Origin of the sequence: Allocatenococcus thiocycli, assembly GCF_921292965.1 — a bacterium.
Classification (GTDB): domain Bacteria; phylum Pseudomonadota; class Gammaproteobacteria; order Enterobacterales; family Vibrionaceae; genus Vibrio; species Vibrio natriegens.
The window spans coordinates 173,014-288,356 of record NZ_CAKLCK010000001.1 but is presented as its reverse complement, the minus strand read 5'-3'; the positions used below and the strand labels follow the sequence as shown (position 1 = coordinate 288,356).

97 protein-coding genes, 5 tRNA genes, 1 other RNA gene and 1 pseudogene (1 of these 104 running past the window's edge) are annotated in these 115,343 nt (G+C 45.5%); 41 read left to right on the top strand and 63 right to left on the bottom strand.

The window, feature by feature from the left end:
• Window positions 1-388 precede the first annotated feature (388 nt).
• From L9Q40_RS01300 to L9Q40_RS01260, 9 genes are all read left to right on the top strand, one after another.
• The gene (locus L9Q40_RS01300) at window positions 389-1,936 is read left to right on the top strand and encodes a DUF3360 family protein (protein WP_498791730.1); all 1,548 of its coding nucleotides are present in this window, start codon (window positions 389-391) and stop codon (window positions 1,934-1,936) included.
• A 305-nt stretch (window positions 1,937-2,241) separates the two neighbouring features.
• Entirely contained in the window at window positions 2,242-4,518 is a 2,277-nt protein-coding gene (pflB, locus tag L9Q40_RS01295; protein ID WP_020332855.1) for a formate C-acetyltransferase, read from the top strand.
• 152 nt (window positions 4,519-4,670) lie between these two features.
• Window positions 4,671-5,648: a lipid A deacylase LpxR family protein gene (locus L9Q40_RS01290; protein WP_498791771.1), complete on the top strand. Its 978-nt coding sequence runs from the start codon at window positions 4,671-4,673 to the stop codon at window positions 5,646-5,648.
• Window positions 5,649-5,790: 142 nt separating this feature from the next.
• The gene (pflA, locus tag L9Q40_RS01285; protein ID WP_014231297.1) at window positions 5,791-6,531 is read left to right on the top strand and encodes a pyruvate formate lyase 1-activating protein; all 741 of its coding nucleotides are present in this window, start codon (window positions 5,791-5,793) and stop codon (window positions 6,529-6,531) included.
• Between the two features lie 153 nt (window positions 6,532-6,684).
• Window positions 6,685-7,353, top strand: a complete 669-nt coding sequence (locus L9Q40_RS01280; RefSeq protein WP_020332853.1) for an energy-coupling factor ABC transporter permease — start codon at window positions 6,685-6,687, stop codon at window positions 7,351-7,353.
• 155 nt (window positions 7,354-7,508) lie between these two features.
• Window positions 7,509-8,009 carry a YfbU family protein gene (locus L9Q40_RS01275; RefSeq protein WP_065296586.1) on the top strand — a complete coding sequence of 167 codons (501 nt, stop codon included), beginning with the start codon at window positions 7,509-7,511 and terminating at the stop codon, window positions 8,007-8,009.
• Window positions 8,010-8,497: 488 nt separating this feature from the next.
• Complete coding sequence (locus L9Q40_RS01270; RefSeq protein ID WP_498791729.1) at window positions 8,498-10,432, top strand: PrkA family serine protein kinase; 1,935 nt, start codon at window positions 8,498-8,500, stop codon at window positions 10,430-10,432.
• 49 nt (window positions 10,433-10,481) lie between these two features.
• Window positions 10,482-11,753, top strand: coding sequence for a YeaH/YhbH family protein (locus L9Q40_RS01265; protein ID WP_498791728.1), 1,272 nt, complete (start codon window positions 10,482-10,484; stop codon window positions 11,751-11,753).
• 11 nt (window positions 11,754-11,764) lie between these two features.
• On the top strand, window positions 11,765-13,324 hold the full coding sequence (locus tag L9Q40_RS01260; RefSeq protein ID WP_014231292.1) for a SpoVR family protein: 1,560 nt from the start codon (window positions 11,765-11,767) through the stop codon (window positions 13,322-13,324).
• Window positions 13,325-13,410: 86 nt separating this feature from the next.
• Here the strand turns inward: L9Q40_RS01260 and kdsB are convergent, their stop codons facing one another.
• From kdsB to L9Q40_RS01235, 5 genes are read right to left on the bottom strand one after another with little or no spacing between them, the layout of a single operon-like run.
• Complete coding sequence (gene kdsB / locus L9Q40_RS01255) at window positions 13,411-14,169, bottom strand: 3-deoxy-manno-octulosonate cytidylyltransferase (protein ID WP_498791727.1); 759 nt, start codon at window positions 14,167-14,169, stop codon at window positions 13,411-13,413.
• A complete protein-coding gene (locus L9Q40_RS01250) occupies window positions 14,169-14,348 on the bottom strand; it encodes a Trm112 family protein (RefSeq protein WP_014231290.1) in 180 nt (59 codons plus the stop codon). The genes kdsB and L9Q40_RS01250 overlap by 1 nt, the downstream gene beginning before the upstream one ends.
• On the bottom strand, window positions 14,329-15,336 hold the full coding sequence (lpxK, locus tag L9Q40_RS01245) for a tetraacyldisaccharide 4'-kinase (protein ID WP_498791726.1): 1,008 nt from the start codon (window positions 15,334-15,336) through the stop codon (window positions 14,329-14,331). Before lpxK ends, L9Q40_RS01250 begins: the two co-directional genes overlap by 20 nt.
• Window positions 15,337-15,339: 3 nt before the next feature.
• Entirely contained in the window at window positions 15,340-17,088 is a 1,749-nt protein-coding gene (msbA, locus tag L9Q40_RS01240; RefSeq protein WP_498791725.1) for a lipid A ABC transporter ATP-binding protein/permease MsbA, read from the bottom strand.
• 22 nt (window positions 17,089-17,110) lie between these two features.
• Window positions 17,111-19,378: a DNA internalization-related competence protein ComEC/Rec2 gene (locus tag L9Q40_RS01235; protein WP_498791724.1), complete on the bottom strand. Its 2,268-nt coding sequence runs from the start codon at window positions 19,376-19,378 to the stop codon at window positions 17,111-17,113.
• A gap of 8 nt (window positions 19,379-19,386) precedes the next feature.
• Here L9Q40_RS01235 and L9Q40_RS01230 point away from each other — a divergent pair, with 8 nt between their 5' ends.
• Complete coding sequence (locus L9Q40_RS01230; RefSeq protein WP_264902367.1) at window positions 19,387-19,896, top strand: DUF2062 domain-containing protein; 510 nt, start codon at window positions 19,387-19,389, stop codon at window positions 19,894-19,896.
• A 175-nt stretch (window positions 19,897-20,071) separates the two neighbouring features.
• On the opposite strand, the gene lolE is transcribed toward L9Q40_RS01230, so the two are convergent.
• From lolE to lolC, 3 genes are read right to left on the bottom strand one after another with little or no spacing between them, the layout of a single operon-like run.
• Entirely contained in the window at window positions 20,072-21,316 is a 1,245-nt protein-coding gene (gene lolE, locus L9Q40_RS01225) for a lipoprotein-releasing ABC transporter permease subunit LolE (protein ID WP_498791723.1), read from the bottom strand.
• 2 nt (window positions 21,317-21,318) lie between these two features.
• Window positions 21,319-22,026: a lipoprotein-releasing ABC transporter ATP-binding protein LolD gene (gene lolD / locus L9Q40_RS01220; RefSeq protein ID WP_498791722.1), complete on the bottom strand. Its 708-nt coding sequence runs from the start codon at window positions 22,024-22,026 to the stop codon at window positions 21,319-21,321.
• Complete coding sequence (lolC, locus tag L9Q40_RS01215) at window positions 22,019-23,227, bottom strand: lipoprotein-releasing ABC transporter permease subunit LolC (RefSeq protein ID WP_498791721.1); 1,209 nt, start codon at window positions 23,225-23,227, stop codon at window positions 22,019-22,021. The genes lolD and lolC overlap by 8 nt, the downstream gene beginning before the upstream one ends.
• A gap of 252 nt (window positions 23,228-23,479) precedes the next feature.
• Here lolC and L9Q40_RS01210 point away from each other — a divergent pair, with 252 nt between their 5' ends.
• The 4 genes from L9Q40_RS01210 to L9Q40_RS01195 all read left to right on the top strand — a co-directional run bounded on the left by L9Q40_RS01210 (window position 23,480) and on the right by L9Q40_RS01195 (window position 28,927).
• Window positions 23,480-24,049, top strand: coding sequence for a PilZ domain-containing protein (locus L9Q40_RS01210; RefSeq protein ID WP_498791720.1), 570 nt, complete (start codon window positions 23,480-23,482; stop codon window positions 24,047-24,049).
• 5 nt (window positions 24,050-24,054) lie between these two features.
• Window positions 24,055-27,516 (top strand): transcription-repair coupling factor, encoded by a 3,462-nt coding sequence (gene mfd, locus L9Q40_RS01205; protein ID WP_498791719.1) that lies wholly within the window; start codon window positions 24,055-24,057, stop codon window positions 27,514-27,516.
• Between the two features lie 7 nt (window positions 27,517-27,523).
• A complete protein-coding gene (locus L9Q40_RS01200; RefSeq protein ID WP_498791718.1) occupies window positions 27,524-28,294 on the top strand; it encodes a peptidoglycan binding protein CsiV in 771 nt (256 codons plus the stop codon).
• An 84-nt stretch (window positions 28,295-28,378) separates the two neighbouring features.
• Window positions 28,379-28,927, top strand: coding sequence for a GNAT family N-acetyltransferase (locus L9Q40_RS01195; RefSeq protein ID WP_176291210.1), 549 nt, complete (start codon window positions 28,379-28,381; stop codon window positions 28,925-28,927).
• 123 nt (window positions 28,928-29,050) lie between these two features.
• Here L9Q40_RS01195 and L9Q40_RS01190 read toward each other — a convergent pair whose 3' ends face one another.
• From L9Q40_RS01190 to hinT, 7 genes are all read right to left on the bottom strand, one after another.
• The gene (locus tag L9Q40_RS01190) at window positions 29,051-30,340 is read right to left on the bottom strand and encodes an NAD(P)/FAD-dependent oxidoreductase (RefSeq protein WP_498791717.1); all 1,290 of its coding nucleotides are present in this window, start codon (window positions 30,338-30,340) and stop codon (window positions 29,051-29,053) included.
• Between the two features lie 556 nt (window positions 30,341-30,896).
• Entirely contained in the window at window positions 30,897-31,436 is a 540-nt protein-coding gene (gene ycfP / locus L9Q40_RS01185; protein WP_264902385.1) for an alpha/beta hydrolase YcfP, read from the bottom strand.
• Window positions 31,437-31,511: 75 nt separating this feature from the next.
• Window positions 31,512-32,393, bottom strand: a complete 882-nt coding sequence (thiK, locus tag L9Q40_RS01180) for a thiamine kinase (protein WP_498791716.1) — start codon at window positions 32,391-32,393, stop codon at window positions 31,512-31,514.
• Between the two features lie 24 nt (window positions 32,394-32,417).
• Window positions 32,418-33,008, bottom strand: a complete 591-nt coding sequence (gene lpoB / locus L9Q40_RS01175) for a penicillin-binding protein activator LpoB (protein WP_014231275.1) — start codon at window positions 33,006-33,008, stop codon at window positions 32,418-32,420.
• A 52-nt stretch (window positions 33,009-33,060) separates the two neighbouring features.
• The gene (locus tag L9Q40_RS01170) at window positions 33,061-33,453 is read right to left on the bottom strand and encodes a YcfL family putative periplasmic lipoprotein (RefSeq protein WP_498791715.1); all 393 of its coding nucleotides are present in this window, start codon (window positions 33,451-33,453) and stop codon (window positions 33,061-33,063) included.
• Entirely contained in the window at window positions 33,453-34,850 is a 1,398-nt protein-coding gene (locus tag L9Q40_RS01165; protein WP_498791714.1) for a COG3014 family protein, read from the bottom strand. Before L9Q40_RS01165 ends, L9Q40_RS01170 begins: the two co-directional genes overlap by 1 nt.
• 251 nt (window positions 34,851-35,101) lie before the next feature.
• Window positions 35,102-35,452: a purine nucleoside phosphoramidase gene (gene hinT, locus L9Q40_RS01160; protein ID WP_498791713.1), complete on the bottom strand. Its 351-nt coding sequence runs from the start codon at window positions 35,450-35,452 to the stop codon at window positions 35,102-35,104.
• 317 nt (window positions 35,453-35,769) lie between these two features.
• On the opposite strand from hinT, the gene L9Q40_RS01155 reads away from it, so the two are divergent.
• Entirely contained in the window at window positions 35,770-37,761 is a 1,992-nt protein-coding gene (locus L9Q40_RS01155; protein ID WP_498791712.1) for a methyl-accepting chemotaxis protein, read from the top strand.
• Between the two features lie 154 nt (window positions 37,762-37,915).
• Window positions 37,916-39,076 (top strand): DUF1887 family protein, encoded by a 1,161-nt coding sequence (locus L9Q40_RS01150; protein WP_498791711.1) that lies wholly within the window; start codon window positions 37,916-37,918, stop codon window positions 39,074-39,076.
• Between the two features lie 121 nt (window positions 39,077-39,197).
• Here the strand turns inward: L9Q40_RS01150 and udp are convergent, their stop codons facing one another.
• The 4 genes from udp to L9Q40_RS01130 all read right to left on the bottom strand — a co-directional run bounded on the left by udp (window position 39,198) and on the right by L9Q40_RS01130 (window position 45,152).
• Window positions 39,198-39,956: a uridine phosphorylase gene (gene udp, locus L9Q40_RS01145; protein WP_014231269.1), complete on the bottom strand. Its 759-nt coding sequence runs from the start codon at window positions 39,954-39,956 to the stop codon at window positions 39,198-39,200.
• A 311-nt stretch (window positions 39,957-40,267) separates the two neighbouring features.
• The gene (locus L9Q40_RS01140; RefSeq protein WP_498791710.1) at window positions 40,268-42,586 is read right to left on the bottom strand and encodes a zinc/cadmium/mercury/lead-transporting ATPase; all 2,319 of its coding nucleotides are present in this window, start codon (window positions 42,584-42,586) and stop codon (window positions 40,268-40,270) included.
• A 176-nt stretch (window positions 42,587-42,762) separates the two neighbouring features.
• Window positions 42,763-43,182 (bottom strand): CBS domain-containing protein, encoded by a 420-nt coding sequence (locus L9Q40_RS01135; protein WP_014231267.1) that lies wholly within the window; start codon window positions 43,180-43,182, stop codon window positions 42,763-42,765.
• A gap of 350 nt (window positions 43,183-43,532) precedes the next feature.
• Entirely contained in the window at window positions 43,533-45,152 is a 1,620-nt protein-coding gene (locus L9Q40_RS01130) for an NAD(P)/FAD-dependent oxidoreductase (protein WP_498791709.1), read from the bottom strand.
• 208 nt (window positions 45,153-45,360) lie between these two features.
• Between L9Q40_RS01130 and fdxA the strand changes: the two genes are divergently transcribed.
• Window positions 45,361-45,684: a ferredoxin FdxA gene (gene fdxA / locus L9Q40_RS01125; RefSeq protein WP_014231265.1), complete on the top strand. Its 324-nt coding sequence runs from the start codon at window positions 45,361-45,363 to the stop codon at window positions 45,682-45,684.
• A gap of 74 nt (window positions 45,685-45,758) precedes the next feature.
• Here fdxA and L9Q40_RS01120 read toward each other — a convergent pair whose 3' ends face one another.
• Entirely contained in the window at window positions 45,759-46,493 is a 735-nt protein-coding gene (locus L9Q40_RS01120; protein ID WP_065296573.1) for an RNA methyltransferase, read from the bottom strand.
• 225 nt (window positions 46,494-46,718) lie between these two features.
• Window positions 46,719-47,459, bottom strand: a complete 741-nt coding sequence (locus L9Q40_RS01115; protein ID WP_020332835.1) for a GMP synthase — start codon at window positions 47,457-47,459, stop codon at window positions 46,719-46,721.
• A 412-nt stretch (window positions 47,460-47,871) separates the two neighbouring features.
• Here L9Q40_RS01115 and L9Q40_RS01110 point away from each other — a divergent pair, with 412 nt between their 5' ends.
• Window positions 47,872-49,359 carry an aldehyde dehydrogenase gene (locus L9Q40_RS01110; protein WP_014231262.1) on the top strand — a complete coding sequence of 496 codons (1,488 nt, stop codon included), beginning with the start codon at window positions 47,872-47,874 and terminating at the stop codon, window positions 49,357-49,359.
• Window positions 49,360-49,454: 95 nt separating this feature from the next.
• On the opposite strand, the gene L9Q40_RS01105 is transcribed toward L9Q40_RS01110, so the two are convergent.
• The 7 genes from L9Q40_RS01105 to L9Q40_RS01075 form a co-directional block, all read right to left on the bottom strand.
• Window positions 49,455-49,997, bottom strand: a complete 543-nt coding sequence (locus tag L9Q40_RS01105; protein WP_024372708.1) for a cupin domain-containing protein — start codon at window positions 49,995-49,997, stop codon at window positions 49,455-49,457.
• 42 nt (window positions 49,998-50,039) lie between these two features.
• Window positions 50,040-50,882 (bottom strand): ABC transporter permease subunit, encoded by an 843-nt coding sequence (locus L9Q40_RS01100; RefSeq protein ID WP_409390408.1) that lies wholly within the window; start codon window positions 50,880-50,882, stop codon window positions 50,040-50,042.
• Complete coding sequence (gene potH / locus L9Q40_RS01095) at window positions 50,879-51,796, bottom strand: putrescine ABC transporter permease PotH (protein ID WP_014231259.1); 918 nt, start codon at window positions 51,794-51,796, stop codon at window positions 50,879-50,881. Before potH ends, L9Q40_RS01100 begins: the two co-directional genes overlap by 4 nt.
• The gene (gene potG / locus L9Q40_RS01090; protein ID WP_498791708.1) at window positions 51,793-52,935 is read right to left on the bottom strand and encodes a putrescine ABC transporter ATP-binding subunit PotG; all 1,143 of its coding nucleotides are present in this window, start codon (window positions 52,933-52,935) and stop codon (window positions 51,793-51,795) included. The genes potH and potG overlap by 4 nt, the downstream gene beginning before the upstream one ends.
• A 49-nt stretch (window positions 52,936-52,984) precedes the next feature.
• On the bottom strand, window positions 52,985-54,094 hold the full coding sequence (locus L9Q40_RS01085) for an extracellular solute-binding protein (protein WP_014231257.1): 1,110 nt from the start codon (window positions 54,092-54,094) through the stop codon (window positions 52,985-52,987).
• 44 nt (window positions 54,095-54,138) lie between these two features.
• Entirely contained in the window at window positions 54,139-55,488 is a 1,350-nt protein-coding gene (locus tag L9Q40_RS01080) for an aspartate aminotransferase family protein (protein WP_498791707.1), read from the bottom strand.
• Window positions 55,489-55,609: 121 nt separating this feature from the next.
• Complete coding sequence (locus L9Q40_RS01075) at window positions 55,610-56,941, bottom strand: glutamine synthetase family protein (protein ID WP_020332829.1); 1,332 nt, start codon at window positions 56,939-56,941, stop codon at window positions 55,610-55,612.
• Between the two features lie 409 nt (window positions 56,942-57,350).
• Here L9Q40_RS01075 and L9Q40_RS01070 point away from each other — a divergent pair, with 409 nt between their 5' ends.
• Together L9Q40_RS01070 and L9Q40_RS01065 are read left to right on the top strand one after the other, a co-directional pair.
• Window positions 57,351-58,739, top strand: a complete 1,389-nt coding sequence (locus L9Q40_RS01070; protein WP_498791706.1) for a glutamine synthetase family protein — start codon at window positions 57,351-57,353, stop codon at window positions 58,737-58,739.
• Window positions 58,740-58,774: 35 nt separating this feature from the next.
• Complete coding sequence (locus tag L9Q40_RS01065) at window positions 58,775-60,052, top strand: NAD(P)/FAD-dependent oxidoreductase (protein ID WP_498791705.1); 1,278 nt, start codon at window positions 58,775-58,777, stop codon at window positions 60,050-60,052.
• Between the two features lie 52 nt (window positions 60,053-60,104).
• Here L9Q40_RS01065 and L9Q40_RS01060 read toward each other — a convergent pair whose 3' ends face one another.
• Window positions 60,105-61,514, bottom strand: coding sequence for a glycoside hydrolase family 1 protein (locus L9Q40_RS01060; RefSeq protein ID WP_498791704.1), 1,410 nt, complete (start codon window positions 61,512-61,514; stop codon window positions 60,105-60,107).
• Between the two features lie 124 nt (window positions 61,515-61,638).
• Here L9Q40_RS01060 and L9Q40_RS01055 point away from each other — a divergent pair, with 124 nt between their 5' ends.
• Window positions 61,639-62,547: a LysR substrate-binding domain-containing protein gene (locus L9Q40_RS01055; protein ID WP_498791703.1), complete on the top strand. Its 909-nt coding sequence runs from the start codon at window positions 61,639-61,641 to the stop codon at window positions 62,545-62,547.
• A gap of 76 nt (window positions 62,548-62,623) precedes the next feature.
• Here L9Q40_RS01055 and ffs read toward each other — a convergent pair.
• An RNA gene (gene ffs, locus L9Q40_RS01050) (signal recognition particle sRNA small type) lies at window positions 62,624-62,720 on the bottom strand.
• Between the two features lie 147 nt (window positions 62,721-62,867).
• Window positions 62,868-63,611 (bottom strand): VP0952 family biofilm-associated protein, encoded by a 744-nt coding sequence (locus L9Q40_RS01045; protein WP_014231250.1) that lies wholly within the window; start codon window positions 63,609-63,611, stop codon window positions 62,868-62,870.
• A 247-nt stretch (window positions 63,612-63,858) separates the two neighbouring features.
• Here L9Q40_RS01045 and L9Q40_RS01040 point away from each other — a divergent pair, with 247 nt between their 5' ends.
• Window positions 63,859-64,161, top strand: a complete 303-nt coding sequence (locus L9Q40_RS01040) for a DNA base-flipping protein (RefSeq protein ID WP_014231249.1) — start codon at window positions 63,859-63,861, stop codon at window positions 64,159-64,161.
• 46 nt (window positions 64,162-64,207) lie between these two features.
• Here L9Q40_RS01040 and L9Q40_RS01035 read toward each other — a convergent pair whose 3' ends face one another.
• Window positions 64,208-64,642 carry a YbaY family lipoprotein gene (locus tag L9Q40_RS01035; protein WP_020332801.1) on the bottom strand — a complete coding sequence of 145 codons (435 nt, stop codon included), beginning with the start codon at window positions 64,640-64,642 and terminating at the stop codon, window positions 64,208-64,210.
• A gap of 229 nt (window positions 64,643-64,871) precedes the next feature.
• Between L9Q40_RS01035 and tesB the strand changes: the two genes are divergently transcribed.
• Window positions 64,872-65,732: an acyl-CoA thioesterase II gene (gene tesB / locus L9Q40_RS01030; protein WP_020332800.1), complete on the top strand. Its 861-nt coding sequence runs from the start codon at window positions 64,872-64,874 to the stop codon at window positions 65,730-65,732.
• 63 nt (window positions 65,733-65,795) lie between these two features.
• Here tesB and L9Q40_RS01025 read toward each other — a convergent pair whose 3' ends face one another.
• Entirely contained in the window at window positions 65,796-66,269 is a 474-nt protein-coding gene (locus tag L9Q40_RS01025; RefSeq protein ID WP_498791702.1) for an Lrp/AsnC family transcriptional regulator, read from the bottom strand.
• A 133-nt stretch (window positions 66,270-66,402) separates the two neighbouring features.
• Here L9Q40_RS01025 and L9Q40_RS01020 point away from each other — a divergent pair, with 133 nt between their 5' ends.
• Window positions 66,403-67,497, top strand: a complete 1,095-nt coding sequence (locus L9Q40_RS01020) for a PLP-dependent cysteine synthase family protein (RefSeq protein ID WP_239948940.1) — start codon at window positions 66,403-66,405, stop codon at window positions 67,495-67,497.
• Between the two features lie 79 nt (window positions 67,498-67,576).
• On the opposite strand, the gene L9Q40_RS01015 is transcribed toward L9Q40_RS01020, so the two are convergent.
• The 3 genes from L9Q40_RS01015 to L9Q40_RS01005 all read right to left on the bottom strand — a co-directional run bounded on the left by L9Q40_RS01015 (window position 67,577) and on the right by L9Q40_RS01005 (window position 72,330).
• Window positions 67,577-67,894 carry a DUF1244 domain-containing protein gene (locus L9Q40_RS01015; RefSeq protein ID WP_014231244.1) on the bottom strand — a complete coding sequence of 106 codons (318 nt, stop codon included), beginning with the start codon at window positions 67,892-67,894 and terminating at the stop codon, window positions 67,577-67,579.
• Between the two features lie 234 nt (window positions 67,895-68,128).
• The gene (vmeF, locus tag L9Q40_RS01010) at window positions 68,129-71,242 is read right to left on the bottom strand and encodes a multidrug efflux RND transporter permease subunit VmeF (RefSeq protein ID WP_498791701.1); all 3,114 of its coding nucleotides are present in this window, start codon (window positions 71,240-71,242) and stop codon (window positions 68,129-68,131) included.
• A complete protein-coding gene (locus tag L9Q40_RS01005; RefSeq protein ID WP_020336161.1) occupies window positions 71,242-72,330 on the bottom strand; it encodes an efflux RND transporter periplasmic adaptor subunit in 1,089 nt (362 codons plus the stop codon). Before L9Q40_RS01005 ends, vmeF begins: the two co-directional genes overlap by 1 nt.
• A 282-nt stretch (window positions 72,331-72,612) precedes the next feature.
• Here L9Q40_RS01005 and L9Q40_RS01000 point away from each other — a divergent pair.
• From L9Q40_RS01000 to L9Q40_RS00970, 7 genes and pseudogenes are all read left to right on the top strand, one after another.
• Window positions 72,613-72,697: transfer RNA gene (locus L9Q40_RS01000), tRNA-Tyr, on the top strand.
• A gap of 86 nt (window positions 72,698-72,783) precedes the next feature.
• Window positions 72,784-72,868 (top strand) — tRNA-Tyr (locus L9Q40_RS00995).
• A gap of 86 nt (window positions 72,869-72,954) precedes the next feature.
• Window positions 72,955-73,039: transfer RNA gene (locus L9Q40_RS00990), tRNA-Tyr, on the top strand.
• 87 nt (window positions 73,040-73,126) lie between these two features.
• Window positions 73,127-73,211: transfer RNA gene (locus L9Q40_RS00985), tRNA-Tyr, on the top strand.
• Between the two features lie 90 nt (window positions 73,212-73,301).
• Window positions 73,302-73,386 (top strand) — tRNA-Tyr (locus L9Q40_RS00980).
• Between the two features lie 265 nt (window positions 73,387-73,651).
• Window positions 73,652-74,161, top strand: a complete 510-nt coding sequence (locus L9Q40_RS00975; RefSeq protein WP_498791700.1) for a helix-turn-helix domain-containing protein — start codon at window positions 73,652-73,654, stop codon at window positions 74,159-74,161.
• Window positions 74,158-75,000: pseudogene (locus L9Q40_RS00970) on the top strand (IS3 family transposase); the annotation flags it as partial. The gene L9Q40_RS00975 and the pseudogene L9Q40_RS00970, both read left to right, overlap by 4 nt.
• A gap of 74 nt (window positions 75,001-75,074) precedes the next feature.
• Here the strand turns inward: L9Q40_RS00970 and L9Q40_RS00965 are convergent.
• A complete protein-coding gene (locus L9Q40_RS00965; protein WP_498791699.1) occupies window positions 75,075-75,950 on the bottom strand; it encodes a Tim44 domain-containing protein in 876 nt (291 codons plus the stop codon).
• Between the two features lie 316 nt (window positions 75,951-76,266).
• Here L9Q40_RS00965 and L9Q40_RS00960 point away from each other — a divergent pair, with 316 nt between their 5' ends.
• The 3 genes from L9Q40_RS00960 (at window position 76,267) to L9Q40_RS00950 (ending at window position 79,810) form a co-directional block, all read left to right on the top strand.
• A complete protein-coding gene (locus tag L9Q40_RS00960) occupies window positions 76,267-76,857 on the top strand; it encodes a TetR/AcrR family transcriptional regulator (protein ID WP_498791698.1) in 591 nt (196 codons plus the stop codon).
• A 13-nt stretch (window positions 76,858-76,870) separates the two neighbouring features.
• Window positions 76,871-78,745: an MFS transporter gene (locus tag L9Q40_RS00955; RefSeq protein WP_498791697.1), complete on the top strand. Its 1,875-nt coding sequence runs from the start codon at window positions 76,871-76,873 to the stop codon at window positions 78,743-78,745.
• A gap of 132 nt (window positions 78,746-78,877) precedes the next feature.
• Window positions 78,878-79,810 (top strand): YeiH family protein, encoded by a 933-nt coding sequence (locus L9Q40_RS00950; RefSeq protein ID WP_014231238.1) that lies wholly within the window; start codon window positions 78,878-78,880, stop codon window positions 79,808-79,810.
• A 25-nt stretch (window positions 79,811-79,835) separates the two neighbouring features.
• Here L9Q40_RS00950 and L9Q40_RS00945 read toward each other — a convergent pair whose 3' ends face one another.
• The 7 genes from L9Q40_RS00945 to L9Q40_RS00915 all read right to left on the bottom strand — a co-directional run bounded on the left by L9Q40_RS00945 (window position 79,836) and on the right by L9Q40_RS00915 (window position 87,365).
• Entirely contained in the window at window positions 79,836-80,015 is a 180-nt protein-coding gene (locus L9Q40_RS00945) for a hypothetical protein (RefSeq protein WP_498791696.1), read from the bottom strand.
• Window positions 80,016-80,135: 120 nt separating this feature from the next.
• A complete protein-coding gene (gene menE, locus L9Q40_RS00940) occupies window positions 80,136-81,569 on the bottom strand; it encodes an o-succinylbenzoate--CoA ligase (protein WP_498791695.1) in 1,434 nt (477 codons plus the stop codon).
• Window positions 81,554-82,543 carry an o-succinylbenzoate synthase gene (gene menC / locus L9Q40_RS00935; protein WP_020336155.1) on the bottom strand — a complete coding sequence of 330 codons (990 nt, stop codon included), beginning with the start codon at window positions 82,541-82,543 and terminating at the stop codon, window positions 81,554-81,556. The genes menE and menC overlap by 16 nt, the downstream gene beginning before the upstream one ends.
• Before the next feature lie 125 nt (window positions 82,544-82,668).
• Window positions 82,669-83,535, bottom strand: a complete 867-nt coding sequence (gene menB, locus L9Q40_RS00930) for a 1,4-dihydroxy-2-naphthoyl-CoA synthase (protein WP_014231234.1) — start codon at window positions 83,533-83,535, stop codon at window positions 82,669-82,671.
• Window positions 83,536-83,561: 26 nt separating this feature from the next.
• A complete protein-coding gene (gene menH, locus L9Q40_RS00925) occupies window positions 83,562-84,356 on the bottom strand; it encodes a 2-succinyl-6-hydroxy-2,4-cyclohexadiene-1-carboxylate synthase (protein ID WP_014231233.1) in 795 nt (264 codons plus the stop codon).
• Window positions 84,343-86,061 carry a 2-succinyl-5-enolpyruvyl-6-hydroxy-3-cyclohexene-1-carboxylic-acid synthase gene (menD, locus tag L9Q40_RS00920; RefSeq protein ID WP_498791694.1) on the bottom strand — a complete coding sequence of 573 codons (1,719 nt, stop codon included), beginning with the start codon at window positions 86,059-86,061 and terminating at the stop codon, window positions 84,343-84,345. Before menD ends, menH begins: the two co-directional genes overlap by 14 nt.
• Window positions 86,058-87,365, bottom strand: coding sequence for an isochorismate synthase (locus L9Q40_RS00915; protein WP_498791693.1), 1,308 nt, complete (start codon window positions 87,363-87,365; stop codon window positions 86,058-86,060). Before L9Q40_RS00915 ends, menD begins: the two co-directional genes overlap by 4 nt.
• A gap of 217 nt (window positions 87,366-87,582) precedes the next feature.
• Here L9Q40_RS00915 and L9Q40_RS00910 point away from each other — a divergent pair, with 217 nt between their 5' ends.
• From L9Q40_RS00910 to L9Q40_RS00900, 3 genes are all read left to right on the top strand, one after another.
• Entirely contained in the window at window positions 87,583-88,797 is a 1,215-nt protein-coding gene (locus L9Q40_RS00910) for a pyridoxal phosphate-dependent aminotransferase (RefSeq protein ID WP_014231230.1), read from the top strand.
• Between the two features lie 90 nt (window positions 88,798-88,887).
• Window positions 88,888-89,472: a 5'-deoxynucleotidase gene (gene yfbR, locus L9Q40_RS00905; RefSeq protein ID WP_014231229.1), complete on the top strand. Its 585-nt coding sequence runs from the start codon at window positions 88,888-88,890 to the stop codon at window positions 89,470-89,472.
• Window positions 89,473-89,495: 23 nt separating this feature from the next.
• Window positions 89,496-90,818: an anti-phage deoxyguanosine triphosphatase gene (locus tag L9Q40_RS00900; protein WP_498791692.1), complete on the top strand. Its 1,323-nt coding sequence runs from the start codon at window positions 89,496-89,498 to the stop codon at window positions 90,816-90,818.
• Here L9Q40_RS00900 and L9Q40_RS00895 read toward each other — a convergent pair.
• Window positions 90,815-91,438 (bottom strand): tRNA-uridine aminocarboxypropyltransferase, encoded by a 624-nt coding sequence (locus L9Q40_RS00895; protein WP_498791691.1) that lies wholly within the window; start codon window positions 91,436-91,438, stop codon window positions 90,815-90,817. The genes L9Q40_RS00900 and L9Q40_RS00895 overlap by 4 nt on opposite strands.
• 3 nt (window positions 91,439-91,441) lie before the next feature.
• Between L9Q40_RS00895 and rrtA the strand changes: the two genes are divergently transcribed.
• On the top strand, window positions 91,442-91,993 hold the full coding sequence (rrtA, locus tag L9Q40_RS00890; protein WP_498791690.1) for a rhombosortase: 552 nt from the start codon (window positions 91,442-91,444) through the stop codon (window positions 91,991-91,993).
• A gap of 81 nt (window positions 91,994-92,074) precedes the next feature.
• On the opposite strand, the gene L9Q40_RS00885 is transcribed toward rrtA, so the two are convergent.
• The 8 genes from L9Q40_RS00885 to L9Q40_RS00850 form a co-directional block, all read right to left on the bottom strand.
• Window positions 92,075-92,359, bottom strand: a complete 285-nt coding sequence (locus tag L9Q40_RS00885) for a ComEA family DNA-binding protein (protein ID WP_065303068.1) — start codon at window positions 92,357-92,359, stop codon at window positions 92,075-92,077.
• Between the two features lie 187 nt (window positions 92,360-92,546).
• Window positions 92,547-94,406, bottom strand: coding sequence for a peptidylprolyl isomerase (gene ppiD, locus L9Q40_RS00880; protein WP_498791689.1), 1,860 nt, complete (start codon window positions 94,404-94,406; stop codon window positions 92,547-92,549).
• 203 nt (window positions 94,407-94,609) lie between these two features.
• Complete coding sequence (locus tag L9Q40_RS00875; protein WP_014231223.1) at window positions 94,610-94,882, bottom strand: non-specific DNA-binding protein Hbs; 273 nt, start codon at window positions 94,880-94,882, stop codon at window positions 94,610-94,612.
• Between the two features lie 192 nt (window positions 94,883-95,074).
• Window positions 95,075-97,426, bottom strand: a complete 2,352-nt coding sequence (lon, locus tag L9Q40_RS00870; protein ID WP_498791688.1) for an endopeptidase La — start codon at window positions 97,424-97,426, stop codon at window positions 95,075-95,077.
• A 130-nt stretch (window positions 97,427-97,556) separates the two neighbouring features.
• On the bottom strand, window positions 97,557-98,837 hold the full coding sequence (gene clpX, locus L9Q40_RS00865) for an ATP-dependent protease ATP-binding subunit ClpX (protein WP_014231221.1): 1,281 nt from the start codon (window positions 98,835-98,837) through the stop codon (window positions 97,557-97,559).
• A gap of 70 nt (window positions 98,838-98,907) precedes the next feature.
• Window positions 98,908-99,534 (bottom strand): ATP-dependent Clp endopeptidase proteolytic subunit ClpP, encoded by a 627-nt coding sequence (clpP, locus tag L9Q40_RS00860; protein ID WP_014231220.1) that lies wholly within the window; start codon window positions 99,532-99,534, stop codon window positions 98,908-98,910.
• Window positions 99,535-99,639: 105 nt separating this feature from the next.
• Window positions 99,640-100,944 (bottom strand): trigger factor, encoded by a 1,305-nt coding sequence (gene tig, locus L9Q40_RS00855; RefSeq protein ID WP_014231219.1) that lies wholly within the window; start codon window positions 100,942-100,944, stop codon window positions 99,640-99,642.
• Window positions 100,945-101,236: 292 nt separating this feature from the next.
• The gene (locus L9Q40_RS00850; protein ID WP_020336142.1) at window positions 101,237-101,422 is read right to left on the bottom strand and encodes a hypothetical protein; all 186 of its coding nucleotides are present in this window, start codon (window positions 101,420-101,422) and stop codon (window positions 101,237-101,239) included.
• A 46-nt stretch (window positions 101,423-101,468) separates the two neighbouring features.
• Here L9Q40_RS00850 and L9Q40_RS00845 point away from each other — a divergent pair, with 46 nt between their 5' ends.
• From L9Q40_RS00845 to L9Q40_RS00835, 3 genes are all read left to right on the top strand, one after another.
• Window positions 101,469-103,277 carry an ATP-binding protein gene (locus tag L9Q40_RS00845; RefSeq protein ID WP_498791687.1) on the top strand — a complete coding sequence of 603 codons (1,809 nt, stop codon included), beginning with the start codon at window positions 101,469-101,471 and terminating at the stop codon, window positions 103,275-103,277.
• Window positions 103,278-103,279: 2 nt separating this feature from the next.
• A complete protein-coding gene (locus L9Q40_RS00840; RefSeq protein WP_014231216.1) occupies window positions 103,280-104,617 on the top strand; it encodes a sigma-54-dependent transcriptional regulator in 1,338 nt (445 codons plus the stop codon).
• A gap of 75 nt (window positions 104,618-104,692) precedes the next feature.
• Window positions 104,693-104,875: a hypothetical protein gene (locus L9Q40_RS00835; RefSeq protein WP_065299294.1), complete on the top strand. Its 183-nt coding sequence runs from the start codon at window positions 104,693-104,695 to the stop codon at window positions 104,873-104,875.
• A 39-nt stretch (window positions 104,876-104,914) separates the two neighbouring features.
• On the opposite strand, the gene L9Q40_RS00830 is transcribed toward L9Q40_RS00835, so the two are convergent.
• The 10 genes from L9Q40_RS00830 to L9Q40_RS00785 all read right to left on the bottom strand — a co-directional run.
• A complete protein-coding gene (locus L9Q40_RS00830) occupies window positions 104,915-106,276 on the bottom strand; it encodes a TRAP transporter large permease (protein ID WP_014231214.1) in 1,362 nt (453 codons plus the stop codon).
• 3 nt (window positions 106,277-106,279) lie between these two features.
• On the bottom strand, window positions 106,280-106,969 hold the full coding sequence (locus L9Q40_RS00825) for a TRAP transporter small permease (protein WP_065296539.1): 690 nt from the start codon (window positions 106,967-106,969) through the stop codon (window positions 106,280-106,282).
• A gap of 69 nt (window positions 106,970-107,038) precedes the next feature.
• On the bottom strand, window positions 107,039-108,037 hold the full coding sequence (locus tag L9Q40_RS00820) for a TRAP transporter substrate-binding protein (RefSeq protein ID WP_498791686.1): 999 nt from the start codon (window positions 108,035-108,037) through the stop codon (window positions 107,039-107,041).
• Window positions 108,038-108,335: 298 nt separating this feature from the next.
• Window positions 108,336-109,451, bottom strand: a complete 1,116-nt coding sequence (locus L9Q40_RS00815; RefSeq protein ID WP_498791685.1) for an ABC transporter ATP-binding protein — start codon at window positions 109,449-109,451, stop codon at window positions 108,336-108,338.
• A 5-nt stretch (window positions 109,452-109,456) separates the two neighbouring features.
• Window positions 109,457-110,314: a carbohydrate ABC transporter permease gene (locus L9Q40_RS00810; protein ID WP_498791684.1), complete on the bottom strand. Its 858-nt coding sequence runs from the start codon at window positions 110,312-110,314 to the stop codon at window positions 109,457-109,459.
• Window positions 110,311-111,234 carry a carbohydrate ABC transporter permease gene (locus L9Q40_RS00805; protein ID WP_014231209.1) on the bottom strand — a complete coding sequence of 308 codons (924 nt, stop codon included), beginning with the start codon at window positions 111,232-111,234 and terminating at the stop codon, window positions 110,311-110,313. The genes L9Q40_RS00810 and L9Q40_RS00805 overlap by 4 nt, the downstream gene beginning before the upstream one ends.
• Window positions 111,235-111,316: 82 nt before the next feature.
• Window positions 111,317-112,564, bottom strand: a complete 1,248-nt coding sequence (locus L9Q40_RS00800; RefSeq protein ID WP_498791683.1) for an ABC transporter substrate-binding protein — start codon at window positions 112,562-112,564, stop codon at window positions 111,317-111,319.
• A gap of 161 nt (window positions 112,565-112,725) precedes the next feature.
• Window positions 112,726-114,168: an ATP-binding protein gene (locus L9Q40_RS00795; protein ID WP_498791682.1), complete on the bottom strand. Its 1,443-nt coding sequence runs from the start codon at window positions 114,166-114,168 to the stop codon at window positions 112,726-112,728.
• Window positions 114,158-114,883 (bottom strand): response regulator, encoded by a 726-nt coding sequence (locus L9Q40_RS00790; RefSeq protein ID WP_020336132.1) that lies wholly within the window; start codon window positions 114,881-114,883, stop codon window positions 114,158-114,160. The genes L9Q40_RS00795 and L9Q40_RS00790 overlap by 11 nt, the downstream gene beginning before the upstream one ends.
• A 140-nt stretch (window positions 114,884-115,023) precedes the next feature.
• Window positions 115,024-115,343 carry the 3' portion of a protein adenylyltransferase SelO gene (locus L9Q40_RS00785; RefSeq protein WP_498791681.1) on the bottom strand. The gene runs 1,150 nt beyond the window's last position, so the window shows 320 of its 1,470 coding nt (coding positions 1,151-1,470); its start codon lies off the right edge, out of view — the gene reads right to left on this strand; the stop codon is at window positions 115,024-115,026.

The window sequence follows — 115,343 nt, the reverse complement described above, 5'->3', positions numbered from 1 at the left end:
AGCCAGCTTTATATGCATTTGATCGATAACTACATTTCACGTGCCACTAGTGTTATATCGTCTCAGTAATTTCTAGTTTTATGCAACTTGTGTAATGAAATTACGTCCTATTTGGCCCTATCATTCGTGGAACTGACACATTTTGTAGTTTTATTTCACATCGATTATTTAAAGTGATCTAAATCAATCACCCAAAATGGCTATCTTGTTAGACTCCAGCCACCATTTGAGGAAAATTTTGTGCCTCAACACAACAAGTTATTAGCTATGCTTAGGCGCAAGGTTAACGTGCAACAAATCTAATAATAGCTAGCATAGGGCGCACCGTATTACGCGGGACAGCGCAACTTAGTTAAGAATTCATAACTTTTAAATATATGAGGAATCTATGTCAGACGCAGTGAATAAAGTGCACTCTGATTCAGATATCGAGACCAAAAGCTACCGTGAGCTTCATCGTCCAGCATCTGAATTCGAAAGCCGTTCAGACTATCTAGACCACGAACTGCAAATCATGAAGCCACGTCGTTTTGGCTTAAACTTGCCGGGTCGTGATTTCCGTTTCGAGCTTGAAGATTTTGTTCCTGCGATTGCGGGTACGATCGGCATTATTGCAATGTACTCTGCGGTAATGATGTCTTGGGCTGAAGGTTTAACCCAAGCCTGGGATCATGTGCATTTAACAAAAGAGTTTGCTATCGAAGTCGCTCGTGTAGAAATGCTTATCCCTGCACTCCTTTTCTGTGTCTTAGCTTCAGGCGTCTTTAACCCTAAAGCTAACCTTGCTGGTAACCATGGTCCGATGATTCCATTGATCGGTACTATTGCGCTTGCAGGTGCACACCCTCTCGCACTCGCTATCTTAATCGGTATCTTTGGCCTTCTACTCTCCTTTTTTAAAGGCGGCTCAAAACTCGTCAACCTCACTTCTGAAGGCACAGCCGGTGGATTGCTTATTTTCTTAGGCTTGACGGGTACGATTAGCCAAATCAACTCGATTCAAGCGTGGGCGACTGGCTTACAGTCAGCGGATGTAGCTGCTGGCAGCATGGGTTACGTTGGCTTTGTCGTGCTTGGTATCACTGTTGCGATTTATGCTTACCTTGCAAAAATCAATAAACGCTGGTTAGCAATCCCTGTTTGTGCGTTTACAGGTCTGGCAATTGCTTTGGTTCTTGGTGCTGGCTTCGATATTAAATTCGAAACAGAGATGGGCCTGCCTAACCTAAACCCTGTTTACTGGTGGGGTAGCACGGAAGAAGGTTGGATGCTAGGTCTGCCAAATGCAGAACACTTCATCGCTTCTCTGCCATTCGCTATTCTTGCTGTTGCAATGTGGTCACCAGACTTCCTTGGTCACCGTATCTTCCAGGAAATGAACTACCCTCGTAAGACAGAAAAAGTACTGATGGACGTGGATGACACTATGACGATGTGTTCTTTCCGTCAAATGGTTGGTACTGCAGTCGGTGGTGGTAACATCACTTCATCTTGGGGTACTTACATGATCCCGGCAGCTATCGCGAAACGTCCGATTCCAGCTGGTGCTATTCTTCTTGGTCTAATCGTTATGACGGTAGCGATTCTTGGCTTCCCAATGGATGTGGCGGTATGGCCACCAGTAATGCGCGTTGCTCTGCTAGTTGGTGTATCTCTTCCTCTACTTGAAGCCGGTATGCAAATGGTTCGTGACACGAAAGATTCACAAGCAGCAGGTATCTGTATCTTTGCATCGATTGTTGCTAACCCAGTGCTAGCTTGGGCATTAACTATGTTCTTAGATAACAACGGTCTGATCGGTGATAAAGAGCGTGCATCACGCTTGTCATTCATGGATAAGATTATTATTCCTGTAACTGCGTTCATTATCTGTTTGGTTGCTATGCTAGCAGTTGGTATGCTAGAAGCTCAATATGGATTAAAAGCTTGGCTATAATGCTTAACGCTTAAAAAAATGTGTGGGTAGCGCTTGTCGCTACCCCATTTTTATCCGAAAAGTTGAGCATTTATTGATTTAGTTTAAGGTTTGCAAAAAAATTTTAGTTTAACCTGCAATTGTTGTTTCAAAAGGTAGACGTTTAAAGCAGTGACAATATTTATGGTTTTGTAACCCTAAAAAGTGATTTTAAGACTATAAATATTGTTATTCATAAGAGTGTACTGTTCCCCTTTATTTCTGGGGATAGCTGGCTCAACGGCGAAGCAGTACGTATTTTTTTCTACTAAAAAGGTAGGTATGTCATGGCAGAGCAATTTGCTAAAGCTTGGGAAGGTTTTGCTGCAGGTGATTGGCAAAACGAAGTAAACGTTCGTGATTTCATTCAGAAGAACTACACTCCGTACGAAGGCGACGAATCTTTCCTAGTTTCTGAAGGTACTGAAGCAACAAACAAGCTTTGGGCTAAAGTAATGGAAGGTATCAAACAAGAGAACGCGACTCACGCTCCTGTTGATTTTGATACATCTGTTATCTCTACCATCACTGCTCACGATGCAGGCTACATCGAAAAAGATCTTGAAACTATCGTAGGTCTACAAACTGAAGCGCCTCTAAAACGTGCGATCATCCCTAACGGTGGTATTCGCATGGTTGAAGGTTCATGCAAAGCATATGACCGCGAACTAGACCCACAAGTTAAGAAAATCTTCACAGAATACCGTAAAACACACAACGCTGGTGTTTTCGATATCTACACTCCTGATATCCTTGCATGTCGTAAGTCTGGTGTACTAACTGGTCTTCCTGACGCATACGGCCGTGGTCGTATCATCGGTGACTACCGTCGCGTTGCGCTTTACGGTATCGACTTCCTAATGAAGGACAAACTAGCTCAGTTCACTTCTCTACAAGAGAAATTTGAGAACGGCGAAGACCTTCACATGACTATGCAACTTCGTGAAGAAATTGCAGAGCAACACCGCGCTCTAGGTCAAATCAAACAAATGGCTGCGAAATACGGTTTCGATATTTCTCGCCCTGCTGAAACTGCACAAGAAGCTATCCAATGGACTTACTTCGGCTACCTAGCTGCTGTTAAGTCTCAAAACGGTGCTGCAATGTCTCTAGGTCGTACTTCTACATTCCTAGACGTGTACATCGAGCGTGATATCGCTGCAGGTAAGATCACTGAAGATCAAGCTCAAGAAATGATCGACCACTTCGTAATGAAACTACGTATGGTTCGTTTCCTACGTACTCCTGAGTACGATGAGCTATTCTCTGGCGACCCAATTTGGGCAACAGAATCAATGGGTGGTATGGGTCTTGACGGTCGTACGCTAGTAACGCGTTCTAACTTCCGTTTCCTAAACAGCCTATACACTATGGGTCCTTCTCCAGAGCCAAACATCACTGTTCTTTGGTCTGAAGCACTTCCAGATGGTTTCAAACGTTTCTGTGCAAAAGTATCTATCGATACTTCTTCTATCCAGTACGAAAACGACGATCTGATGCGTCCAGACATGGAATCAGACGATTACGCTATCGCTTGTTGTGTATCTCCAATGGTTGTTGGTAAGCAAATGCAGTTCTTCGGTGCTCGTGCGAACCTTGCTAAAACTATGCTTTACACAATCAACGGCGGTATCGATGAGAAGCTGAAGATCCAAGTTGGTCCTAAGATGGACAAGATCGAAGGTGAATACCTAGATTACAACGAGCTATGGGAAAAAATGGATCACTTCATGGATTGGTTAGCTAAGCAGTACGTGACTGCACTAAACAGCATCCACTTCATGCACGACAAGTACAGCTACGAAGCGTCTCTGATGGCTCTACATGACCGTGACGTTAAACGTACAATGGCTTGTGGTATCGCTGGTCTATCTGTTGCTGCTGACTCTCTATCAGCAATCAAATACGCGAAAGTTAAACCAGTTCGTGACGAAGATGGTCTAGCAATCGATTTTGAAATCGAAGGCGATTACCCTAAATTCGGTAACAACGACGCTCGCGTAGATGACATCGCTTGTGAACTTGTTTCTGTATTTATGAACAAGATCCGTGAGCTTAAGACTTACCGTGATGCTATCCCTACTCAGTCTATCCTGACTATCACTTCAAACGTGGTATACGGCAAGAAGACTGGTAACACACCTGATGGTCGTCGTGCTGGTACTCCATTTGCACCAGGTGCAAACCCAATGCACGGCCGTGATGAGAAAGGTGCAGTAGCATCATTGACTTCAGTAGCGAAACTACCGTTTGCTGACGCTCAAGATGGTATCTCTTACACATTCTCTATCGTGCCAAATGCACTAGGTAAAGAAGAGACTAGCCAACGTGCTAACCTTGCAGGCCTAATGGATGGTTACTTCCACCACGAAGCTGGCATCGAAGGTGGCCAACACCTAAACGTGAACGTGCTTAACCGCGAAACTCTAGAAGACGCAGTTAAACACCCAGAGAAATACCCTCAGCTAACTATCCGTGTATCTGGTTACGCTGTACGTTTCAACTCTCTGACTGCTGAACAGCAAGCTGACGTTATCGCTCGTACATTCACTGAATCACTATAAGACTGTCGCGAAATAACGTTATAGTAATACAACAAGAGCCGGTGCTGAAAAGCATCGGCTTTTTTTCATTTCCACCGCCAATCTTGTGATATTTCAAAAGATTTAGTTGCCTTTCTTACGTATGATGCAAAGAAAAATATTCAATGCATTATATGAAATTCAATAAATTATTTATTCTTACTCTTTTGTCGCCAGTTGCTTTGGCATCCAACAAATCCACGGTTTCCTTTACGCTTGATAATGACGGTATTTTCGGTGTTGACCATGATTACACCAACGGCATATTTCTCTCTTACGCGACCGGACAATTAAGAAAAGAAAGTGAATGGAGCTGGCTAAGCCTAAACAACGCCCCCGACAGTAATGTCGACAAAATAGAGCTGGTATTTGGCCATAAGATGTGGACGCCGAGTGATATAGAAGTCGATTACCCTCTGGCGAATGATCGCCCATACGCTGGTTATCTGCACACAGAAATCAATTACCTTTCACTAACTGAAGATAAAGCTGTTCGTTATAACTTTACCATCGGCGCAACGGGCGAAAGCGCTCTGTCCGAGAAAGCACAATCTCTGGTTCACAGCATTACTGGCTCTCCAGATCCTCAAGGTTGGGATTACCAAATTGACGACTACCTCGCGTTGAGCGTTGGATACCGCGCATTCAATAAGTTAATGCGCAGTGAAGGGAAAAGCACACAATGGGAGATTACCAACGTCAATGACATTAATGCCGGCAACTTCCGCAGTGATGTGTCTCAGGGAGTCATGTTTCGTTGGGGAACCAACTTAGGCAATAGCATCGGTGCAGCCAACATCAGTGTGGAAAGCCCCTTCTCAGCAAGCATGTTATCCAACCACGCCAGCAGCTGGTTCTTGTTTACCGGGTTTGAAGGTCGTTACCGTTTCAATGACATCACACTCGAAGGTGATCGTTCCGGCATTCCAGAACCATCTAAGCCTTATGACGTGACACTGGAACACTGGCAAACAACCGCCGTTGCTGGAGCAACTTGGTATAATCAAAGCTATGGAGCGAGCATAACCTTTACGGTGAAAACTCCAGAATATAAAGAGTCTCCAACCGATATTTATGGTACCGGATCGTTTTCTGTCTTCGCCTTCTTTTAAATAGAAAGCTCAAATGGTCAATAAACAACTCATTGACCATTTGATTAACCGTATTCCCTCACCTTCCTTGCTACAAGACTGTTTTAACCCTGCTTTTTGTAATAAAATAACAGCATTCTTATTTAAGTCATGAGAGCAAAAGATGTCAGCAACTGGTCGAATTCACTCGTTTGAGTCATGTGGTACCGTAGACGGACCTGGTATTCGTTTTATCGTCTTCTTGCAAGGTTGTTTGATGCGTTGTAAGTATTGCCATAACCGCGATACTTGGGATACGCATGACGGTAAAGAAGTTACCGTAGAAGAAATCATTGCAGAGGCGAAATCATACCGTCACTTCATGAAAGCGTCTGGCGGTGGTATCACTTGTTCAGGCGGTGAGGCTATGCTTCAACCGGAGTTTGTTCGTGACTTTTTCCGAGCGGCTAAAGCCGAAGGTATTCATACCTGCCTTGATACCAATGGCTATGTCCGTAAACACACCGATGTGATTGACGAAGTTCTCGATGCCACAGATCTCGTGATGTTGGACATCAAGCACATGAAAGATGAAGTTCATCAGGACTTAATCGGCGTGTCGAACAAGCGTACTCTCGACTTTGCTCGCTATCTTCATAAAATTGGACAAACGACCTGGATTCGCTACGTTGTAGTTCCTGGTTACACAGATGATCCAGAAGCAGCACACATGCTTGGTGAGTTTATCAAAGATATGGACAACATCGAGAAAGTCGAGCTGCTCCCTTACCACAAACTTGGTGCACACAAATGGGAAGCGCTGGGCCTTGAGTACCCTCTTGAAGGTGTAAATCCTCCGTCTAAAGAGACGATGGATGAAATCCAGTCCATTCTTTCTCAGTACCATCCAAATGTAAAATACTAGAGTGGTCCATTTTCTCTGATTAAAAATACCAGCCAAGCGCTGGTATTTTTTTATTCTGTTAAATCAAATAGGTTAAATACCTCATCCGTCCATGTAGAATAGCGCTCGCTGACGAACGTATAAGAAACAAAACAACGTTGTAGGAAATGAGTCATGGATTGGTTTAACTTAGGATCATTAATCGTTATCGCTTGGGTCGTTATTGCTTTTTGCATTCCCGACTGGAGAAAGGCCGTTTGGCCGAAGCTAGAGCAAGAGAAGTCATTTCAGCACATTGTTTTTGCCACTCTTTTTCTGTTAACGATTTTGTGGTCTGCGCAAGCAGGTGTGAAGGAAGGGCTGAAAATACACTTTCTCGCTTTGACGACATTAACCATGATGTATGGGTGGCGAATGGCGTTTTTGCTCAGTATTCCTGCAATGATTGTTAATCATTGGATACAAGGCACCTCGCTCATCCTGTTACCAAGCTCACTGGTACTTTCCGCCCTATTCCCTATTCTAATCAGTTACTTGGTATTTCTGCTAAGTTACCACTATTTGCCTCGTAATATCTTTGTCTTTATTTTCGTTGCGGGTTTCTTCAACGGGGCAATTACCGGCAGCTTGCATCTGCTGATCAATTCGTTCTATCACTTGTCTGTAGGTCATTACGACTGGGAAACGATTCAGCACAACTACTTTATTTTTGTCCCTCTTCTGGCCTTTCCCGAGGGCTTGCTCAATGGTATGTCTCTCGCTGTGCTGACCGTGTTTAAACCGGAATGGTTGAGAGTTTTCTCCGATAGAGATTACATATACAACCACTATCACAAAAAATAGAGCCCGCTTGATAGATATGGTGCTGAAAGCTAGATAAATTGAGAATTTCTTGTCATTTTTTCATATTAAATATGTGTTGAGATCATGTTTCACACGTGTCTGAAGCGTTAACCTAAGCACATTAAAAATGTATTAGATTATTTAGTGAGGTCATCATGGAAATGTCAAACGCTCAACGTTTGATTCTATCAAACCAGTACAACCTAATGTCTCAACTCGATCCAAGTAATGCGTCAAAATACAAACGCTTACAGACAATCGTCGAGCGTGGTTATGAACTACAAATGTGCGAATTAAACAAAGACTTTGGCCGTATTACAGAAGCAGAATGTCGTGAAATCATCGACATTATGGAGATGTATCACGCGATGCAAGAGTCTAACAACCTGCTCGACAGTGATGAGAAAAGCAAAGTCGACCAACGTCGCCTTCAGTTCTTGGGGTTCGATATCGCTTCGGAAGCGCAACAAGTACATTACGTACGCTTTCTAGTTGACTCTGAAGGCCTTTACCCACAATTTGACAAAGCAGATCACCATTTCAACAGCCAAATGCCGATGCTAGAGAAATACCGTCGTATGCTGCAAACATGGCGTAACTGCCCTCGTCAATACCACCTATGTCCTAACGAGCTGGCACAAATCTTCAGTGCCTAGTTATACAAACCATTGAATAGGAGAGCTGTGGCTCTCCTTTTTATTTGCCTTATCGCCCATTATCTTTTTCACGTCAGAGCAATTTTCTCAATCTTTCTCCAAGGCTAACGATGAATCACTAACATTGGCCACCTGATGCCAAACATTTGATTTATCAATACTGAACACACCACACAATCCTGCCATTTATGCAAGAGTGATAAATATGCCACTTTTACAATAAATTCATAATTGTTAAGCAAAATTGCAAATCCCCGACTAGGCTTAAGTAGAGAAAGGCTGTGATTGAATGATTCAAATCCACCGCTCACCGTTGTGATGATAAATCTGTACTTAAAGCAAAGTCTTTGGTGTCGCATAACTTACGTCCTGTACAAACCAAATCAGAGGTCAGTACGTATACATTCAGACAACCAAGAGCATGACAACAGGTGAGTAAGCCTTCATCAACGTTCGTCGGTAGACTGACTATTAAAGGGGAAAGCGACATGAGTATTTTCGACCACTATCAATCCAGATATGAAGCTTCTAAAGATGAAGAGATGTCGTTACAGGAGTTTCTAGCCCTGTGTAAGGATGACAAAAGCGCATACACTAATGCAGCAGAGCGCCTACTGATGGCCATCGGTGAGCCAGAAGTAATCGATACAGCCAAAGATCCACGTCTAAGCCGGATCTTCTCAAACCGCGTTATAGCGCGTTACTCAACATTTAAAGATTTCTATGGCATGGAAGATGCGATAGAACAAATTGTTTCATACCTAAAACATGCTGCTCAAGGTTTAGAAGAACGCAAACAGATTCTTTACCTACTCGGTCCAGTAGGTGGTGGTAAATCATCACTTGCAGAAAAACTGAAAGCATTGATGGAACAAATGCCAATTTATGTGCTTACCGCGAATGGTCAGCGCAGTCCGGTCAATGACCATCCTTTCTGCCTCTTTAAAGCTTCCGAAGATGGCGAAATCCTGAAAAAAGAATACGGTATTGAACAGCGTTACCTACGCTCCATTATGTCTCCTTGGGCAGCCAAACGTCTGCATGAGTTTGGTGGCGACATCACCAAATTTAAAGTCGTCAAAGTCCGCCCTTCGATCCTCGACCAAATCGGGGTAGCGAAAACCGAACCAGGCGATGAAAACAACCAAGACATTTCATCACTCGTAGGTAAAGTCGATATTCGTAAACTTGAACATTACTCTCAAGACGATCCAGATGCCTACAGCTACTCTGGCGCGCTGTGTAAAGCAAACCAAGGCTTGATGGAATTCGTTGAGATGTTCAAAGCACCGATTAAAGTACTTCACCCGCTACTAACTGCGACTCAGGAAGGTAACTTTAACGGTACGGAAGGCCTGTCTGCGATTCCATTCGATGGCATGATCTTAGCGCACTCGAACGAATCAGAATGGCAAACGTTCCGTAACAACAAAAACAACGAAGCGTTCCTTGACCGTGTGTACATTGTGAAAGTGCCGTACTGTCTACGTGTTTCTGAAGAAGTGAAAATTTACCAAAAACTTCTCGAAAACAGTGAACTGTCACAAGCACCATGTTCACCAAGTACGTTAGAAACGTTGGCGCAATTCAGTATTCTTTCACGCCTGAAAGAGCCTGAAAACTCGTCCATCTTCTCTAAAATGCGGGTATACGACGGTGAAACCCTGAAAGACACCGATCCGAAAGCGAAAAGCTATCAGGAATATCGTGACTACGCCGGGGTTGATGAAGGCATGAACGGCCTGTCCACTCGTTTCGCGTTTAAGATTCTGTCGCGTGTATTTAACTTCGACCAAACCGAAGTAGCCGCGAACCCAGTTCATCTGTTCTACGTCATTGAGCAACAAGTTGAACGTGAACAGTTCCCAACAGAAACGGCAGAAAAATACCTTGAGTTTTTGAAAGGATACCTCGTACCTCGCTACGTCGAGTTCATTGGTAAAGAAATTCAGACCGCCTACCTAGAGTCATACTCTGAGTATGGTCAGAATATCTTTGACCGTTACGTGACCTATGCAGACTTCTGGATTCAAGACCAAGAGTACCGCGATCCAGAAACTGGCCAGCTATTTGACCGTGCTTCACTCAACTTAGAGCTAGAGAAGATCGAGAAAACAGCCGGTATTTCCAACCCTAAAGATTTCCGAAACGAAATCGTCAACTTTGTGCTTCGTGCGAAAGCCACTAACAATGGTCAGAACCCGGTTTGGACCAGCTACGAAAAATTGCGCACAGTTATCGAGAAGAAAATGTTCTCTAACACTGAAGAACTTCTTCCGGTTATCTCATTTAATGCGAAAACCTCTTCTGAAGATCAGAGGAAACATGACGACTTTGTCGCTCGCATGATGGAAAAAGGCTATACCGAGAAACAGGTTCGCCTACTTTCTGAGTGGTACCTACGAGTACGTAAGTCATCCTAACCAAATGTTGAGTTAGGTCGCTTGTGTGAAACATGAAGAGGGCTATTTCATGGCGCAATTTATAGACCGAAGGCTCAATGGCAAGAACAAGAGCGCTGTTAACAGACAGCGCTTCTTGAAGCGCCATAGAGAGCAAATCAAGGAGTCGGTGGCAGACGCAGTGAATCGACGCTCGATCACGAATACGGAAACGGGCGAAGACGTATCGATACCGCATAAAGACATAACCGAACCGATTTTTCATCAAGGTCAAGGTGGGCTACGTGAGCGTGTTCATCCAGGTAACGATCAGTTCATTACTGGTGACAAAATCGAGCGTCCAAAATCAGGAGGCCAAGGCAGTGGCTCTGGCGAAGGTAATGCAAGTCCGGACGGCGAAGGTCAGGATGAGTTTGTATTCCAAATTTCGAAAGACGAATACCTGGATATTCTTTTCGAAGATCTTGAGCTGCCGAATTTAGAGAAAAACCAAATCGCAAAAATTACCGAGTGGAAAACACATCGTGCTGGCTTCCAGACTGCGGGTATCCCCTCCAACATTGCTGTTGTGCGCTCACTCCAACAATCTCTGGCTCGAAGAACAGCCATGACAGCAGGTAAAAAGCGACTTCTCAAAGAGCTTGAGGATGAGTTATCACGTATTAAAAATATGGAGCCTGCTCAACCGTTTGAAGAGACCCGTTTGAAGAGGGAAATAACCGAACTACGTAAGAAAATCGACAGTGTTCCGTTTATTGATACTTTCGACTTACGTTTCAAAAACTACGAGAAACGCCCTGTTCCATCCAGCCAGGCAGTCATGTTCTGCTTAATGGACGTGTCAGGCTCAATGGATCAAGCGACCAAGGATATCGCAAAACGATTCTATGTACTGCTTTACCTGTTCCTAACTCGTACCTATGAAAACGTGGAAGTGGTGTTTATTCGCCATCATACACAGGCAAAAGAAGTGGATGAGCACGAGTTTTTCTACTCTCAGGAAACGGGGGGTACCATCGTATCCAGCGCTCTAAAACTCATGGATGAGATAATCAAAGCTCGTTACCCTGTCGGACAGTGGAACATTTATGCAGCCCAAGCATCCGATGGTGACAACTGGGCGGATGACTCACCGAGATGCCGTGAATTATTAGTGGATAAGTTACTGCCTAACTGTCAGTACTACTCATATATTGAGATCACACGTCGTTCTCACCAAACTTTGTGGCATGAGTATGAAAAACTCACCGAAGAATTTCCTAACTTTGCAATGAAAAATATTCGCTCTGTTGAGGATATCTTCCCTGTCTTCCGTGAACTATTCCACAAAGAAACGGCGTAAGGAGGCTAGCGATGAGTACCGCAACGAAAAACCTCTCTGGTAAAGCTCCAAAAAAGCGCAGTAGCAAGTTGCTACCTGATGGTCCTGATTGGACCTTCGAGTTGCTGGAGCGATACCACAAAGAGATAAAACGTGTCGCTGAGCACTATCGCCTCGACACTTACCCAAACCAAATTGAGGTCATCACGTCAGAACAAATGATGGATGCATACTCAAGTATTGGGATGCCGATCAACTACAACCACTGGTCGTTCGGTAAGAAATTCATTCAGACAGAGCAAAACTACAAACACGGCCAAATGGGTCTGGCGTACGAGATAGTCATCAACTCTAACCCTTGTATCGCCTATCTAATGGAAGAGAACACCGTGACTATGCAGGCGCTGGTAATGGCGCACGCCTGCTATGGACACAACTCTTTCTTTAAAGGTAACTACCTGTTCCAGACTTGGACAGACGCAAGCTCTATCATTGACTATTTATTGTTCGCCAAAAAATATCTGGCAGAGTGTGAAGAGCGCTATGGTGTTCTGGAAGTCGAAAAACTTCTCGATTCTTGTCATGCACTGATGAACTTCGGGGTCGACAGATACAAACGTCCAGAAAAAATCTCCATTACGGAAGAGAAAGCGCGTCAAGAAGAGCGTGAGGCGTACCTGCAATCACAAATTAATGATCTGTGGCGAACGGTGCCTAGGTCGAAAACCAAAGAAGAGGACATCGTAGAGCGCTTCCCAAGTGAACCACAGGAAAACTTACTGTACTTCTTTGAGAAACATGCACCGCTACTCGAGCCATGGCAGCGTGAAGTCATCCGTATTGTGCGTAAGATAAGCCAATACTTCTACCCACAAAAGCAAACTCAGGTAATGAACGAGGGTTGGGCAACGTTCTGGCATTACACCATTCTTAACCATCTTTACGACGAAGGTTTGGTGTCTGAAAAGTTCATCCTAGAGTTCTTACACAGTCACACCAGCGTAGTAGCGCAGCCTGCGTATAACAGCCCTTACTTTAGCGGCATTAACCCTTACGCGCTCGGCTTTGCCATGTTCCGCGACATCAAACGCATCTGTGAAGAGCCAACCGATGAAGATAAGGAATGGTTCCCAGATTTAGCGGGTACCGACTGGCTAGACGCAGTGCACTTTGCAATGCATAACTTCAAAGATGAAAGTTTTATCAGCCAATACCTCTCACCTAAATTGATACGTGACTTTAAACTGTTCGCTATCAAAGATGATGACCATAAAAACTTCATCGAAATATCGGCGATACACGATGAGAGCGGTTATAAGAGCATCAGAGAAAAGCTCGCAGCACAATATAACCTATCGAACCTTGAGCCTAATATTCAGGTCTTTAATGTTGATGTCCGTGGTGACCGTTCATTGACACTTCAATATGTTCCTCACAATCGCATCCCATTGGATGACAGTTATGAAGAAGTATTGAAGCACGTATATCGTATATGGGGCTTTGACGTTGTACTCCAAGAAGTGAAAGATACAGGTCATAGAGAAACGCTGGCGACGTGCCCTAAGCGTAACCAATACGACAACAACATCTGATACCGATTCCTTTAACCCCTAAGCAATACCTCAAAAGCAAAAGGCTCCAAGATTGGAGCCTTTTTACTACAGTGAAACTGCAGAGGTTACTTAGCTTCGTTAGCGACTATCGCTCTTACAGCGTCTAAGTCTGCTTGAGTGTCAACACCTGCTGCTGGAGCTTCTTTTGCTACCGCAACATGAATCTTTTCGCCATACCAAAGGACGCGAAGCTGCTCAAGGCATTCAATTTGCTCTAGCGCACTTGGTGCCCAGTTGATGTAAGTATTAATGAAACCTGCGCGGTAAGCATAAATACCAATATGGCGCATCAAAGGATTAGCAATGGTTTTGTCTTGCTTGGCAAAATTGTCACGATCCCATGGAATGGTTGCTCGGCTAAAGTACATGGCATAGCCACGTGAGTCCGCCACCACTTTTACCGCATTTGGGTTGAAGACTTCATCTTCGGAGTCAATTTCTACCGCAAGCGTTGCCATTGGAGCATCACAAGCTGCGAGATTATCGGCAACCTGACGAATGATAGATGGTGGGATTAATGGCTCATCACCTTGCACATTAACAACGATGTGATCAGCAGGGATCGCCATTTTCTCAACCACTTCAGCCAAACGCTCAGTGCCTGACTCATGGCTTGGTGACGTCATGCAGACTTTTCCACCAAACTGCTCTACCGCAGAAGAAACACGTTCGTCATCGGTTGCAATAATGACATCTTCAGCACCGGCTTGCATGGCTTGTTCGTAAACCCACTGAACCATCGGTTTACCACCAATATCAGCCAACGGTTTGCCCGGTAAGCGACTAGAAGAGTAACGAGCGGGAATAACGACTGTAAAAGACATTAACGCCCCTCATCCATGCTCATGGTTCTTGCTTCCGGCTCAAGCAGAACAGGAATGCCTTCTTTAATCGGATAAGCAAGACGATCCACTTTGCAGATCAACTCTTGATTATCTTTATCGTACGTCAGCTTACCTTTACACACAGGGCAAGCTACAATCTCAAGCAGACGATGATCCATAAGTCGCTTTAACCTCTTTTATTCTATTTAAAATTCGCTCTGCATCGCTTGTAGCAAACTGAGCAGATACAGGCAGATACCACCAATTATCTTGTGCGTATTCACGACACTTGACGGCGTCTTTCTCTGTCATGATCACATTGGATCCTTGTTGAGCCAATGTTTCTAATTCTTGCTGGTCAAAGTCTTGATGGTCTGCAAACCCTTTGGTGACTTTGACGTCGGCATTCAGCATATCCAGTGTATGAAAAAATCGCGGTGGGTGGCCAATGCCTGCAAACGCCACCAGATCGTTTAACGCTGAGACTTCAACTTGCTGTTTCGTCTTCAGGTTAATCGCCTTCTCCGGCGCCAGTGACATCGCGATTTCACTTTGTTTAGCCTGACCACCATTCGTAATCACGAAATCGACTTCTTTTAGCCTTTCAACACTTTCTCGCAAAGGACCCAAAGGTATCAGATTTTCATTGCCAAAGCGTCGATTGCCGTCAACGATCACCAACTCAATGTCTCTCGCTAATGCGTAATGCTGGAGACCATCATCCGTGATCACAATATCAACGCCAGTCGCCAACAGCGCTTTAACCGCATTCGCTCTCACCGGGTCAACGGCAACGGGAGCCCCAGTGCGATTATAAATAAGTTTAGGCTCATCACCGCAATGTTTCGCGGGCGTATCAACATCTAAAACGAGTGGATAGTGAGGTGCTTTAGCGCCATAACCGCGTGAGACAACACCCGGCTTGTAACCTAGCTGTTGTAATTGCTCCACCAGCCAGACCACAACCGGCGTTTTACCATTTCCGCCAGCGGTAATATTACCGACTACAACAACAGGTACAGGGGCTTGATACGCTTGTTTGCTCCCTTGCTGGTATTGTTTTCGCTTCGACTGACTGATTGCACCAAATAACAAACTCAGTGGCCACAAAAGCGGCCACAAGAGATATTTTAATGGGTGGTTTTCAAACCAGATTTTTTCAATCACCGCTTAACCGCCAAACTGAATTCGGTGCAATTGCGCATACGCACCGTCTTTTGAGATCAGATCAGCATGGTTACCACGCTCGACAATCGCACCATCATCAACAACGAGGATTTCATCGGCTTTTTCAATCGTCGACAGTCGGTGAGCAATCACTAGCACGGTTTTATCTTTTTGCAGCTCATCTAATGCAGCCTGAATCGCACGCTCCGACTCGGTGTCCAGTGCCGAAGTAGCCTCATCCAAAATCAACACTGGTGCATCACGCAGCAATGCGCGCGCAATGGCAATACGTTGACGCTGACCACCTGAAAGACTCGCGCCATTTTCACCAATCATGGTGTCGAGGCCGTGCTCCATTTTGCTGACAAACTCCATCGCATGTGCGAGCTCGGCCGCTCTTTCTATATCACTGCGCTGGAAGTTATCTTCGGTTGCGTAAGCAATGTTGTTTGCGATCGTATCGTTAAACAAGTGAACATTCTGGGAAACCAAAGCAAACTGTTCACGCAGGTTTCTCAGCTCGTATTCACGGATATCGTGGCCATCAAGCTCAATCACACCGCTATCCACATCGTAAAAACGATTGAACAAGTTTGCGATGGTACTCTTACCAGACCCCGAACGACCGACCAGAGCGACCGTCTTACCCCGAGGAATGTCAAAGCTAACATGTTCAAGTGCAGGCTTTTCTGAACCTTCGTAGGTGAAAGTGATGTCTTTTACAGAAATATCACCATTCGCACGCTCAACCTTGTGCTTACCTTCATTCTTCTCAGGTTCAAGATCGATAAGAGCAAACAACGTTTGGCTGGCAGCCATACCGCGTTGGAACTGAGAGGTCACGTTAGTCAGTGCTTTAAGTGGACGCATCAAACCAAACATCGCAGAGAATACTACGGTGAAAGTACCCGGTGTCAGTTGCTCTTTAATGGAGTCAATACTCGCCAGATACAGTACCGCTACAATCGCAACGGATGCAATCATCTGGATGATTGGGTTTGCGGCAGCCTGAGCCGTCACCAGTTTCATGCTTTGCTGACGCATCTGGTTGCTGACTTTTTCGAAGCGTTGACGTTCGATATCCTGACCGCCATAGCTCAGTACCACTTTGTGTCCCTTCAGCATTTGTTCTGCTGAAGCGGTCACATTACCCATCATGGTCTGCATGTTTTTGGAGATTTTTCTAAAGCGTTTGGAGACAACGCCAATCCCCCAAGCAACAACAGGTGCCACCGCAAAAAGAACCAATGAAAGCTGCCAGCTGTTGTAAAACATCAGTACCAGCAAACCAATAATACTTGCCCCTTCGCGCACAATGCTCACCAGCGCTCGGCTGGTAGCAGCAGAGACCTGTTCTGAATCATAAGTGATACGAGACAGCAGGTTCCCCGTCTTTTCTTTATCAAAGTAAGACACTGGCATATGCATAAAGTGGTTAAAAACCATACGACGAATCTGCATGACAACGTTGCCAGAAACCCAACTCAAGCAATATGTGGAGACAAAACCACTGGTACCACGAATAAACATCATGATGAAAATGATCAATGGCAATGTACGTAGGAAATCGGAGTCTGCGCTGCCAAAACCTTCATCGAGCAAAGGTTTGAGTAAGGAGATCATATAGGTATCTGAGACAGCATTAATAACTAATGCAATGATAGCAACGATAAGACCTGCTTTATAAAGGCGAATATATAACCATAGACGCTTAAACGTTTGCCAGGTCGTTTCATCAGTATTTATCGACATAGAAGTGCTTTATTTTCTTACATTAAGACTCGTATTCTACCCCCTTACGCACCATCTGCCTATACCATGGTTCAAATGTATCACTACGTTTCTTTTCAAAATCCCATTTATCTTTCTTCACCCGAATCGTTATTTGCCCGCTATCCCCGGTATCAAGCCATAAAGCACCCGCATTGCGGTAAGATGTCACTACCGTCTCCGCAGGCATTCCCCACTGATTGTTTTTCGCCAGTGACGCTATCGCTAAGATCGGGTCGACAGCATTAATAAAGCGCGGGTTCGAGGAAGTTTTACTGCCGTGGTGTGGTACGAGCATCACATCACTGCGCAGCTTTTCAGGATCCCGGAGAAGTATCCACTCACTGATAGACTCAATATCGCCTGTAAAAAGCATAGAAAAATCAGAGTCCGGGTCTCTGAGTCTAAAAACACACGAGTGAGGATTGTACGCTCGTGTGACAATTTGAGGTGGCCAAAGCACTTCAATATCGAGTTGTTGCCATTTCCATTGGTCACCATTCACACAGGGTTGATAACCATCAAAATGTTGACTGCTGCGCATATTAGTTGGAGAGAACTCCGTCTCAATCACGCTTCGGCCTCCCGCATGGTCATTGTCCCAATGGCTGAGAATAATGCTATCCACCAACTCGAATCCCCTGCTGTGAAGTATTGGAACAATCACCTGCTCCGCCATGCTACCACCCGGCCAAGATTTACCTGTGTCGTAGAGCAGAACTTTTCCATCTTTTTCAATCATCACAGCTAAACCATGACCGACATCGAGCACGTCAATGCGCCAACTTGCACTTTTTCGCCCAGTCAAGCCGGTAACAATGATGGTAATGACAACAAGTAGCAGCCAGCCCTGCCATAACAAAAACCGCTTCAGAACCAAGCACACACACAAAAGAGAAAACATCCACATGAGATCTATCGACAGTGGCTGCCACGAACCAAGGGCAAACTGAAGAGATTCACTTAATGGCCACAAAGAAAGATCCATCCATTGCCAGACAAACTTCGATAATGCGGGTATCAATAAAGAAATTGATAGCGCGATGAATATCAGAGGAACAACAACAAACCCAAACCATGGAATAAAGATAAAGTTATACGCGATTGCTAATAGGCTTACGCCCGAGAAGAAAGAGCCACTTATAGGGAGCACGAACAAGCTCAAGGCGATCTGAGTAATCAACAAGGTTCGCAATTTTCCCAACCAAGTGATGCTATTGAGCCGCACAAGGTTAATGACTAAGAGCACCGCGCCAACAGAGAGGTACGAGAGCCAGAAACTCATACTAAAAGATGCAAAAGGTTGGATAAACAGCTGAAAAGCAACTGCCAGTAATAGCACTCTCCAGGTACTCCAATGAACCAGAGAAATTTTTAAGACGACATAAATCACACAAACTGAAGCAGCGCGAGTAGTTGGTAGAGAGAAATCGGCAAGCCAGGCATAACACAAAGCAACAGCTAACCCCATAATGGAAGGTATTGCTTGATAACGTGGCAAAGCGAAGCGAACACTTCCACCGAGCAATAACCCAAAACTAAAAGCCATTCCGATGTGCAACCCGGAAATAGAGACAAGATGCAATAGCCCACTGTCTCTCAGCCCTTGCCAATCATCGTCAGAAAGCCAGTTGCGATCAGCAAAAACCAATGCGCTAATCAATGGAAAGTGGTCCAGCTCGGAGATATCCTCCGTGACCCGACTAACTATCTTCTGACGCACAGAGCTGCTGGTTCGAATGATCCAATGGGCATCACCAGACACAATGGCTCTGGCTAAAATACCTTTTCCCATTGCCTGCTTTTCAGCATCGAATCCCGCTTCATTACGTAGTCCAATAATGGGTTTTACCAGCGCCGTCGTCGTAAACTCACTGTTAACGGGTATAGCAAAAGAGGTGATAAAACGGACTTTAGGTTTAAGAAAAGGTAGCAGACGTTGATCATTAACTTGTTTTATCGTCACGATACCTTCATATCCATGACTTATTTGATTAAAAGAGCTGTCAACTTTGCCAATTATGGTACTATTCTCCCCTACATTAAAAAGGGCTTGTCGCTGATACTCCAAAACATTGCCGTGGATGATGACTACCATTAAGCCCCAAATTACGCCTATGCTGATTAAGCCACGACGTAATTTAATTATTGAACCAGTGGTAATTATTCCCAGCAGTAACCAGCGCCAATCTGGCATTGTCGGCCACCATGCCGACGATATAACGCTTGCTACAAATAACGCCAAGGTCCAACTTTTTTCTGAGAGAGTCATGCAGTCCTATGCCTAGAAAGCTGATAAAACGCTTCATGCCTGATCACGAGTTGATCAAACGCCAAAAAGCATTAAAAGTCTTCGGCAATGTGTTATACAACCCGAACCTTTGGTGCCTTAATCGTCGCTCAGCGTCTGGCGCGTTTGCTGTTGGTCTATTTATGGCGTTTGTACCGCTTCCTAGTCAAATGATCATGGCAGCAGGTTTAGCCATTTTATTGGGTGTCAACTTACCTCTCTCTGTTGCTCTCGTTTGGGTCAGCAACCCGATTACTATGCCGGTTTTGTTCTACTTCGCATACAAGGTAGGCGCTTGGGCCATGCATGTCCCTCCTCAACCATTCCACTTTGAGCTGTCGTGGGAGTTTATCATGCAGCAAATGCACACCATCGGTCCTCCTTTCGTGCTCGGATGCATGATGTGCGGCGTAGTCTCAGCCATCATCGGTTACTTTGGTATTCGCGGAGTGTGGCGCTATTCAGTGGCTCGTAGCTGGAATAAACGTAAAGTAAGATAAATCGTCGGTGCAAAAAATTCAGCACTCCGATTATCAGATGAGGGGCAAATAACGATTAATCTGCAACGTAACGTTAATCTGGTATGACAAACTGATACCAAATACACAAAAGGACCGAAATCGGTCCTTTTGTGTTGATATTGCGAACTTTTGTGTATTTGGTATTGCGAATAAGTTACTTGGAACTCAAAACCGCTGCTGGGTTTAACTTAGCCGCCCGAGAGGCCGGATACCAAGTCGCGAGTAAGCTCAGGACAATCGCCGTAATCGACACCAGAGCCACATCTGGCCAGTACAGTTGTGACGGCAGGAAATCAACAAAATAAATGTCACCCGATAAGAAGTGGTGCCCAACTAAATGCTCTAATCCAGTAATAAGCGGGGTTAGGTTTAAAGCGACTAAAACGCCAATAACGCTACCAACTAAACTCCCCAATACGCCAGAGAACACACCTTGCCAGACAAATATTCGTTTAATCAGACTATCTTTTGCTCCCATGGTTCTGAGGATGGCAATTTCTGCCGCTCGGTCTTTAACCGCCATCATTAACGTCGAGACGATATTGAAACAGGCCACACCAATCACCAGCACCATCACCAGATACATAATGGTCCGTACTAACTGAATATCACGGTAGAGAAACCCAAACTGCTGCTGCCAACTTTTAAGATACACGTACACATCGATGAGGCCGCCCACTTCACGAACAATTTCCGGTGCGTTAAGGACATCGTTTGTCTTCAGCGAAACACCAGTAACACCATCGCCTAACCGGGCATATTGCTGGGCATCCGCTAGTGGCACTAACGCAAGAGAGTGATCAATCTGGCCATTCAAAGTCAAGAAACCGATAACTTGTACACGAACACGCTTTGGTGCCTGAACTTTAGTCCCCGTCCCCGTTTGTGGAATCATTAACGTGACATAGTCACCAACTTCGGCATTCAGCTCGGTCGCGACACCCCGGCCCAAAATCACCTGCTGCTGACCCGCGTAGAAGTTCTGCCACGCTTTTGGGTCGATAAAGTCAGACATATTGGAAACGGCTTGTTCAAATGAAGGTTCAACCCCGCGTACTTCAACCGCTTTGAGCTTACTGCCCTTCTCTGTCAACCCAGTGAAACGAACATAGGGTGCTGCTGCGACCACATTTTGATGTTTCAAGGCTTGGTTCATGGTCCTGGAGTAGTTCTGCAGCGGGCCATCAACCCCCTCTAACTCACCATGCGGAATCACTGACAACACTCGCGACTGTAATTCCCGCTCAAAACCATTCATTGCAGACAGGCCAATGATAATGACCGCGACGCCAACCGCAATACCAATGGTCGAAGAGAGAGAAATGAACGACACCATTTTGTTGCGTTTTTTTGCGCGACTAAAACGGCCACCAATCATCAATGCTAAAGATGAAAACAAAATTAGCCCTCCATCACAGATGCTTGTGGAGTCAAACGATCCACCAGCAAACCGTCTTGCATGTGCATTTGGCGATCCATCTTCGCGGCCAACTCTATGTCGTGTGTCACCACCAAAAAGGCGATGTTCGATTCTTGGTTTAACTCGCGCATCAAGTCATAGATAGAAAGCGCTGTATTATGGTCCAAGTTCCCCGTCGGCTCATCGGCCAGCACCAAATCAGGCGTATTGACCAACGCACGAGCAATCGCCACACGTTGACGCTCTCCGCCAGATAACTCTGACGGACGATGATCGATACGGTGACCTAGCCCTACTTTCTCCAACAACGCTTTTGCTGAAGCTTTTGCTTCCGGGGCTTTGGTTCCACCAATCAAGAGCGGCATTGCGACATTCTCCAATGCCGTAAAGTCCGCTAACAAGTGATGAAACTGATACACAAAACCGAGGTGCTTATTACGCAGCGCTGCTTGCTTGTTTGAACCGAGTGACGAGAGGTTTTGACCTAAAAAGTCCACCTCGCCTTGCGTCGCATCATCCAGCGCTCCGAGAATATGCAGCAAAGTGCTTTTACCCGAACCTGATGAACCAACAATAGAAACCAGCTCCCCTTTCTCTATATCAAAGCTGACCCCTTTAAGCACTTCCGTATCTAGCGAACCTTCTCGGTAGACTTTACGAATATCACGACATTCTAATAGCTTATTCATAGCGAAGTGCCTCAGCAGGTTTAACAGAAGATGCTCGGTAAGAAGGATAAACAGTCGCAGCCAGGCTCAGAGCAATTGCCAATACCACCACTAACAAGATCTGCAATGAATCAATCAAAACAGGCAGGCGTCCACCAAAAGAAAACAGTGCGACACCAGCCGCCTCTAGAATCACATTTAAGTTGAGCGATAACGTCACGCCAGCCAAACCACCAATAATCGCCCCAATCACACCACTGCTGGCGCCCTGGACCATAAAGATCGTCATCACTTGAGATTGCGTCATACCTTGAGTTTTAAGGATGGCGACTTCGGCTTGTTTTTCCATCACCACCATGATCAACGCTGAGATAATATTAAACGCGGCAACGCCAACGATCAGGCCCAACATCAAACCCATCATGTTCTTCTCCATCTTCACCGCCTGGAAAAGTTCACCACGCTGTTCACGCCAGTCACTCCACTGCCACCCTTCTGGCATTGGTTTATCTGCGAAATCCGTCACCATAAATGGATCAGAGAAAAAGACACGCCAGCCAGACACATTATCCATAGGCAAGCGCATCAGCTTGGCTGCATCGGTCATATTGACGATCATAAGCTGCCCGTCAACATCGGAACCCGTGTTAAAAATGCCAGCAACCGTAAAGTTACGCTGGCTGGGAATACGGCCAATTGGCGTAAACTGCGTCGCGTTTGTCACCATTAAACGAACTTTGTCTCCGATAGAAACTTTTAAAGAGCGGGCAAGACTGTGACCCAAAAAGACCTGGTATTCACCTGCCTCTAAGGCAGAAAGTCGACCTGCAATCAAGTGATTCGCAATTGGGTCTCCCTTTTTAGGCTCAATACCGATTAAATAACCGGCGGTCAGTTGTGCGGCACTTTGAATGACGGCTTCGCCACGCACGACAGGTTCCGGCTCTGCGACTTGAGAAATCGTTTGGATAAACTCTGGTGCCGTTTCAGTTAACGGCGTATTGCCATCATTGTGAGAAATCACGGCATGGGGCAACACGCCCAGAATGCGTTCTTTCAGTTGCGCTTCGAAGCCGTTCATTACCGACAAAACCGTCACCAACGCCATCACGCCGATAGTGATGCCTGCAGTCGACATATAAGAAACAAATCGGCTAAACCTATCCCCAGAGCGACCCCGGAGATACCTCAAACCGATAAATAATGAGATAGGATGATACATATAAGACAAACCAACCGGCTGTTTTGATATTAAGACTAAACTTTGTCGGCTATCTTACCTTACTCTTCTGATGAAAAAGACAAGATAATCGCTAAATTTGTCAACGACATGCAATAAGTCTGCATTTAGAGCAAAAAGTTCACGCGGAAAAACCGGTAAACTTGATAACTTCATTCAGTTAGCGATAATCAGTGCCTTACTCTCTGTTTTGTGAAGCAAGCCGAGAGCGCTCCAAGGCCAAAGGACAACCATATGACAGAGCAAGAATATTTCACTGTTCACCACAACCTCACCATCAACGTGGAAGCGTTAGGTAACGATTTTGCTTTGCCAGATGAAGAAACCTTTGTTGCCGAAATTCCGGCACCTTTCATTGTTGCCAGTGAATTCAGTCAGTTAGATATGCTGGCAGACAACGCTCGTCTGGAATTGCAAAATAAAGACCTAAAACACGTCATCAGCTTGCTCGACACTCAAAACACCAAGCTAAACCTGCTATTAAGCTTTATGCTGTCACAACAGGATGATGCATCCGTCAGATATCAGACAACGCAATTTGGTGCCAGCCAATTGAGCTATCATGCAGATAATGCGTTAGACACGCAGCAGTTAGTGCGCGTGAAACTCTTCCTCGACAACCCGGCTGCAGCGATATACTGCTACGCTAAAGTCGTAGAGTGTGTCTCATCGGAGCACGGCTTTGTTATCACTCTGAAATACAAAATGCTCAGAGACGCCGATCAAGATCTATTGATCAAAGCCGCCTTATATCAACAACAAAAACTTTTACGTCAGCGCTCGCTGGAGCGAGATAAAAAATAACTCCTATGACAAAAGCAACAATACTTTCCGTCACCAACCCATCTGAGCGTGGCGATAAAAAACAATTAGGTAATTTACCAGGTGCCGCTCTGCCACTTGCGATTGCAGAACTGGCAAAACAGCATACAAGTCACTCACTACTTGTTGTGCCTGACCCGCAAATCGCCTTAAAACTGCAAGCCGAAATAGAGCAGTTTACAGACCAACCAGTCAGCCTTTTTCCTGACTGGGAAACTCTGCCATACGATAACTTTTCTCCGCACCAGGAGATTATTTCGGACCGGATTGCACGTTTGTACCAGTTACCGACCCAACACAACGGCATCACTATTGTGCCTGTCAGTACCGCGTTACAGCGTCAATCTCCACGTGACTTCTTGCTGCAACATACCTTGATGGTAAAAACCGGCGATCAATTTTCACTTGAAAAGCTGCGCGTTCAGTTAGAAAACTCTGGCTATCGTCATGTTGATCAAGTATTTGGTCCGGGTGAATACGCAAGCCGCGGCTCTATTTTGGATCTCTTCCCAATGGGTTGCGATGACCCATACCGTATCGATTTTTTTGACGATGAGATCGATACGATCCGCACATTCGATCCAGAGAACCAGCGCTCAATTGAAGACATCCAGCAGATTCAGTTGCTTCCCGCTCATGAGTTCCCGACCACCAAAGAAGCGATTGAAGAGTTTCGCACCCGCTGGCGAACCCAATTTGAAGCGCGTCGTGAGCCTGAATCGATTTACATGCAGGTGACCAAAGGAACGTGGCCGGCAGGGATTGAATACTGGCAACCCCTGTTCTTTGAACATACAGAGACCCTGTTTGATTACTTGCCAGAAGACTCGCAACTGATCACTTATGGCGATATTGAAGCCGCCGTAGAAACGTTCTTAACTGACGTCGAGTACCGTTACGATCAGAAAAAAATCGATCCATTACGCCCACTGCTTGCTCCGCACGAGCTGTGGTTGAAGAAAGATGAACTCTTCAGCCACTTTAAACAGCTTCCGCAAGCTCAGTTGCATCTGGACAAAATCGTCCAGCGTGGTGGTCGTCAGAATCTGGCGGTGCAGTCATTAGCAGAACTCGGCGTTCAGCAACAGAATAAAGAGCCACTTTCTCGCCTGCGTCAGTTTAGTGAGCAGTTCACCGGTAAAATCATCTTCTCAGTGGAATCAGAAGGTCGACGTGAAGCGCTGACAGAACTTCTACAAGGCATTAAAGTTCGCCCGGTCGTTCATCAATCCTTCTATCAGGCCCTTGCTTCCAAAGACAGGTTTAGCCTGATTCTGGGTGCCAATGAACATGGCTTTATTCATGATGAGCAGAACTTCGCCCTTATCTGCGAAAGTGACCTGCTCGGTGACCGCGTTATTCAACGTCGTCGCAAAGACAAAAAAACCGTCAACAGCGACACCGTTATTCGCCACCTTGCCGAACTCAAACCGGGTCAGCCAGTTGTTCATATCGACCACGGTATCGGTCGCTATATCGGTCTGCAGACGCTTGAGGCAGGTGGGATGAAGACCGAATACGTAACACTTGAGTATCAAAATGACGCCAAGCTTTACGTGCCGGTTTCCTCACTGAACCTGATCGGTCGTTACTCGGGTGGCGCAGAAGAAAATGCGCCTTTGCATAAACTCGGCGGCGAAGCATGGGCTAAAGCTCGCCGTAAAGCCGCAGAGAAAGTACGTGACGTAGCAGCAGAGTTACTTGATGTTTACGCCAAACGTGAACTCAAACCAGGCTATAAGTTCGAACTGGATCGAGGCCAGTACGCCACTTTCAAAGCAACGTTCCCATTCGAAGAGACCGACGACCAGGCAATGGCTATCAATGCCGTGATGTCCGATATGTGCCAAGCGAAAGCCATGGACCGTTTAGTCTGTGGTGATGTTGGTTTTGGTAAAACCGAAGTGGCGATGAGGGCAGCGTTTGTCGCGACAGACAACAGCAAACAAGTCGCGGTGCTGGTTCCAACCACTCTGCTTGCCCAGCAACACTTTGAAAACTTTCGTGACCGTTTTGCCAACTTACCCATCCGTGTAGAAGTGCTCTCGCGCTTTAAATCGGCCAAAGAGCAAAAAGTGATTTTACAAGACGTCGCAGAAGGTAAAGTCGATATCGTGGTTGGCACCCACAAACTGCTTTCGAGCGATATCCGTTTCAAAGATCTTGGTCTGTTAATTGTCGATGAAGAACACCGCTTTGGCGTGCGTCAGAAAGAGAAAGTGAAAGCCATGCGTGCAGATGTCGACATCCTGACTCTCACCGCAACGCCTATCCCTCGAACGCTTAATATGGCCATGAGTGGAATGCGCGATCTGTCCATCATTGCGACTCCGCCAGCGCGTCGTCTAGCTATCAAAACGTTTGTGCGTCAGCGTGAAGAGTCGGTGGTACGTGAAGCCATACTGCGTGAAATCATGCGTGGTGGTCAGGTCTACTTCCTGCACAACCAAGTCGAAACCATCGAAAAAACCGCCGAAGATCTGCAAAAGCTGATTCCAGAAGCGCGTATAACCGTCGCACATGGCCAAATGCGTGAGCGCGAGCTAGAACGCATCATGAACGACTTCTATCACCAGCGCTTTAATGTCCTTGTGTGTACTACGATCATCGAGACAGGCATTGATGTTCCAACCGCGAATACCATTATCATGGATCGCGCAGATAATCTTGGTTTGGCTCAGTTGCACCAGTTACGTGGTCGTGTTGGTCGTTCTCACCATCAAGCCTATGCGTATTTACTGACGCCGCATCCAAAAGCGATGACCAAAGATGCCATCAAACGTCTCGATGCCATTGCTTCTCTCGAAGATCTTGGCGCAGGCTTTACACTCGCCACCCATGATTTAGAGATTCGCGGCGCCGGTGAACTACTTGGTGATGAACAAAGTGGGCAAATTCAATCGGTTGGCTTTACACTGTATATGGAGATGCTTGAACAAGCGGTTGAAGCGCTGAAGGAAGGGAAAGAGCCTTCACTCGATGAGTTGCTGCGCGAACAAACTGAAGTGGAAATGCGTATTCCTGCGCTGTTGCCGGATGATTACATCCCTGATGTAAATACTCGTCTTTCCATGTATAAGCGAATCGCGAGCGTTACCAATGCAGATGAATTGTCAGAATTAAAAGTGGAATTGATTGACCGCTTTGGTCTTTTGCCTGACGCGACAAAAAACCTGTTGGCTGTCTCAGAACTGAAATTTGCCGCAGGTAGTCTGAAAGCGAAAAAGATTGAAGCCCATGATAAAGGCGGATTTGTCGAGTTTTACCCTGATGCTGACATAAATCCAGCGTACTTGGTTAAACTCCTGCAATCACAGCCACAAAAATTTGCGATGGAAGGTCCAACTAAGTTCAAGTTTAGCGTACCATTAACTGACCGACGCAAACGAATTCAGTTTGTTAAAGACTTACTGAATGATTTTAAACAGAATTTATTACCAACGAGCTAATAGTCGAATGAGAATACTGATCCCGTTATTACTTCTTTGTGTCTCCATGCCCTCTTGGGCGCAACGTCAATTTGATATTGAAGTGCTCATTTTCAAACGCACCGTCGACGCGGAGAACACAAGTGAGTCTTGGCCAGACCAACTACCGAAAATCGACATGACCAATGTTGGCAGTTTAGATAGTGACGCTTATCGCTCATCTAAAGGTGTCTCCTTACTGCCTAGCTCTTCGTTTCGCCTAAATCCCCAAGAGGCTGCACTGAACAGTCACGCCGGATTTAGAGTGCTAAAACACGTTGCATGGCGACAAGGTGATCGGGGACAAGGCAGTGCACCAACCTTCCGCATTGTGGCTGGTCGCGATTTTTCTGGCTCGTATTATTCAGATGGCAGCCCTATCGATGGTAGCCAAACTACCTTCGCTAGCGATGGTTACAGTGAATCAAACGTGAATGGCCCGTTGTACGAGTTAGACGGTAAAATTCAGGTCTACGTTCAACACTACTTGTTTGCAGAGACAACCATGGATTTGCGTGCGCCGGGTGTCAGACAAGTTCGTTTTGAGCCGAAACCGGTTGAGCAGCTTACAGACGAAATGGCTGAAGCTGACGCAAATGTTCAGGTTGGCAACTTAGCAGACGTATCTCCAACCGTGACAGAAGAGAAGTTCCTTAAGACTTACCGCCTTGATCAAAAACGCCGCATGCGAAGCAGCGAAACACATTACCTGGACAGCCCTTTGATGGGAATGATCATCCAGGTACGCCGTGTAAACTAAACCATAAAAATAATAAAAGCGCAGCTCAGGCTGCGCTTTTGTTTTATAACTAAAAAACGACCAACAAGGGAGTCATATCAATTCATGAGCCCCGATTTTGAAATTATTACGCCGCGCTTAGCTTTACGTCTTATTCCTGCCGATGATGCAAATGCTCTGCATACGCTGCTTGCTGAATCTCCTTCACTTCATACCTGGTTAGACTGGTGTGGTGAAAACGTGTCACTCAAATACGCACAGGACTTCTTGCTGTCCACTCGCTTGAACTGGGTGAAAACAGAAGCCTTTGGATTTGGTGTTTATGACCGCGAAAGCAATGCCCTTCTTGGCATGGTGGCGATTAATGAGCTTTACCATACCTTTAATATGGCAAGCATCGGCTATTGGATTGCCGACCGTTATCAGCGACATGGCTACGCACAAGAAGCGGTCTGCGCACTAGCCGAATTCTGTTTCGCTAAACTTAGCCTGACGCGTATCGAAATTGTCTGCGATCCTGATAATACTGCCAGTCAGGCACTGATCGAATCCGTTGGTGCACACCAAGAGGCAATTGCGAGAAACCGCTACATCTTTGACGGCAAGCCAAAAGATGGCATTGTTTATTCATTGCTACCAGAAGATCTAAAGTAACTTCTAAGACGGAACAGCAGAAAAATAAAAAGCCACCGACATGCGGTGGCTTTGTATTTATAACTGCGTATTTATAACTGATCAAAAACTTCGCACCGCTTTCGCTAAGCGAAGTTTAATACATTAGTGCAGCTTCAAATTTGGACGCAATACGCGGTTGATTCGACCAACCAGCATCATCAACCCCGTTTTGAAAAGACCATGCAGCGCAATTTGGTGCATGCGGTACAGTGAAATATACACGACGCGAGCGATACGCCCCTCAACCATCATTGAACCTTTAGTCAGGTTGCCCATCAAGCTGCCCACTGTCGAGAACTGGCTCAGAGAAACCAAAGAACCATGATCTTTATACACATAGTCTTTGAGTTCACGACCGTTAATCATCGCAACAATATTGCTGAATGCTCGGCTTGCCATTTGGTGAGCCGCTTGCGCTCGTGGCGGAACAAACGAGCCGTCTTCTTGAGTACACTGAGCCAGGTCACCAATGACGAAGATGTTATCGTCGCGAGTGGTTTGTAGGGTATTTTTCACCACCAGCTGGTTGATTCGGTTGGTCTCCAAACCAGCAATATCTTTAATGAAATCAGGCGCTTTAATACCTGCAGCCCAAACCATGATTTTAGCCGAGATCTTTTCGCCATCTTTGGTCGTCAAGCCATCTTTCTCAGCTTTTGTCACCATAGTCGCGGTACGTACATTTACGCCAAGTTTGGTCAATTCTTGATGTGCTGCAGTCGAGATTCGAGAAGGAAGCGCAGGAAGAATACGTGGACCGGCTTCAATCAAGTTTACATTGAGCTTACTTGAGTCTAAGTCACCAAAGCCGTAAGCACGTAGCTCTTTAATCGCATTATGTAACTCAGCGGACAGTTCAACACCTGTTGCACCTGCGCCAACGATTGCGATATCAACCGTACCATTACCACTTTTCGCATGAAGCTTAAGAAACTCATTGTTCATTTCGCTACGGAATCGGTGAGCCTGCTCTGGGCTGTCGAGGAAAATACAGTTTTCACGAACACCAGGCGTATTAAAGTCGTTTGAAGTAGAGCCTATCGCCATCACCAGAATATCATATTCCAGTTCACGGCTTGGCATTAGCAGTTCACCATGCTCGTCTTTAAGTTCACTCAAGGTGATAACTTTACGTTCACGGTCAATGTCTTGAAGACTACCCATTTGGAAGTCGAAACTATGATTCTTCGCATGAGCACGGTAGCTCAATGCGTCGACACCCTCGTCTAATGATCCTGTTGCTACCTCGTGTAACAATGGTTTCCACAAGTGGCTCGCTTTACGGTCTACCAGCGTAATTTCCGCACGGTTCTTTCGACCAAGTGTACGACCAAGCTTAGTTGCCAATTCCAGGCCACCAGCACCGCCGCCTACAACGATAATGCGTGTCACAATGATTTTCCTCTACAAAAATGAATAAATGGGTTCAGCCCGACGCTTCACTATCAGCCACGCTGATGAAAAGCATCCAACCGATGAATTCTTGGTTCTTAGAGGTGTCTCAAGTTGTTGGGATTAAAATAGATGCTTAGTTTTTCTTCATTTTTATCAATTGGTTATTGTGCATCTTCTACTGTGTCTGATGCCTAATAGATCAGACTAAAATGGGCAAGTTTTTTACCTGCTCTCAATAATTTTTTTGATATTTGTCAAACAATTTTAATCCCGCTCATTATATAGAGACAGGTTTTGAAGGCAACCAAAATCCTTGCTCAGAATACGGTTTGCCTACTTTATCGACCAGTCTACAACACCACTTTCGTGCCACATAGAATCACAACAGTAAAACAGTAGACGGAACACAATAATTGTTTAAAACAACTGCGAATCTGGGTAAGCCTAAAGCCCCGTGGAGAAGTCTGAGAAAGTCATTGTTCAGGATAAATTGAAAAAAATAACACTCCGGAGAGTGCCATTTTTGTTCAGAGGCTGGATGAAATAATGCGTATCAGGTATTTTTAAACTCTTTCACTGCTTGTAAGTGATGAGAGATCTTCTTGAACTTATGGGTTTGAGTATCATCCCAAATGATTGGGTAGTGCTTTTCTAGCTCCGCGGCGGTTTCTTTGTTGTCGCGTACTTCGTCTTCTTTAGACAAAATAACCAAGCAATGTCCCTGATTTTTTGCTCGGAACTGGTCTACACACTTAGTGGCAATATCTTCGTACTCTTCAGGACGGTCAATACGCCCTGCCATGTTTTTCTCAGGATGCAGATTTGGGTTGAAGATCACCTGCTTGATGCCACACAGAAAACCAATCCGCTCAGACCAATATCCACCGAGGCCAACTCCACAGATCAATGGGTTAGGATCATCAGATTGATCAATAACCTTCGACACCTCTTTTAGTAGATGTTGCATATCATGTTTAGGATGAAGCGTACTGTAATTAATAAAGCGAACGTCATCGTCGATAAATTGTAATTGAAGAACTTTTTCGTGGTTACCCGGGCTAGTACTATCAAAGCCGTGCAAGTAAATAATCATCTGTACCTCTCCCTGTATATATCTGGTACTTTTCGTAAAACTAACACTATTTCCTTACTCTTAAAGGGGAATATGTCACGAGTTATCAAAACAGTGATCGTCGATACACAATAAACCTTTAAACTCGTTAGCACTGTTTAAGTATTGTTCATCTCCCCACAATTGATAGGCCAGTAAATACCAAAGCATCGCCATGACTAACGCTCTTGGTTGCCACGCTCTCACACCATTCATCCAGGCTGAGACATCTTCAATATTTCGAATTTGGCAATAACGTTCTACTCCATCTTTGATCGGCACATCGGCAACCTGCAGTATCAGTGCTAAGTCTAATCGAGGGTCTGCCAACCCAGCATACTCCCAGTCGATAACTTTGACTCCTTCATCGCCCCTAACTAAGTTATAGCAACCTAAATCAAAGTGACACAATGCCAATGGCAGCTGCTTTATGCTCGGTTCAGTGCGCCACTTCTGATACAAAGCCTCAAACTCTGTCTCTACATAGTTACCGTCTAATTCTAGCCAATAATGATCGATTCTGGAGAGATAAGAGAAAGGAGCTACTGGTATGGCCTTGGATGGAAACGTATGAATCGACGCTGCAAGAGAAAGCAACTCGTCCAACTTGATACCAACACTAGTGAGTGTCTCCCCCTCTATCCACTCGACGAGAAGACCTTGTTCGTGGATGAATTCTGGTTTGGGTCCGATGCCAAGAGCCTCAATGGCACTCAGGACCTGATATTCGTTGTGACGAGAAATAAAAAATGCCTGACAGACTTTACTCAACGGTCTCCAGACGTAAGCAAGCCCATCCGCCGTCTCTATGCGCCAACAACGGTTGGTCAACCCTCCTGTAAGAGTCTGTACTTTCACAGGAGGTTCAATGAAGAAGACATCAAGTGCATTAAGCGTGGGATCCAGCTGTTTAGCCTGCAGCCAAGAGAACAGTGCCATTGATGACTTCTCCATAACTATCGGTTAAAGACCGAATAAGCTCTTCGATTGCGCTTTACGGATTTCTGTTTCATCCGCCCATTCGATCAAGCCGGTTTCGAGATCCATCAGTCGCATTGTCATTTTGTAGTACACGTCTTTGTCACTTCCCGCATTCTTCACAATGCTTGAAAGGTTGCCGTAAAGCATGTACTGCGCACCAACCATTTTACCAAATTGAATAGCAGTACTTTGATTGACTAGCTCATCGGTATTCTGGAAGTTCAGCTGCTGACGAACAGATTCAACTCGGTCCATATCGACAAAACGGAACTTGCCTGAATTCAGCATCTTCGTTGAAATCGTGTCTGTAATAGACTCAGTATCAATATGCTCACTGGTCTTATTTTTAATCCGTTCAACAAACACAATAGGACGCTGATCACGAGTAATTGCAGCTACAGAGCCAGACATCATCATACTATCGACCATTTCAGCGGCAATGGTTTGCAGGTCGGTAGAACCAAAATCAATGGTGGTGGTTTCTGTCGCTTGCGCATCACCGTAAGAGACCTTGTTAGAACACCCCCCTAAAATGACGGCAAGACCTAAAAGAGCAATAATACTTTTTTTCATGAGAGTTCCTTAGTTTATTCAATACCTACGCACTCAAGGCGCAAGCTAAAAATTAATTGTCTTGTGCTTCTCTGATTTGTACTCGGAATCGAGTGCCATTTGGATTCACTGTCACTTCAGAAAGTGTCACTGATTCAAAACCACGCACGATCGCTTTTCGCCACGGTCCCGGTGTGGTATTCACTTCCAGGCCATTATTGTCATACCAATAAAAGCGGTAGAGGATATGCTGATCCCCTTGATAATGACTATTAAGCTGAACCACGCCTCTTGGTCGATCGTCGACATAAGTGGTCGTAACGTTGTCCACTACGAGACGGCTGCCCAACACATTGTCGTTAAAAAAGATTTGCTGCGTCTGACCATCAATTCGGATACCAGCCGTGTTGTCTGCACACCCAGCCAAACCTACAATCAACGCTAAACCAATAAGCCAAGATCTCATTACAATCTCCCCAGTTGTTTATGCCACACAGTCGAATGTGCCCCCTGACGCGAAACCCAAACTAATGTCGTTTGCTGCGCAGGCACATCAAATTGATAAACTTGATCCCCCAAGTTTAAATACTGTGTGCCTGGCTTCACGATTTGTGAAGCGGTTTTTACTCTCGCAGGCAGCGTTTGCCAGCTTCGGGTATCTGGCTGCTCGGTTAATGTGTTCCAAACATTAAACAGAATATTGCCAACATCATCACCTTTCGCCGCAGCTTCTTTGCGCACGCGATCTTTCGCCCAAACTCGGATAGCCTGACGAATAACAATCGTCATCAAACGCTCGTTAAGATCATTTTGGGCCATGGCATTGATATCGGCCAAAATACTCGAATTCAGTGTCGCGCCATTCAGGCTGACACCATTAAACCTCTGTGAGCCTCGCTGGGGGTAATAAGGCAGTGCTAACGAGTAAATTGCCCATTTATTTCGACTATCATAAATGGGCAAATCGATGCGCCAACCTTGCAAAGCTTCAACCACACCCTGCTCATCAAAAATGATCACACGACCTTGTGCTTTGGTTAGTCCAGAAGGCGCCTTACCGTAGCGCTTTTCTAACAGCTTAAGGTCTTCACGCATACCTAATTTCTTGGCAGCATACAGTGTGCTTTCTATCACTTGTTTATTGTCAGGCATCACCGCCAGAGCCCGTCGGTAATCCACATACGCGCTGTTCAGGTCACGCGATGCTTCATACAACAAACCTGAGAGGTAAAACAGATATCCGTTTTGCACGGCACTGAGTTTTCCCCCTGCATCGGGATAGTTTGCCAGTACGCTACCCAAATTGGCTGACATGCCTTGATTTTTCAGATCTTGTTCTGCGGCTTGTAACGATTTCTCACGTGCTTTTCGTGCCGCTTCCTGTACTTGGTTAGCACGACGGACCTCAACCAGCGCGCCTTCCAGATCGTTTTTCTGCAGGTAATTGAGGCCCAGATATAAGTGCAGAAAACCAAGCTCATAGTCAGCAGGTTGATAATCTTTGAGGTTATCATTGATGGCTAAAGCACCGACGCTGGTGGTGGTCTCGGAGAGCGAGATAGTGGCTCGGTCTTGTTGAACACGAACAGCGCGATCGCTTTTCTCCAATGCACTGAGACTGGTTGGGTAGTCTTGAGCGAGAAATGAAAGTCTGCCTTTTTCGAAATTGCCAAGTATCTCACCACCCACATCATTCGACTGAAGTTGTTTGGCTTTCACATACTCTCCAGCAACCACAGCCTGATACATGTCTTGGTTTTGATCACTGTAATGGCTAAATAAATTACCCGCAGACAAATTAGCACAGCCAGTCGCCATAAGAGCCCAACTCACTAGCCCTAATAGCTTCACACCTAATTTCACATTTATCTCCACAAATGTGTGCTCAGAAAAGAGTATAAATTGGGTGGCGTATTCACCACCCAATTGAGCATACCAATCACAGTAAGTAAGTGTTCAGAAATAGCGTAGGAAAAATGCTTGATAACAAGGCGGAATTTTTCGATAAGTAGTTATTCTACAATCAAACTTCTTTGTTAACGAAAAAGGCAACACAGTTATCGAGTATTTTAACAAGCTAGAATGACCAGTTATTTACTACGATTGGTATCAGACTAACTTACTACCATTGGCCCTAAAGGACGGCCGCCCAATAGGTGCATGTGAATGTGATAAACCTCCTGACCACCATGTGGGTTGCAGTTCACGATCAAGCGGTAACCGTCTTCAGCAATGCCTTCGTCTTTTGCAAGCTTTCTCGCGACGGCAAACAGACGTCCCAGCATCGCTTCATCTTCAGCTTCGACATCATTCACTGTCGGAATCAATTTATTTGGGATGATAAGGATATGGCTAGGCGCGCGCGGGTTAATGTCACGAAAAGCAGTCACTAAATCATCTTGGTAAAGAACATCAGCTGGGATTTCCTTACGAATAATTTTACTAAAGATAGTCTCTTCCGGCATAGGTACTCCCATTTTATAAGTTGTGTAACGTAGTTAGTATGCGCCAAGCCTAAGCAGAGCTCAATAAAAACAGTGTTCACTTAACATTATTCATTAAGGTGTTTAAAACAAAGCCTTTTTTTGTAGCCTGCGTCATAAAATGCGCGTCGCATAGTCAATACAATCCGGTTAATTTTGTTACATTTTTAAGACAACTATAAATTATCTCCAAATCACTTACAGATACTGACCAAATATGGACTAAACCACTACGAAGCCAGCATTTTGACGTCATTTGGAAACCTTTTTGTCTATTTTCTGGGAGAGGACGCTCACGTATGCGAGGTTCAGTAATTAAACGGATGTATGCTGGTTTTGGACTTATCATCATCCTGTTCGCCGTCACTATTGCCATAATGATGGGCGGAATGAATGACATTCATGGCAAGTTTCAGACCGTATCCGAGTCATCTTTACCGCTGGTTTCGCTATCGAACCAAACCAGTGTCGAGCTGCTTTCAGCAGATAAATCTTTCAAAGACTTTCTGACAACAGAGAATAAACAACGCATGGACGAAATGCGTCAGGAATTCGCCAAATCTCAACAACGTTTTGAATCCACCTTGGAGCAATTAAAATCCGCGAGTGAAATCTACCCTTCCCTAGCCGAACCATTTGCCAAGCTGAAAACATTAGAACGAAGCTACTTTACAGAAGCTATCGAAGCGATGGATAACTACGAATCCATGTTCTCAGCCCAAGAAGCGGTTCAGAAATCTTCACGACGCTTCCAAAAGCTGAATACTGAACTTTCTATCGGGCTGAAAGAATACGTTGATGATCAATCCAGTATCTCGGTGAAAGTGATGGCGAAAAGCTACTTCATCAAACTGAAAGACGCGGAAGTCATTACGTCAGATGCGTTAGCCAGCTCTAACTCTGAATTTGTGACTAAAGCCGTCACTAAAAACCGCAAAGCGATATCGCACTTAAACGACGCGTTCCGTGGTCTGACGGCTCAATTGCCAGAACTTAAAAAAGCCTTTGGCGATTCAGTAGACCAGTTCACCCGCGATGTGGGTAAACGTGGTGGCGTTCTGGATCAACACAACAGCTACCTCACCGCTCGCTCTGCGCTGTATGCCAACATAGCAAACCTTACCAGCAAAGTAGACGCAACCATGGCGATTCTTGAGCAGTTTACAACTACCGCCACGGATAAATTAAATGACTCCCTTGCTGAGGCGGGTGAGATCTACTCGGCAGGTGTCACAAAAGCCATGATCATTGGTGTTGTCGTCGTGCTGTTTGCTGCCGCTATCGGCTATCACATTGCTCACAGTGTGCGCGAACCTCTAACCAAGATCCTGAACGTACTTGAGAGCTTAACCGAAGGAGATATGACGCAGCGAATAGATGTTCGTTACAAAAATGAATTCAGTCGGGTCAGTGGCCACATCAATTCTCTCGCTGACAGCCTGCACAACATTCTGGTTAAATTGAACGATGCGTCTGAAAACTTAGCGTCTACGGCCGCCACTAACGAGCAAACCTCTTCCCTCGCGCAGAGACAATTGAATTCTCAACGCGAACAAACCGCCAATGTCGCGACAGCCATGACAGAAATGTCTCATTCCGTTCAGGAGGTGGCACAGAATGCTCAAAGCTCGCTGGAAATGGTACAGCGCGTTGAGTCTGCTTCAGAAGAAGGTCGTAATACGATGAGTGGCAATATCAGCACCATTAATCAACTGGAGACGCGTTTACATGAATCTGTCAGTGCCGTATCTGAATTACAGAAGATGAGCGGACAGATTGGCTCTATTCTAGATGTGATTCGTAACATTGCCGAGCAAACCAACCTATTGGCGCTGAATGCTGCCATTGAGGCCGCTCGCGCTGGCGATCAGGGGCGTGGTTTTGCCGTCGTCGCCGACGAAGTACGTGTTCTTGCCTCCAGAACCACAGAATCCACTACGGAAATTGAATCGATGATCAGCAATCTGCAATCGAGTTCCCTTTCCGCCAACCACGTCATTCAAAGCTGTATGAACGATATGGAAGTCTCTGTGGAGCAAGCTTCAAAAGCCAATAGCTCGATGGAAGAAATTCAGGCTCTTATCATCGAAATCAGTCAAATGAGTACCCATATTTCGCAAGCAGCAGCGGAGCAGAGTGAAACATCAGCAGACATCGCACGTAGCATTGAAGACATCAGCAATATCGCAGATAAAAGCTATCAGGCAATGTCGAGCATCGCACAAACCAGTGAGTCGCTGACCAACCTAGCACATCAACAAAACTCACTGGTGCACCGCTTTAAGCTATAGGGGGCGTTACCGGAACTGGTTCAACCAACTGTGCAAGGGCGACTTTTTATGATGTCGCCCTTGTTTTTTATCAGCCGTGTCTACATATCGTTAGTATGGCCGACTCATCCTCTTGCATATCTATTTTCGAGCGGCCGCATAAAAAGGAAAATCTATGGCTGTTCATGTTGGTATTATTGACCAAGACCCAGTGAGATTGGTTACTCCCCTGTTGGATAATCGCACACTAAGTTCGCATATAGTCTTCATCGGCGACTCAAGCCAAAAAGAAATGTACAACCGACTGAGCTCCGTATTAACGCAGCGCGAGATAACCTCCGAATTCTTTGAGATCCCTTCCGCAGTCAATACCTCGTTGATTAAACAGTCGATTCAGAAATTAGCGAAAGACCTTCATGACCGCGGCGAAGAAGTAAAACTCAATGCCAGCTGTGGCCTCAGACATCGTTTACTTTCTGTTTATGAAGTCTTCCGCACTTATCACTGGCCAATCTTTGTGGTTGAACCAAACAGCGACAAATTATGCTGGCTTTACCCTGATGGCCAAGAAGACACCCAGGTAGAAGATCATATTAAGATTTCTGATTACCTGACGATTTTCGGTGCACGTGGCGAGTTCCAATACCTTGACCTTCCTCCTCTGCTGGATAAAAAGCTATACGATTTAGGTGAACGTTGGGCATCAAACGCTCTTGAGCTTGGTCCTGGCTTAGCGACACTGAACTACCTTGCAACAACTTGCCGTAAAGAGCAGAAGTTGGATGTAGAGCTGTCTGAAAAGCAACAAGGCTATCGCGAGCTCAATATGTTGATTAGCGATCTGGTTGAGGCGCACATTGCCACCTACGAAAACGGTATTCTAACCTTTGCGAATGAAGATGCGCGTCGATTCTCTAACGGCGAGTGGCTAGAAACTTTGGTGCACAGTACGGTTAAGCAGATTCAAGACACCATGCCAACGATTCAAGACCGCTCATTGAACGTTCAGGTCTACCGTAAGCTTGGTGAAAGTGAAGTGCGCAATGAACTTGATGTGGCTACAGTGGTAAACAACAAGCTTCACATCATCGAGTGTAAAACAAAGGGTATGCGTGATGACGGCGATGACACGCTGTATAAACTGGAATCACTGCGCGATTTGTTAGGTGGCCTACAAGCCAGGGCAATGCTGGTCAGCTTCCGTCCGCTACGTCATAACGACATTACTCGTGCCGAAGATCTGGGATTAGCTCTAATTGGTCCTGATGAGCTAAAAGATCTGAAAACACACCTTACTGCGTGGTTTAAAGCGGCAGGTGGTTCGGACGAAGTTTAATCATCACAAAATACAAGAAGCAGCGGAAACGCTGCTTTTTTCATGATTGGTACAACCAAAAGCAAAAAGCCAGAGGTTTCCCTCTGGCTTTTTCGATTCTATTCCGTCAATGAAAGACGAATTAAAGCATTTTACGCGCTGCTTCTACGACAACTTTGATAGAGCGAGCTTCTGTCTCTTTCAGAGTAGAGTGATCCGGGATCTCTTTCTGTGTACGGTTGATAATAACACCTGCAACACAACCTGCTTTAAGGCCAGAACTTGCACACATGGTTAGCAGTGTCGCTGATTCCATTTCAAAGTTCAGAACGCCCATGTCTTGCCACTCTTTCATTGAACCTTGGAAACGCTTAACAACACGGCCCGTAAATGTATCGTAACGCTCTTGACCTGGGTAGAAAGTATCACTTGATGCTGTTACGCCCATATGAACAGTGGCACCAGACTCTTCCACAGCAGCTTTCATCGCTGTTGCAACATCAAAATCAGCTACCGCAGGGAACTCCATTGGCGCAAAGTGCAGGCTTGCACCATCCAGACGAACAGAACCAGTCGTCACAATCATGTCACCAACGTTTACGTTTGGTTGGATAGCGCCAGTGGTACCAACGCGGAGGAAAGTACGTACGCCAAGCTGAGCTAGCTCTTCAACCGCAATAGAAGTCGAAGGGCCACCGATACCAGTTGAACAAACCACAACAGGCTTACCGTCCAACTCTGCACGGTATAGCGTGTATTCACGTTGGCTTGCAAGAAATACTGGGTTCTCCATTTGCTCTGCGATTTTTTGAACGCGGGCAGGATCACCTGGAATAATGGCTAGAGTCGCACCATTAAGATCAGCTTCAGTAACACCTAGATGGAATACAGCTTGAGACATAAGTCGCTCCTTATTGTGGCTTATTTTTTCGGCAATAAGCTCATTAATCTGTGGTTGGGTACAGAACCACTGTAACCAACCTTAAGGGGATATATAGTGATATTAATCACATCTGCAAAATGTAATATAGCCAAACTTTCACATAAAATAGATTCTTGTCACATTTTTAGTGAAATTTAAATCCAGTTGCATATAAAATGGACAACCATTACCACCCAGCTATCAAGCCGAGCAATACCGAGTGCAAGAAAATAAAAAACCCGAGACACCATCATGTCTCGGGTTAAATATAGTGCAACTTTGTTTCAATACTACATATGCTTAGACTTAAAACGTAACAGCCTTAACGCATTCAGTGTCACCAATGCTGTCGCTCCACTATCGGCCAATACTGCCATCCAAAGTCCGGTAATACCAAACAGACTCGTCACAAGAAAAACGCCTTTAAGGCCAAGTGCTAACGCAACGTTCTGGCGAATATTGTTCATTGTCGCACGTGACAATTCGATCATTGCTGGTAGTTCTGACAGACGATTATGAGTCAGAGCCGCATCTGCCGTTTCAAGTGCCACGTCTGTCCCGCCTCCCATGGCAATACCAATACTGGAAGCCTTCATCGCTGGCGCATCGTTGATTCCATCTCCCAACATTGCAACGGTATGCTGCTTCGAAAGCATTTCAACATAATGTACTTTGTCGGCAGGCAATAAGCTGGCTTGATAATCTAACCCTATTTGGCTGGCGATGGCTTCCGCACTACGAGGGTTATCTCCCGTTAACATCACAGAGCTGATACCTAACCCTTTCAGAGCAGAAACGGTAAGTTGCGCATCTTCACGTAACGTATCTTGCCAGGCAATCAAACCCACGATTTCTTGCTCAAAGCGTACGATAACCACCGTTTTCCCCGACGATTCCAGGTCAGTAACCTGATCTTGTATTTCCTGGGAAAGCTGGAATTCCGCTTTCGACGGGGCTATTACCTGAATTAGCTTACCTTCAACGAGCCCGGTTATGCCCGAGCCAACCTGCACAGTTTTTTCGCTTGCTTCTGGTATTGTGATACACAACTCTTTGGCCTTATTGACCAACGATACGGCTAATGGGTGGCTTGACCCCACTTCAATCGACGCAGTATGGCTCATTAACTGCTCTTTAGTTACGCCATATGCCAACACATCGGTGACTTTAGGCTTACCCTCTGTCAGCGTACCAGTTTTATCAAAAGCCACCGACTCCACTTTACCAAGCAACTCTAATGCGGCACCGCCCTTGATTAACGCACCGCGACGAGCTCCCGCCGCTAAACCTGAAGTAATCGCAGCTGGTGTCGAGATAACCAAAGCGCACGGACAAGCGATCAGCAGCAGTGCCAACCCACGGTAAATCCAAGTCTCCCAAGGCTGAGCAAACAGCAGTGGCGGAGCAACAACGACCACCAACGACACTAACATCATTAACGGCGTATACCATCGGCTGAACTTATCTAAGAAACGTTCCAGCGGGGCTTTTCGTGATTCTGCTTCTTCAATCAAATGTAAGATTCGATCAATCGCATTATCACCTTGTCGTGAAGTAACTTGTACCTGCACTACCTTATCGACAACGACGGCACCCGCCATGATTTTGCCGCCTTCTTCGTATTCAACGGGCACGGATTCTCCAGTCAGCGCGCTTTCATCAAAGCTGGCCATTGAGTTCATTAGCATACCGTCGGCAGGCATACGACCTCCGGGCGCGACTTCAATCACATCCCCTGGCTGAAGTTGAGAGGCAGGCACTTCTTTGCGCACCCCCTCTTGAATCAAGATCGTGTTTTCAGGAACCAAATCCATCAGGGCCTGAATGCCACTACGAGCACGCGATGATGCATACGCTTCTAACTTTTCACCAATAAGGAAAAGCAATAGCACCATCGCCGCTTCTGCGGTTTCACCTAAATATAATGCGCCTAACGCTGCAACGCTCATTAGGGTTTCAATCGCAAACGGCGTTCCCCCTTTTGCTAACTTCACCGCTTTGCGTGCGATAGGAAACAGGCCAAGCAGACAGGTGAGAGTGAATATCCATGAGCTCACTTGAGGGCTCACATTGGCAACCACAGCAGCGACTAGCATGGCTACAGAGATAGACAAAATTTGCAAATTGTCAGAAATAACACCACGCCAACCTTTACTTTGATTTTTCTTCGTTGGTTTATCGAGTGACGCAAGTGGAAAGCCCGTCTGACGAGCAGTTTGTTCAATAAGAGAGGTAAGTGAATGGTTGTCGAAATCCACAATCAGTTTCTCAGTAGCAAACAACACTTTTGCATTGCTGACACCGTCTAAACTGGTAATGGCTTTTTCTAGCTTTAAAGCACAGGACGGACAGTCCATATCAGAGACCAGCCAACTATTGCGAATAGAAGCACTGCGGATAGAAGCATTGGACAGTTTTTCGGGGGCTTCTTCTTCGGGAGAATCTGAGCTGCAACCACCACCACTACAGCAGGAGCCTTCTGTCGTATCAACACTCGCTTGCGAAATATTAACTGACGGTTTGGTTGGCTCACAACAGGAGTCAGTCGCACCTAGCGGCACCGCCGATTTGATTTTGCCTGATTGGCAACCTTGATGTTTCGTACACATAAGTTCATTCCTTACTGGTGAAAAACTCTTCATCTAACAATAAGGATAAGCCTTGGAGTAAGCTCCAAAGTCAAGTTGAATTACTAAAAATCTTTTACCCAAAAGACCAAACACAACCCCATTAAAAACAAAAAGACGCCAGTGCGCCTTTCTGTTTTCATTTAAAAGTTAACTGACTATACCGGATGCATGAAGCACTCGTTGAGTGTTACACCCAATGCTCTCAAAACATCACGTCTGGTAATAATGCCAACCAGTTTTCCCTTGTCATCAACAACTGGATATACCTTAGGCTTACCGACTTTCATCATATCCGCCAACTCAATAATCGACATTTCAGGAGACACAGAAAGTACATCCTGATGCATGCATTCCTGAACCGTATGCGTGTCTTGGCAGTGGTAACTTGCTTTAACCAACTTATCCAACAAGTCCTGTTCTGATAAGAATCCCACTACCTTTTTATTCTCATCGATAACAGGACCACCAAGAGTGACACTTTTTATTACCTTGTTCAAAGCAGCCGAAAGCGACATGTCTTTGGTGAAAGTCACTGCTTGCAACGTCATGTAATCTTTTACTTTTAATGATCGCATTCTTATCTCCTTAGAACCATATTCTTGCGGCCTTAAGATAAGTGTCGTCTAATTTTTTGATTTTACTAAATGGAAAGTGCCAATTTTGCTCATAGGGCTAGACTATTGATCTTTCCACCAATTAACAGAGTGACGAAACCAACAGAAACTCAGTTGCATATTTATGTCATTCACTCCTCTCTTAGCCATTATTTTCCATACCATTAGCTAAACGTAATGAGCATAAATACGCTGCTTTTTATTGCATGTGTAGAGGTAGTGAACGAGGTAACGGTGCAAGTAAACTAAATACAAAAAAGCCAGTCAGAAAGACTGACTGGCTTTATTCACTTAATCAAGCGGCTTAGAAATTAAGCGTTTTCCATCGCGGCAACGATATCACGCGCCACTGCTTCCGCGACTTTGATACCGTCGATACCAGCAGACAAAATGCCACCAGCATAACCAGCACCTTCACCTGCTGGGTAGAAACCCTTCAAGTTAATGCTCTGGAAGTCTTTACCACGTTTAATACATACCGGTGAAGACGTACGCGTTTCTACACCCGTCAACAAGCCATCGTCTGAAGCAAATCCTTTGATCTTGCGGTCAAAAGCTGGGATTGCTTCACGAATCGCTTCAATTGCGAACGGTGGTAGTGCTTTCGACAAATCAGTCAGTTTAATGCCCGGTGTGAATGATGGTTCTACATCACCCAACTCACTTGGATCGCGACCTTTAAGGAAATCACCAATCTTCTGCGCTGGTGCATCGTACGTCTCACCACCTAGCTTGTAAGCGCCAGATTCCAATTCACGCTGCAAGCGAATACCCGCTAGCGGATCACCCGGGTAATCCACCTCTGGCGAGATACCCACTACAATCGCACTGTTTGCGTTACGCTCTGAACGAGAGTATTGGCTCATACCGTTGGTTACTACGCGGCCTTCTTCTGACGTAGCCGCAACTACAGTACCGCCCGGACACATACAGAAGCTGTAAACAGTACGGCCATTCTTACAGTGGTGCACCAGTTTGTAATCCGCAGCGCCAAGAATCGGGTTACCTGCATTTGGACCAAAGCGCGCTTCATCAATCATCGATTGCTTGTGCTCAATACGGAAACCAACCGAGAATGGTTTTGCTTCCATGTAAACGCCACGATCATGCAACATTTCAAAAGTGTCACGAGCACTATGACCAACCGCAAGAACAATGTGGCGAGACTTAATTTCTTCACCATTTGACAGCGTGACGCCCGTAATCTGACCATCTTCCATGTGAAGATCATCCACACGTGTGCTAAAGCGGATTTCACCACCCAGTTCGATGATTTTCGCGCGCATTTTCTCGATCATCGTAACCAGTTTAAAGGTACCGATGTGCGGCTTACTTACGTAAAGAATTTCTTCTGGCGCACCCGCATCGACAAATTCAGTGATCACTTTACGACCGTAGAAGTTTGGATCTTTTACCTGACTGTAAAGCTTGCCGTCAGAGAACGTACCTGCGCCGCCCTCACCAAACTGCACGTTTGACTCCGTATTTAGAGCACGCTTACGCCAAAAACCGAACGTATCTTTGGTACGTTCACGTACTTCTTTACCACGCTCAACAATGATTGGGTTAAAGCCCATTTGAGCCAAAACCAGACCAGCAAACAGACCACAAGGACCGAAGCCGATGACCACAGGGCGTTCTTTTAGGTTTTCAGGTGCTTTCGCGACAAATTTGTACTCCATATCTGGAGTTTGGCGAACATGTGGGTCTTTCGTAAACTTCTCTATCAGCGCCGTTTCATCACCTTCAACAATGATGTCTAGCGTGTAGATAAGCTGAATATTCGTTTTCTTACGAGCATCGTAGCCGCGTCTAAAGACGTTAAAAGAGATAACTTTCTCAGCAGGAATGCCAAGCTTTTTAGTGATCGCGTCTAATAGCGCGCCTTCCTCATGATCAAGAGGAAGTCTAATTTCATTAATACGAATCATATCGATGTCTCGGGTAGTTGGTGTCTTAGCCAAAACCCTGCGAAATACAGGGTCAGCTCACAATGGCGCGCATTTTACGAGAAATTGAATTGTCTGTCATACTAAATCAAAGTGAGAGGGGCTATTTAACCTATCGAATGTTGAATTTTACCTTGGGACGAGTATTATCCCCTTTCTTTGATTTTGACTAACTTAAGAGCGGATTATCATGGCATTTGTCGTAACCGATAACTGTATCCAATGTAAATACACTGACTGTGTCGCAGTGTGCCCGGCTGATGCCTTTCACGAAGGGCCAAACTTCATGGTAATCAACCCAATAGAGTGTATCGACTGCGGCTTGTGTGTCGACGAGTGTGACGCTCATGCGATTTTTCAGGAAGATGAAGTCCCAGAAGATCAACAAATCTATACGGCATTAAATGCAGAGCTTGCTGAGATTTGGCCAGTACAGACTGAGGTAAAACCTGCAATGGAAGACGCCGAGAAATGGAATGGCGTGCCAAACAAGCTAGATATGTTGGAAAAATAAAAGCATCCAAAACGGAAAAAGCGTAACAACCGAAGTTGTTACGCTTTTTTTGTCTCTCAATTTTGCTTAATCAATTAGCTGTGTTGACGACGCATATTGTCCAGAATAATGCCCGTCGCCATGGCAACGTTAAGCGACTCTGCGCCACCAAAAGCTGGAATGGTGATTTTGTCAGTCACGAATTTCGACGCTTCTTCACGCACACCGTGTGATTCACTGCCCATCAGTAAGATACCTTCGGCAGAGAAATCGGTTTTATGTACGCTTTCCCCTTCCAGAAACGCGCCGTAGACTGGCAAGTTCGCTTGCTCTAAGTAGCTTGGCAGGTCAACAAGGCTAACCTGAACTCGGCCAAAGCTGCCCATCGTCGCACTAATGGTTTTAGGGTTGTACGGATCCGCACAGTCCGAACTCGCGACAATGTGCTTAATGCCGTACCAATCCGCTACGCGAATGATGGTACCTAAGTTACCTGGGTCAGACACACCATCTAGTGCAATCATCAGACCTTTTGCCTGAGGCACTTTTGTACTTGGAATTTCTACGACCGCAATTGCCGCGTTGTTACTGACCAGTGTGCTTGCTTTGGTCAAATCATCCAATGATGCTTCGATACAATCGAACTGACCAAGATCTTGGCGGTGCTGTTCAAGAAATTCCGCTGTAGCAAAAATCTGTTTAACCGTTAACGAACTCGTTGCTAGCTCCAGTACGTTCTTTTCACCCTGAACCAGAAATAAGCCGTGTGCTTTACGTTGCTTCTTTTGACCCAAAGCACGAAGCAGTTTTAATTGGTTTTTTGAAATCATGAAAATATCCCGGGAGAAAATGGTTAAGTACCGAATAAAACGGAGGGATTATAGAGTAAAGACGTGCGCAGCTAAAGAGAGGTTGAGGTGAGAAGTTAAAGATAGATAGAGAGTTTACGTGGTTTCTGACTGTAAGGCCTTTGTCGTCATCTGTAACCGACGACATTCGAATCATTAATAATGCTGATATAGAATGCCGCGGTCACAATGGTAAACCATTCTTTATTAGCCGACTTTCTGCATTTCCTCAGAGCCTATCCTTTGCTGATCACGCGTGAAGAACGCGTCCATCCAATGCAAAAAAAGCGCAGAATCGTTAGGTTTCTTCAACTGAGCAAACGCATCCTCATACTGACGTTCAGACAACAGATGTTGGCGCTTTCTCACCAGTAGCTCAGTAAACTCGGAGCTGAATTCGGGATGACCTTGTACGGTTAAAATATGATTGTCTTTGACCAGCATGAAGTTAGGACAAAAATCGTTTCCTGCGATTACGCTCATCTCTTTGGGTACAATCACCACCTGATCTTGGTGGCTTACCAGCATACGCGCACTGTCAATGGCAAGATTCATCCATTTCTTAAGTGCCACGACTTTTACCTCATAACTGCCCAAGCCCCAACCTTTCTCAGACTTTTTAACCACCCCACCAAGTGCTCTGGCAATTAACTGATGTCCGAAACAAATCCCGACCAGTGGTTTTCTTCTTGCTTCACAGCAACGGATCCAATCCGCTAAATCCAGAATCCATGGCAAATCGTCATAAGCGTTGTGCACACTACCGGTAATAATAAAACCATGGCACTCATCAAAACTTGGTAACTCACCTTTTATCGCGTCAAAGTTTTGAAACGTCATCGCGTCATTCACACTAGCAAAAGCGCTTTCAATCATATCTGCATATTGGCCGTGGCCATCAGACAAAGGTGGATCGACATATCCGCAGGTTATTATCCCAATTTTCATTATTCACCTATCATCCTTGAATTTACATTTCACTTGATTTTAAACCGTTCGATCATCAAGCGGCGATACTTTTCATTCTAGTATCAAATCGCACGTCATCTATTCCAAGACCGTCATTCAATTAACGCACCCCAATAATTAACAAGATAGACTAAATACGCAGTTTTTATATCTAAAAATCATAAAATACTGAACACTTTGTTGATTTCTCTACATTCACTATCTACGTTTTGATTAGTTTATTTATCAAATTTTTCGTTCACTGCTATCAATTAGCTCGATTCAAGCACGATTTTTTAACTTTAACGCAATGGAGAGAAAACAGCGTTAAACCTTCTTTGCATATTTAATCGCTAAGCAGGTTTAGCACTTCATCAGGAATACAAAGACATAAAAGGAATAAGGACACAGAATGGACACTACAAACTGGCATGATAAAGCCACTGAGTTGAGGTTTAATACACAAGCCTACATTAACGGAAAACTCACTAACGCTATCAGCGATGATACCTTCGAGATTATTAACCCAGCAACGGGGAAACACCTCGCTCATGTGGCGCGTTGCCGTGAGGAAGATGTAGAGATTGCGGTTAAAGCCGCGCGTGATGCCTTTCATTCCCGAGTATGGGCAGGGCTGCCGCCAGCGCAGCGTAAAACGGTATTACTCAACTACGCCAAGCTTATCGAACAACACCAAGAACAGTTCGCTCTTCTGGAGTCTTTAGATATGGGGAAACCCATTTCTGATGCCATGGGATACGATGCGCCAGCCACCGCTCGATGCATACAGTGGAACGCTGAAGCGATTGATAAAATTTACGATGAAGTCGCTCCCGTGACCGAAGAAGCGCTCGCGCTGGTGACAAGAGAGCCTTTAGGCGTCGTCGCTGCCATTGTTCCTTGGAACTTCCCTACCGTGATGGCGGCTTGGAAAATTGGCCCGGCACTCGCCACTGGTAACTCAGTCATCATCAAACCATCGGAAAAATCGCCTCTCACCGCTATTTTACTCGCAGAATTAGCTTCTCAAGCCGGGATTCCCGACGGTGTGCTTCAAGTTCTGCCTGGCTTTGGTCATGAGGCAGGGCAAGCACTAGCGCTTCACAACGACGTCGACTGCATTACTTTTACTGGCTCTACGGCTATCGGGAAGAAATTATTGACCTTTGCTGGTGAATCTAACCTCAAGCGAACCTTTATGGAATGTGGAGGCAAGAGCCCTCATATTGTCCATTACGATGTAAAAAATATTGAGAAAGCGGCTGCCACCGCAGCAAGTGCCATTTGCTACAACCAGGGGGAAGTCTGTACCGCTGGCTCTCGTCTTTTGGTTCACTCGTCCATCAAAGAGCAATTCATCGATCTACTAATGAAGAACATGGACAAATGGCAACCTGGCGATCCTCTTAACGACAGCTCTCGTGTTGGCGCGATTGTCGATAAAGCTCAGTTTGAACGCGTACTCGATTATATTGAGGTGGGCAAACAAGAAGGTGCAACACTTCGATTTGGTGGCCAACCCGTTCTTGAACATACAGGCGGCTACTTTATTCAGCCTGCTGTCTTCACAGACGTAACACCTGACATGCGTATATTCAAAGAAGAGATATTTGGTCCTGTACTTTGTGTGACGACATTCGACACGATTGATGAAGCGATCGAGCTTGCTAACGACAGTGAATATGGCCTTGCGGCTGGCGTGTGGACTTCCGATATTTCCACTGCGGTAAAATGCTCGCGCGCGCTAAGAGCCGGTACCGTATTTGTGAACAACTGGGATGGCGGAGATATGACAATGCCATTTGGCGGGTACAAACAAAGTGGTAACGGCAGGGATAAGTCTTTACACGCCTTAGATAAATACACCGAAATCAAATCGACATGGATCGAACTTGATTAGTCTTTTTGTCTCATAACCGCATTCACCGTGACTAAAAATGCACCGTGATTAAAAATGGCCTCGTAACAGAGGCCATTCTTTTCGAAAGTGAGTATCTAAAACGTTGGTGGCGTCGAAGCGCTTATCAACTCACACTCCACCTTGCCTTTATTGCGAAATCGGTGTGGCTTACGCGTCTCAAAATAGTAAGAATCTCCGGCTTTCAGTACCTGAGTGCGACTGCCTACCGTGATCTCTATTTCTCCGCGAATCACCACGCCGCCTTCTTCACCCTCGTGCTGCATGAAATCAGTGCCTGTATCAGCACCTGGCGGGTAGACTTCATGCAATATGGCAAGTTTGCGACCTTCTCGTTTCGCACCCACTAACATCAGGTTAATCTTGCCATCACCTAAATCCGTCATCTGTTCCGGACTAAAAAAGATGTCATCCTCGGATTCAACGTCTAAGGTAAAAAACTCGCCCATTGAGATGGGAATCGCTTCCAGTATCTTTTTTAGTGACCCAACAGAAGGGTTCACAAGGTTCTGTTCAATTTGAGAGATCATGGAGTTCGTCACGCCGCTTCTCTTCGCAAGCTCTCTTTGGGATAAACCACGCATGGTTCGGATCGTCTTAAGTTGCTTGCCTACATCCATGTCTCTATCCATGTATCTCTCCTAGTTTGTCAGCGAATGCCTCTACTGATGGCTCATTTTCGCCTCTTGTAATCGCCGTTTCTCCGCTTTAGCGAGCACCCACCACGCAATAAAGGTGGCACAGGAGACAGCTAAAATGATCAACGTCGCGAGGGCATTAATTTTTGGACTAACGCCTAGTCTAACGCTGGAGAATACCACCATTGGTAGCGTTGTAGCACTCGGACCAGATACAAAACTCGCAATCACCAGGTCATCGAGTGATAACGTAAACGCCAGCAACCAGCCTGCAACAATAGCAGGAGCAATCGTTGGTAAGGTAATTTGCAGAAATACCTTCCAGGGCGGAGCCCCCAAATCCATTGCAGCCTCTTCAATTGAGCGATCGACCTCTTGTAATCTGGAGCTAACGACTACCGTAACGTATGCCGTGCAAAACGTAACATGTGCAATCCAGATAGTCATCATTCCGCGTTGATTAAATAAATCAAACACTTGCCCCATCGCAATGAAGAGTAACAGTAAAGACAGACCGGTGATCACTTCTGGCATCACCAACGGCGCCGTGATCATAAACGCGAATCCGGTTTCACCTCTAAATTTCCCGAAGCGATTCAGGACAAACGCCGCGATAGTACCCAACACCACTGCAGCGCTGGCAGAGAGAAAACCAATTAACAAGCTCAGCTTTACCCCGCCCATTAATAAGTCATCGTCAAATAACTCTGAATACCACTTAAAAGAAAACCCAGACCAAACGGTCACTAAGCGGTTTTCATTAAAAGAATAAATAATCAAAATCAGAATAGGTAAATAGAGGAAAGCAAAACCTAGCCCTAAAACCATCCACTTCCATTTGTTGTTGTAAACTGGAATATCGTTCATCCCTGTACCTCCAATTCACGTTTTTGATAACGGTGGAACCAAAGAATTGGCACCATTAGTATGAGTAACATCGTGGTGGCAACAGCCGAGGCAACTGGCCAGTCTCGGTTATTGAAAAACTCTTGCCATAACACTTTGCCGATTAGAATTGAGTCCGGCCCGCCGAGCAGTTCAGGAATAACAAACTCCCCTACCGCAGGAATAAAGACCAACATGGAACCAGCGATAATACCGGCGCGGGTTAAAGGAATTAAGACACTAAACAATGTGGTGATTGGTTTCGCGCCTAAATCACTCGAGGCTTCTATCAGCGAATAATCGACTCGCATCAGCGCGGTATACAAAGGTAAAACCATGAAAGGCAGATAGGTATACACAATGCCGATATATACGGCGACGTCGGTATGTAATATCTTCAATGGCTCGTCAATCGCCCCAATGGTTAGCAGCACGTTATTGAGTAATCCATTGTTTTTGAGGATACCTATCCAGGCATAGACTCGAATCAAAAAACTCGTCCAGGAAGGCAGAATGATCAGCATCAGCAGGACGTTACGCGTTGAGGGCGTTGAATGCACAATAGCCCACGCAATCGGAAAACCGACCACTAAACACAGTAACGTTGAAATGAATGCGATACGTATCGACTCTAAATAGGAAGACACATACAAATCATCTTCCAGCAAATATTCGTAGTTACCGATATTCAGCAGTAGCTGCAATTGCTGCTCGGCGTAACTGAGCAGTTCTGAATAGGGAGGAATCGAGACCTGAGCCTCGGCGAAGCTGATCTTAAATACGATCAAAAATGGGAGTAAGAAGAACAGTAACAACCATCCATAAGGGACAGCAAGCAGTAAGCACTTTGGCGTGGGTATGACACGCCAGATATCGAGTTTGGCTTTCTTTATCATATTTTAAGTACCACGCAGCTTTCCATTTCCCAACTTAGCGTGACCTTCTGTTCCCACGTCGGCATGTCTTTTCTCAAGCGAGTGGTATTTTGTAAGGTTGCCGTGACTAATTTTCCAGACGGTAAACGCACGTGGTAGATAGATTGATTGCCCATATAGGCAATATCTTCAACGACCCCTGTGCAGCTGTTGACCGAATGATTGCTATGTGTGCTCAACGTCATTTTCTCTGGCCTAACCGCAATCATCACGGGTACCCCTGTCACACCAGAAATGCCTTCATTAATACAAATCGGGTGTTCAAGATCCTGACTGCGCACGGTGCAACTGTCGTTTTGATTATTTTCCAATATGCCTTCAAAGATATTTACCGTGCCGACAAACTTGGCTGAGAATTTAGAATTCGGGTGTTCATAGATCGATTCTGGAGAGCCAATTTGCACAAACTGACCTTTATTCATAATCGCCATTCGACTGGCCATGGTCATGGCTTCTTCTTGATCGTGTGTCACCATCACACAAGTCACCCCCACACGCTCTAAGATATCCACCACTTCGAGTTGCATTTTTTCTCTTAAGTTTTTATCTAAAGCGCCCATTGGTTCATCCAGAAGCAGCAGTTTTGGTTTTTTTGCTAAGCTACGAGCCAGTGCAACACGCTGTTTCTGACCACCAGAAAGTTGATGAGGTTTGCGTTTGGCATAGTCAGACATATGGACCAGCTCTAGCATCTGTTTGACGGTTTCTTTGATTTCTTGGCGAGACATGCCGTCCTGCTTTAAACCAAATGCAATATTGTCTGCAACGGTCATATGAGGAAACAGCGCATAGGATTGGAACATCATATTAACCGGGCGACGATACGGAGGTATCTCGGCAAGATCTTCTCCATCTAAAATAATCTGCCCTGCTGAAGGTTGCTCGAAGCCAGCAAGCATTCTCAGCAACGTTGATTTTCCACAGCCCGATGCGCCAAGCAGGGCGAACAGTTCACCTTGATTGATCGTCAAATCCAAACCATCAACGGCGACGTGACCATCAAAGCTTTTGGTGAGACCTTTGATTTCTAATAAAGGTTTTGGCGGATTAGAATCCACATGCATATGAGGAAGATCATTACAAATTGACATCACTGTCATGGCACTCTCCATAAAAGAGGCGACCCTAGGGTCACCTCTTTGTCTCTATCTAGTTTTTAACAAAATCAGTCCACGCACGAGTCATCGCACGAGCGGTTTTATGAGGTAACATTTTCGCGCTGTAGAGCTTCTCTTGTGTTTCCTCATTAGGGTAGATGCCTGGATCATCCAGAATCTCACTATCAATGAACTCACGTGACGGCGGGTTTGGATTCGCGTACCAAACGTAGTTACTGATTTCAGCGATGATTTCTGGTCTTAACAGGAAGTTAATGAAAAGGTGAGCATTTTCTGGATGCTTAGCATCTTTAGGAATGGCCATCAAATCAAACCAAGCTAAAGCGCCCTCTTTCGGAATTGAGTAAGCAATCTCAACACCGTTATCCGCTTCTGCCGCACGATCTGCCGCTTGAAGAACATCTCCGGACCAACCGATCGCGACACAAATGTCGCCATTAGCTAAGTCATTAATGTATTGCGAAGAGTGGAAATAAGTGACATATGGACGGACAGTTTTGAGTAACTCAAGCGCATCCTTTTTGTAATCATTCGGATCCGTACTATTTGGATCTTTGCCAATGTAGTTCAGCGATGCCGCCATGATCTCTGATGGCGCATTCAAAAAGCCCACACCACATTTCGCCAGTTTTTCCATGTTCTCTGGTTTAAACACCAGATCCCAGCTGTTGACCGGTGCATCTTCTCCAAGTGCCGCTTTGACCTTCTCGACGTTGTAGCCAATGCCTGTTGTGCCCCAAAGGTAAGGCACCGAATAAGCATTCTCAGGATCGACGGTGTCTGACAAGATTCCCATTAGTTTTGGGTCTAGGTTTTTATAGTTGCTGAGCTTTTCTTTATCCAGCTTCTGAAAAGCGCCCGCTTTTACCTGTCTGCCCAAAAAGTCGTTACTCGGGACAATAAGGTCGAAGCCAGTGTTGCCTGATAGAACTTTCGCTTCCAGAACTTCATTAGAATCAAAAACATCGTAGACAACCTTGATACCTGTTTCCTGCTCAAATTTGGCGATGGTATCTTCAGCTATATAATCAGACCAGTTATAAATATTGAGTACTTTGTCTTCCGCAGCAATTGATGTTAACGGGGCTAACCCAAGAGTCATCCCCAACGCTACCCCACAATAAACCTTCATTTTCTCCATTTGGATCTCCATTCCTTGGTGAGTTTTGGTATTGTTCTCGTCGGCTACTGCTGAACGTCGGCGAGCGTGTTATCTAAAGCCAGTTTTGCAAGTGCAACTAGTTCGTCTATTTCTGATTTAGTGATAATCAGTGGTGGTGAACAGATCATTGAGTCTCCGACGGCTCTCAATACAACGCCACTGTTAAAACAATGGTCGCGGCAACGAGTGCCCACATCTAACTCTTTATCGAAACGTTGTTTGGTTTGTTTGTCTTTCACAAGCTCAATTGCACCGACCAGACCAACGCTACGAGCTTCACCAACCATTGGGTGCTCAGCGAGTTCTGACCAGCGTTTGGCAAAATATGGACCGGTCTCTTCTCGTACTTGATTAACAACGCTGAGACGTTGCATCTCTTTAATGTTGGCGATGGCAACCGCACAAGAAGCAGGATGACCTGAGTAAGTAAAACCGTGTGCGAATTCCGTATCTGCATCGGTGAGTACTTTGGCAACATGATCACGAACCATCACACCACCTAGCGGCAGGTAACCTGATGTGATCCCTTTCGCCATACACATAAGATCTGGCTTTATGTTGAAGGTCTGACTTGCGAACCATTCGCCAGTGCGGCCAAAGCCACAAATCACTTCATCAACAATCAATAGAATTTCATATTTGTCACAAATACGTTGGATTTCAGGCCAGTAGCTTGACGGTGGAATAATCACGCCACCAGCACCTTGAATAGGCTCTGCAATAAAAGCAGCGACATTTTCTTCACCGAGTTCTAGAATCTTCTCTTCTAGCTGCCTTGCACGCTCTAAACCAAATTCGGTTTCATCGACGCCATTTCCTTCACCAAAATAGTAAGGTTGATCGATGTGCACGATGTTAGGTAAAGGAAGACCACCTTGCGCATGCATCGCAGACATGCCGCCGAGACTTGCCCCCGCCATAGTGCTGCCGTGGTAAGCATTTTTACGGCTGATGATGGTTTGCTTTTGCGGTTTACCAAGGCTACTCCAGTAGTGACGAACCATTCTCACTACCGTGTCATTACACTCAGAACCTGAGCCCGTATAGAACACATGGTTCATGCCTTCTGGCGTGACCTCGGCCAATAAAGTAGAAAGCTCTACCGCTGGTGGATGTGCGGTTTGGAAAAACAAATTGTAGTACGGCAATTCTTGCATTTGCTTTGTCGCGGCATCAATAAGAGGCTGACAGCTGTAGCCCATATTCACACACCATAAGCCCGCCATACCGTCGAGGATCTTGTTATCATCCTCGTCATAGATGTAAACCCCTTCCGCGCGCTTAATAATGCGAGAACCTTTGTCATTTAACGCCTTGAAGTTAGTAAAAGGGTGCAAGCAATGTGCACTATCTTGCTCAATCCATTTAGACATAGTTTCATTCCATGGTTTATTAATAACGTGAGCACTACTTTCCCTCTATCCGCAAAGATAAATGGTTCGACGGTAACGTTCGCTAGGAGAAAGTAGCTTTCACTTGATAATTAAGTTTGACTTATACGTTTAAGAGTAAGAACTCACGCTCCCAAGAGCTGATAACTTGAAAGAACGTTTTGTACTCTTTTCGCTTAATTGCCACGTAAGCAGAAACAAATCGATCACCGAGAATTTCTCTCAGCTCGTTACTGTTTTCCAGCAGCAATAACGCATCTTCCAATGTATGAGGAAGTGAGTAAGGTTCTGTCGTCATGTCACCTGTACTCTGTGGTGTCGGGGTAAGTTTTTCTTTCATACCCAAGTAGCCACAGGCCAATGACAATGCCATCGCTAAGTAAGGGTTCGCATCCGCACCGGCGTAACGGTTTTCAATCCGGCGGGCATTCTTATCAGAGACCGGAACTCGAAGCCCAACCGTGCGGTTGTCTTCTCCCCAAGCCACGTTGGTAGGTGCTGACTCGCCGAAGACCAGTCGACGGTAGGAATTGACGTTTGGCGCAAAAAAGGCAATCGCAGCCGGGGTATATTTTTGCATGCCAGCAATATAATTGAGGAACAGTTCGCTGTTAGAACCGTCTTCGTTGGCGAACAGGTTCTTGCCGTTCACGTCGACCAAACTTTGGTGAATGTGCATTGCACTACCTGGTTCATGCTCCATTGGTTTCGCCATAAACGTCGCATAAACATCGTGGCGCAATGCGGCTTCTCGTACCGTGCGTTTAAAGAGAAACACCTGATCTGCCAAATCTAACGGTTCACCGTGATCGAAGTTCAACTCCATCTGCGCGGCACCCGATTCATGAACTAATGTATCAACGTCCAGGCCTTGCGCCTCACAGAAGTCATACATGTCTTCAAAAATAGGATCGAATTCATTCACAGCATCGATACTGAAGGATTGTCTGGCCGTTTCTGGTCTCCCATTTCGACCAATTGGCGGCTCAAGCGGATAGTCCCAGTCCAGATTTTTCTTAACCAAGAAAAACTCTAGCTCAGGTGCCACTATTGGGTTCCAACCCTCTCTTTCGTAGAACGATAAAACGCGACGTAATACCGCTCTTGGGGAAACTTCTACTGGTTCACCATCCACTGTGAAACAGTCATGAATTACCTGACCTGTTGGATCTTTTGTCCATGGAACTAACCTGACCGTATTTGGATCTGGCTCGAGATTCATGTCTTTCTCGGTGAGATCAATCATGCTTTCATCGTCTGGCCAGTCACCGTTTACCGTCTGGAAAAAAATCACTTCGGGAAGATGCATCCCTCCTTCTCGAAGAAATTTTTTGGCGGGCATAATTTTGCCTCTTGCGTTACCAGTAATGTCAGGTATAAGACACTCGACTTCAGTAATACGGTTTTCTTCAATCCATTTCTTGAATGTTTCCATAAATCCTTCTTTGCAATAATTTCGGTCCATGAAATACAGCTTTATGTTTACAGCTTTGCGTCCGCTTAAAAACGGCGAACAACAAAATAACACTCGTATGTTTTTCTAATCCCAACTACCGAACCAATCGGGTTGAGTACAAAATCGCCCGTTGCTAACCCACATCAAAAATCATGGATGTATCAATAAGCCCTATTTAGCATTGTGCCTAACTCGCCCAAAAGTCAACCAATCTGTTAAATATTTTATATCAAGATACAGCATCGGTGAGGTTAAAGTTACAAATGTGTTGCAATTTTCTAAACAATGTGTGTATGTTTAATAGGCAAGTAAAGCTGTCTGCGGGGCATTCCTGAGCCCATATAGAACAAGGGATTATTACGTTTAACGCCAAGGAGGCACAGCGGATATGACTAGTCTTGCCAATCAACCGATTAACATTGACCGACTAAAAACCAAGCAAGAGCAACAAGAAATTGCTCATTTTATCGAACAAAATCCAAACATCACGACGATTGATTTGATTCTGTTCGATATGAATGGTGTCGTCAGGGGAAAACGAATCAACACCGCCCAACTCAGCAAAGTTCTGGAGCAAGGTATCTGTTTGCCTGCGTCCGTTTTTGCACTGGATATCTGCGGCGAAACCGTCGAAGAAACCGGACTGGGATTTGAAAAAGGTGATGGTGACCGTATTTGCCGTATTGTGCCCAACTCATTGCAGGTCGTACCGTGGCAAGAGAATAGCGCCCAAGCCATCGTTACGATGTACGAGCCCGAGACGAACCAACCTTTCTTTGCTGACCCCAGACACGTCCTCGATCTACAAGTAAAAAAACTGAAAAGCAAAGGATTTCATCCGTGTGTCGCGGTTGAGTTAGAGTTTTATTTGCAGGATCCTGAAACCGATGATACTGGCTGCCCCCAACCCCCTCTGATGCCAGTAAGCGGCGAGCGAATGACACAAACGCAAGTCTATTCACTGGATGAACTCGATGAATTTAAAACTTTTTTGGATGAAATCGTAAGCGCATGTCAAGAACAAGGCATTCCGGCAGAAAACATCACAGCCGAATATGCACCGGGGCAATTTGAAGTAAACCTTAAACATTCCACCGATGTATTGCTTGCTTGTGACCATGCCATGCTACTAAAACGTGTCGTTCGTGCGATAGCGAAGAAACATGGATTTCATGCCAACTTCATGGCTAAACCTTATACCGAATATGCAGGCAGCGGTTGCCACGTTCACATCAGCTTGCAGGACGCCGATGGGATTAACGTGCTTGGGTATAATGACGATTTACTGCTCAATGCCATTGCTGGTGTCTTAGAACACATGGATGAATGCATGGCGATTTTTGCTCCCAATGCCAACTCCTATCGACGCTTACAACCGAATATGTTCGTACCAATGCATGCTTCATGGGGTTGGGATAATCGAACAGTTGCCGTTCGAGTGCCCGCCAGCGGCGAAGCAGACAAGCGAATCGAGCACCGTTTATCAGGTGCCGATGTTAACCCTTATCTCACTGTGTCTGTTTTATTGGCATCCATCCTAGACGGCATTGAAAACAATCTGGTGCCGCCAGCGCCCATAGACGGAGACGCAACTCAGCTCGATCTGCCGACTCTGCCAAGCTCTTGGGACAGTGCTTTACATGCCTTCTCAGCAAGTGAATTTATGCAAAACAGCTTTGGAGAAGAGCTTTGCAAAGTCTACCTCGCCAACAAAAAACACGAGCAGGAAAGGTTTTCAGCTCAAGTTTCACCACTTGAATACCAATGGTACCGATAAGTATTGAATCAAGATTAGAAGAAAAGGATGTCAAGATGAGTACGAAGCATACCCTCTCTTACTATGCTGCATCAAAAAACCAAGATTTGCGCTTTCCTACGTTGAAAGGAAGCCACGTTGCCGATGTGTGTATTGTGGGATCTGGTATAACCGGAGCAACAGCGGCATTGGAACTCGCCAATAAAGGCTATAGCGTCATCGTATTGGAAGCCAATCGTGTTGGTTGGGGGGCATCAGGGCGAAGTGGCGGACAGGCGATTTTTGGCTGGGCTTCAGAGCAACATACACTTGAAAAGCTCGTTGGTGAGTCTGACGCCAAGAAACTGTGGGAGCTGTCTATCGAAGCGCTCGCTCTAACCAAAGACAATATCAAAAAGTACAATATTGACTGTGATTGGCGGGATGGCATGGTTCATTTGGGCATGAAGTCGCGTCATGACAAAGAGCTAAAAGAATGGTATGCCAACCTGACAGAACGCTATCAATATGACTCTCTTGAACTGTGGGACAAAGAACAAGTCAGAGAGAATATTGATAGCGACAAATACACATCCGGCATGCTTGATCGCAATAGTGGTCACTTACACCCATTAAACTACACGCTTGGCTTAACTAATGCCGCCCAAGCCGCCGGAGCTCAGTTCTTTGAAGAAAGTGCTGTGATTAAAATAGAGCACGGTGATCCTGCGACTCTATTTACCAAGCATGGTGAGGTGAAAGCGAATCACGTTATTCTTGCGTGTAATGCTTATATGGAAGGGTTGGAAAGCTCGCTGGAAAACAAAGTCATGCCCGTGGGTACCTATATCTGTGCCACAGAACCACTTGAAGAAGACCTAACCAATAAACTGATGAAAAACCGTATCGCGGCGAGTGACATCAATTTTGTACTCGACTACTTCCGCTGTTCCGGTGACAACCGGATGCTATTTGGCGGGCGGGTCAGCTATTCTGGGGTTGCACCATTTAATTTAGAAAAGGCGATGCGCAACCGGATGGTAAGCATATTTCCTCAATTGACTAACGCTAAAATCGATTATGCGTGGGGCGGTAACGTGGCGATCACCATGAATCGCGCTCCTCACTTTGGCCGACTTAAACCCAATGTATATTTTGCACAGGGGTTCTCTGGCCATGGCATTGCGGTAACAGGTCTGGCAGGTACTCTAATGGCCGAGTGTGTTGCAGCCACCTCTGAACGCTTTGCCATTTTTGATAAAGTGCCTCATATGTCATTCCCCGGCGGACGTTTACTCCGCACTCCTGCACTTGTTTTGGCTATGTCTTACTACCGGGTTCGCGACTTGCTTTAAATATGACGTCAAAGGGCTTCAGTTGCACAATCACGACCGAAGCCCCTGTAACTCATTCTGCCTTTGGTGGAGTCAGCGCTTCACCATTGGTTTGAATCACGTTTTGATACCAGTAAAAGCTCTTTTTCTTTAAACGATTTAACGTGCCTTGACCGTCGTTATCACGGTCTACATAAATCAGGCCGTAGCGTTTTGACATCTGTGCGGTTGAAGCACTGACTAAATCAATCGGGCCCCAGCATGTGTAACCCATTATTTCGACACCGTCCTGAAGGGCTTCACCAACCTGATACAAATGGTCATTGAGATACTGAATTCGGTAATCATCCTCAATCTCTCCATTGTCATTGACGGTATCTGCCGCACCAAGACCGTTTTCTACGATGAACAATGGCTTTTGGTATCGGTCATAAAGTAAGTTCAAAACAATACGCAATCCTTTAGGGTCGATTTGCCATCCCCAATCCGTTGACTCCAGATACGGATTACTTCCCATTTTGAAAGCTTCCTGATCGGTCATCTCTAAGTGCTCGTTTTGAACACTGACACAACCAGTCATGTAATAGCTGAATGAAATAAAATCGACGGTTTCTTTTAACGCCTCTTTATCCTCATCCGTGATATTAAGAACAACGCCCATTTCCTTGAATTTACGCGTCATATAACCTGGGTAGTAACCACGGCTTTGTACGTCTCCGAAAAATAGCCATTCGCGGTTCTGTTGCATTGCTTCAAACACATCATCCGGATGGCTGGTTAATGCATACTGAATTGCGCCTAACATCATATTACCGATCTTGGCATCTGGCAGCAGCTCATGACAGACTTTGACTGCTTTTGCACTGGCAACCAGCTGGTGATGTATTCCCTGGTAAAGAGCCTGAGCATCACTGCCGCGTGGAATTCCGGCCCCCGTGAACGACTCATGTAAAGTGGCATTGATTTCATTGAATGTCAGCCAGTACTTAACACGGTGCCCGAAGCGGGAGAATACCGCGGTAGCGTAACGCTCAAAGAAGCCGATGAGTTCTCTGCTTGTCCAGCCGTGATATTTCTCAGCTAAATGCAGAGGCATTTCATAGTGAGATAGCGTAACGACTGGTGTAATGCCGTGCTTTTCGAGCTCATCAAAAATTTTGTCGTAATAAGCCAGCCCCAACTCATTAGGCTCTAATTCATCTCCCTTGGGAAAGATTCGGCTCCAGGCAATCGAAAGGCGAAAACACGTAAACCCAAGTTCAGAGAACAGTGCAATGTCTTGTGGGTAACGGTGATAAAAATCAATAGCAATGTCTTTGATATTAAAGTCGCCATCCTGTCGGTGCTTTAGTTCCCCGAACGAGCCAAAGGGTTGTATATCGGATGTCGACAATCCCTTACCGTCGGCATTATACGCACCTTCAATTTGGTTTGCGGCCGTTGCCCCACCCCACAGAAATTCATCGGGAAAACGAAAAGACATAGCTTGCTCCTTGAAACTGACAATTAAAATCACATAAGACAAGCTAATTAAAAAGGAATGTTTTGATCGTAACAACTCAATTCGAGTACAGTATGAATTAGCTGAACTAATAGATAAGAGCAAGATGGAAAACAAACAGCATGTCGTCTCAAACCTGTATACCTTCAACGTGGCCGCGAAGTGTTTAAGCTTTACCAACGCGGCCGAAGAGTTGCACTTAACTCAGGGAGCGGTAAGTCAGAGAATTAAACAACTGGAGCAGCAGTTAGGCTTCAAGCTATTTGTCCGGCTGACCAGAAAGCTGGAGCTGACGGAGGAAGGAAAACGACTATACGAAACAGTAAGCGGCTCTTTTTCTACCATCTTTTCTGACATCGATGATATTCGCTTTAATGAGCTCACCGGAGAGTTATACATCGGAGTCGCACCAACGTTTGCCCAATCATGGCTTTTACCTAAGCTGGCCAATTTTCAGGATCGCTATCCTAACCTTAACTTAAAGATCCGAGTGAAAGCCAGCTATCTGGACTTTAATCACGAGCCAGTGGATTTAGCTATCTACTACAGCCGCGAACCCCAATCTGATATGCATAACGAAATGCTGTTTGAAGAGTACCTTACTCCTGTTTGCACGCCGTTATACGTAGAAAAACATAAGATTACGGACCAAGTGAGTAGCTTAACTAACGCCAATTTAATCCATTGCACAGAGTCTATTGATTCAGCCAATTACGATTTTGAATGGCAACATTGGCTCAAACAGCAAACAGAACTGATTACCCCAAACGCCAATTACTATGTCTTCAACCATGGTGAGATGGCGGTATCTGCGGTTAAAAACCATATGGGAGTGGGAATGGGACGTGTCGCGCTCATTCAGCCTTATCTTGATAGCGGTGAATTAATCGCACCATTTGGTGTTATTCCAGCCGACATGAAGTACTTACTTATTTGCCCGAAAGGAATGGAAGAACGCCCACGTTTCAAGGCATTCACATCGTGGTTACGTAGTCAGTTAGTTGAAGATCATTAAACGATTCAACGTTGCAAGAAGCAAAAACGAAAAAAGCCTGCAATGTATTTAAACACTGCAGGCTTTTCAATGGGTGGGACCCCAGCCACATCCCGGCACACAAGTCACACGCTGCGGCTGCTTCCTTCCGGACCTGACCGAGTTCACGAGCTATTGTTGCGAGAGGACCAGAGCCCCATAATTCTTTTGTTGAGGGCTTGCCTCAAACGATGGGGCGATTATTCAGTATCGGACCTCATAATGCAAGGGCAAAAACCTTTAATTTCACCAATTAGCGATCGTTTGAACAAAACTCGGTCAATCTAGGATCTACTGAGAACCTACAGCTCTGCTTGCTCATCACCGCTGCGCAGGATGTAATCCGTCATCCACGCCGTACCCAATAAACAGATCCAAACAACAAAAACGGGCTTAGGTACATCGGTCGCAGGGCTGACAACCAAAGCGGCAAAACCAACTGTCGGAAGCGTCCAACAAAGCAGCTTACTCCAGTGAATGGATTGCTTTATCTTTGTCAGTGTCTCCATGGAGGCAAGCATACCGGTTAGACAGAGTGCAACCAATGCGGCATAGGTTAAATCTGCCACCCACAGAGGTAATAACAACAGCAATGGCCACCAGCTGTGCTTATTCGAAGCCTTCCAATGAGTAATTGCCCACCACATGACGATGACCGCAAGCGTCTGCACAACGGTTACTGATGCTGAACCTGCCAATTTCCCACCCTGCTGGGTGACCATGATGCCGACTTGCAAGGTCAATACAATTAACCCGGTGGTGAGTAATACACCAAGAGAACTACGATGAGAGAACACCACCATTAACAGTGGGAATAAAATTAACACCCCAATTGATAACGCAATGGGCTGCATCGAGAGTGTGGCTCCGTATGCCATCATAGCGCCAAGCAGCACCAAACCCGCTAGTCCGCCTTGAGGGAGTAGCCATAATGCTGGGATCATGAGAGCGAGAACAGGGAGCTCACCGCCACTTAAACTCATTGCTCTGGCACACACTACCGCGAGTAGAATCGTGATAAAAAACTGGATTGTAGAAAAAATCATAGCGCCTCCTGGCTTCCCCACCAACTTTGGAACTCAACGACAAATAAGGCACGAACTCGTTCGTCGTTAAGTGGGTCTAGACATCATTTTGAATCTCACAGAGTTCACCAAAATCGTTACTACGCTGCAAAAGTGTAACGGCGTTCAAACGCGAAAAACTGGGGTGCTACACGCGTCAATAACTAATGGCGAAATACTGGCCGTCTGTATTACCATTCCTTGGCAATCCACAACGGACACTTTGAGTATGGACCAATTCTTAGCGCAAATCTTTGCTGTGATTCACCAAATTCCATCTGGGAAAGTCTCGACTTACGGGGAGATCGCAAAAATGGCAGGTTATCCCGGCTACGCTCGGCATGTTGGTAAAGCATTAGGTAACTTACCTGAAGGCAGCAAACTCCCATGGTTTAGAGTCATCAACAGCCAAGGCAAGATTTCATTAAAAGGTCGGGATCTGGATAGGCAAAAAGCCAAGCTTGAAGCAGAAGGGATAGAAGTGTCTGAAATTGGAAAAGTATCGCTCAGAAAATACAAATGGCAGCCTTAACTAAAGCTGCCATCTTTTTTCGCTTGGTTCTCTTGTCGAACGTAAATTAACGAACACCAACCAATCGGATGTCTACCTGATGAGTTTGTGCTTCATCAGTAATAACCGCGTGATGGGTATCGCTGATGAAACGCAACTTACCGTCAACTTCAATACGAGCACGAACGCTGTATCTGTGCTTCGCTTGAATTTCATTGCTGTCGTAGCTAAGTTCAAAAGCAATAGGAACTTGTTTACCTTCAGTATTAAAGGTTTGCTTCGCGATCACTTTTGATGGTGCATCCGCCAGAGACACATCTTCTAGAGATACGCTAACCAAAGCGTTTGGCGGTAAAGCAATACGTTCACGGTAAGCCACTGTACCTGTAATGGTCTTCATTGACACCTCAGCAGAATCCACTTCTGTTGTTTGAGAAGTTTGGCAACCCACAAGAGCAGCACCAAAAAATAAAGATGTAACAAGCAATAGTGTTTTTTTCATATATTCCTCAGGATGAATATTAAGCCAAGGTAAGTATACGGCCGAATCACGAGGCTGTCTTTGATTAGTTACTTGATTTAACAATAGTTTGACGAACTCAAGAGATACCAACCATTTGATTTTGTTTCATATTTGTTACAAGGTATACTCTTAGTAGTTTAAGATCCACTTCACAGACCTGTGGGAAATGGGTTAACTTGATGTTCAACACACACGGTGAGGAGACACAATGAGTAAACCACTAAGAGAGTTGCTCAGCCTGCTACAACTCGAACAATTAGAAGAAGGCTTGTTCCGCGGACAAAGCGAGAACTTAGGTTTACCTCAAGTGTATGGTGGTCAGGTGATTGGACAGGCACTTTCTGCCGCTCGTTACACCGTAGAAGAGACACGCACTGTACACTCATTTCATAGCTACTTTCTCTATCCGGGCGATTCTGAAAAACCGATTATTTACGACGTGGAAAACCTGCGCGATGGACGCAGTTTTAGTACCCGCCGAGTTAAAGCGATTCAAAATGGCCGCCCTATTTTCTACCTGACGGCTTCCTATCACGGCGATCAACCTGGATTCGACCATCAGAAAACCATGCCTGATATTCCGGGGCCAGAAAACTTTCCTTCCGAAAGCGAGCTGGCAAGCCATATTGCGGAATATCTGCCTGAACGGCTGCGCAAAACGTTTTGTGGTGAAAAGCCGATTGAGACGCGACCAGTTACGGTGATTAATCCGCTAAAGCCCACCAAAGCCGAGCCTAAACAATACCTTTGGATTCGCGCGAATGGTGAGATGCCAGACAACCAGCTGATCCATCAGTACTTGTTGGCTTACGCATCGGATTGGGGCTTCCTAGTCACTGCGTTACATCCACATGGTGTTTCTTTAATGACACCAAACTTCCAGGTCGCAACCATCGACCATTCTATCTGGTTCCATCGTCCGTTTAAGATGGATGAATGGTTGCTTTACGCTATAGAAAGCCCGACCGCGAGCCACACTCGTGGACTGGTTCGCGGAGAAATCTACAACCAACAAGGTCACCTGGTCGCAACAGCGGTTCAAGAAGGCGTGATGCGTTACACGAAATAGATTGGCTTTTAAATACGACAAAGGAGCGGCACACGCTCCTTTTTAGTAACGGATTGCCGTTGATTAAATACGGCCAATCGGGAGCTCTGTGGTGTACTTGATCGACTCCATGGCAAACGTAGAGGTCACATTTGAAAGGCCTTTCACACTATTCACCAGACGCTTATAAAACTTATCAAAGCACTTCATGTCTTTGACCAGCACTTTCATCATGTAATCGTACTCACCCGCCATTCGATAGAATTCCATGACTTCGGGGAAATCACTCACCGTAGTGACAAAATGGTGATACCACTCTTCAGAGTGATCGATGGTCTTAAGTTGCACAAACGCAATGAACGACAGATCCAGTTTTTCCGCACTTAACAGCGCAACTCGCTTTTCAATGACCCCGTCGTCCTCCAGTTTCTTAAGGCGCTTCCAACATGGCGTTGTGGTGAGGTTAACCCGTTCAGCCAATTCGTTTAAAGACAGTGTTCCGTCGGTCTGGAGTAAAGCAAGTAACTGCTTGTCAATTTTATCTAAATTATTTTCCATAAAACCCAATTTAAAGAGAATTTATTTCTACAAAATAAACATCATAAAACAAATATAGCAAAGTTTTTCTCCCAGACTATAGGTAAATTATTTTCAAACAAATCCTAATTTATCACTTCCAAGGAGAGACGCTATGTGTACTGACCACCAGTGGATCAATAATGCAGTACGTAAAATTGAAGCGGATTTTCAACGCTCTGCAGACACTCATCTGTTTAAACTCGACCTTCCTTCTCTTGATGGTATCGATATCTACTTGAAAGATGAGAGCACACACCCTACTGGTTCATTAAAACACCGTTTAGCGCGTTCTCTTTTCCTATATGCGATTTGCAATGGCTGGATTGGCCCTGAAACTACCGTCATTGAAGCCTCTTCAGGAAGCACTGCTGTATCTGAAGCCTACTTCGCGCGTCTGCTTGGCCTGCCATTTATTGCCGTTATGCCAAAAAGTACGGCCCGAAAAAAAATAGAACAAATCGAGTTTTATGGTGGTAAAGCCCATTTAGTCGAACGCTCAGATCAAATCTATGACGAGTCCCGACGCCTCGCAAAAGAGTTAAACGGACACTACATGGATCAGTTCACCTATGCGGAACGTGCAACTGACTGGCGTGGGAATAACAACATTGCAAACTCCATCTTTAGCCAAATGAAATTAGAAGACCATCCCATTCCAAGTTGGGTGGTAATGAGTCCGGGTACGGGTGGCACATCGGCAACCATAGGTCGATTTATCCGTTACCAAAAATATGAGACGAAATTGTGCGTTGCTGACCCTGAAAATTCGGTGTTCTATGACGCTTTCCAGTCTGGAAATTCGAATTTGAAGTGCGAGAGCGGAAGCAAAATTGAAGGCATTGGTCGCCCTCGGGTAGAGCCTAGCTTTATCGCTGGCGTGGTCGATGAAATGCGCAAAATACCAGATACGGCAAGCGTAGCTACCGCACACTGGGTTTCTCACTTGATCGGTCGCAAGGTAGGTGCTTCTACGGGAACCAACCTGTATGCGGTGCTTCAGCTTGCTTGTGAAATGAAACTGCGTGGTGAAACGGGATCTATCGTGACCCTGCTGTGTGATTCTGGTGACCGCTACTTGGATACTTACTTCAATATGGAATGGGTTAAGACAAACATCGGCGATATTCAGCCTTATCTAACCCAGCTCGAAATTATTCAGGCGAAAGGCTGTGTTGAGCCTGCATGCTGTGAGCCGATTGTAGCCTAAAGAGGCTAAACAACGAGATAGGAAAAACAAAACAGCCCGCACGACGCGGGCTGTTATATATAAATGTCCGTTTATAGCGCTATTTTTTCTGACGTGCTTCAAAAGCCGCTAGCTGCTCTGGTGTCGCTGCTGGTTGGTGGTTTTGCTTCCACTCATCGTAAGTCATACCGTAAACACGCTCACGAGCATCATCGATGTCTAAGTCGACACCCAGTTTTTCTGCCTCTGCGGTGTACCACTTGCTAAAACAGTTACGGCAGAAACCCGCTAGGATCATTAGGTCAATATTCTGTACGTCTTTATTTGCATCCAAGTGGGCTAAAAGACGACGGAATGTCGCTGCATCAAGTTTATCTTGCTCTTCTTGCGTAAGATTTTTGTATTTAAATTCAGCCACTTTACTTTCCTTCTCGACTATTTAACTTGCTGCTTTCAGCATGAATGCGATTAACGCAGTCATAGCTAAAACGTGAGCAACAAGCACTATTATTGTAAAAATGATTCGTCACACAGGGTAACGCCAAGTTGCCAAAAACACCATTGCGTCATACGCAAAACGGGTTTAGACATAACAAAAAAGCACCGAATGGAAAATCAATCGGTGCTTTTTGTCATCAACAACTTAGCCTTTCTAAGGGTGAGCAATACGTCCTTTGGTGTCCTGACTCAATGCCTTATTGAGTTCCGCTTCAACATGACCTGGTGCACGCGTATTCGCTGCAATCAATCGGTACATTGCCGGAATAACGAATAGAGTAACCATTGTCGCGAAGCCCATACCAAAGAAAATCACCGTACCAACGGCGACTCGGCTTTCATAACCCGCCCCTGTTGACGAAATCAATGGGATAGCACCAGCTAGAGTAGTAAATGCCGTCATCAAGATTGGACGCAAACGGCGAGCCGCTGCATCAATGATGGCTTTTTCAAACTCAACCCCACGGTCACGAAGCTGGTTAGCGAATTCAACGATCAAAATACCATTTTTCGTCACCATACCAATCAACATGACCATACCAATCTGGCTGTAAATGTTCATGCCCTGGCTCATTACGATTAAGCCCAAGAAGCCACCAAATACCCCCATTGGAACGGTAAACATCACCACCAATGGGTTGACGAAACTCTCAAACTGAGCCGCCAGTACGAGATAGGCAACCAGCAAGGCCAGTGCAAAAACAACCGCTACGCTGGACTGATTCTCTTTAAAGTCTTTTGACTCGCCAGAGTAACTTACTGAGATATCTCCCGGTAGAGAATCAATCGCTTCTTGGTCAAGGAAGTTCAGCGCTTCACCTAAGGTATAGCCTTCTGACAAGTTCGCCGTAATGGTGATTGATTTTTGCTTGTTGTAGTGAGACAGACGAATGGAAGCGGCCACCTCCTCTATTTTGGTAACCGTATCAAGCGTCACTAGCTCACCACTATTGGTGCGCAAGTAGATCTGGCTTAGATCTGCCGCATTGTTAAAGCTATTCTCGTCACCGCGCAGATACACGTCGTATTCTTCGCCGCGATCGACATAAGTTGTCTCACTTTTACCGCCTAACATAATTTCAAGCGTATCAGAGATGTCTTTCACGCTGACACCGAGTTCCGCTGCACGCTGTCTATCGACGGTCACTAATAGTTCCGGCGTCTTTTCAGAGTAATCAATCTCTGCGCCTTCCATCATTGGTGACTCTTCCGCTTTGTTTTTCAGTGCTTCAGCCCAGACCAGCAGCTCATCATAATCTGAGCCGCCCAACACAAACTGAACGGGTTCGCTTGATCCACCGCGGAAACCCGGCATGAATGGGAACACACGCACGTCCGGAATTCCGGCTAAAGCGCCACGCACTTGACCTAAGGCCTGTTGAGCAGTGATGTTTCGCTCGTTCCAATCTTCCAGAATCATGATGACAAAACCCGTTTGGTCACCCGCCTGACCACCAAATGCCGGGGTTTGGATACTGAATGATTTGAGGAAGCCTTGCCCTAATAACGGCATTAGTCGGTCTTCGACAATATCCATGTTCGCGGACATTCGGTTGTACGACGTCGCATCGGCACCACGAACAAAGGCAAAAATCACCCCTCTGTCTTCTTGCGGTGTCAACTGCGCAGGAACCTGATTCATCAGAACATAGCTTCCGCCCATACAAGCTAAGATAACCAAAGGCGCAATCCAACGCACTTTTAACGCGCCTTTTAATGCACCGCGATAACCAGCCTCAAACTTGGCGAACATACGATCGACGGTTTCATTGAAACGATTTGGTTTGACGTTCGCTTTTAGAATCTGACTGCCCAATACTGGCGTCAACGTCAGTGCTATCAGCGAAGAAAAAATTACCGACATCGCCAGCAATACTGAAAATTCTGTAAACAGCAAGCCAACCATGCCATCCATAAAGGAGATTGGCAGGAATACCATCACCAGAACGAACGTAGTGGCGACAACCGCAAAGCCAACTTCTCGAGTCCCTTTATAGGCGGCAAGCAACGGAGACTCTCCCCGCTCTATGTGGTGGAAGATATTCTCCACGACCACAATGGCGTCATCGACCACCAGACCGATGGATAGAATCAGCGCCATTAGCGTGATCAAGTTGATAGAGAAACCGAAGTAATACGCGGCGATGAAAGACGAGATCAACGAGACTGGCACCGTCACCGCTGGTATTAACGTCGCTCGAGCCTGACCAATAAAAATATACAGCACCAGAATCACCAGACCGCCGGTAATAAACAACGTGCTATACACTTCTTCTATCGAGCGCTCGATAAACACCGTCGCATCATAGTCAATCGCAAGGCGAGTACCTTCCGGTAAGAATTTCTGGATATTATCCACTTCTGAGCGAACGCGTTCAGCCACCTCCAGCGGGTTAGCATCCGACTGAGGCACCACTCCTAAACTGATGTTTACTACACCATCACTTTTAAACGTCGAGTTTTCGTTTTCTGCGCCGATAAAGACATCCGCGACATCTTTCAGGTAAATTGGCGTACCATTACTCGCGCGCTTAACAACTAGGTACTGAAAGTCTTCGGGCGTTTTATAGGTTCGCGCAGTGCGTACCGACATGACGGTAGAATCATTTCGCACTTCCCCACCCGGGCTCTCGAGGTTTTCATTACGCAATGCGGTGGTAATATCCGAAGCCGTCACCGCTCGACCAGCCATAAGATCTGGTTTTAGCTTTACGTACATCACTTTGTACAAACCACCAGAAAGATCGATGGAACTCACCCCAGAAATCAAACTGAAGCGGTCCATCAACACGCGCTCTGCATAATCCGTCAACTGGGTGCGATCCATTTCTGACGAACTAAGGTTGATATAAAGAGAAGCCTCGCCAGAACCATTGTTCTTATAAACAATTGGGTCATCTGCTTCGTCAGGTAATGAACGCTGAGCTCGGGCAACCGCATCTCGTACATCGCTGACGCCAGTGTTGAGATCATACCCGAGGTCAAAGGTGATGGTGATTCGTGAGGAGCTGTTACGTGTTGTCGAACTGATCTCATCTATGCCACTGATGCCGGAAAGCTGATCTTCGAGAACCGACGTAATCTGGCTCTCGATGATTGTGGCGGAAGCCCCTTCGTAACGTGTCGTAATTGACACGACAGGGCTTTCGATATCTGGCATTTCGCGTACAGAAAGCTTGCTGAATGACACAAAGCCAAACACGCAAAGCAGCATACTCAATACCAATGACGCGATAGGGCGTTTTACGGAAATGTCAGAAAGTAACATTAGTTTTCTTCCTTATCCGAATCGTTGCTCTGATTAGTAGACGTCATTTTTGGCGACTTGAGCGGAGCGACGATTTCTTCGACCTGAACACCATCACGCATGTTAACGATGCCTTGCACCACGATCTTGTCACCGACTTTTACGCCTGACTCAATCACAACTTCGTTGTCCACGCGAGCGCCAAGCAGCACCTCAGTACGTGTTGCTTTGTTGTTTTCATCAATGACGTATACGTATCGCTTGGTACCAGAATATTCCAATGCCTGTACTGGGATAATCGGTGCTTCAATGGCTGGAAACGCTAAAGATGCATTCACCAGCATTCCCGGCTTCAAGCGATTTTCCGGATTATCAAACTGAATACGAACACGTAAATTCAATGTCGCTGTGCTAATACGAGTATCAATACCTGTCACTTTACCGATAAAAGTTTGATCACCCCATGCGCTTGTCTTGGCTTGGACTTCCATACCAACAGAAAGCTTCGACAAGTATCGTTCTGGTACCTGCAGGTCTAATTCCATCACCGAAAGATCATCCAGCGTTAAAAGTTCAGTACCCGCACTGACCATTTTTCCTCGGCTGAAATCAATAAATCCAACAGTCCCGGAGAATGGAGCAGCAATATGGAGATCGGCAAGGTTAGCTTTTGCAGCATCTAAGCGAGCATCTGCAATTTGAACACTGGCTTTCTGAGCATCAATTTCCGTCGGCGTAATTGCATTTCGTGCGACTAATCGCTGAAACTCTTTGAGCTTACGTTGCTCATCTTTAAGGTATGCCTGAGCCTCAACAAGCGCTGCTCTTGCTTTGTCATCATTTAACTTAATCAACAATTGCCCTTGTTGGACATTCTGATTCGCTTTTACGGCAATTTGCTCGACTTTTCCGGAAACCTCAGAAGCCACAACTACAGACTCTGCAGCTTCTAATTTACCAATAAGAGATAAAGACTGGTTGATTTCATGCGTTTCTACTTGCTCTGTCACAACCGTAACAGCAGTTGGGCCGCGCTGCGCTGCTAAAGTAGTTTGCGATGCCAATAATAGAGAAAGCGTTAAAACAGATAAGGATAAAGTGGCTTTCATATTCTTAGTCAATTAGCGAATAAACTTAGGTCATTAAACTTCATACAGTTTATCAATAGTTACGAGCCTCAACGTCAAGTAGTGTAAATTCCGGAAGAAATGAGGATTTATTCTGTATAAATGACAAACAAAACGCTGACTTTCTAGCATCTTTGCATAAAAAGACAGCATTCGACGTATAAACGCAAGAAAAATACTTTACAGTCGGAGCGAGTTTGCTATGATTCGCTCCGCACTTGGGAGATGAGTTGGGAAAACAGCTTCTAAGTATAAAAACACCCTGGAGGGGTTCCCGAGTGGCCAAAGGGAGCAGACTGTAAATCTGCCGGCACTGCCTTCGATGGTTCGAATCCGTCCCCCTCCACCATATTTCTTCTGATGTTTATTCCTTTTAAGCGTTAGAACAACTTGAACGATGTGTTGGGAAATCATCTTTTAAGTATAAAACACCCTGGAGGGGTTCCCGAGTGGCCAAAGGGAGCAGACTGTAAATCTGCCGGCACTGCCTTCGATGGTTCGAATCCGTCCCCCTCCACCATATTCTTCTGATGTTTATTCCTTTTAAACGTTAGAACGACTTGAACGATGTGTTGGGAAATCATCTTTTAAGTATAAAAACACCCTGGAGGGGTTCCCGAGTGGCCAAAGGGAGCAGACTGTAAATCTGCCGGCACTGCCTTCGATGGTTCGAATCCGTCCCCCTCCACCATATTTCTTCTGATGTTTATTCCTTTTAAACATTAGACAAACTTGAACGATGTGTTGGGAAATCATCTTTTAAGTATAAAAATACCCTGGAGGGGTTCCCGAGTGGCCAAAGGGAGCAGACTGTAAATCTGCCGGCACTGCCTTCGATGGTTCGAATCCGTCCCCCTCCACCATATTTCTTCTTGTGACTATCCTCTGGATAGATTGTGAGAAAAACTTGGAAAACGTGTTGGGAAAACAGCTTCTAAGTATAAAAACACCCTGGAGGGGTTCCCGAGTGGCCAAAGGGAGCAGACTGTAAATCTGCCGGCACTGCCTTCGATGGTTCGAATCCGTCCCCCTCCACCATATTGAAAAGCCAGCTCATTGAGCTGGCTTTTTTCGTTTCAGCTATCCTATCTATCAACGATTCAATTATCAGATACACTAATCATTGTTCATTGATAATCGGTAGAAGACCGCTTCCGTATTCCGTATTCCGTATTCCGTATTCCGTATTCCGTATTCCAGTAAATCCAAAATTCACCTTTCCAACAACACCAGGCACAAAAAAATCCCGCTATGAAATGAACTGACCCCCAATAGTTGGACACCAATTATTGGGGGTCTCTTTATGTCCAAATATAGCCGAGCATTTAAGTGTGCGGTCGCCAAACAATATTTACTGGGTGAGTGTTCATCTTACGAACTTTCTCAAACTTACTCCATTGCACCACGCATAATACGTTACTGGGGAAAAGTGTTTGAGATTCATGGTGCTGATTCATTTAAGCCTCATGATTTCGCTAAAAATGCTCAAACCAAGCTCCAAGCGTTAAAAAAAATGTGGACGAATGGCTGGTCTATCAACCACACTAGTGCGGTATTAAATTTCTCCTCCTCTGGAACACTCTCCGTTTGGCTTAAACAGTACAAACAATATGGCATTCAGGGGCTTGAACGTAGTAGAGGACGATCACCAATGAGTAAGCACCCTTTTATCCAGCAAAAAAGTGATGATGAAAAAACGCTGGAGGAGCTAAAAGAGGAGTTAGCCTACTTACGCGCCGAGAATGCCGTTCTAAAAAAGTTAGAAGAGCTGGAGCAGGAAAAGCCTCGCCGAACAAAGAAAAAGCGAACGTAGCTCTAGCTCTTAAAAGCTGTTATCCACTAAAACACCTTTTGCATGCCTTAAAGTTAGCGAGAAGTATTTTCTATTATCATGCGAAGCCAAATAACGACGCCGAACAGTATCAAGATGAAAAGAGTCTAATAGAGCAAATTTACCATGAGCATAAAGGCAGATATGGGTATCGTCGTATTCACTTAGAGCTACGAAGACAGGGCGTTATGCTTAACCACAAAACGGTTCAACGGCTCATGGGTCAACTAGGCTTGAAGTCTACCGTCAGACCCAAACGGTACCGCTCTTACAAAGGAGAAGTGGGAACTGTGGCCCCCAATGTTCTTGAACGAGACTTTAAAGCGACGAAGCCAGATGAGAAGTGGGTAACTGATGTCACTGAGTTTAAAGTTAAACAGCAGAAAGTCTATCTATCACCAATCGTTGATCTGTTCACACAGGAAGTTGTGGCTTATAAGGTCGCAAAAAATGGGCGTCTACCTCTGGTCACTGAAATGTTGACAGACGCGGTTGCGACTTTAGGCGAAGGCGCTAAGCCAATCGTTCATAGCGATCAAGGGTGGCAATATAGGCATAAGAAATATCAGAAAAAGCTATCTGAAAGTTGCTTAACACAGAGCATGTCGCGGAAAGGAAACTGTCTAGACAATGCAGTTGCGGAGAACTTCTTTGCCTTACTGAAAACAGAAATGTACCATAACCAGCACTTTGAAGATGCTGATGACCTGATCGCTCATATTGACGAATACATCGAGTATTACAATACCAAACGAATTAAAGTGAAATTAAAAGGCCTGACTCCGATAGAGTATCGAAATCAGGCCTTGCAAGCCGCTTAACAGAAATGTCCAACTTTATGGGGTCACTTCAAAAGCGGGATTTTTATTGATGCTAATTTGGATGCTGTTGAATATTAACCTTGAATACCAACAATCAGCCACGGTGCGTTTGGTACCGTAAGGTCACGCTCAAGGTGCCAAATATCAGTGATGTCTTCTTCGATACCTTCGACAGCATCGCGGTAACGACCACTAAACTGCAAGCTGAGTTCTGCTTTGTTGGCATTATGGTCCGCGCGAACAATCTCTGCATCAACGTACATGACATCGGTATGCTGCTCACCGTCTAATTTTGCACGCTCTGCTTTCAGATCATCAAGCAGGCTCGGAGAAACATACTCTTCGATAGTGTCTAGCTGATTGTGATTCCACGCACCTTGTAAAACACGGTAATGCTCACGAGCACCATTCACAAACCCTGCTTGGTCAAAGCCCGGTGGGTAGTTGTGTGGAACGTCAGCTTGCGCACCGAAACCACCAAAGCCACCTGCATTTACGTTTGGTTGTTGCTCAAAATTTTGCGTGTTCGGCTGCTCGAACTTCGAACTGTTACCACCAAATGCTGGCTGCTGACGATGCTGATTCATACTGCCCTGCTTCGCCCCTAACATACCGCGCATCAGTTTAAAGATCAGGAATGCAATCAAGCCAATAATAAGGATATCCATAAATTGGATACCTTCAAAAGCACCGCCAAAGAATGCTGCCAGAAGACCACCAGCCAAAAGACCACCGAGTAAACCACCCATTAAGCCTTTCTTGCTTGAAGACTTGGTAGCTTGATCTTTACCGACGGTACTCGTGTTTGTCGCTTGCTTTTGTGTCGGTGCAGGTGCTGTCTTATAGCTCTTACCAAAAGACTTGCCGCCACCAAACTTTTTCGCTTCTGCAATAGGCGTTACTGCAACAGTAAACATTAACAGAGCAACAATCGAAAATATGCGTTTCATCGTTATCCTTACAATTGACGATAGTGATCCAAGAATGTGCCCAACTGAACCATCACTTTAGTGTTTCAGATAGTGGCACGTCAAAGATGAGTGTGGATTCATCATACTCCGTATGCATGCTCATTAAAACAATCTAACCGGTCCGACATGTATCAGAATATTGCCAAACTTACACTCGTTGATTATTTCTCATGCAAGTATCAGTAACAACACACAAATTACCCCCTTGTAGTGCTCAATTGGCGACAGGATTTATTGACGGTGAATAACTAGCCGACTATCATATTGAACATTGTTCAATAAAGCAGTTTGAAGTATGGCGCGTAGAAACGATCACACCAGAGAAGAGTTAATAAACTTGACCTTAGCAACCGTTAAAGACTTTTTGGAAGAGAATTCCTATCACGAACTTAGTCTTCGTAAAATCGCTAACATGATCGGTTATGTGCCAAGTACATTAGTTAATATTTTCGGTAACTATAACTTACTACTTTTGCATGCTGTTGCTCAGACCCTGGATGAATTATCCCAAGAGTCGAGAAAAGCGACAAACAGTTGCAAAGACGCCCACGAAGCACTCTTTGAACTGGCTTATTGCTACCACGATTTTGCCCTTAAACATCCTTACCGCTGGCAATTGGTCTTCGAGCACAACATGAACGGCGCGGAACTCCCCGATTGGCAGGCAAAACGCATTGATGACATGACAGGTATGCTAGAGTCACTGCTCGCACAAATTGCGCCACACCGGACAGAGTCCGAAGTGATTCAAGCCAGTCGTGTGTTGTGGTCTGGAGTACATGGCATTACCCTACTCAGCGTAGATGATAAATTTTTCTCCAGTGAACCAGTAGACGGTAAAGTTTTAATAAGTAACCTGCTATCTAACTACCTCAATAACTGGTAATAAAGGATTCGACATGTCACCGGACAGACATCCCTCCTTGCTTAGACAAAGAAAGTTCCTACCTTATTTTATTACTCAGTTTTTTGGCGCTTTCAATGACAATATTTTTAAGAACGTTTTACTGCTTTTTGTCGCCTTTTCTGGTGCCGGTGCTTTACCTATCTCCAGCAACCTATTCATCAATTTAGCAGCGGGTTTATTCATTCTTCCTTTCTTTCTGTTTTCAGCCTCAGCAGGTGTATTAGCAGACAAGTACGAAAAGTCCTGGTTTATCCGCAAGGTAAAGCTATTTGAAATTGCAATAATGGCTTTGGGCGCCATTGGCTTTATTACCGAAAGTTATGGCGTGTTATTACTGCTGCTGTTTTTGATGGGCACTCAGTCCGCATTTTTTGGCCCGGTAAAGTACGCTCTGCTGCCACAAAACCTGAATGATAAAGAATTGGTTCCGGGTAACGCCTTAGTCGAAGCCGGTACCTTTATCGCAATTCTGATTGGGACGCTGGGAGCCGGCATTATTGCCTCATCAGAGAATGCCAAATACCTCGCGGCATTTTGTGTGGTGCTATTTGCGCTGCTCGGTTATTTATCGAGTCGTTTTATCCCATTTTCAGCCGCTAGTGCACCGAACCTGACCTTCCGCTGGCAACCATATCAACAAACTAAGCACACCCTCTCGATCTGTAAGTCTGATCGGGTAGTCTTTCAATGTATTATGGCGATCAGTTGGTTCTGGTTCCTGGGTGCTGCTTACCTGACCCAATTTCCAAACTTTACGAAAGTGTATCTGAACGGCACAGAAAGCGCGGTTTCCTTCTTACTTGCCCTCTTTTCAATCGGTATTGCGCTTGGGTCATTGCTTTGTAACTGGATTTCCAATCACCGAATTGAAGTCGGCATCGTGCCAATTGGCGCTCTGGGTATCACAATATTCGGTTACTTAATGGCGATCTCAATTCCAGGCGACTTACCTCAATTTCAAACTTTTAGTGAATTCATCGCCTTCCAGGATTACTGGCTTCTGTTTTTCTACCTATTGATGATTGGTGCATCAGGCGGGTTATTCATTGTTCCTCTTTACGCGTTAATGCAGCACCGAGCAAAAGAAACCGAACGTGCTCAGGTCATTGCTGGGCTCAACATCTTTAACTCGTTCTTTATGGTGGGTAGCGCGGTGTTAGGCATTGTCTGCTTAAGCGTGATTGAAATGACGATTCCGCAGTTGTTTGCGCTACTTGCAGTACTCAACCTCCTTGTCACTGTGTACCTATTTATGCAGGTACCTATCTTCGTCGTCCGTTTTGTTGTTTGGATGCTGACTCACACTATCTACCGAGTCAAACACAAGAACCTGCATCATCTACCAGAAAGCGGCGGCGCCTTGATTGTGTGTAATCACGTCAGTTATATGGACGCACTACTTTTAAGCGCGGTATGCCCTCGCTTAATTCGCTTTGTAATGGAAGAAGATTACGCCAACCTGACGCCGATACGCGGCTTCTTGCGCCGAACGGGTGTAATACCTATTTCAGCCAGTAATCGAAATTCAATCCGAAGAGCGTTCAATGACGTTGAACAAGCATTAGCCGAAGGCGATATCGTGTGTATTTTCCCGGAAGGTAAGCTGACCTCTGACGGCGAGATCCAAGAGTTCATGCGCGGTATTGATATTATTCTGCGCCGCAGTCCCGTCCCTGTTATTCCAGTAGCATTAAAAGGGCTTTGGGGTAGTTACTTTAGCCGATGCAAAGGCAGAGCCTGCAAAGGGCTTCCAACCAGATTCTGGTCGAAGCTGGAAATAGAAGCAGGCTCGCCAGTCCAGCCAAACGACGCAACGGCTCAATTGATGTTTGAGAAGGTGCGAGAATTACGCGGTGATTGGCGCTGATAAGCCCCATTGAATCTATTCATTTGAACACATGTTTAGGATAACTGAACATGTGTTCAAATCATTAAAACAAACTGACCATAAGTGATGCGATATACTCACACTTTCACAAACAATAACGAATAATAAACCTTGAATAAAAAGTATCTTCTTTTTGGATTAGCGCTGCTGTTTTGCCTGACCCCTTTTGTATCCTCACCTATCGCATTGGTTATTGGCTTTTTGCTGGCTAGCTTTGGCTTTGTGCCAGGCGAACTGCCTATCGCGTCTTTCACCAAAAAGCTACTTTCTTATTCCATTATCGGTTTAGGGTTTGGGATTAATTTCGAGCAGGCTCTGGCGGTTACGTCTGATGGTATTGGTCTTATCATCGCAACCATACTCGGTACATTGGTGATCGGTTCGCTCATTGCCAAAGCCATTAAACTTGAAACAACAACAGCGTATTTAATTTCTTCTGGCACTGCGATTTGTGGTGGCAGTGCTATCGCAGCCGTTGCGCCCGCGATTAGAGCCAAAGATGAACAGATTGGTTTGGCGCTGGCAACTGTCTTCGTCCTAAACTCGGTCGCCCTATTCGTATTCCCAGTAATTGGCCATGCGCTGGAACTAGACCAACATACGTTTGGCACATGGGCAGCCATTGCCATTCATGATACCTCTTCTGTGGTCGGCGCCGCATCGGCTTATGGTGAGGAAGCGCTTACCACAGCAACAACCCTCAAATTAGCTCGCGCGCTTTGGATCATTCCGGTTGCATTAATTAGTGCTGTGATTTTCTCGCGAGATAATGGAGAAGATGGTTCAAGTAAGATTGCGATTCCTTACTTTATCTTTTGGTATTGCGCGGCCATCGCGTTCAGTGACTTTTTACCTCAATTCGAGATGCTCTATCACGGTATCTTTACCGTTGCCAAGCAGGCATTGGTGGTGTGCTTATTCTTGATAGGATGCAGTATTTCCGTTTCCAAGCTGAAGTCTGCTGGTGCTAAGCCATTGCTGTTTGGTGTCAGTTTGTGGGTTTTAGTTTCCGTATCATCACTGATATGGCTGTTGATTCACTGATCCAATCAACCGTAGAAAATATTAATCAAAGGCTTTCTGACTCAGTTCTGCCTGACGCACGATCACTTCGTTGCTTATGAATAAAAACTAGAGCTATCGCGATAAGAAATGCCGTCAGTTCAGCTAAAGAGCGTGCTAACCCTTCACTGTTGAGTGAGATGCCTATTTGTAGCAGAACTGCCGCTATTAACGCAGTCTTGACCATACTGAACCTTATGCTTTTATTCTCTAGAATGAAGCGTAATTATGATTCAGTGTTATAAGGATACAAAATTCCCTTTCTGACTAACACATAGCAAAATTGACTAACCTTACTTAAGATTGGTCAATTCCCCTGCAGCCACTCTTTTACCGCCTTGCGAGAGACCTTTATTCCACCTGCTAATAATTCCTTTGGCATCGAGTGATACGCGATTGGCCACTTGAACTTCTCAAGTTTGGCCTGCAGGAAATGTTCGTAGTACTCTGAACTCATCAATTGGTCGGTTTGAATCACCGCTACAGGTCGATGACCGAACTCCTTATCTTCAACGGGCACCACAATACTTTGCACCACAGTCTCGATCTGGTTCAGAATCGCCTCTATCTCTTCACAATGAATGTTTTCACCACCAGAGATAAACTGATTATCAGCCCGACCAATAATCTTCAGCTCATTGCCCTGCCACCCTCCTAAATCCTTGCTGTCAAACCAACCTGATTTGTCCAACAACGGCGTAATGTCACCCTGAAAAAAATAGCCAGATGCTAAGGTTTGCCCACCGATAAAAATACGACCATCAACTAACTTGATGTCGCGATTTTGGAGCACGTGGCCAGCATTGCTGATTTTGTCGATTTGCTTTGCTGTCACTGTAGACGCCGCTTCTGTCATGCCGTAGCCCAGCCAGGTTTCAATCCCCTGACGCGCTGCTCGCAAAGCCAACTCATGATCGACATGGCTTCCTCCCAGCAAAACGTGAGATAAAGACAGCTCTGCCTTGTCATCCAATAATCGTTTAAGTTGTGTAGGCACCAGTGAGGCATGAGAGACACCTAAAATATCCTGTGCTAACTGACCATTACCAACCTTCAGCGTTGCACCAGCAAACAACCAACGATACATAATCGCCAGCCCAGACACGTGATAAAGAGGCAGTGACAACAACCAAGTATCCTGCTGAGTGAACGTAAACTCACTCAGCAAACCTTGTGCTGAGGCGTAATGTTGTCGATGAGTATGCACCACGGCTTTCGGCACGCCAGTTGAGCCTGAAGTGAAGACAATCGACGCCGCATTATCAAGGCGATAACCGCTCTCTTGCTTGGCGTTTAATGATTGTGATGTATTCTTGGGACAGTTCAGTAATGTGCCGTTCAGAGCGGTTTGATTTTGTTTAGAATAAGAGGCCAATACCTTTTCGGTAAACCACATGAAACGCGGCTGTTTTGGTTGGTACAAAGTGTGCAACTTGCCGTTAAGAGCCTCGAACGGCTGTGGCATAGTTAATGCCGCAATAGCGCCTATCTGTTGTGCCGCCAGATATATCAACACCGTCTCAGCTTGATTCTTGCCGACGAGCGTAACAACACTTCCGCACCCTACTCCTTGCTCCCGCAAATAGTGAGCATAATGTTCAATACGAGATTCAAGCTGCTGCCAGGTTAAGGACTCTTCTGGTGTCACTAATGCAGTAGAAAATGGGCTCGTCTGAGCCCAGTAATTCCAAGGTGTAATCGCGCTATTTTCTGTCGCGAATCGCTCTACGCTGATTGCCACACTAATTCCTGCTCAGCGAGAGGGGCAATTGGAAGTTCACACTCGGGCCAACCTTGCTCTAACTGTGATTTAAACAGTCCGATGGTGTCTAATCCCGGAACTTCATCAGGAAGTTGCCATTTCGCAAAACGTGCAAGTTGAGTCAATCCTAAGCTGGATTCGATACTTGAACTGATCACCGCTTTCATGCCCAGTGACTTTGCTTTTTCGATTAGCTTAATACAAAAATCAACGGAGCCAATCAGAGTCGGCTTAATGATGATAGCTTTTACGCCAGTTAGATCTTCGAGACGGAAATCTTCACGTCGAGACGCATCCTGGAGAGTTTCATCCCAAGCGATCGCAATGCCAGTGTTAATAGCGAACGACAAACTGTCGCCCGGCGAACGGCAAGGCTCCTCTAAGAATGAGATCCGTTGACGCAATGATGGCGTTACATACTTTGCAAATTGTTGTGCTTTCTCTGGTGTCCACGCTCGATTAGCATCAAGTCGCAAAGTGAGCTGAGGAATGGATTCCAGAAACAGGTTCACCAACATACCATCGCGAATAGGCTCATAAAGCCCTACTTTGATCTTGGCGACTTTGTCCCCTTCCATCTCGTTCAATTTGGGAATCAGTTCGTCAGGATCACCGGTACAAAGTGGCGCTGCTTGATATTGACCATCTCGAGGCAACTCTCCCGCCAGTTCAAGTTGAGCCATAGACAAGCCGAAAGCAACCGACGGCACCATATTGGCGTAATCAATCGGCAATCCAGCAACCCAACGTTCAGCCTGATCCTGAAGCTGCATACCCGCCTCATCGCTAGTTTCGTGGCTAAACCCTACAAGAGGAGCCACTTCACCAAGGCCAACCTGCTCACCATCAGTTAACTCAATAACGTAACCGACACGCTCGGTCAATTTGTTATCACGCAGTATTACGCCACTATCCATGGGAAGGCAGTAACGGTAAATTTTAGCTTTACGCATAATCCTCTCCTAGTCGTCCGTATAGCCCAAGCACGCTAAAGAAAAATCAGCGTCCTCCCGAAGGACAAGATCCTTGGGCTCTAAATTTAATTCAGAGAAGCCCTATGGCTTCTCTTCTATACGGATTAAGGGTTACGAGGGAATTTATCGAAGTCTGGGCGACGCTTCTCGTTAAAGGCGTTACGGCCTTCCTGACCTTCATCGGTCATGTAGAACATCATGGTCGCGTTACCTGCCAGTTCTTGTAAGCCTGCCTGACCATCACAGTCAGCATTCAACGCCGCTTTCAGACAACGCAACGCCATTGGGCTGTGCTGAAGTACTTCACGACACCAGCGAACGGTTTCTTTCTCAAGATCTTCCAGTGGTACAACGGTATTCACTAAGCCCATATCTAATGCTTCTTGCGCATTGTAGAAACGACACAGGAACCAAATTTCGCGTGCTTTTTTCTGACCGACGATACGAGCCATGTAAGAGGCACCCCAACCGCCGTCAAACGAACCGACTTTAGGACCAGTCTGACCAAACTGCGCATTATCAGCTGCAATGGTTAAATCACACATCATGTGCAGAACATGACCACCACCGACAGCCCAGCCAGCAACAGAAGCAATGACTGGTTTTGGACAAGTGCGGATGTCACGTTGGAAGTCCAGAACATTCAAATGGTGAGTGCCCTGGTCATCTTTGTAACCGCCGTAATCACCTCGGATCTTCTGGTCACCACCAGAACAGAACGCATCTTCACCCAAACCGGTTAAAATAATCACACCAACTGCAGAGTCATAACGTGCGTCTGCTAATGCATCAATCATCTCTTTCACTGTTTGAGGGCGGAACGCATTACGCACTTGTGGACGCGCGATGGTTATTTTCGCGATGCCATCTACAGATTTGTGATAATGGATATCATCGTATTTTTCGCTGCAATCTTTCCATTCAACCGGAGCGTAAAGTTCTTCTTCAGAAATGCCTACTGTTTTTGCCATGGTGATTCCCATTGTTATCGTTACTCTCACTTTAAGTGAGATTGAATTATTTGCTTTATATACATCGCAAATTGTTTGGGTTGCTCTTGATGGACGTTGTGTCCGGCTCCCTCAATTTGTCGATACATCAACCCGCTATTTGCTGCCAGTTGACAGAATTTTTTATCTTTCGCACCACAAAGGTAATAAACCGGTACTGGTTGCGCTTGTAATGCTGGTAACAGATACGACTGTGTTGCCAGCGATGTCGCACGTAACATCTTCGCGACAGCATCGCCAAGATTAGCACTACGCTTTGCAATCAATGTTTGTCTTTGCTCATGGTTTAGTGAAGAAAACACCGTTTGCTGATACCAATCGCTCAAAACGTGTTCAATGGGTTCGATTTCAAAGCGCGACGCCCAGCGATAGTCGTTTTCAAACCTCGCTCGTTTCTCTGACTCTGTTTGAAGCCCGAAGTTTCCCCCCTCAATAAACGCGGCGCAAATATTGAGATCTGGAAAGCAGTTCTTGGCTAATCCATGCATGGTGATTCGGCCACCCATGGAGTAACCAATCAAAACAAGCGGTTGGTGAGAAGAAAATAATAAAGATAGTGTGGAATTAAGGGATTTGCAGCAATCATCTAAATCGGAGCAACAGGTAGCCTGGCTAGCCCCATGGCCGGGTAGATCTATGGTCACCCGTTCAAACTCGGTCAACTCATCGATACAGGTTTGCCAATCCTCCCCACTTCCTAACAAGCCATGCAAAAACACCAAAGTAGGGAGTTTGACGCTTTGGTGTTTTCCAGTTGCCGTAAAGTATTTAGAACTTAGCATGCAGGTTTTTATTAAATATTTTAATCAGTTCCACCGCTTGGCTAGGTGGTGTTTGTACTTCTATTACCAGTGTACCTTGTCCATGCTCAAAGTGATCGGAGACCAGTGCCTGATACTGTTCTAACGTTTTGGGCTGTTGGTAACTCAAGCCAAACTGTTTTGCTGCGTGTTCAAACTGATAACCATGAGGCATTTGGTAATAGGTCTGGCGATGTTCCTGTGGCACAGGGAGAATATCAAATATGGCACCGCCGTCATTATTGGTAATAACGATAACAGCAGGCTGCTTCGAATGAGTAAACAGCGCTAGTGAGTTGAGATCGTACAACGCGGATGTATCACCAATATAAACCAGTAATGGATTGTCACGAGAGCGCTGTACGCCAGATGCCGTAGCCAGAATTCCATCAATACCAGAAGCGCCACGATTAGAAAACACCTCACTTTTGCCCAGACGACCAAACATATCGACTAATCGGACGAACAGGCTATTGCCAAGAAAGACGTCTACGTTTTTCGCTCTTTCTTCGATATCAACCGCCACTGTAACTTCATTTAAGTCAAAGGTCGATGCACTTAAAAACGAGTGTCTAATGTGCTGGCTGATTTGCTCAACGTCTGTTTTTAGCTGGCTTGCCCATCCAGACTCAATTGAATTTTCAGCAGAGACACGTTCCACCCAACTTTTTGGCGACTCAACCCAATGCAGTTGCGGCAGATGGCTTTGGTTATTTCGGCCTGGGCGCTGGGAAATATACCAATATTCAGTTTCTCGCTCTGCAACTCCCCGGGTAACCTGAGTTTCAATCCAATGATTAAGACGCTTGGAGATAATGCGGCTGCCAAACTGGATGATCAGTTCACACAATTCAAGCTGCTGTACCAGATTCGGCAAGGTCAACCATAAATCGTAGTGTCCCCACTCGGAGCTGACACCACTTTGTGGATCAGCCAATACCGGCCAACCCATCTTTTGAGCAAATGAAAGCGCTGCTTCGGACTCTTCCAAAGGCAAGCTACCAATGATCACAACACCTTTTTTCTGTTCCAAACAAGGGATGTCGCTGACTGCGAGAGACGAAAAACGCTGAGTGTAAGTACGGTGGCTCTCTCTCCAAGCGGTGACAGAGCTGAGATAGTGCTGATATTCGCGTTTAGAGCCTGTGGAATAGAGAGGCTCAGGGAAAGCACAGTTAATATGTACAGCGCTCCCTTCCAGCTGCTGTGTAAACATCACTTCATCAACGGATGTTAGCAACCAGTTAAGCGGCGTAGTTTCTGTCGGACTTGGCAGATTCAAGCTTGCAGACACATGTTGAGAAAAAATGCCCAATTGATTGATGGCTTGATTCGCTCCACAGCCAACCAGTTCTACCGGACGATCTGCGGTTAACAGCACCAGCTTCTCACCGGTTAATTTAGCTTCCGCAATCGCTGGCAGTAAATTCGCGACAGCAGTACCCGAAGTCACAATGACCGCTACCGGACTTTGACTGGCTTTCGCTAAGCCCAACGCCATAAAGCCTAATCCACGCTCATCAAAATGGGTATGAATCGTAAAATTAGGATTATCGGCGGCTTCCAGCGTTAACGGTGTTGAACGTGAACCAGGCGCGATGCACACATGCTCAACACCAAATCGATTCAGCTCTATCAACAGTGTTTCAGACCAAATACGATTTAGTACGGCTTGATCATGACTCATGATGCCACTCCAAGTGGCGGGTGCTCAGAGATGAGCGTTAACAACGTTGACATTTTCTTATCCAGTTCAGCCCATTCATGCTCGGCAACTGAGCCAGGTACGATCCCTGCCCCGGCAAACAACTGAACTTGATCACCAAGTACCAAAGCACTTCTTATCGCGACACAAAACTCCGCGCGTTCGTGACTAATGTACCCCATAGAACCTGCGTACCAACCTCGAGCAAACGGCTCATTTTCAAGGATGAACTGCATAGACTCTTGACGAGGTAAACCGGCAACGGCCGCAGTAGGCTGTAATGCAGAAAGCAGCTGTACACCATTTATGCCAGCTTTGAGGCTTGCGTGGATATTACGTTTGAGATGCTGCACTTTTCTCAGTCGCACCAATCGGGGCTCCGTTTCCACCTCGACTGATTCAGAGTGAGGGGATAAACGCTCAACAATATCATCCACAACATACTGATTTTCTTTCAGGTTTTTAAGGTCTTGCGATAGCCAGTTAGCCAGTTCCATATCATGGGTCGCATTATCCCCACGACCAATGGTTCCAGCTAAAGCTTCAGTATGAAGTTCATGCCCCACCCGCGCATAGAGACGCTCTGGGGTAGAGCCCATAAAGCTGTGCTTACGATCCAAACTGAACAGAAAATGGAAGCTATGATGATTTTGGCTGGCACTTGCTTTGAGCAATTGTGCTGCACTCAACTCTCTATCGAGGTGAAGCGTGGAACGACGTGCCAGAACGACCTTTTTAAAGTCATCATTTTCAATACCATTCAGTACTTTGTCTACCAGGTCTCCCCACTCAGGCTGAGTCGGAGTATGCTCTATTAACCGTATGTGAGTAGAAATTGGCGTTAAGGCTGCGACATCACAAGCCAGCTTGTGTAATCCAGCTAATGTACGTGATGTATCTTCAGTAACATTAACCGCTAAAGACCATTGTTCATCAAAGCGAATCAGTTCTATTTGCGGCAAAAAGAAAAACGAGGTCATGCAGCGACGGTTTTTCTCATGCTGGCCGTCAAAAGAGCGCCCGCCCCAAACTCGCTGGCCCTCTCCCAGAATCGTATAGGCTGAACCAGGGTCGACAAAAGAATGCAATTGTCCTAGAGCGACAACTTCTTCACGAGTATCACGGGATTGCCAATAAAACTTGGGAAAAAGTGGTTGCGCATCAAGCCAATCAATCAATGAAAAGTGTGGTTTCTCGCCAAGAGGCTCGACCAAACGCATTGGATTGCCTTGTATTTTCTGAACTCGCTTGATAATTCTTTGTACGGCTTGATGGAACTGTGACAAATCAACCTCGTAGTATGTGAGGATAAAGGGTAACTTATGGCTACTCTAAGTTTAGACCTAAAGCAAATCAAGGCTGTATGCGATCTTTTGCAAACTCGTAGAACAGCAAAGGTGCAAAACAAAGACTATAAACAGATAATTTACAGATATATATTCTATTAAAATACAAATTATTGTATTTTAATAAAGAAATTAACGAATTTTTAGGAATTAAACAATGCAAAATATCGGGATGTCGTCAAAACTCGATAATGTCTGCTACGACATTAGGGGTCCTGTACTCAAACATGCTAAGCGCATGGAGGAAGAAGGGCATAAAATCCTAAAGCTAAACATTGGTAACCCCGCCCCATTTGGTTTTGACGCCCCTGATGAGATTTTAGTCGATGTAATCCGAAATCTGCCAACTTCTCAAGGTTACTGCGATTCCAAAGGGATCTATTCGGCTCGTAAAGCCGTGGTTCAGCATTACCAGCGTAAAGGCATTCGCTCTCTAGACGTAGAAGATGTCTATGTAGGCAATGGTGTATCAGAATTGATCATGATGTCGATGCAGGCGCTGTTAAACAATGGTGACGAGCTGCTTATTCCTGCTCCGGATTACCCATTGTGGACTGCTTCTGTGGCACTATCGGGTGGTAAACCGGTTCACTATATTTGTGATGAGGAATCAGACTGGTATCCAGATTTAGAAGATATCAAGAGTAAAATCACGCCGAAAACTCGCGGCATCGTTTTAATCAACCCGAACAACCCAACGGGTGCGGTTTACAGCCGTGATTTCCTACTTGAATTCATTGAAATTGCACGTCAGCACAATCTGATTATTTTTGCAGACGAAATCTACGATAAAGTTCTTTACGACGGTGCGACACACACCTCTGTTGCGACACTGACTGAAGACGTACTTGTGATGACGTTCAACGGCCTGTCAAAAGCATACCGTGTATGTGGTTTCCGCGGTGGCTGGATGTTCCTTACAGGGCCGAAGCACCTCGCACCTGGCTATATAAAAGGTCTGGAGCTGCTCTCGTCAATGCGTTTGTGTGCAAACGTGCCAATGCAGCACGCGATCCAAACCGCACTAGGTGGATACCAGAGTATCAATGAACTGATTTTGCCTGGTGGTCGCCTGCTCGAGCAGCGTAATCGCGCTTATGAGCTGATCACGCAAATCCCGGGAGTATCGTGCGTTAAGCCGAAAGGCGCTATGTATCTTTTCCCGAAAATTGATACCAAGATGTACAACATCAAAAACGATCAGCAAATGGTGTTGGACTTCCTGAAACAAGAAAAAGTGCTTTTGGTTCAGGGTACCGGCTTTAACTGGCCTAAACCGGATCACTTCCGCATCGTGACACTCCCACATGTCGAAGATCTTGAAACCGCAATCGGACGATTCGAACGCTTCTTAACGACTTATAGCCAGTAATGAATCACTGGTAGTAATTAGTACTGATCTCTCATATGCTTAGAGGAACTCCTAGTGAGTTCCTTTTTTACACCAGAAACGGAGAAAGCTATGAAAGAGAGCCATTTTTTCGCCCACTTGGCAAGAATGAAGCTGATCCAACGCTGGCCTTTGATGCGCTCTGTATCACCAGAAAACGTTTCGGAACATAGCTTACAAGTCGCTTTTGTTGCCCATGCCCTCGCGTTAATCAAAAACAAGAAGTTCGGCGGCGCTCTGAACCCTGAACGTATTGCCCTTCTCGCGATGTATCACGATTCAAGTGAAGTGCTGACTGGTGATTTACCAACGCCTGTTAAGTACTACAATCCAGAAATCGCGAAAGAGTATAAAAAGATTGAAGCCGCTGCTGAGCAAAAGCTTCTGTCTATGCTTCCTGAAGAGTTTCATGAAGACTTTGCCCCATTTCTTCTCTCTCACTCCGCACACGAAGAAGACGCAAAAATTGTCAAGCAAGCTGATTCCATTTGCGCCTATTTGAAATGCTTAGAGGAATTGAGTGCAGGTAACCACGAGTTTGCTTTAGCGAAAAAGAGACTTGAAGTGACATTGCAAGAGCGTCACACACCAGAAATGGATTACTTTCTGACTACCTTTGCACCAAGCTTTGAGTTGTCACTGGATGAAATCAGTTAAGGTCTTAGTCAAAGGAGATATTCGTGTCATTTGAATTGCACTCACAATGGCAACAACGCCATGACGATGAACATAAGATCCGTCGAGATGACCACAGAAGCCCGTACCAACGTGACAGAGCCCGAATCCTGCACTCTGCCGCTTTTCGTCGCCTGCAGGCCAAAACCCAGGTGCACGGTAACAGCCTAGAAGACTTTCACCGCACCCGGTTAACCCATTCACTTGAAGCGGCTCAGCTGGGAACGGGAATCGTTGCTCAGCTTAAAAAGAAACAAGCGGAATTTCGCGATCTATTACCATCAGATAGCCTGATAGATTCGCTCTGTCTGGCGCATGACATCGGTCATCCTCCATACGGGCATGGTGGTGAAATCGCGCTAAATTACATGATGCGAGAACATGGTGGCTTTGAGGGTAATGCACAAACCTTTCGTATCGTGACCAAGCTAGAGCCGTATACAGAACACTTTGGCATGAACTTGTCGCGCCGAACTCTGCTTGGCCTGATAAAGTACCCCGCCCTAATAAGCCAGACTCGCTCAACCGTTTTACCTGCTCCAGCAGAACACCAACGAAAACTGAAAGCACACGAATGGTACCCAGCGAAAGGAATATACGACTGCGACAAAGCGCTGTTCGACTGGGTACTCGAGCCGCTTACAGACGATGACAAAGCTCAACTTAGCCAAATGCGCAATGAGCCAGAGTCAGACTTGGAACACAGCAAAACGCGCTTTAAATCGCTTGATTGCTCCATCATGGAGTTAGCCGATGATATCGCTTATGGCGTTCATGATTTAGAAGATGCGATTGTTCTCGGCATGGTAACGCCCCATCAATGGCAAGAAGGCTCTGCCAGCCAGTTAGCCGACTGTGGTGACCCGTGGTTTGAGGCACATATCGACTCCATTGGGCAAATGCTGTTCAGTGGTAAACACCATGAACGAAAAGACGCGATTGGAGGTATGGTTAATGCATTGCTGACCAGCATTTCAATTAAGCCCGTTGATGTCGCCTTCACTAGTCCGCTTCTCGCTTGGAATGCTTGTTTAGAGCCACAAACAGCAAAAGCCCTGGATGTTTTGAAACACTTCGTTAGCCAGTACGTCATCCAGGTTCCACAAGTGCAAATTGTGGAGTACAAAGGTCAACAAATCATCATGGATATCTTTGAAGCGCTGACGGCTGCGCCTGAACGTTTACTTCCGATACACACCAAAGAGCTTTGGTGTCAGGCTGACACTGAAAGCGACAAAATGAGGGTCATTGCTGACTACATTTCAGCTATGACCGACAGCCATGCGCAGAAACTGCATCGACAATTATTCTCGTCGATCGTGCTTTAGTCGTTACTGTCCTTCAGATAATTCTTTTCAAAAACGCCCGGAGGCATCTGGGCGATTTGAAACTCAATCATCTTTTCAAACACATTCAGCAGAGGCGTAAAGTTCTGTTGAGGTTCAAGTATGCTTAGTGCATAAAAGCCCGCTTCTACCGTCGATAAACTGTTCTGAGAAGGTGCTTTTCGAATCGTATAACCACCCTGAAGGTTTGCAGGCAACTTCACCGTTGGTAAATCATGTAGGTTGGTTGAAAGCTGCCACATCTTGTACGCTTTCTTCCAGGTTCCATCCAATAAGATAAGACGAATTTTCTTGTTGTTTATACGCTTCTCTTCTTCAACTTCAGACAGGCATACGGATTGCTTCGATGGGTAGAGAATCAAATGCTCATAATCGCCATCCGCCAGTAAGTTATTTAAGGTTTCATCCTGAGAAAAATCTTCACCGATCAAACAAGTACAGTTGTCTAAGCTTAATTTTAGAATCCGTGCCGTACCAAGTGGCCGATGCTCTTCACTACTATGTTGAAGAATGATAAGTTCGACTTCGCTTTCTAGCGGTACAATCCAAGAGCAAATACAAGCTTTGCGCGATTTTCCACACTGAGAACAATAACGAGACATAGAGTGAACCTTTATACTTTGCTGACTATCATCAGCGTTATCTGCGTAGCACTGCAATTTGAACCAATGGCGAGCCTGAGCGAGTGGCACGCCTATAATATTCGCCACGGTGAATGGTGGCGAATCGTAACAGGAAATTTAACTCATACCAACTTTGCTCATTTAGGCATGAACTTGGCCGGACTATGGATTATTAGCTTTGTTTTCCGCCCGAGTACAAAAAACTTCCTCATTGTCTTTCTACTGCTGTGTACTTTCGTCGGTGCTTTGAATTTGTTCACCAACATGAAAGTCTATGTGGGACTTTCTGGTGTGCTGCATGGCCTGTTTGGCTTTTGGGCGTTGAGAGAGGTGTTCGAAGCCAGAAGAAGCAGCTTGTTACTCGTTGGCGGTTTGATAGCTAAAGTGGTTTGGGAACAGCTTTACGGCCCATCAACAAGCACAGCAGCAATGATTAGTGCACGCGTCGCAATTGATGCCCACCTATTTGGGACGATTGGGGGGCTGGGTATGGCACTGCTGGAAAAAGGCAGTCGTCGCCGTTTGTTTGGGTAAAAAAACCGAGCCAAGAAAAACTTGGCTCGAAAAACAGTAACCGGATACTAAACTCGATAACACAATGAACAAAAGCTGTGGCTAGAGGATGATGCGACCTTCGTTTTTCTTCAAAGTAGCATCTCCGATTCCCTTAACATTCCCCAGGTCACTCACTGTTTTAAATGGGCCATGCTCGGTACGGTAATCGACAATATCTTGCGCTTTCTTGTCACCAATCCCTTTCAGCATTGTTGCAATCTCTTCTGCTGTCGCTGAATTGATATTTACGGTAATTTCAATTCCTTCATATTTATCCGCTGTTGTATCTGCTGCCAACCCAAACGGTGCAAATACGCATAACAATAAAGTTAAAACCCATTTCATATTAAACATATGCTCTCCCTATTAGTTGAGATATAAATTTCAACGATGGTCTCAGTATTGTTGCTGGTAAAAACATCGGAACTAATTTAGGTAAAGCTCGCTATTCATTGAAGTTTGTTGAGCAGAAAATAAAACGGGCCGCTTGCGCGACCCGTTTTAGTTGACATGCAAATTACATTATTAATGCTTAGTTGCTCACAACAAAGTATTCGATGTCGGTATTCGCTCGTAGCACTGCCAGTACAGAAGACAGATCTTGTTGCGAAGATGAACGTTCCATCTGCATTGCTACTTGATCCTCTAGGGCACTATCTAGCTCAGAGTTAACCGCATCCAGTTCAATAACAACAACGTTGCCTTCCAGATCTTTCGATTGCGCGTATACAGGCTTACCTTCAACTGGTTTCGCCATAGCAAATACAGTCTGTGCAAACGGAGAGCGACGATCGACTGTTTCTTTCTCGCCGAACGCTAAGTTATTTTCAGCAAGAACTTCCGTTTTGCCTTCTTTCAGAGCCGCTACAACTTTTGTACCAAGCTCTAGTGCACCCTGCTCACCTTTCACTCGTGAAAGTTCAGTAACCACTTGGTCTTTCACTTCGTCAAGAGGAAGAACCGTCTCAGGGCGAGCCTCTTCAACACGAACAACGACAATGTGTTCAGGTGCCACTTCGATCGCTTCAGAGTTAAGACCGTCTTCTTTAACTTCAGGGCTTAGGATAGCTTGCATCACAGCAGGGTTACGAAGTACTTCTGGTGCATCCGCTTGAGAAACAAAGCCAGTCGTTTTCACTTCTTGATCTACCGCTTTCGATGCGTCGTCCAATGAATCTGGGTATTCAAAGGCAACACGTTCAAGCTCATTCTGTAGCTCATAGAATTTATCAACCGCTTTCTGATCAACCAGTTCTTGTTTGATTTCAGCAGCTACATCAGCAAATGGTTTTGCAACTGAATCTTTTAGCTCTTCAAGCTTGATAATGTGGTAACCGAAATCAGACTTCACTAGCTCTGACACATCGCCAACGTTCTCAAGTGCGAAAGCCGCTTCCTCGAACGCCGGATCCATTACATCACGCTCAATCCAGCCTAAGTCACCACCAATTTCAGCGCTGCCAAAGTCATCAGATTTTTCTTCCGCAAGTTTTGCGAACTCAGCACCGTTATTTAGCTCATCCAAAATCGCTTGAGCTTTCGCTTCATCATCACCTTCTACCAGAATATGAGCGACACGACGCTGCTCTTCTGAAGAGTATTTATCAAGGTGCTCGTCGTAGTACTTTTGCACTTCTTCATCAGATACTTCGATCTGTGTTTTCAGTGCTTCAGCAGACAGCTCAATGTAAGCCACTTTAGCTTGCTCTGGGCGAGTAAAGTTATCTTGGTTTGCTTTGTAGTAGTCTTGAATTTCTTCATCGGTTAGTTCTACGTTTTTCGCAAACTCTTCGAAATCGATAGCAACAGTGCGGATATCACGAGTTTGAGTGAAAAGCTCACCTTGAACTTGTACTTCACCAGGAAGAGTGAACTCACTGGTTTGTAGAGCATTAAGCAGCTGCTCACGAACGAGCTCACGACGCATGTATTCAGCAAAAGTATCTGGAGAGAAACCTGCGCGACGTAAAGACGCTTGGTAGATTTCCTGATCGAATTGGCCGTTTGACTGGAACTGAGGCATTTCCAGAATCATGCTACGAACCTGCTCATCGCTGATACGAAGACCAAGTGCTTCTGCTTGCTGATCAAGCAACACATCATTGATCATACGATCAAGAACCGATTTGCGGAAAGATTCAACGTAGGCCGGATCTGCCAGCATTTGAGAGAAGTAGTCACCCAATTGAGCTTGCATGCGGTTACGCTCATTTTGGTAAGCCATCTCGAACTCGCCACGAGGGATATCCGTGTTACCAACTTTCGCTGCTGCGTTGTTAGTGCCACCAACAATGTAGCTACCTACACCTGCGAATACGAAAGACAGGATGATAAGCCCAAGGATAATTTTGACCGCGATGCTATTCACGCCTTCGCGTAGTCGATCCATCATAATTTAATTGCTCTCCACAATTGAAGCCTACTGCTTCTATCTAATAGAAATAATGCCGCAATAGTACCAGAAAAAGAAATGCGCATCAGTATGATGCGCATAATTTAAGAAAGTTCGGCCCGAAGATTGTAAATTTTTGTTCGAAACGAATTGTTTGAGCAAAAGTTATTCAAATAGCCTTTATAGAGTCAAAGCCCTATGAATTAGTTCACTGAATCTTTTAGTGCTTTACCAGCTTTGAATGAAGGCACTTTTGCTTCTGCGATTTGGATTTCTTCACCAGTTTTTGGATTACGACCAGTACGTGCAGCGCGAGTACGAACGCTGAAAGTACCGAAACCAACTAGAGCAACTTGGTCACCTGTTTGAAGCGTACCGCTTACTGCTTCAATGAATGCATCTAGTGCACGACCTGCTGACGCTTTAGAAATATCTGCATTTTCTGCGATTTGTTCAACTAACTGAGTTTTATTCACTGTAATTTCCCCTTTGTGCCATCTGTGATTATTTTTGTGATGACTTTTCGTTCCATAATTAATAAATATGCTTCAACCCTTATACATAAAGGGCTGAGAGCTATCAAAACTAACTTAGCGCCCAAAAAAAAACGCTGACAAGCCTTTTTAGGCTTATCAGCGCAAACTTTTACTTATTTTTGCTACACATCACTATTTTTTAGCTTCAAACTCAACGCCCGTCGGGTCTCGCTCGAGTGCAACTTTCAGTACTTCATCAATCCACTGAACCGGGATAACTGTCAGATCTGCGATAACATTCTCTGGAATCTCTTCCAAATCACGCTCGTTGTCTTTTGGAATCAGTACCGTTTTAATGCCGCCACGATGTGCCGCAAGTAATTTTTCTTTTAGACCACCGATAGGCAGAACTTCACCACGTAGCGTGATTTCACCCGTCATTGCCACTTCCGCTTTCACTGGGTTACCAGTTAAGGCTGAGACCAAAGCAGTGCACATTGCTGTACCAGCACTTGGGCCATCTTTTGGTGTCGCACCTTCAGGAACATGCACGTGGATGTCTTTCTTCTCGTAAAAATCGGTGTTGATACCCAGCTTTTCAGCACGAGAACGAACAACTGTCATGGCCGCTTGAATAGACTCTTGCATCACGTCGCCAAGAGAACCCGTCTGTGTCAGTTTACCTTTACCCGGCATAGACTGAGTTTCAATCGTTAGCAAATCACCACCAACTTCAGTCCAAGCCAAACCAGTCACCTGACCAATACGGTTGCTTTCGTCAGCTTTACCATAGTCAAAACGCTGAACACCCAAGTACTCTTTCAGGTTATCCATGGATACGGTCACAGACTTGATATCTTTATCCAGCAGGATATTCTTCACCGCTTTACGGCAGATCTTAGAAATTTCACGCTCTAGACTACGTACACCAGCTTCGCGAGTGTAGTAACGAATAATGCCGACAATCGCCGAGTCTTCGATAACAATCTCATTTGGTTTCAAACCATTACGTTGCAATTGTTTATCGACCAAGTGGCGTTTCGCGATGTTCAGTTTTTCATCTTCTGTGTAACCAGAAAGACGGATAACTTCCATACGGTCAAGAAGCGGACCTGGGATATTCATCGAGTTAGACGTCGCAACGAACATTACATCCGACAGATCGTAATCTACTTCCAAGTAGTGATCGTTGAACGAGTTGTTTTGTTCAGGATCCAGAACTTCTAGCAGTGCAGATGCTGGATCACCGCGCATGTCAGAAGACATCTTATCGATCTCATCAAGAAGGAATAGCGGGTTTTTAACCCCAACTTTAGACATTTTCTGGATAAGCTTACCCGGTAGTGAGCCGATGTAAGTACGACGGTGGCCACGGATCTCAGCTTCGTCACGCACACCACCAAGCGCCATACGCACGTATTTACGCCCAGTCGCAGATGCGATTGAACGGCCAAGAGAGGTTTTACCCACACCTGGAGGACCAACAAGACAAAGGATTGGGCCTTTCAGCTTGTTAATACGGTTTTGTACTGCCAAGTATTCCAGAATGCGCTCTTTGACGCGCTCCAGACCGTAATGATCTTCGTTTAGAATCTCTTCTGCCTTAGCCAGGTTCTTTTTCACTTTAGAACGCTTAGCCCAAGGAACGCTCACCATCCAATCGATGTAGCTGCGCACCACTGTTGCTTCCGCAGACATTGGAGACATCATCTTAAGCTTCTGTAGCTCTTGTTCTGTCTTTTCGCGCGCCTCTTGAGGCATTTTGGACTCTTCGATTTTATTCTGCAGCGTTTCAAATTCATCCGGCGCATCTTCCATCTCACCTAGCTCTTTCTGAATCGCTTTCATTTGCTCATTCAGATAGTACTCGCGCTGAGACTTCTCCATTTGCTTTTTAACGCGGCCACGGATGCGTTTTTCAACTTGCAGAAGATCGATTTCCGACTCCATTTGGCCCATCAGGAATTCCAAACGCTCGGTAACGTCGATGATCTCAAGTACCTGTTGCTTGTCGACCAATTTCAAAGGCATGTGAGCTGCGATGGTATCGGCTAGACGCGCGGCTTCATCAATCCCATTTAGCGAAGTCAGAACTTCTGGTGGGATTTTTTTGTTCAGCTTGATAAAGCCTTCGAACTGGTTGATCGCACTACGAACAATAACTTCTTGCTCACGCTCATCCAGCTCAGGTGTCACGATGAATTCAGCTTCAGCCAAGAAGAAATCACTCTCTTTAAAGTGATTAATCTTCGCACGCTGCTGACCTTCAACCAGTACTTTTACTGTGCCATCAGGAAGCTTTAAAAGCTGAAGAATGGTGGCTACCGTACCTACCTCAAATAGGTCGTCAACCGTTGGCTCGTCTGTATCCGCTTGCTTTTGTGCCACAAGCAGAACTTGTTTGTTTGTTTCCATCGCCGTTTCTAGACAGCTAATCGATTTTTCACGACCAACAAACAATGGAATGACCATGTGCGGGTAGACCACTACGTCACGTAGAGGTAGTACCGGGATCTCGATACTCTCGGAACGTTCCAAGTTCATATAATTCTCTCTTCCGCTTTCACGTTTAACGTATTACTTAAGGCAGTATATGGGGGCTAATTGTTTGGATTCAATAAGAGAAATAAAAAAAGGAGGTAATTACTTACCTCCTTTTTATTCATGGCTTGATTTACTCTGCTCCAGCTGCCTGATTATCGGCGTTGCTGTAAATAAGCAGCGGTTCTGACTCTCCATTGATGACTGATTCATCAATAACCACTTTGCTCACATCTGTTGCAGATGGTAGCTCGTACATGGTTTCAAGCAGAACACCTTCCAGAATTGAACGTAGACCACGAGCACCCGTTTTACGCTCCATCGCTTTCTTAGCAATCGCGCGTAGTGCGTCTTCACGGAACTCAAGCTCAGCATTTTCTAATTCAAACAATGCTGCATACTGCTTAGTCAACGCATTCTTCGGTTCACATAGAATCTGAATAAGCGCTTCTTCATCAAGCTCTGTCAATGTAGTAGTTACTGGCAGACGGCCGATGAATTCAGGAATCAGACCGTATTTCACTAGATCTTCAGGCTCAACCTGAGTAAATAGCTCACCGACAGTTTTGGTTTCATTCTTAGAACGAACTTCAGCACCAAAACCGATACCAGTACCTGTTGCTACACGTTGTTCAATCACTTTATCAAGGCCTGCGAATGCACCACCACAGATGAACAGGATCTTAGACGTGTCCACTTGTAGGAATTCTTGCTGAGGATGCTTACGACCACCTTGAGGTGGAACAGAAGCAACCGTGCCTTCGATAAGTTTTAACAGTGCCTGCTGAACACCTTCACCAGATACGTCACGCGTAATGGATGGGTTTTCAGCTTTGCGTGAAATTTTATCAATTTCATCAATGTATACGATGCCGCGTTCAGCCTTAGCTACATCGTAATCACATTTTTGCAGAAGCTTTTGGATGATGTTTTCTACGTCTTCACCCACGTAACCTGCTTCGGTTAACGTAGTTGCATCAGCCATTGTAAATGGCACATCCAAGAATCGAGCTAGTGTCTCAGCAAGCAATGTTTTACCACTACCTGTAGGACCAATTAGAAGGATATTACTCTTACCAAGCTCTACACCTTCGCTCGTTGTATCACCATTGCGTAAACGCTTGTAGTGGTTATATACCGCAACTGCAAGCACTTTTTTCGCGTAATCTTGCCCGATCACATAGTCGTCAAGGTGTTCGCGGATCTGTTTTGGCGTTGGTAACGCTTCAGATTCTTTCTTAGGGAGAACATCCTTAATTTCTTCGCGAATTATATCGTTACATAAGTCGACACATTCGTCGCAAATGTACACTGACGGACCTGCGATTAGCTTGCGAACTTCGTGCTGACTTTTGCCGCAGAAAGAACAGTACAGCAATTTACCGCTGCCACTTTCTTTGCTTTTATCTGTCATTCGCTAACCTCTTAGCCTTTACTCTTCATGAATGAGTGTATATCAATTTTTGCCAAAATGCGCTGGCAAATTACTCGCCGCGATGGCGTAACACTGCATCCACGATACCGTATTCCACAGCCTGCTCTGCTGACATGAAGTTGTCACGATCAGTATCGCGCTCAATCACTTCAAGTGGCTGGCCTGTATGTTCTGCTAACAACTTGTTTAGCTTCTGCTTGATAGTCAGGATTTCCTGAGCATGGATTTGGATATCAGAAGCCTGACCCTGGAAACCACCTAGCGGTTGGTGGATCATCACACGTGAGTTAGGCAGAACGTAACGCTTACCCGGAGCACCACCAGCAAGTAGGAAGGCACCCATTGAGCATGCTTGGCCCATACATACTGTGCTTACATTCGGTTTGATAAACTGCATGGTGTCGTAAATAGACATACCCGCTGTTACGCTGCCGCCTGGAGAGTTGATGTATAGGAAAATATCTTTATCTGGATTTTCAGATTCTAGGAAAAGTAGTTGAGCCACGACAAGGTTTGCCATGTGGTCTTCCACTTGACCTGTTAAAAAAATCACACGCTCTTTTAGCAATCGGGAATAGATGTCGTAAGAACGTTCGCCTCGGGAAGTTTGTTCAACCACCATTGGTACTAGTGCGTCCATAATTGGCGACATTGCATTTTTTTCTTGGTAGCTCATATTCTTATGTCCCTAAAATAAATGGCCCGGATGATTAGTATCATACGGACCATTGTTAGCAGAATAGTTAACGTGAAGTCAACCTTCTACGCAAGATATTGCTTATTAAGCAGGTTGTTGCTGGTTAAGTAGCTCGTTGAAGCCTACTTCTTTCTCAGAAACTTGTGCTTTAGCGATGATCGCGTCGATTGCTTGCTCTTCTAGCGCTACGTTACGCATGTTGTTCATCATTTGCTCGTTTTGCTCGTAGTAAGCAATAACTTCTGATGGATCTTCGTATGCAGTCGCCATTTCTTCGATTAGCGCTTTAACTTTCTCGTCGTCCGCTTTTAGTTCTTCAGACTTGATTACTTCACCAAGTAGAAGACCTACAACTACGCGACGTTTAGCTTGCTCTTCGAACAGTTCACGTGGAAGCTGTGCAGCTGCTTCTGGGTTACCACCGAAGCGTTGTGCAGCTTGCTGACGTAGAACTTGGATTTCTTGGTCGATAAGTGCAGCAGGTACGTCGATTTCGTTTTGCTCAACTAGACCGTCAAGAGCTTGCTCTTTGATGCGGTTCTTAACAGCTTGCTTAAGTTCGCGTTCCATGTTCTTACGAACTTCAGCTTTAAGCGCTTCTACACCACCTTCAGCAACACCAAACTTAGAAACGAATTCGTCGTTAAGCTCTGGAAGTTCACGTGCTTCAACTTTGTTCACTTTGATAGCGAACTTCGCTGCTTTACCTTTTAGGTTCTCAGCGTGGTAGTCTTCTGGGAAAGTCACGTCGATGTCGAACTCCATACCAGCAGTCTTACCTGCGATACCGTCTTCGAAACCTGGGATCATGCGACCAGCGCCCATTTCTAGTGGGAAGTTCTCAGCTTTACCGCCTTCGAACTCTTCACCGTCGATAGAACCAACGAAGTCGATGCTTACGCGCTTGCCGTCTTCTGCTGCTTCTTCAACTTCAGTCCAAGTTGCTTGCTGCTTACGTAGAGTATCGATCATCTCTTCTACGTCTGCATCTTTAACTTCAGTTACAGGCTTCTCTACAGAAATGTTTTCTAGGCCTTTAAGCTCTACTTCTGGGTAAACTTCAAAAGTTGCTGTGAAAACTAGGTCTGCACCTTCTTTGTTTTCTACAGGAGCGAAAGTTGGCGCGCCAGCTGGGTTAATTTTCTCTTTTACGATCGCTTCGATGAAGTGACGTTGCATAACTTCACCAAGAACGTCTTGACGTACTGCTTTGCCGTACATCTGAGCAACCATTTTTAGAGGCACTTTACCCTTACGGAAACCATCGAAACGACGGTTTTTAGCGATGTTGCGTAGTTCAGCTGTTACAGCGTCTTCGATGTTTGCAGCTGGAACAGTAATGTTTAGACGGCGCTCTAGGCCCTCTAGCGTTTCAACAGTAACTTGCATTATATATAAACCTCTAAAGTGGCTCGGTTTTCCGAGCGTATGAGCGTAACTCACCTGAGTTAACGCTTCATCCTTGTGTTGTGTTCTGTCCGAGCACCTAATTTAAATCGAGTATCGATACTGTTCATCAGTACCGGACTAATCAGTGATATCTTCAGTGTCATCACCAAAGGTATCTCCTATTAGCCTCAAGACAGATTTTTAGACGCGACATTCTAGCGATCTGTTACTACCCTGTCGAGCCAATAGCCACTATGTGGACATTGTCTGCACTAAATTCTCGAATGTTGCCTCATTTTTTGTAAAAAATGCGATAAAACACCCGCATCAGAAACATCGGCATATCTAGAATGGGGACAATAGCGACTTTTTCAAGGGAATCGACCGCTTTTTTTATTGAAAAGCGTAAAAAGAGATCTTGCTCTTGTTTTACTCCACAGACTTGGCAACTAAATCCCCAATCTAACCTACAAGCCATTAACATTTCTTAATTACGAAGAAGTAGCAAAGTCAGGAACGAAGGAATGTCACAACGAAACCGTATTCTACTGATTTTTTTCGCCTTATATTTCCTGTGTGCATTTGTTGGTGGCCACTGGGTCTGGAAAAACAGTTATCAATCGCTACTGGATAAACACCAGTCTCAGCTTGAACAGTTTTCTAGCCATATTAAGAACAAATTGGATAAGTACGCTCATATTCCTAACCTATTGGCAAAAGATGCACCTTTGTTTGAGGCATTGCTGCACCCGAAAAATAGCGCCCAACTTGAAGTAACGAATCGCTACCTGGAATCAGTAAATCAAGTCATTGCGGCTTCCGACACTTATCTCATTGATCAATGGGGAACCACCATCGCCTCCAGTAACTGGCGGCAAAGGCATTCATTTGTCGGACGCAATTTTGCTTTTCGTCCTTATTTCAAACAAGCCATCATCGGTGAGCAGAGCCAATACTACGCACTTGGGTCAACGTCTGGTAAGCGGGGCTACTACTACTCTTCTCCCATTGTTTACGCTGGCGGCGTGATTGGCGTTGTGGTCGTAAAAATGGATTTGAGTAAAATCGAAGATAACTGGCAGCAACCAGATAGCGTATTTGTCGCCAGTGATCCTAACGGCATTGTGTTCATGAGCAGCAGAACGGACTGGCTACTCAAAAGTTTACAACCGCTTAGTGAGGTAGAAAAAAAACAAGTTTGGGCCAGCCGACAATATCTTGAAACGCAAATTCGTAGTTTAAATTTCGTCGGAGATCTGAGCCTACCTATTAGCGAATTGAAGCAAGGTTACCCATACAATAAAGGCACTCTGGTGGTTTCTTCTCTCGCTCTTCCCGAGATAAAACTGACCATGAAGGTATTGTCACCTAAACAATCTATCGTTTGGATAACCTTGGGTTACCTGCTGGTACTTACTCTCATTTTTACCATTTTATTCCTTATCGGCCAGCTGATTTATCACCGCCAACAACGCCATTTGCAACTCGAGCTGATTCAGCAAGAAGCCAATCAAAAACTGGAATATCAAGTAATGGCTCGTACTGCGGAATTGCAAGCAGAGATCGCTCAACGAACAGAGGCAGAGCAAACACTACGTGTCACTCAGGATGAGTTGGTTCAGGCAGCAAAACTCGCTGTACTGGGTCAAATGTCCGCAAGTATTAGCCATGAGCTGAATAATCCCCTTGCGGCAATTCGCAGTTTCGCGGAAAACGGTAAGCTATTCTTACAAAAAGAAAAATTCGAACGAGTCGAAGACAATTTAAGCCGTATTTCAGCGCTCACTGATCGTATGGCGAATATCAGCCAACAACTGCGCTCATTTGCCAAGAAAACCAGCGGTACTGAGCTAACCAAAACTCGGCTGTTGCCTGTCGTCGCCTCTGCCAAAGAGTTAATGAAGCCTGCTTTCAAGTCAGCCCGCGTAAATTTGTCGACCGATCTAATGGCACAGGATGCGGAGGTTTTTATCAACACGATTCAGCTGGAACAAGTCCTAGTCAACCTGCTGAGTAACGCGATTGAAGCGGTCAAAGATCAAGAGAATAGACAGGTCTGGCTTTCGATAGAACATGACCAAAATCGAAATCAAATCATGGTTCATATCGATGATAATGGCCCAGGGATAGGACAACGCTCCCTCACCGAGCTTTGTGAGCCATTTCTAACTACCAAGAAAAATGGCCTGGGTTTGGGACTGTCCATATCACAGCAAATATTGAGTGGAATGAACGGCCAATTAAGTGCTTACAACCAAGCGCAGGGTGGCGCTCGATTCTCAGTTTGTTTACCTGTTGTAGCAATGCACGCTGAAAAAGGTTCAGAGGAATAATTATGTGTCAGGTGTTTTTTATTGATGATGAAGCGGATCTCAGGCTAGCAATAGAACAGACGTTCGAACTGGCCGATATCGACGCACAGTTTTTCCCCGATGCAGAGTCCGCTCTGCTGACGATGAAAAACGGAGAAGAACCTGGCGTTGTTATCACTGATATTTGTTTACCCGGCATATCAGGAATGAATCTACTTAATACTCTGGTGCAAAGAGACAACCACCTGCCAGTGATCATGATTACTGGGCATGGTGACATATCAATGGCGGTGAACGCGTTACATCAAGGTGCCTACGACTTTATTGAAAAACCATTTTCTCCTGAACAGTTGGTTGAAACGGTCAAGCGCGCGATCGAAAAGCGTCAGCTTACGAATGAAAACGAGAAGTTACGGCAATCACTCAAAGCCAGTCAGGCTCTCGGCCCTCGAATTATCGGCGAAACGGTCAGTATCCAGATGCTACGCGATACGATTTCTCACATTGCCGATACCGATGCCGATATTTTGTTGTTCGGTGAGACAGGTACAGGTAAAGAGCTCGTCGCTCGCTCATTACATGAACAAAGCTTGCGCAGAAATCACAACTTTGTCGCCGTAAACTGTGGTGCGGTACCGGAAAACCTGATCGAAAGTGAACTCTACGGCCATGAAAAAGGCGCATTTACTGGCGCAGAAAGTCGCCGGATTGGTAAATTCGAATTTGCTCAAGGCGGGACGTTATTTCTGGATGAAATCGAATCCATGCCCATTCAAGCACAGATTCGACTACTGCGCGTTCTTCAGGAGCGGGTTATTGAGCGAGTAGGTTCAAACGAACTCCTTCCCCTTGATATTCGTGTGATAGCGGCGACCAAAGTGGATTTAAAACGTGCCGCCGAAGAAGGAACATTTCGCCAAGATCTCTACTATCGACTGAATGTGGTCACACTGGATTTACCCCCTCTGCGACTTCGTAAAGAGGATATCCCTGCTCTCTTCCATCACTTTTTGCTCGTGGCGGCCTCTCGATACGGAAAAAGCTCTCCGAGCTTGTCGTCTCAAGATCTGGCAACATTGATGGCGCATGACTGGCCCGGCAATGTACGAGAGCTGAGAAATGCAGCAGAGCGCTTTGTGCTACTTGGGAAATTGATTCAACTCGGAGATACAAGCCCGGTTCCGGCTCCTTCCTCTAGCCTGGCTGAGCAAGTGGCAGAGTTTGAAAAAGCAGCCATTGAGCGCGCATTGCTCGAGCATAATGGCAGTATTAAGCAAACCATGACGCAATTGAATGTTCCTCGCAAAACCCTGTATGACAAAATGCAACGCTATCAGATTGATAAAGATCTGTATAAATAAAACCTGACATCACATTTGTCGCTTTAGTCAACCTGTCTCATACTATTTATAGTTCCATGGTTGGTAGCGCTAAGCATGAATGAGAAAACGAAGATACCTGTGATTAGGGAAACAGTGGTTGTCGACGGACATTATCAGGAAGAACGACGCTCCGGTGAGGATCGCAGAAAGAATAAACAAAAATGGCATGGCTACGAGCGAAGAATAAACTCTCAGCCCAGAAGACATGACTACAAATCAATAGACGAAGAGGTGTGACATGTCACACCTCTTTTTGCATTAATGAGTCTGAGCCCGTTATTTGGTAATAATCTCCGGCCCCATCAACATCGTCGGTAACCATGTTGAAACCCATGGAATGTACGTTACGATAATGAGGAACAGGAACATTACCGCCACCCAAGGCAACGCCGCTTTAACAACACTCATCATCGACATTTTAGCCACCCCTGCTGTAACAAAGAGGTTAAGCCCTACAGGCGGCGTGATCATCCCAATCTCCATGTTCACCACCATCATGATACCCAAATGAATAGGGTCAATCCCTAAAGCAATAGCGATAGGAAATACCAGTGGCGCCACAATGATCAACAAACCAGAAGGTTCCATGAACTGGCCGCCAATCAAGAGCAGAACGTTTACCACGATCAAAAATGTGATTGGACCTAAACCAGCAGAAAGCATCGACTCGGTGATCATCTGCGGGATGCGTTCTTCTGTCAGAACATGCTTCAGTATCAGCGCGTTTGCGATGATAAACAGCAGCATGATCGTCAACTTACCGGCTTCAAAAAGCGTTTGCTGAGTGTCTTTGTGAACAAAGCTCTGAATGACTTTCACCACGGCAGGCTTAGTATTCTGTTTATCGGCAAACGGCCCCATATCCTTGTAAACAAAGTTTGCTATTAAGAAGGAGTAGACCGCTGCCACTGCCGCCGCTTCGGTTGGTGTAAAAATCCCGCCGTAAATACCACCGAGAATAATGATTACCAGCATCAATCCCCAGATTGCATCCTTAGCTGCTGCGATGGCTTCTTTCCAGCCTACAAAAGGTTGTTTCGGTAAGTTCTTTACTCGGGCAGCAATGTAGATGGCAATCATCAGCATCACACCGGCTAACAATCCCGGAATAACACCACCTAAGAACATACGACCTACCGACACATCTGTCGCTGCTGCATACACAACCATTACGATAGAAGGTGGGATCAAGATACCAAGTGTACCTGCGTTACAAATAACCCCTGCGGCAAAATCTTTGGAGTAGCCGTTTTTGATCATACCTGCAATAACAATGCTACCAATCGCAACTACCGTCGCCGGTGATGACCCTGACAGCGCGGCAAACATCATACATGCCACGACAGAAGCCATAGCAAGACCACCACGGAACCAGCCGACCATTGCAATTGCAAAACGAATGATGCGTTTTGCTACGCCGCCAGTTGACATAAAGCTCGATGCGAGGATGAAAAACGGGATAGCAAGTAAAGTGTAGTGTCCTTCAAACGCATTAAAAAGCGTTTGAGCAACCGATGCCAGAGACGCATCTGAGTGCCACATCAAAAATAAAATACTGGATAGGCCCAGTGAAACTGCGATCGGAACGCCCAACAGCATGAAGCCAATCACCATCAAGAATAACCATAAAATATCCATAGGTTAGTGCTCCTTGTTCTTGTTGTTATCTTGGCTGTTGTCTTTGCCCTGCGTGGGTTCCATCACATCACCCGCATCTTTAAGCTCTTCTTTAAGTGCTTCTAACTCTTCTTCACCTTCATGGCTGGAAATCAGACGGTCAAGCTTGCCAGTCAGTATTTGGTAGGCTGCCTGAGCAAAACGAAACGTCAGTAACGCCATACCAATTGGCAGTGCCATGTAAGGAATAAATCGAGGCAGCTTCTCGTAGCGCTCGCCTTCGTTGAGCCAGTCAGCCATAAACTGCAACATCTCTGGCATCGGAATATCATCCGTCTCGTACCATGCTCGCTCTGTGGCAAACGGGTACCAGTAATTCCATGAACCAATGAGAAGTAGAATTGAAAACGTCAAACAACATGACACGGCAAGCAAAGCACAAGCTTTTCTAAACCGTTCAGGTAATAAGTTAATCACCACGTCAACACCGATGTGAAAATGCTTTTTCACGCCGTATGAAGCGCCTACGAGAACCATCCAGGCAAAAAGAAAAACGGTAACTTCAAGCGCCCAAAGAATATTGTCATTGAATAAGTAACGCATCACGACGTTGACAAATGTCAGCATCGTCATCGCTCCGAGGAAGAAAGCAATTAAAGTTTCTTCAACCTTGTCGGTAAACTGACCGACTTTCGAAAAAAATGAGTGTTCCATAACGGTACATCGCTCGAATCAGGTAAGTTTGGCTCCCGACGAACGGGAGCCGATTATCATTATGTTGAGTTATTTTTGGTTGGCCGCTAATGCCGCTTCAATTAACTCTGAACCAATGTCTTTTTCAAACTTGCTCCAAACTGGTTTAAGCGCTGCTACCCATTCTTCACGCTGTTCTGGCGTCAGCTCGCGAACCACACCACCAGCTTCGATAACGTACTGTTTGTTTTGTTGTTCTACGCGGTTAGATTCCGCATTTCGGGTCTGAGTGACCTCTTTAAGAATGGTCGCAAGCTGGTCACGTACGTCTTCTGGAAGTCCATCCCACCACTTGGTAGAAGTAACCACTAGGTAATCCAAAATTCCGTGGTTGGTTTCAGTCGTACCGTCTTGAACCTCGAAGAACTTTTTACCGTAGATATTCGACCAGGTATTTTCCTGACCATCGATAACTTTAGTTTGTAAGCCACCGTACACTTCGGCAAATGACATTTTTTGTGGGTTAGCACCTAATTGCTCAAACTGTGCAACCAATACATCGGAAGCCTGTACGCGAAATTTAAGGCCCTTAGCATCTTCCGGGTGAACCAGTGGTTTGTTGGCTGAGATTTGCTTCATACCGTTGTGCCAGAACTCTAGTCCTCTGATACCACGTCGGTTCATCGCATTCTTAAGCTTTTCACCCGCCTCAGAGTTTTGGAAGCGGTCAACAGCGTCTACGTCATCAAAAAGGAAAGGAAGGTCGAACAAACGGAATTTTTTGGTGAACTTTTCAAACTTAGACAGTGAAGGTGCAGCAAGTTGTACGTCCCCATTCAACATGGCCTCAAGTACTTTGTCATCATCGTAAAGCGTCGAGTTAGGGAACACTTGCATACACGCCTTACCGTTCATCTCTTCATTGACACGCTTTTCAAGCAGCGACGCCGCGATCCCTTTCGGGTGCTTATCGGTGTTGGTTACGTGACTGAATTTGATGACCAGCTCACCTGGGTCACAGTTTGCGGCAGCGTTAAAACTGGTAACAGCAAGAATTGAGGCAGTTAGTAGGGTAACAGGCTTAAACATTATTATTCTCCTTGATAAATGAACAACCCCATCACTGGGTGTTGATGCATCTACTAAAGCAAGGACCGAACCACTTTCTTTAACTACGTTTTTATTTTTATAAATCAAACACTTAAAAATATACCATTCACAGTGTATTTACCTAGATCACAAAATTATTTTTGAAATGGGTGAAATCTACCCACGCCAAATGATTAAGTGGGTGGATTTAGACACATCCGTAAATCAGCAAATAAAAAAGGCAGCCGCTTGGCTGCCATTCAAAAGTTACGAGTTGTTGATTTGCCTTACTCCAGCGTTAGTGAAACTCGATGCGTTGCTCAGTTGAAGCGTCGAAGAAAACCGCCTTGGACAAATCAAAATGCAGCGGCGCGACCTGACCGACCTTTACATCAAACTCCGGAGACAAGCGACAAGCGACTTCTTGATCGTTGACCTTAATCATCGCGATGGTATCTGGCCCCGTTGGCTCAAGGACTTCAAGCTGTAAATCAAGCTTGGTAGATGCGGCAGACTCTTGGTTCTCACTGTCCGTAATATGTTCCGGACGCAAGCCAATCACAATCTCTTTGCCATCTTGTTTTCGCATCGAAGCTGGCAGCTTGATGTGATGCTCCTGCGCGTTACTGCCTGTCACTTTTATTACGGGGTTATCCTGAGCATCCAAATCGACCATGGTTTTAATGAAGTTCATCGAAGGTGAGCCTATAAAACCTGCGACAAACATATTATTAGGCTTGTTGTAGATTTCTTGTGGTGTTCCGAGTTGCTGTAACTCACCGTCTTTCATTACCGCAATACGGTCCGCGAGTGTCATCGCTTCAATCTGGTCATGCGTTACGTACACAATCGTCGTATTCAGTTGCTGGTGAAGACGCTTAATCTGGTGGCGCATTTCAACACGCAGCTTCGCATCTAAGTTCGAAAGTGGCTCGTCAAACAGATACAGCTTCGGGCGACGAGCAAGCGCACGTCCCATCGCAACTCGCTGGCGCTGACCACCTGATAATTGCGAAGGCTTACGGTCAAGCAGATGATCAATCTGTAGCATTTCCGCCACTCGCTCCACTTCGGCATCAATCGCTTCTTTCGCCATTTTACGAATCTTGAGACCAAATTCGATGTTGCCTCTTACCGTCATATTTGGATATAGCGCATACGATTGGAACACCATCGCAATATCGCGATCTTTCGGTTCCACATTCGACACATTATTACCATCAATCACGATGTCGCCGGAGCTGATGTTCTCTAAACCCGCAATGGTGTTCATCAGTGTCGACTTACCACAACCCGATGGGCCAACCAAGATAAGAAACTCTCCCGAATCGATACTGATATCGATACCTTTTAACGTCTCTTGCTCCGCTTTTGGATAGGTTTTACGGATTTGTTTAAGTTCGAGTGTTGCCATAATAATTATCCTTTTACCGATCCAGCCGTCAGGCCACGAACAAAGTATTTTCCTGCTAATACATAAACGAGTAGCGTTGGTAACGCCGCAATGATCGCCGCCGCCATATCGACGTTGTACTCTTTCACCCCTGTATTGGTGTTCACTAAGTTGTTCAGGGCAACCGTAATTGGCTGTGTTTCGGAACCTGAATATACAACCCCAAACAAGAAGTCATTCCAAATAGCGGTAAATTGCCAAATCACCGTCACCATGATGATTGGCGTCGAGATTGGCAGAAGAATTTTAAAGAAAATGGTAAAGAAACCTGCCCCATCCAACTTCGCGGCTTTGACAAGCTCATCCGGAATACTGATGTAGAAGTTACGAAAGAACAACGTGGTAAACGCCATACCATAAATCACATGAACGATAACCAAGCCAGTGGTGGTATTTGCCAAACCTAACTTACCGAGCACCGCCGCCATTGGTAACAAAATCACCTGAAACGGAATAAAGCAGCCAAACAGCAGCAAGCTGAAGAACAAGTTTGAACCCCGGAATTGCCACTTGGTCACAACGTAACCATTAAATGCGCCCAACAGCGTAGAGATCGCCACTGCAGGAATCACCATTTGGAAAGAGTTCCAGAAATACCCTTTTACCCCTTCACATTTCACGCCCGTACAAGCGCTGTCCCACGCTTTATACCAGGCATCGAAGACCCATTCGGTTGGCAGACTCATCAAGTTGCCCGCTTTAATATCTGGCAGTGTTTTGAATGAAGTCACCACCATCACGAACAACGGCATCAAATAAAATAAGCAAAAAAACGCTAACCCGAAGTAGATAAACAGCCGAGAGAAATTCACACTACGCATCATGACTTTTTCTCCCTAAGCTCTGAGTACAAATAAGGAACTAAAATGGCGAGAATACCTGCCAACATCATCATCGCGCTTGCAGCCCCCAAACCTATCTGACCACGAGTAAATGAGTGCGCGTACATAAACAGCGCTGGCAAATCTGAAGAGTACCCCGGGCCACCAGCCGTCATCGCTGTTACCAAGTCGAAGCTCTTAATCGCAATATGTGAAGTGATGATGACTGAGCTAAAGAAGACAGGTCTTAAGCAAGGCATAATGATGCGCCAGTAAATGGTTGGCAGACTTGCGCCGTCGATTTGCGCCGCTTTGATAATGGATGAATCAATGCCGCGCAAACCCGCCAGAAACATCGCCATGACAAAACCAGACGACTGCCAAACAGCGGCTATCACCAAGGTGTACACAGATAGGTCAGAATTTACTAACCAGTCAAATTTGAAATTGGTAAAACCCCAGTCCTGCATCAGTTTCTCTATTCCTAAACCAGGATTGAGAATCCATTTCCAGGCGGTACCCGTCACGATAAAGGAGAGTGCCATCGGATAAAGATAAATGGTCCGAATTGCACCTTCCTGACGAATATTTTGATCAAGCAAAATGGCTAAGCCCACGCCAAGAACAATAGCGATGAGCATAAATAGCAGCCCAAAAATACCAAGGTTGCTAATAGACGTGATCCAACGATCGTTATCCATCAGCTTTTCATACTGAGTAAAACCAACAAAGTTAAAGCTTGGCAGAAAACGGGAGTTGGTCATTGATAATGCCGCCGTCCAGAAGATGTAACCATAGATGCATACCACAGTTACCAGAACGGTCGGGGCAAGGACGATTTTCGGTAACCAGTGCTGAAGTCTGTCCGCCAAACTGAGTTTCGCGTGGGACTTCTTTGGATACCGATTCACAACATGCTCCATAACGAATCCTTACGTCTTAAAGGAAGGGCGCATAGGCTCCCTACAAGCCTGTACGCCCTTTAGGGTGTGATCTGTCAATGGATTAGATAGCGGCTTTCACTGCTTTCGCTAGCTTTTCTGCTGCTTGTTTCGGATCCGCATTGTCGTCGTTGAAGAAGTTGGTCACAACATCATAGATTGCACCTTGTGCATAGCTTGTAGTCGACAGGCCGTGTGCCATGCTCGGCACTAAATCACCGGACTGCGCACTGGCTTTGAAGGTTTCCATTGAGTCCAGAGCACATTGGTCAAATTTCGCCATATCCATATCAAGACGAACTGGAATGGAGCCTTTGTTCAGGTTAAAGACTTCCTGGAACTCTTTGGTCAGAATGGTACGAGCTAAGTCTTGCTGTGCCTTTTTGTTCTCTTCGTTGCTGAGTTCAAAGAAAGCAAAGCTATCAATGTTGAACGTAAATTGACCGTCAGTGCCTGGCGCAGGCGCACAAATGTAGTCTTTACCCGGCACTTTACCCGCCGCAGTAAATTCACCTTTCGCCCAGTCACCCATGATCTGCATAGCCGCTTCACCGTTAATCACCATCGAGGTCGCAACGTTCCAGTCACGCCCTGGTGAGTTAGCGTCAATGTAGTCGTGGATCTTCTTAAACTTGGTGAAGACTTCGACCATTTTATCGCCAGACAATACGTCCATATCTAGGTCTACAAACGCTTTGTTGTAGTCTTCACTTCCCAGCACGTCCAGTGCGACGGCTTCGAACACGGTCGCGTCTTGCCAAGGCTGTCCACCATGAGCGAGTGGGATAAAGCCGGCCGCTTTAATTTTGTCTGCCGCAGCAAAAAACTCGTCCAGCGTTGTTGGAAGTTCTACACCTGATTTTTTCAGCACTTCCGGGTTTGCCCACAGCCAGTTAACACGGTGAACGTTAACCGGTACAGCCACATACTCATCTTTGTACTTCATCACTTTAGTGACAACAGACGGTAGTAGGTCATCCCACTTTTCCTGCTTCGCCGTACTTTCCAGTGAAGTAAGGAAACCTAAGCTGCCCCACTCCTGAATATCGTGTCCTTTGATTTGAGCCGCCGATGGAGGATTGCCAGATACCGCGCGAGTTTTAAGCACGGTCATCGCTGACTCACCACCACCGCCAGCGACTGCAAAGTCTTTCCAGGTATGATTTTGTTCTTCCAGCATTTGTTTCAGAACAGCCGCAGATTTTGCTTCACCACCAGCCGTCCACCAGTGAAGCACTTCGACTTCACCCGCGTTAGCCATGTTTGCCGCAGAGAGCAGAGAAAGAGTTAGTAGGGTTTTATTTAGTTTCATTATTATCTTCCGTGTATTGGATTAGACATTCAGGTCGACGACTCGATGACCTCAAGCGTTCATACTTGAACTAAAGTCAGTCTATCCAACGAGAAAATTTTGATTGAAACAAAGCGTAACCTTAACGTAACAATCATGTTACATTAAGGTTTTAGTTGATATTAAACAAACACTTGAACACGTAACCCGCGACTAGGCAAGTTGTCAATTATGAGATCTCCGCCATGACCGTGGAGAATATAACGGCAAATTCCAAGCCCTAACCCGTGGCCCTGATCATCATCAGCCAACCGATAGTACGGCTCAAATACCATGTCGAGCTGATCTTCTGGAATGCCAGGCCCCTGATCACAAATCTCGATTTTGACCCGGCCATCAAAGTTGGTGAGGGTTATTTCCGCTTTTTCCCCATATTTCACCGCATTATCAACCAAGTTGCCGATAACGCGTTTTATCGCCAATGGCTTTGCAACGATTGATTTAATAGGACTAGGCGAAAACGTCACCCGTGTTTGTTGCTGATTATAAGGCTCAATCACGCTAGTAATGACGTCATTCAGGTCAACATTGACCGTATTTTCATGCAACTCTGTATCTCTTACGGTCTGAAGTGCCCCTTTCACCATCATTTCCAGATCATCAAGATCACGGTTAAATTTTTCACGTTTGATATCACTTTCCAGCAGCTCAGCGCGCAGCCTTAGGCGGGTAATGGGCGTTTTTAAATCGTGGGAGATTGAAGAAAACAATTGTTCCCGATCAGAAATATAATGACGAATTCGCTGCTGCATCCGATTAAATGCTCGTGTGGCGGTGACAAGCTCACTCGCGCCCTCTTCTTGTAGCGGAGCCTGCTCTACGTTCATACTCATTTCATTGGCGGCTTTTGCCAATCGCTTTAACGGCTTCACCTGCCTTTTCATCAGCAAATATGTGAGAACCAATAAAATCGTGGTAGAAAAAATCAGAAACAGGATCTGCTCTCGCTCAATTAAGGTATCGTCTAGATTGACGTAAGGGGCTGGCAGCAAAGCGGCGATATAGAGCCACTCATCTTTGGCTAGTTCGAGTTGCACAACCAACACAGGAGGATCGATTGGGCTCAACGTTAGGGTGTGATGTGCCCACGACTTGGGTAAATCGCTCAAATAGATATCGTTTTTCAGCAAACGTAAGTTTTCTGGCAAAGAGAAGTCGACCAAAATCGTGTCTACTTTTGGGAGCTTCTTTTTCAGCACCTCTTCTATCGCTTCGAGAGAAGCCAACTTAAGCGGAGTATCTTTAATTGGTTCAACAATGAGCTGCTCTCGATTAAACGACACAAAAAAGCGCGTCCCGCCCATATTACGGATCTGGTCGAGCACAATATGACGATAGCTGACAGGCAACGACTGAAAGAAGGTTACCGTTGAGGAGAACATATTCGCCATGCTTTGAGACGCATCGCGAATCCCCGCCAGTTCTTTCTGTTTTGACTCGGTATACCAAATGGTTGTTGCCACACCTTGAGCCAAAATCACCGCCAATAACGTTAAGCCTAATGTACGATTAACTAACGAGTTTGGCTTAAATCGCCTGAGAAAACGCCACCATTTATTGTTCATAACTGACTGGCACAGCGAGTAAGTAACCGTTGCCTCGCATCGTCTTTATGTAATGTGGATATTTGGTGCTTTCACCGAGACGTTGACGCAAACGGCTGAGCTGAACATCGATGCCTCGTTCAAAGGGTAACGCTTCTCGACCTCGCGTCTCTACTGAGATCGTATCTCGGTCTATTATTTGATTCGGACGTTTTAGAAAAAGCATCAACAGCGAAAAATCACTGCCGGATAAATCGTGCGATTGTTGGGTTTCTTGGTGGGTTATTCTGTGTGACAAAGTATCCAACAGCCAATCACCAAAACGAATAGGCTTGGCTGTTAAAGGGCTGACTTGCTCTTCTTTGGTCACTTTAACTCGGCGCAATACGGCTTTAATGCGCGCATTAAGATGACGCGGATTAAATGGCTTGGCGAGATAATCATCAGCGCCGATTTCTAAGCCGATGATCTGGTCGGTGTCATCTGAAACTGCGGTCAACATAATGATTGGTGTAGACGAATGCCGACGAACCGCCTGACATAAAGAAAAACCATCTTCACCGGGTAACATCACATCGAGCAAAATAAGGTCTGGGTACCCATGTTGCTCAATGTGAAGGTGCATTTGCTCACCATCATTCACGGCACTGACGATATATCCTTGTTTCGTCAGATACTCCTGTAGCAATTCACAAATTTCTTGATCATCATCTACGACCAGAATTCTAGCTGACATTCTTCCATCCAATGTATCACTTATAGTTCAGAGCAAGTGTAATCGGTACCAGAATTCATATTCAGCGACAATTTACAAATACTTTGAACCTGTCGCGGATAAATGTCACATCTTATTAACAAACCACCAAAATAAATCCCTTATGATGAGCAGCTTATTTCCATTTTTTTGCCCCACTCTGGTGGCAATTTCGCGTACTCTTCAAACTCCGGCTGAGAATCGTAAGGGTGACGCAGTAGTGCGGCCAACCGATTGACTTCACTGAAATCGCCTTCTTCGGCTTTATCTATTGCTAGTTGGGCCAAATAGTTACGAAGAATGTACTTCGGATTCGCACGACGCATTTGTTCACAACGCTGTTCTGTGGTGACTGGTCTGCCTAGCTCATCGACTTCTAACTCGCATCGTGCCAGATAAAGATCTAACCACGCTTGGGCTGCTTCACGATCAATAAACAAAT

Coding starts and splice junctions, on each gene's coding strand:
- L9Q40_RS01300 (WP_498791730.1), top strand. CDS start 389: ATGTCAGACGCAGTGAATAAAGTGCACTCTGATTCAGATATCGAGACC.
- pflB (WP_020332855.1), top strand. CDS start 2,242: ATGGCAGAGCAATTTGCTAAAGCTTGGGAAGGTTTTGCTGCAGGTGAT.
- L9Q40_RS01290 (WP_498791771.1), top strand. CDS start 4,671: ATGAAATTCAATAAATTATTTATTCTTACTCTTTTGTCGCCAGTTGCT.
- pflA (WP_014231297.1), top strand. CDS start 5,791: ATGTCAGCAACTGGTCGAATTCACTCGTTTGAGTCATGTGGTACCGTA.
- L9Q40_RS01280 (WP_020332853.1), top strand. CDS start 6,685: ATGGATTGGTTTAACTTAGGATCATTAATCGTTATCGCTTGGGTCGTT.
- L9Q40_RS01275 (WP_065296586.1), top strand. CDS start 7,509: ATGGAAATGTCAAACGCTCAACGTTTGATTCTATCAAACCAGTACAAC.
- L9Q40_RS01270 (WP_498791729.1), top strand. CDS start 8,498: ATGAGTATTTTCGACCACTATCAATCCAGATATGAAGCTTCTAAAGAT.
- L9Q40_RS01265 (WP_498791728.1), top strand. CDS start 10,482: ATGGCGCAATTTATAGACCGAAGGCTCAATGGCAAGAACAAGAGCGCT.
- L9Q40_RS01260 (WP_014231292.1), top strand. CDS start 11,765: ATGAGTACCGCAACGAAAAACCTCTCTGGTAAAGCTCCAAAAAAGCGC.
- kdsB (WP_498791727.1), bottom strand. CDS start 14,169: ATGTCTTTTACAGTCGTTATTCCCGCTCGTTACTCTTCTAGTCGCTTA.
- L9Q40_RS01250 (WP_014231290.1), bottom strand. CDS start 14,348: ATGGATCATCGTCTGCTTGAGATTGTAGCTTGCCCTGTGTGTAAAGGT.
- msbA (WP_498791725.1), bottom strand. CDS start 17,088: ATGTCGATAAATACTGATGAAACGACCTGGCAAACGTTTAAGCGTCTA.
- L9Q40_RS01235 (WP_498791724.1), bottom strand. CDS start 19,378: ATGACTCTCTCAGAAAAAAGTTGGACCTTGGCGTTATTTGTAGCAAGC.
- L9Q40_RS01230 (WP_264902367.1), top strand. CDS start 19,387: ATGCCTAGAAAGCTGATAAAACGCTTCATGCCTGATCACGAGTTGATC.
- lolD (WP_498791722.1), bottom strand. CDS start 22,026: ATGAATAAGCTATTAGAATGTCGTGATATTCGTAAAGTCTACCGAGAA.
- lolC (WP_498791721.1), bottom strand. CDS start 23,227: ATGTATCATCCTATCTCATTATTTATCGGTTTGAGGTATCTCCGGGGT.
- L9Q40_RS01210 (WP_498791720.1), top strand. CDS start 23,480: ATGACAGAGCAAGAATATTTCACTGTTCACCACAACCTCACCATCAAC.
- mfd (WP_498791719.1), top strand. CDS start 24,055: ATGACAAAAGCAACAATACTTTCCGTCACCAACCCATCTGAGCGTGGC.
- L9Q40_RS01200 (WP_498791718.1), top strand. CDS start 27,524: ATGAGAATACTGATCCCGTTATTACTTCTTTGTGTCTCCATGCCCTCT.
- L9Q40_RS01195 (WP_176291210.1), top strand. CDS start 28,379: ATGAGCCCCGATTTTGAAATTATTACGCCGCGCTTAGCTTTACGTCTT.
- ycfP (WP_264902385.1), bottom strand. CDS start 31,436: ATGATTATTTACTTGCACGGCTTTGATAGTACTAGCCCGGGTAACCAC.
- thiK (WP_498791716.1), bottom strand. CDS start 32,393: ATGGCACTGTTCTCTTGGCTGCAGGCTAAACAGCTGGATCCCACGCTT.
- lpoB (WP_014231275.1), bottom strand. CDS start 33,008: ATGAAAAAAAGTATTATTGCTCTTTTAGGTCTTGCCGTCATTTTAGGG.
- L9Q40_RS01170 (WP_498791715.1), bottom strand. CDS start 33,453: ATGAGATCTTGGCTTATTGGTTTAGCGTTGATTGTAGGTTTGGCTGGG.
- hinT (WP_498791713.1), bottom strand. CDS start 35,452: ATGCCGGAAGAGACTATCTTTAGTAAAATTATTCGTAAGGAAATCCCA.
- L9Q40_RS01155 (WP_498791712.1), top strand. CDS start 35,770: ATGCGAGGTTCAGTAATTAAACGGATGTATGCTGGTTTTGGACTTATC.
- L9Q40_RS01150 (WP_498791711.1), top strand. CDS start 37,916: ATGGCTGTTCATGTTGGTATTATTGACCAAGACCCAGTGAGATTGGTT.
- udp (WP_014231269.1), bottom strand. CDS start 39,956: ATGTCTCAAGCTGTATTCCATCTAGGTGTTACTGAAGCTGATCTTAAT.
- L9Q40_RS01140 (WP_498791710.1), bottom strand. CDS start 42,586: ATGTGTACGAAACATCAAGGTTGCCAATCAGGCAAAATCAAATCGGCG.
- L9Q40_RS01135 (WP_014231267.1), bottom strand. CDS start 43,182: ATGCGATCATTAAAAGTAAAAGATTACATGACGTTGCAAGCAGTGACT.
- L9Q40_RS01130 (WP_498791709.1), bottom strand. CDS start 45,152: ATGATTCGTATTAATGAAATTAGACTTCCTCTTGATCATGAGGAAGGC.
- fdxA (WP_014231265.1), top strand. CDS start 45,361: ATGGCATTTGTCGTAACCGATAACTGTATCCAATGTAAATACACTGAC.
- L9Q40_RS01120 (WP_065296573.1), bottom strand. CDS start 46,493: ATGATTTCAAAAAACCAATTAAAACTGCTTCGTGCTTTGGGTCAAAAG.
- L9Q40_RS01115 (WP_020332835.1), bottom strand. CDS start 47,459: ATGAAAATTGGGATAATAACCTGCGGATATGTCGATCCACCTTTGTCT.
- L9Q40_RS01110 (WP_014231262.1), top strand. CDS start 47,872: ATGGACACTACAAACTGGCATGATAAAGCCACTGAGTTGAGGTTTAAT.
- L9Q40_RS01105 (WP_024372708.1), bottom strand. CDS start 49,997: ATGGATGTAGGCAAGCAACTTAAGACGATCCGAACCATGCGTGGTTTA.
- L9Q40_RS01100 (WP_409390408.1), bottom strand. CDS start 50,882: ATGAACGATATTCCAGTTTACAACAACAAATGGAAGTGGATGGTTTTA.
- potH (WP_014231259.1), bottom strand. CDS start 51,796: ATGATAAAGAAAGCCAAACTCGATATCTGGCGTGTCATACCCACGCCA.
- potG (WP_498791708.1), bottom strand. CDS start 52,935: ATGACAGTGATGTCAATTTGTAATGATCTTCCTCATATGCATGTGGAT.
- L9Q40_RS01085 (WP_014231257.1), bottom strand. CDS start 54,094: ATGGAGAAAATGAAGGTTTATTGTGGGGTAGCGTTGGGGATGACTCTT.
- L9Q40_RS01080 (WP_498791707.1), bottom strand. CDS start 55,488: ATGTCTAAATGGATTGAGCAAGATAGTGCACATTGCTTGCACCCTTTT.
- L9Q40_RS01075 (WP_020332829.1), bottom strand. CDS start 56,941: ATGGAAACATTCAAGAAATGGATTGAAGAAAACCGTATTACTGAAGTC.
- L9Q40_RS01070 (WP_498791706.1), top strand. CDS start 57,351: ATGACTAGTCTTGCCAATCAACCGATTAACATTGACCGACTAAAAACC.
- L9Q40_RS01065 (WP_498791705.1), top strand. CDS start 58,775: ATGAGTACGAAGCATACCCTCTCTTACTATGCTGCATCAAAAAACCAA.
- L9Q40_RS01060 (WP_498791704.1), bottom strand. CDS start 61,514: ATGTCTTTTCGTTTTCCCGATGAATTTCTGTGGGGTGGGGCAACGGCC.
- L9Q40_RS01055 (WP_498791703.1), top strand. CDS start 61,639: ATGGAAAACAAACAGCATGTCGTCTCAAACCTGTATACCTTCAACGTG.
- L9Q40_RS01045 (WP_014231250.1), bottom strand. CDS start 63,611: ATGATTTTTTCTACAATCCAGTTTTTTATCACGATTCTACTCGCGGTA.
- L9Q40_RS01040 (WP_014231249.1), top strand. CDS start 63,859: ATGGACCAATTCTTAGCGCAAATCTTTGCTGTGATTCACCAAATTCCA.
- L9Q40_RS01035 (WP_020332801.1), bottom strand. CDS start 64,642: ATGAAAAAAACACTATTGCTTGTTACATCTTTATTTTTTGGTGCTGCT.
- tesB (WP_020332800.1), top strand. CDS start 64,872: ATGAGTAAACCACTAAGAGAGTTGCTCAGCCTGCTACAACTCGAACAA.
- L9Q40_RS01025 (WP_498791702.1), bottom strand. CDS start 66,269: ATGGAAAATAATTTAGATAAAATTGACAAGCAGTTACTTGCTTTACTC.
- L9Q40_RS01020 (WP_239948940.1), top strand. CDS start 66,403: ATGTGTACTGACCACCAGTGGATCAATAATGCAGTACGTAAAATTGAA.
- vmeF (WP_498791701.1), bottom strand. CDS start 71,242: ATGTTACTTTCTGACATTTCCGTAAAACGCCCTATCGCGTCATTGGTA.
- L9Q40_RS01005 (WP_020336161.1), bottom strand. CDS start 72,330: ATGAAAGCCACTTTATCCTTATCTGTTTTAACGCTTTCTCTATTATTG.
- L9Q40_RS00975 (WP_498791700.1), top strand. CDS start 73,652: ATGTCCAAATATAGCCGAGCATTTAAGTGTGCGGTCGCCAAACAATAT.
- L9Q40_RS00965 (WP_498791699.1), bottom strand. CDS start 75,950: ATGAAACGCATATTTTCGATTGTTGCTCTGTTAATGTTTACTGTTGCA.
- L9Q40_RS00960 (WP_498791698.1), top strand. CDS start 76,267: ATGGCGCGTAGAAACGATCACACCAGAGAAGAGTTAATAAACTTGACC.
- L9Q40_RS00955 (WP_498791697.1), top strand. CDS start 76,871: ATGTCACCGGACAGACATCCCTCCTTGCTTAGACAAAGAAAGTTCCTA.
- L9Q40_RS00945 (WP_498791696.1), bottom strand. CDS start 80,015: ATGGTCAAGACTGCGTTAATAGCGGCAGTTCTGCTACAAATAGGCATC.
- menC (WP_020336155.1), bottom strand. CDS start 82,543: ATGCGTAAAGCTAAAATTTACCGTTACTGCCTTCCCATGGATAGTGGC.
- menB (WP_014231234.1), bottom strand. CDS start 83,535: ATGGCAAAAACAGTAGGCATTTCTGAAGAAGAACTTTACGCTCCGGTT.
- menH (WP_014231233.1), bottom strand. CDS start 84,356: ATGCTAAGTTCTAAATACTTTACGGCAACTGGAAAACACCAAAGCGTC.
- menD (WP_498791694.1), bottom strand. CDS start 86,061: ATGAGTCATGATCAAGCCGTACTAAATCGTATTTGGTCTGAAACACTG.
- L9Q40_RS00910 (WP_014231230.1), top strand. CDS start 87,583: ATGCAAAATATCGGGATGTCGTCAAAACTCGATAATGTCTGCTACGAC.
- yfbR (WP_014231229.1), top strand. CDS start 88,888: ATGAAAGAGAGCCATTTTTTCGCCCACTTGGCAAGAATGAAGCTGATC.
- L9Q40_RS00895 (WP_498791691.1), bottom strand. CDS start 91,438: ATGTCTCGTTATTGTTCTCAGTGTGGAAAATCGCGCAAAGCTTGTATT.
- L9Q40_RS00885 (WP_065303068.1), bottom strand. CDS start 92,359: ATGAAATGGGTTTTAACTTTATTGTTATGCGTATTTGCACCGTTTGGG.
- ppiD (WP_498791689.1), bottom strand. CDS start 94,406: ATGATGGATCGACTACGCGAAGGCGTGAATAGCATCGCGGTCAAAATT.
- lon (WP_498791688.1), bottom strand. CDS start 97,426: ATGAACTTGGAACGTTCCGAGAGTATCGAGATCCCGGTACTACCTCTA.
- clpX (WP_014231221.1), bottom strand. CDS start 98,837: ATGACAGATAAAAGCAAAGAAAGTGGCAGCGGTAAATTGCTGTACTGT.
- clpP (WP_014231220.1), bottom strand. CDS start 99,534: ATGAGCTACCAAGAAAAAAATGCAATGTCGCCAATTATGGACGCACTA.
- tig (WP_014231219.1), bottom strand. CDS start 100,944: ATGCAAGTTACTGTTGAAACGCTAGAGGGCCTAGAGCGCCGTCTAAAC.
- L9Q40_RS00850 (WP_020336142.1), bottom strand. CDS start 101,422: ATGGCTTGTAGGTTAGATTGGGGATTTAGTTGCCAAGTCTGTGGAGTA.
- L9Q40_RS00845 (WP_498791687.1), top strand. CDS start 101,469: ATGTCACAACGAAACCGTATTCTACTGATTTTTTTCGCCTTATATTTC.
- L9Q40_RS00840 (WP_014231216.1), top strand. CDS start 103,280: ATGTGTCAGGTGTTTTTTATTGATGATGAAGCGGATCTCAGGCTAGCA.
- L9Q40_RS00835 (WP_065299294.1), top strand. CDS start 104,693: ATGAATGAGAAAACGAAGATACCTGTGATTAGGGAAACAGTGGTTGTC.
- L9Q40_RS00830 (WP_014231214.1), bottom strand. CDS start 106,276: ATGGATATTTTATGGTTATTCTTGATGGTGATTGGCTTCATGCTGTTG.
- L9Q40_RS00825 (WP_065296539.1), bottom strand. CDS start 106,969: ATGGAACACTCATTTTTTTCGAAAGTCGGTCAGTTTACCGACAAGGTT.
- L9Q40_RS00820 (WP_498791686.1), bottom strand. CDS start 108,037: ATGTTTAAGCCTGTTACCCTACTAACTGCCTCAATTCTTGCTGTTACC.
- L9Q40_RS00815 (WP_498791685.1), bottom strand. CDS start 109,451: ATGGCAACACTCGAACTTAAACAAATCCGTAAAACCTATCCAAAAGCG.
- L9Q40_RS00810 (WP_498791684.1), bottom strand. CDS start 110,314: ATGATGCGTAGTGTGAATTTCTCTCGGCTGTTTATCTACTTCGGGTTA.
- L9Q40_RS00805 (WP_014231209.1), bottom strand. CDS start 111,234: ATGGAGCATGTTGTGAATCGGTATCCAAAGAAGTCCCACGCGAAACTC.
- L9Q40_RS00800 (WP_498791683.1), bottom strand. CDS start 112,564: ATGAAACTAAATAAAACCCTACTAACTCTTTCTCTGCTCTCTGCGGCA.
- L9Q40_RS00795 (WP_498791682.1), bottom strand. CDS start 114,168: ATGAACAATAAATGGTGGCGTTTTCTCAGGCGATTTAAGCCAAACTCG.
- L9Q40_RS00790 (WP_020336132.1), bottom strand. CDS start 114,883: ATGTCAGCTAGAATTCTGGTCGTAGATGATGATCAAGAAATTTGTGAA.